Origin of the sequence: Flavobacterium sp. UBA7663 (assembly GCF_002483315.1) — a bacterium.
In the GTDB taxonomy this organism is placed as follows: domain Bacteria; phylum Bacteroidota; class Bacteroidia; order Flavobacteriales; family Flavobacteriaceae; genus Flavobacterium.
In genome coordinates, this window is sequence record NZ_DLHR01000016.1 from 1 (window position 1) to 115343 (window position 115343).

The following is a 115343-nucleotide window of genomic DNA, read 5'->3' on the forward strand; positions in this document are numbered from 1 at the left end:
TGGTGCAACGCCACTGAGAGCAAGGCTCATAACGTTAGCCGTCAGTTTAAAACCGAACCGTAAATTAGACTTTATTATCAAATGGAATTTCAAAGCTTAGATGAATATTATGATTACCTTGAAAAAGATACAAATTTTCAGTATTTAGATTTAAACACATATAAATATATCACTGCTTTACGAGATAAAACAGAAGATGATAACACAAAAAAGTTATGTTCTTATGAATTGTTTTTTGCAGACTTTTCAATAGAAAACGGTTTACACGTTCCAAAATTTCAAATCGGTGATAACGCTTATCCTTCATTGGAATTATTTGACGATAATTTTGAGTACATTAAAACAAGGGCAAATAAAGCACAAAACCAAAAATACAAAGCAAAATATAATCATTTACTCTGGTTAAGCCCACAAAAACACATTGAATTTGCGAAAAATGCAATTGAAAGTTATTTACTGCTGTTGCAAAATTCTTCGTTTTCAGTAGATGATAATCTACAATGCTATTCTTTTGGTAAGTATTATAAAAACCTCTTTGTTCTAAGCCAAAAAGTAAACTACAAAAAAGATGAAATTATCTCATATTTTGTTTCGCTATTAGAAAGTGAAAAGCTAAATGATTTTACCAAATATTCCTTAATGGAATTTGTTGTTGAAAATGGGAAAAATATTGATGCTTCTGTAAAACAAACATTCTTTGATTATTCAAAAAACAGGATTAGCAACTTGACAGATAGAGAATTAGAAAGTTATCTAAATCTTCTTGTTCTTTTAAGTCAGAAACTCAACATCTCGACTAGTGAATTTCACGAAAAATTGGGCGATTATCATATTTCCCAACTTGAAAATGAAAAAAACAAAGGTTTTATAGCTCATCATTATTATACAAACGCGTTAGAAGAATATAAGAAAGCGAATATTAAAGAAAAAAATGAGCAGACAGCCGTTTTATTAGAGCAAGCGAAAAAGACAATTGACCTTAAAAAAGTTTCATTTGAACTTAAAGACGAAAAAATAAATGAAGCCTTAAATCAATGGTGGGATTTTACAAAGAAAAAAATTGACTATGTAATTGAAAATGGAAATGATAAAGAAATATATCAGTATCTAATTTTGGAGCAATTGTTTCCTAAAGCTGATGTTTTAAAAGAAGAGATTAGACCTATTATGCTCGATTTAGTTTCTACAATGACCTTTGACATCAATAAAAATATCAGCAAAAGTAAAACAGGTGGTATCAACCCCTATTATATTCATATAAATAATTTTTCTATTAATCATATTGGGCTTGTTGCTTCAAAAGGTTTTAAAAGCGGTAAATTTTCTTTTGAAAGTTTAATAAACTACTTCAAGAATGACTCTTGGTACGGACAAGATTTTACTTATTTGGATACAAATAACGAAACACAAGGATTTAATTGGATTGAATTACTTACTCCAGCATTACAAAGCTTCTTTGTTCAAACAGAAATTGATTTAAAAACAAATAGTCATAATCCACAAGGCTACATTTTAGCATTAGACAATTTAGTGCTGAAATTTGAAGGTTTACTGCGTGAGTTCTCAAGAATGATTGGTGCTCAGACAATAGAAATTAAAGACAACGGGACAGAAGAAAGGATTGGTTTCGACAAATTATTGGATAATGAAAAGCTAAAGGTATTGATTCCTGAAGACGATATTGCCTTTTTTAAATATCTGTTTACATCAAACGGAATGAATTTAAGAAACAATGTTGCTCATTGCTTTTTTACGACTAAAAATTATTCATCAGCGGTTATGCTTTTGCTCATTGTGGCATTATTAAGACTTGGTAATTATAAACTTGAAACTAAAACAAATGAATCATAAAATAGAAAAGTCTACGCTTACGACCGACAAACCAGCGGACAAAAAGAACACCGAACGGCTAACAGCCGCTTTGCAAAAGCGGGGGTTTCGTGCTTCTATGAAAGTGAAGTGCTAAATTCAAGCTTTGTGCATCTAATGAAGTTTAGTGTTGAAAATCCCCGCCTTCGCAAAGCGGCAAAACGTAAGCAATTTTAGAAAAACTATGAACCGTAAATTTATTATTGAACTTTTTGACGAAACAGAAGTTAAAGCATTACCTATTCATTATAAAACTTTGGAATACTTTGAGGGTTTTGTAATCGAAAATGTAATCAAGAAATTTAAAATAATTGAAAATAGTAAATGGACCCATAGTTTCGGAATATTTTTTGACTCTTGTGATTATAAAAATATACCTGAACACATAAAAAGTTTTGACGGAATTGAAAAAAGTTTAGTAATTCTTCCGCCACATACATTTTCAAAAGAAGCTATTAAAGGTTATAATGTTCAATTTTTTGCTTCAAAAATAAAAGATAACCCAAATGGTGAATTTATTGGATTTTGTGAAATGATGTTAGACTTTATAGAAACATTTTTTGTTCTTAATTATAAAAAAATAAGCGAATTAGATTTCAAAGAAATTCGAAAAAATGTTGACTGGGAATATCTTAAATCTATTAAATATCCAGCTGATTTGAAAGACCAACATTTCGTAGGAAGATAAAAACTGCTTACAACAGCGGTTTGCTTCAATGGCTACTTCCAGATTTTCCTACGGAAAATCCGCTGCTGAATGGAATGTTTTGTTATATTCGTAATGGTTTGGTGTTGGTGCAATGCCACTGAGAGCAAGCCGCGAAACGTTAAAATTCAAACTAAAAAGCTGTTTATGGCTACTCGCCATTTTTAAAGTATAACAAAAAAAGCCAAAACTTACATTCTGGCTTTTTTGCTTTTAAACTACTTTCTTATTCTAACACAAAAGAAACGGATACATTTGAAATAATCTCAATTTCTCCAATAGCTAAAGTTTCTTGTGGCATTGCGCTTCCGTCAGCCATTGCCATAGTTTTCATTTCGGGATACACTGGTCGTGGGTAATTTGTGAACGAGTTGTCTGAAATTACTAACGCCTTCCCTACTTTTTGCCCTGCTAAAACTGAAACGTAATCTTCTGCTTTTTGTTTGGCATCTATCATCGCTTTCTTGCGCGCTTGGCTTTCGTATTCTTTAATTTTAGACGATTTGAATTCTACGCCTTGTATCGAATTGATGCCGCTATCTACCAAATCCATCATTAACTTATCGTATTTAGACAAATCTTTCAAATGAATTGAAATGGTTTGATTGGCTACGTAATTGTATTTTTTAGTGTTATAATCGTAGTTCTTATACAAATTCACACGTTGCGTTTGATAATCAGCCGTTGGAATACCACGTTGCTTGATTAACTTTAGTACTTTATCTACGATTTCATCGTTTTTCTTTTTTACTTCGGCTGCATCTTTTCCAGTGTTTTCTACGGCTACTGTAATTAAAGCTTCATCCGGTGTAACCTTAATTTTTCCTTCTCCCGAAACGCTAATTTGCGGAACTGTTTTTACTTCTTGTGCTTGTACCATACCTGCTGAGAATAATAGTATCATTACTAAATTTTTCATAATCTTAATATTTTAATTATTTATAGTTTTTCAAGTATTGTGCCAAAAAATCAAAAACTTAAAATTTTATAATTTATTCATCTTTTGTAAGAAAAATAAAACTATAATTGGGATCAACAAAGCTCCAACAGTTATAGGTTCTGTAGTGATTAATTGCGGATATTTTGTCAATGTAAAGGCATAACCTCCAATTGCGCCTCCAAAATGTGCTACATGACCAATATTATCTCTTTTAGCTTTCATTCCGTAAATAGAGAAAAGTAAATAGGTAAATCCGAATATATAGCCTGGAATTAATCCATACATACGAATGTTTGGTTCTAATAAAATGGCGCTGAAAATAATACCTGTAACGGCTCCAGAAGCACCAACAGCTCTATACGAATAATCATTTTTATGAAAATAGAACGTAAGTAAGTTTCCCGCAATCAAACTTCCTATATAAATGTACAAAAAATAAAGCGCACTCGTATTATAAATTACATAAGGTGCAAAAAAGTACAACGTAAACATATTAAAAAACAAATGCTGAAAATCGACATGTAAGAAACCCGAACTCAACATACGTAATTGTTCACCCGATTTGATACTACCAATATGAAATTCGTATTTTCTAAAAAAAGAAGTATCATTTATGGCTTTGTAACTCACAAGTGCATTAGCAGCTATCAAAATCAATAAAATAATGTTCATGAAATGTATTTTTTGTAAATTTAGGAATACTTTGTCAAATTTACTTCCAAGTAAAAAAGTATATTTGTAAAAAATTTCGCGAATGCAATTATTAGTTTACATACTTATCTATCCGATATTGTGGATAATATCTATACTACCCTTTCCTGTTTTCTATTTATTATCAGATTTTGTATACTTTTTAACCTATAACATTATTGGTTACCGAAAAAAAGTAGTTCGTGATAATATTAAATTGGCATTACCTCACTTATCTGATAAAGAACGACTTACTATTGAAAAGAAATTTTACAGTCACATGTGCGACATGTTTTTAGAGATGATTAAAACCATTTCAATATCTCAAAAAGAAATTGAAAAACGATTCACTTTTAGCAATATGGAGGTGTATTATGATTTGGAGAAAAAAAATAAAAGTATTGCCTTAATGTGTGCGCATTATGCAAGTTACGAATGGGTTGTTTCTATGAATTACCACATTCACTGCAAAGGATTTGGTATTTATAAAAAATTAGCGAATCCGTATTTTGATAAATTAGTCAAACGAATCCGTTCTAAATTTAAAGCGGAGTTAATTACTACTAAAGAAACGATTCCAACTATTTCAGACAATTACAACAACAATATCTTAAGTTTATACGGATTTGCAAGTGATCAATCGCCTAAACCTAGCTCGGCTTATCATTGGGCGCCTTTTATGGGACATGTTGTTCCTGTTCATACTGGAGCAGAAATGCTAGCCAAACGTTTTGATATGAATGTGATTTTTCTAAGAACTAAAAAAATAAAAAGAGGCTATTACCAAGCAAGCTTTGAAGTACTTTCAGAAGACGTAAAATCGGTTCCTAATTATGAAATTACTGATAAATTCTTGAAGTTAGTAGAAGAACAAATCTACGAAGCTCCCGAATTTTATTTGTGGACGCATAAAAGATGGAAACATACAAAAGAAAAAGCTCAGTAAAAACTGAGCTTTTTCTTTTTATAAATTGAACCAATTGTGAACCATTTCTTTGATTTCACCTTTGGCCTTTTTGTGAACGAATTCGTTGGTTTTCGGATTGTATTCGTAATCTGTTCCCCATTCTTTATGATTAGCCGCTAATGCTTTGATGTTTTCGCAAACAAATTCAATCTCTTCAGTTGTAGTCGTTGGGTGAATTGACATACGAATCCATCCTGGTTTTTGTATTAAATCACCTGAAGAAATTTTACAAACTAAATCATGTGAAGTTTCTTGATCCACATGCAATAAATAGTGTCCGTAAGTACCCGCACAACTGCAACCGCCACGCGTTTGAATTCCAAATTTATCGTTTAGTAATTTTACACCTAAATTGTAGTGTAAATCATCAATATAAAACGAAATAACTCCTAACCTATCTTGATGTTGATTCGCTAGAATATGTAAATTATCGATATTTCCAAGAGTTTCAAAAATGTAATCTACTAACTCATGCTCTCTATCTAAAATATTTTGAACGCCCATTTTTTCCTTCAACTGAATCGCCAAAGCGGTTTTCATTACTTGCAAGAAGCCTGGAGTTCCACCATCTTCTCTATCTTCGATATTATCGATGTATTTGTGTTCGCCCCAAGGGTTTGTCCAACTTACAGTTCCACCACCTGGACAGTCTGGAACGTTATTTTTGTATAAATTTTTATTGAAAATCAAAACTCCTGAAGTTCCAGGACCTCCTAAAAATTTATGAGGCGAAAAGAAAATCGCATCCAAATAACTTTCTGCATCTTCTGGATGCATATTAATATTCACATACGGACCTGAACAAGCGAAATCTACAAAGCAAACGCCGTTGTTTTGGTGCATTAACTTTGCTACTTCGTGATACGGAGTTCTAATTCCGGTAACGTTTGAACACGATGTAATTGAAGCAATTTTAAAACTTCTATCTTTATATTTTTCTAGTAAATTCTTTAATTCATTAACACACAACAATCCGTTTTCATCGGCTGGAATTACTACAACATCTGCAATCGTTTCTAACCAAGACGTTTGATTCGAATGGTGTTCCATATGCGAAATAAAAACGATTGGTTTTAATTCGTTTGGAATAGCCGTGAACTCCTTTAAGTTTTCTGGAATACGAAGTCCTAAAATACGTTGGAATTTATTTACTACTCCAGTCATTCCAGTTCCGTCGGTAATTAAAATATCCGAATCAGATGCGTTTACATGATGTTTGATAATATGGCGCGCTTCATGATACGCCATTGTCATTGCTGTTCCCGTAACTGAAGTTTCGGTATGTGTATTGGCTACAAAAGGACCAAAATCATTCATTAATTTCTCTTCAATTGGGCGATACAATCTTCCGCTGGCTGTCCAATCAGTATAAATGATTTTCTTTTCCCCAAAAGGCGATTGAAAACTTTGGTTGATTCCAATTATGTCCTTTCTGAACTCTTCAAAATAGCATTCTAATTGGGTTTTAGTTGTAGTAGTCGACATTGCGTTGTATTTTATTTATTCTTTCGTTTGTCTTTCGTATAAAACCGTTTCTACCGTTTCAAAATCGGTTGGTTTTCCTTCCGAAACAAAGTATTTTATTAAAACTTGACCCCATAAATCGCCACATGAAAATTCGGCAATAATCCATCTGTGATTTAAAACTTTAGAAGTATTAATTAAAAATGGATTTCCATCAATTGGTTCATAAGGAACAAGCGGATTTCCATTTTTATTTGCATTCAAACTAATAAGATCTTCTTTTACTTTTATAGCAACTTTTTGATAATCTAAATTATTAGAGAAGAAATACTCTTGTGCATCTTCGTCACTTTCCAAGGAAAAATAATTCGCATTGGCTAAAGTAGCGACAGAATCTCTCGAAGTTTTTAAATTCGCTTTTACTTTTAGTACTTCTTTATCTTTTGCGTCTAATATTTTGGTAGAATTCACATATTGAAATACATTAAACAATAACGAGAAAATCAAAGCATATAAAATTACGTTCTTCATAAGTATTAAATATTAATTTCTAAATTATCATAAGCTACAAACACATTTTCTGGCAATTTATTTTGAATTTCTTCGTGAAAACCAAACAAATGACTAATGTGCGTTAAATAAGTTGTTTTTGGACGCACCAAAGATATGAAATGTAAAACTTCTTCTAAATTAAAATGTGTGTTATGTGGTTCTTCTCTTAAACAATTTACAACCAAAACCTTACAGTCTTTTATTTTTTCAATCTCGGAAGCTTCCATTGTTTTTACATCTGTTAAATACACAAAATCTTGAATTCGATATCCAAAAACTTGTAACGAACCATGATAAGCATTCACAGGAATAACAACTTCATTATTTACGGTAAATGGCTGGTCAATAATCACTTCATTTTCAGAAACTGAAGGCGCTCCTGGATATTTATTTTCGGTTTGAAAAATATAATCAAATCGTCGTTCTAAATTTTTTAATACGCGTTCATGCGCATAAATAGCAATTGCACCTTGTTTAAAAAAGAACGGACGAATATCGTCTAAACCCGCAGTATGATCGGCATGTTCATGAGTAAATAACAACCCATCAATTTTAGGACATTTCGAATTTAGCATTTGTTGTCTAAAATCGGGACCACAATCAATAACAATAGAAGCGTCTTCGGTTTCAATCCAAACCGAGACACGTAATCTGTTGTCTTTTTTATCTGTACTCAAGCAAACCGAGTGATGACTTCCAATTACTGGAATTCCTTGAGATGTTCCTGTTCCTAAAAAATAAATTTTCAAAGCCTTATCTTTTGCACAAAAATAACAATAATTATGGTAGTTTTTATAAAATGATTAACTTTGCCATTGGAGACTATTTTTTTTCCAAGTACCCCAAAATTTATTTTAATGAAAAGCATGGTTACAGATATTAAAGTTCGTGGAGACAGAGAGATAGAGCAAATCCCTTCCATAAAAGATAAAGCATTAAGAATTAATCTTAATGAAAACATCTATGGAACGTTTGCTGAGATTGGAGCAGGACAAGAAACAGTACGTAACTTTTTTAGAGCTGGCGCCTCGTCTGGTACGATTGCAAAAGCAATGTCGGCATACGATAAAGACTTTAGTGACGCTATTTATGGTGTTGAAGAAGATGGACGTTATGTTACTGAAAGTCGCTTGAAAAAGATGTTGTCGCATGAAATTAATTTGGTGGAACAACGTTTAAGTAGAGATAAACATCCGAATAAATTATTCTTTAGTTATGCCAATACCGTAGCAACTATTGATTTTGCTAAACAATTTAAAGGGCATGGTTGGGTTGGAATTGTGTATCAAGTAGAACCAGATGAAGATTATAATGAAATTATTCTTCACATCCGTTTTAAAGAAAATGATGCCAAATTACAGCAAGAAACACTTGGAACCTTAGGTGTAAATTTAATTTATGGTGCCTTTTATAAATACAACGATCCTAAAAAATTACTTCGCTATTTATACGATCATTTAGATAAAGACCAATTAGAAATTGATACTATTAACTTCTCTGGTCCTCGCTTTGCTAATGTAGACAATCGTTTGATGAGTTTACAATTGGTTAAAAACGGAATGACTGATGCCGTAATGTTTGGTCCTGATGGAAAAAACATTCTTCCTGCAGCTGTTTTATACAAGAAAAATATCTTAGCCTTAAGAGGAAGTTTTAGACCGGTTACTAAAGTAAATATGGACATGTATGAAGAATCATATAACATGTTCATTAAAGAAAATAAAGTAGCAGAAGACAATACCTTTGTGGTTTTTGAAATAACACTTTCCAACTTAAAAGCAGAAGGCGAAATTGACGAACGCGATTTCCTTGACAGAGCGGAATTACTTTGTAAACTTGGTAAAAATGTGATGATTTCGAACTTCCAAGAGTATTTCAAAGTAGTAGAGTATTTCTCTAATTATTCTAAAGCTCGTATGGGATTAGCTATGGGAGTAAATAACTTAATTGAAATTTTCGACGAGAAATACTACCGCCATTTATCGGGTGGAATTTTAGAAGCGTTTGGAAAATTATTCTATCGCGACTTAAAAGTGTATTTATATCCAATGAAAGATGAAAACGGAAACGTAATCACTTCCGAAAACTTAAAAGTACACCCAAGAATGAAAGAATTGTACAAATTCTTTAAATTCAATGGAAAAGTAATCGATATAAAAGATTACGATGAAAAGAACTTGGATATTTTCTCAAGAAAAATTCTTAAAATGATTTGCAAAGGCGAAACAGGTTGGGAAGAAATGCTTCCAGAAGGAACCGCAGAAATCATCAAGAAAGAAAAACTTTTTTCATACGCTTGTGAAGTTGACTTTAAAGAAGTAGAGAAAATTGAATAATATAGAAAATCACTCCTAAAAAGAGTGATTTTTCATTTAACGCTATTATTTTTGCAAAAACAAATCTCATGAACATTCGTCTTTTAACTATTGGGAAAACCGACAATAAATCGTTACAAACCTTAATTGATGATTACACTAAGCGTTTGTCGTTTTACGTGAAATTTGATTTGGAAATCATTCCCGATATCAAAAACGTAAAGAACTTATCGGAAGCCCAACAAAAAGAAAAAGAAGGCGAATTGATTTTATCCAAAATCACACCAACCGACCATTTAATTTTATTGGACGAAAACGGAAAAACATTCAGCAGTGTTGGTTTCTCCGACTTCTTACAAAAGAAAATGAATGCTGGAACTAAAACCTTAGTATTCGTAATCGGTGGCCCGTATGGATTTAGTGAAACCGTTTACCAAAAAGCGCAAGGCAAAGTTTCATTATCAGAAATGACGTTTTCTCACCAAATGGTGCGACTTTTTGTAATTGAACAAATTTATAGAGGATTTACGATTTTAAGGAATGAGCCGTATCATCATCAGTAGAGAGTTGGGAGATGGAAGTTGGGAGTTGGGAGTTTTTTAAGTAATTAATTTTGCCAAGAAAATTTTTTTTCTGAATTAGATATAACTTCTCTTATCGAAGTAGTATCAACAATTCTCCAATGTGCTGTATATGTTCCCGCACCATCAGAAAAGAAACCGTATAAAATATATTGATTTCCTTCTTTTAGTATTTTAAATTGATGTTTTGATAATTCACCACTGAAATTTGGGTTAAACATTGATGAGACATCCAAAACAATCTTATTTTTTCCAATTTCAAAAACCAAATTGGTCAATTGATTTTTAGGTTTATCAACAGGAATATCTGAGCCATACCAAATAGCATTATCAATTGCACAAATATATTGAACATCAAAATTGTTTTTACAAATTTTAATTTGATGTTCCTTTTCGTTAAAAGTTTTTATTGTCCAATGTAACTTGATGTTATTTTCAAATAAAATTTCACCCTTAGTAACTTGAGCAATTGAATTAAAATTTGATAATAAAATTAAAAGAAAAATGTACTTCATAAAACCTATTAACTCATTTTGAAAACTCCCAACTTCCTACTTTCTACTCCCAACTTAAAGCTTACACCCACATTCCGGCAACTTTTTCTCATCGTACACGAACTCAAAAGAAGACAATTGAATTTCGTTATTCGTTGCTTTCCAAGCCAATATTTTATTTTGAATGTATTGATCATACGTTAAGCGATTATCAAAATTTAAATGCAACATCGTGATTTTCCCATCGCTTGTGAAATCAGCGAATTCTTTGATGAAATCGATAAATTCTTCACGAGAAATATCATTTCCGTCAACGGTAATTTTATTGTCTTTGTTAAAGTTTACTGTGAAATTGTGGTAGTTTCTATAATGTTCGGCGTGTTTTTTAATGAAAAACTTAGAAAAATGCTTGCTATACTTGAACTCTACGTCCGTAAAAGGAAAAAAAGCTAAATTCTTAGCCACACTATCCGAATACGTAAAAACATTCATGGTTCCAGTTTTGGAGTGCGAACTGCTTTTCTTTTTGTCTTGCAATTGCATTACTTCAGGAATGACTAATTTCAACGGCAAACGCTTGTCGATATTGAAAACCCAATTGGTTGAAGAAATCGAGTTCTTACGATTCACTTCCACAATTGTGTCTAATTTTTCTTTATTATCTTGATTTTCTTCGGTTTTAAAAAACATATAAATGGGTGAATGATCGGTCATTTCTTTCATAACCGAAACACTTTCTTGTGGTAATAAAACTTCTTCTTTATTACAAGAAAACAAGCCCATCAAGGCAACAATAGCAACTAATTTCTTCATTATCTATTTTAATTTACTGACTAATTTTATACATTCTACAGCATCTTTTACATCATGCACTCGGAGAATTTTAGCTCCTTTTTGCAACGCAATCGTATTTAAAACCGAAGTCCCGTTCAAAGCTTCTTGTGGTGTTTTTTCCAAAACTTTATAAATCATCGATTTTCTTGAAATTCCGACTAATATTGGCAATTCTAAAAGCGAAAACAACTCCATTTTATGCAATACTTCGTAATTCTGTTCCAATGTTTTGGCAAAACCAAATCCAGGGTCAATGATAATATCCGAAATTCCGAAACTTCTCGCCTTTTGAATTCGCTCCGAAAAATAGAATATCATTTCCTTTACAATGTCGTTGTAATCGGTTAGACTTTGCATTGTTTGAGGATTTCCACGCACATGCATCATGATATACGGTACTTTTAAATCGGCAACGGTTTCCAACATTTTATCATCTAACAAACCTGCTGAAATATCATTCACTATTGCTACTCCATTTTCTACTGAAGCTTTAGCAACATTAGCTCTAAACGTGTCAACCGATAAAATAATCGTAGGAAATGTTTCAACCAATTCTTTAATAATGTGAACCAAACGCTTTATTTCTTCTTCTTCCGAAACAAATTCGGCACTTGGCTTACTCGAATACGCACCAATATCAATAAAATCAGCACCTTCCGACAGCATTTTATCTACTTGATGAATAATCGAATTGATTTCTTTGTGCTTACCACCATCGTAAAACGAATTGGGTGTCACATTCAAAATCCCCATTACTTTTGGAGTTGATAAATCGATTAAATTTCCGTTGCAATTGATATTCATCTTAATTTTGATTTCTTTTCACTTTTGACTTTTCCTTTTTGACTTAATTCATTACTTTTGAAAATTCTCACACAAATATACAGCAAATAATGTCGAATACTTCTCAACAATATGATAAAGTTATAGCGGTTTGTCGCGATTTATTTTCCAAAAAAGCGCACGATTACGGCACTGCATGGCGTATTTTACGTTTGCCATCCCTAACCGATCAAATTTTCATTAAAGCACAAAGAATTCGTAGTCTACAAGAAAACGAAGTGCGTAAAGTGGACGAAGGTGAAGCATCAGAATTCATCGGAATTATCAATTATTGTGCGATGGCTTTGATTCAAATGGAAAAAGGAGTTGCCAATCAACCTGATATGTCAGCTGATGAAGCTGTGCGATTATATGACGAAAAAATAGCAGAAACGAAAGCTTTAATGGAAAACAAAAACCATGATTACGGCGAAGCTTGGCGCGATATGCGAATCAGTTCTTTAACCGATTTAATCATTCAAAAATTACTTCGCGTAAAGCAAATCGAAGACAACAAAGGAAAAACTTTAGTTTCGGAAGGAATTGACGCAAATTACCAAGATATGATAAACTATTCCGTTTTCGCTTTGATTTTAATGGAAAATAAATAACAAGTCGTTAACACGTTACCTTTTTAGTAAGTTGTATTTTTATCAAAAATCAAAAAACGTATGAAGAAAGAAAACTTAAGTTGGATTTTACGCCTTATCATTTCAGTTTTATTTATACTTTCAGCTGTAGCCAAATTATATCCATCGCCTTATTTTGCAATTTCTACTTTTGAAGTAAAACAATTGTATCCATTAGGATTTTCAGAAGGTTTTGCTCCATATTTCTCAAGAATTTTAATCGGAATTGAATTCGCATTAGGAATTGCTATTTTGCTAAAAGATTACTTGAAAAAAATCACGATTCCGGCTACGATTTTATTGTTAGCGGTATTTACGATTCATTTAAGTTACACCACTTTTGTAAGTGGAAATGCAGGAAACTGTGGTTGTTTTGGCGAGTTAATCCCAATGACGCCAGTTGAAGCCATCATAAAGAATATCATTGCCATTGGATTATTAGTTTGGTTATTCAAATTACTTCCTGCTGATGGAAAATCGAACTTTTGGTTATTGAAATCCGTTGGATTGGGTTGTATTTTAGCTCTTTTTATGTTGGCACCAATTCGACCAGTTGAAAAAGTTGTGGAAGAACCAACTTCTGAAATCCAAGAAAATTTGGGTGTAATCGTGGATTCTACTTCTTTGTTAACCAATGAAGAACCAACAGTCACAATTGCAAAAGATACCATTAAAAAAGTTGAGGAAAAGAAAACCGAAGACGCTCCTAAAAAAGTAAAATCGGGATACGAGAAATATTTTGCTGGTATTGATACCGATAAAAAAATTCTGTGCTACTTTGTTCCGGGTTGCGACCATTGTATGGATACCGCAAAAGAATTGAATGAAATGCGTAAAAAAGACAAGAACTTCCCTCCTGTTTATGTGATTTTCATGGACGAGGAACCGGAGAAAATTCCAACATTCTTTGAATTTGCAGGAACGAAATTCCCATATAAAATGATTGATGTAATTCCGTTTTGGACTGAATTAGGTTCAGGAAGAGATACGCCAGGAGTAAAATATTTATGGAATGGTAACGAATTCAAATACTACGATGGAATTAATGAAAATAAATTCAATGGAGCTGAGTTCAAAAAACTGATTAAAAAACCCTATTCGGAATTAAAAAAATAAACTATGAAAAAATTATTCGTTTTAGCTACTATGCTAATCAGCACTTTAGGATGTGCTCAAAAAGAAGAAACTACCTTTAAAAATGAAAGTCTTAATTATGTTTTAAAAACAACTGAAGATAAACCAATTTCATTTCAAGAAATAGTAAAAAAACATGAAGGAAAGACTATATTTATAGAACTTTGGGCTTCATGGTGTTCGGATTGTATCAAAGCAATGCCAGAAGTAAAAAAATTAAACCAAACTTATGGTAAAGACGTTGTTTTTGTAAACTTATCATTTGACAAAACATCTGAAAAATGGATTCAAGGAATCGAAAAATATGAAGTAGAAGGTGAAAATTATTTCATAGGTGATAACATGAAAGGAACATTCGGAAAATCATTAGATGTAGATTGGATTCCAAGATATTTAATTGTAGACAAAACCGGTAAAATTGTTTTATACAGAGCCATAGAAAAAGATTTTGAAAAAATAAAAGAGGTATTAAACAAGGTTAAATAAATCGTCGAATCTTCGCAAACCTTTGCGTAAATTTATTACAAAGAGGTGACCAAAAAATACTAATTAAACAAACAAATTAGTACTTTTGAAATTAATAAAAATGAAATTTCAATGAGAAAGAATATCGTAGCCGGAAACTGGAAAATGCATAAAAACCAACAGGAAACTATTGCATTAATCGAAGAAATTATCGCTAAAAAGCCAAATACTTCAACTGAAATTATTGTAGCTCCAACGTTTGTCAACTTAGCTAAAGCAGTTGAAATTACGAATGGAAAAGGAATTACTGTAACAGCACAAAACATGCACCAAGCAGAAGGTGGCGCTTTTACAGGTGAAATTGCAGCTGGAATGTTAACTGATATTGGATTAAACACCGTAATCTTAGGTCATAGCGAAAGACGTGCTTATTTTCATGAAACAGATGCTTTGTTAGCTAGTAAAGTAGATACAGCTTTAAAACATGAAATGCGTGTTATTTTTTGTTTTGGTGAAGAGTTAAAAGATCGCCAAAATGACAATCATTTTAATGTGGTAGAATACCAATTACGTGATGGTTTGTTTCATTTAGAAAAGAAAGATTGGGCAAATATTGTATTGGCTTACGAACCTGTTTGGGCGATTGGAACAGGCGAAACCGCTTCTCCAGAACAAGCACAAGAAATGCACAAATTCATCAGAACGTTAGTAGAAAAAGTATACGGTTTTGATATAGCAAACAACTTAACCATTTTATATGGTGGAAGTGTAAAACCAGATAACGCCAAAGAAATTTTCTCAAAACCTGATGTAGATGGCGGTTTAATTGGAGGTGCCGCTTTAAAAGCAGATGACTTTTTGGCTATTGTGAATGGTTTTTAATCTAAGTATTATATGCATCCAAATAATCCGTCTTTAAAAACATTATCGATTATACATTTGGCTTTATGTTCAGGTGTCTTTATTTTTGGTTTTATTATGTTTTCAAAAACAAATTCAACTGAAATTATTTTAGATGACAGCAATGATACTTTCAAATATATAATTCCAAGCGTTGCAATTATCGCATTTTTTTTAAGTAACTTTTTATTTAAAAGTCAACTAAATTCCATTTCAGAAAATGCAGAATTAAAAGAAAAACTGGTAAAATATCAATCGGCTTCAATTGTGAAATATGCCATTCTTGAAGGTACAGCGCTTTTTTCAATAGTAATCTACAACTTAACCAGCAACTTTTTATATCTATTAATTGCCTCTGGTATGCTTTTATATTTAATATTACAAAGACCTACTTTATCTAAAATAATTTCAGATTTAGATTTGAAAGGCAATGAAAAACAAGATTTTGAAAAGCAATAAACAAACAAAAGCTCCGATACTACTCGGAGTTTTTTATTAAATTTGATTTAAACATTTTATCTATGAATCAAGAAGTGGAAGCTTACAACAACTCGCAATCAACACAAGACCAATTGATTTGTAATTTACTAGCTAAAAAAATCAACTTGCATTTACCCGAAGCCGAAAATAAAATTTGGCATGCACATCCTGTTTGGTTTTTAGATGGAAATCCAATTGTGGGGTACAGCAAACAAAAACCAGGCATAAGACTGATGTTTTGGAGTGGAAAATCGTTTGAAGAGGATAAACTAAATGTATTGGGTGTTAAATTTCAAGACGCTTCTATATTTTATAATTCGATTAATGAAATCAATACTAAAGATTTAGAAAATTGGCTTCAAAAAGCTAAAGAAATTCAGTGGGATTATAAAAACATCGTAAAACGAAAAGGAGTTTTAGAGCGATTGCAATAAAAAAACGGAAACAACTAAGTCATTTCCGTTTAAAATTTAATCTTTAATTTAATTAGTCTTTAACGTACACAACAATTGCGCCGTCAGCACCTTTTAATTTTAATTCTGTAAGAGACAAATTCATGATGTCTTTAGTAGTGCTTACTCCATCAACAACTGTGGTTAAATTGTTATGTGATCTTGAGTAAATTCCTTCTTTTGTATATATAGCACAAGGAGCAAGTGTTGAATCATAATCTCCTTCCTCTAATGTATTATCGGCATTAAGATCTAAATAATCTTTATCACAACCGCTTTCATTTTGAGGAGCATCTACCAAAACTTCTTGCCCATTAACCGTAGTACCCACTTGACTCACATTCCATTTTCCTGCCAAAGGTGCAAGTGTTTCGCCTTCATTATCGTCATTATTACAAGATGTTGACACTAATCCTAAACTTAATAATAAGGCGAATAATTTAATTCGATTTTTCATTTTGATATATTTTATTGTTAGATGTAAATTTAGTTCCCACACTATCCATTTATGTTACACATATAAATATTTAATTTACATGATTACATGATAACGAACTGATTTACAAGCTAAAAAAATAAAGCATATCTAAAAAATAGAAGCATAAAAAAACTCCGATTTTCATCGGAGTTCTTATTCTTATTGATTCATCGAAATTAAAAATTCTTCGTTGTTTCGGGTTTTCTTAAATCGGTCATGAATGAAATCCATAGCTTCTACTGGGTTCATATCGGCTAAATATTTACGCATAATCCACATTCTTTGAATGGTATTTTCGTCCAATAACAAGTCATCACGACGCGTACTTGAAGAAACCAAGTCGATAGCAGGAAAAATACGTTTGTTAGAAATTCTTCTATCCAATTGTAATTCCATATTACCAGTTCCTTTGAATTCCTCAAAAATAACTTCGTCCATTTTAGAACCTGTTTCTGTTAATGCGGTTGCGATGATACTTAACGAACCACCATTTTCAACATTACGAGCCGCTCCAAAGAAACGTTTTGGTTTTTGTAACGCATTGGCATCTACACCTCCGCTCAATACTTTTCCAGAAGCTGGTTGTACTGTGTTATAAGCTCTTGCTAAACGAGTAATCGAGTCCAATAAAATCACTACATCATGACCACATTCTACCAAACGTTTTGCCTTTTCTAATACGATATTAGCAATCTTAACGTGTTCTTGTGGCTCTCTGTCGAAAGTTGAAGCAATAACTTCACCACGTACACTACGTTGCATATCTGTTACCTCTTCAGGACGTTCGTCTATAAGTAAAACAATTAGATACACTTCAGGATGATTCGCTGCAATGGCATTCGCAACATCTTTCAACAACATGGTTTTACCCGTTTTTGGTTGAGCTACAATCATACCACGTTGCCCTTTTCCAATTGGCGAAAACAAATCGATAATACGCGTTGAAACTGTACTATTACGCTCTGCCAAGTTAAATTTTTCTGTTGGGAAAACTGGAGTTAAATGTTCGAATGAAATTCTATCACGAACGACTTGTGGGTCGTGACCGTTGATTTTTAATACTTTTACTAATGGAAAATACTTTTCACCTTCTTTCGGAGGACGCACTACACCTTTTACAGTATCACCCGTTTTTAATCCGAACAAACGGATTTGAGACGTTGATAAATAAATATCATCTGGAGATGCTAAGTAATTGTAATCTGACGAACGTAAAAATCCGTAACCATCAGGCATCATTTCTAATACACCTTCACTTTCAATAATTCCGTCGAACTCAAAATCGGGTTCTCTAAAATTTTGTTTTTTGTTTTGATGAGGATTTTTGTTGGTATTTCCGTTGTTCCCGTTGTTTCCATTATTACCTTCGGTAGGATTACTTTTTTTGTAATCAGGATGGTTGGGATTATTTTGATTTGCCTTATAATTAGGATTTTTAGGCAAATTTTTATCGTTTTGTGCAGTTTCAGTAGCAGTAGCTTCTATTATTGGCTTTTCAACTGTAGGAGTAGCATCGGTTGCAACTACTTTGTTTGGTAAAGGTTTTTTGTTTTTAAAATCTTTACGAGGTAACTTGTCATTTGGTTTTGGCGAAACCTCTTTGATTTCAGTAGCTTTGATTTCTTCAACTACTTTTTCTTCTACAATCGGAATAATTTCTTCTGGTAAGTCTTTCAAAGGTTTCGAAAACAAATCTTTTTTGATTTTTGGCGCTTGGTTAACTTCTTTTTTAGGAAGCATTCGCGCTCTTTTTTCTTTAGGTTGGTCTGCGGCTGCTTCTTTAGGTAATTCAGATTTAATTACTTCTGGTTTAGCTGCTTGTAGGTCTAAAATTTGATATACCAAATCATCTTTTTTAAGTGAACGGTATTTATTGATTTTAGCCACTTTTGCAATCTCTTGCAAATCAGAGAGTTTCATCTCCTTTAATACTTCAATATCAAACATGGATATAAGTTGAATAAAATTGTTGATTGAGTTAAAACAAAAAAAAGATAGATTTTTTTTTGAGGCGTAAGGTGTCGTAGAATGAAGTACTTACGACTAATACTATGCAATAGTACGAATAAATTTGGAAATAACAATAGTTTTAATTGAAAAGAAATACTATTTTTGCTTTACAAAAGTAGAGAACAATGTTACAAAGAATTCAAACGGTTTATATGGCAATCAGCGCAATAGCTATGGGTGCTTTGCCTTTTGTATTTTCCTTATGGACGACAACAGATAAAAAAGAGGTGTTTTTTACATCTTCATTATTATACATTGTGTTCTTTGTAGTATCGGCTTTATTAGCGGTTTTTAGTATTATCAATTTTAAAAAGAGACAACATCAATTTGTGTTAAACAGATTGAACATGATATTTAACTTTATTTTACTAGGATTTTTTGTGTATCGCTCGCTAAACTTATCCGGAGAAACTAATGTTTCAGAGAAGGGTATTGGGATGTTTCTTCCTGCAATTTCTATCGTTTTATTAGTCTTGGCCAACAAGGCAATAAAAAAGGACGAAGATCTCGTAAAATCTGTTGATCGATTACGATAAACCTATCATCTTAGTTTATTAGTGCGAAGAAAAAATCCGAAGCGAAAGTTTCGGATTTTTTTGTTTATTTAAACTAAAAACTGCGACTGAATACTGAACACTATTTTTTCCCTAGTTCAATCACCTCTAAACTCTGGATTTTATCTCCATCAATTTCAAATCGCAACATCGTTCGTACTTGATGAAAACCATATTTTCCACAAGCGCCTGGATTCATGTGTAGTAAATTCAATTTTTTATCGAATTGTACTTTTAGAATGTGCGAATGTCCACAAATGAATAGTTTCGGAGGATTTTTAGTGATTTCGGCTCGAATTGCTGGGTTGTATTTATCGGGATAACCGCCAATATGAGTAATCCAAACCTCAACACCTTCACAGAAAAAACGATTATTTAGTGGGAATTCCATTCGAGCTTTATCATCGTCGATATTTCCATAAACCCCTCGAAGCGGTTTTAGTTTTTTTATGGCATCAGTAACTGCTAAATCACCAATATCACCCGCATGCCAAACTTCATCGGCTTGGTTGACGTATTTCAAAATGGCATCATCAATGTGACTGTGCGTATCGGATAGCAAAAGAATTTTCTTCATAAGACAAAATTAAGTTTTTATTATCACAATTTGAAAGTAACTTTACTTTTGAATTTTGTAAATTTGCAAGCTATTTAAGAAAACGGAACACCCTATTTTGAGATATTTCATAGAATTTGCCTACAACGGAAAAAACTTCCACGGATTTCAGAGTCAGCCTGACGCCGCTTCGGTACAGGAAACTTTGGAGAAGGCGCTTTCTACCCTTTTCAGAGAAACTATCGCTATTGTAGGTGCCGGAAGAACCGATTCGGGCGTACATGCCAAACAAATGTTTGCGCATTTTGAAACCGAATTAGAATTGGAATCCGATTATTGGTCACACAAATTGAACTCGTTTTTACCGCCATCAATTGTGGTGTATCGTATTTTTAAAGTAGCGGATGATGCTCATGCTCGTTTTGATGCCTCTTCCAGAACTTACGAATATTACATGCACACGTTTAAAGATGCGTTTATTACCGATGGAAGTTGGTATCATTCCCATCAATTGGACATGGATAAAATGAATGAAGCGTGTAAAATTTTATTCGAATACATCGATTTTGAGTGTTTTTCTAAAGTACATACCGATGTGAATACCTTTAATTGTAAAATTTCGGAAGCACATTGGAAACAATCAGGAAATCAACTTATCTTTACCATCACAGCCGATCGATTTTTGCGCAATATGGTAAGAGCGATTGTGGGAACTATGGTAAACATCGGTTTAGGGAAAATTGAAGTGTCCGATTTACGCACTATCATCGAAAGCAAAAACAGAGGAAAAGCCGGATTTTCAGTTCCAGCACATGGATTGTATTTGGTGAATGTTAGGTATCCGTATATTGAAGACAGAAAATAGATTTTAGAAAATAGAACACAGAATATAGAAAATATATAAATGAAGCTCATCAAATCCAATTCACTAAAAAAAGTATTGCACTATGCGAAGCCTTACCAAAAAAGGTTCAATTGGGTAATCGTTTGGGCTATCTTACTTTCTATTTTCGCTGCAGCGAGACCGTATTTACTAAAACAAACGGTTGACGAATACATCAAACCCGAAGACAAACACGGATTACTTTTATACGTAGTTATAATGGCTACGGTACTTTTATTAGAAGTATTAGCGCAGTTTTACTTTACCTATTGGGCGAATTGGCTCGGACAAGACATTATTAAAGACATTCGCGAAAAATTATTCCATCATATTACTTCGTTTAAAATGAAGTATTTTGATAATGAACCTGTTGGAAAATTAGTCACACGTTCGGTTTCGGATATCGAATCGATTGCTAGTATTTTCAGTCAAGGATTGTTTATGATTGTAAGTGATGTACTGAAAATGATAGTGATTTTAGGTATCATGTTTTTCATGAACTGGAAATTATCGCTTATTGTTTTAGCTGCGATGCCTGTTTTGATTTACGCTACCGACGTTTTCCAAAAGAAAATGAAAGTGGCTTTTAACGAAGTTAGAAACGAAATTTCCAATCTAAATACTTTTGTTCAAGAGCGTTTAACTGGAATGAAAATCGTACAATTGTTTAACAGAGAAGCGATTGAATTAGAGAAGTTCAAAGAAATCAATCAGAAACACAATGTTGCTTGGTTGAAAAACATTTTATACAACTCTATCTTCTTCCCTATTGCCGATATTGTTTCTTCCTTGACTTTAGGAGCGATTGTGTATTACGCTGGTGTTTCCATTATGAACGGAGATACGTTGACTACTGTTGGAGATTTGTTCGCTTACACCATGTTAATCAATATGTTATTCAATCCATTACGTCAAATTGCGGATAAATTTAACGTGATGCAAATGGGAATTATTGCAGCCGATAGAGTATTCGAAATTTTAGAAAAAGACGAAAACGTTCAAGATAAAGGAACAGTTGAAGCGACTCATTTTAAAGGCTTTATTCAGTTGAAAGACGTTCGTTTTAGCTACATCAAAGATGAAGAAGTTTTAAAAGGTATCAATTTAGAAGTCCAACCTGGTGAAACTATCGCTATTGTGGGAAGTACAGGTGCTGGAAAATCGACCATCATTAATTTATTGAATCGTTTTTACGAAATCAATTCGGGTGAAATTACTATTGACAATCACAACATTAACGAATATACTTTAGAAAGTCTTCGCAAGCAAATTGCTATTGTGTTACAAGATGTTTTCTTGTTTGCCGATACCATTTATCACAACATTACCCTTCATAACGAAGCCATTACAAGAGAAGATGTTATTACTGCGGCTAAGAAAATTGGCGTACACGATTTCATTATGAGTTTACCTGAAGGCTACGATTACAATGTAAAAGAACGTGGAGTGATGCTATCTTCTGGTCAGCGCCAATTGATTGCCTTTTTGAGAGCGTATGTGAGTAATCCAAGTATTCTGATTTTGGATGAAGCAACCTCATCAATCGACACGCATTCCGAGGAATTAATTCAAAAAGCTACGGAAACCATTACTAAGGATAGAACTTCCATTGTTATTGCACATCGCTTGGCAACCATTGTTAATGCAAGTAAAATTATTGTAATGGACAAAGGTCAAATTGTAGAACAAGGTACACATCAAGAATTGCTGACAAAAGCAAATGGTTACTACAAAAAACTATATGATTCTCAATTTGCCGTGGAAGTATAATATTTAGGATATGAAACATTTTTTTAAAATATTTTTCACTTTATTCTTAATCCAAATTATAATAGGTTTCACAAATTTATTAAGTGCAAATTTGCCAGAAGTCATTCAACAAATCTTTCATTTATTAAACGTATTAATTTCATTACCTTTATCAATGATAGATAGGACTTATCCTTTTTATGCATTGGGTAGTTTATCATTTCAAATATTCTTATTTGTCTTGAATTTATCATTACAAACATTAATTGTTTTTCTTATAACAAAAGGAATAAATTTAAAAAGTCGTATCAAAGAATAAAACTAAATTCTTTATTTAAAATAATTCCTTAAATTCGCAACTTATAAATAAAACTGAAATACTTTTAAAAATGAAATACGATATCATAGTTTTAGGAAGTGGTCCTGGTGGTTATGTAACTGCTATTAGAGCATCGCAATTAGGCTTCAAAGTAGCCGTTATCGAAAAAGAAAATTTGGGTGGAATTTGCTTAAACTGGGGTTGTATCCCAACGAAAGCATTATTAAAATCGGCTCAAGTTTTTGATTACCTAAAACATGCTTCAGATTACGGATTAACCGTTAAGGAATTTGACAAAGATTTTTCTGCTGTTGTAAAACGTTCTCGTGATGTAGCAGAAGGAATGAGCAAAGGAGTTCAATTCTTAATGAAGAAAAATAAAATCGACGTTATTGATGGTTTTGGAAAAGTAAAACCAGGTAAAAAAGTTGACGTAACAGCTGCTGACGGAAAAGTGACTGAATATACTGCAGATCATATCATCATTGCAACAGGAGCGCGTTCTCGCGAATTACCAAACTTACCGCAAGATGGTAAAAAAGTAATCGGTTACCGCCAAGCGATGACGTTAGCTGAGCAACCAAAGAAAATGATTGTAGTAGGTTCTGGTGCGATTGGAGTTGAGTTTGCTCATTTCTATAACGCAATGGGAACTGAAGTTACAATTGTAGAATTCATGCCAAACGTAGTTCCAGTGGAAGACGAAGACATCTCAAAACAATTTGAGCGTTCGTTGAAAAAAGCAGGAATCAACGTGATGACAAACTCTTCTGTGGAAAGAATTGATACTTCTGGAAATGGAGTAAAAGCATTCGTTAAAACTGCTAAAGGAGAAGAAGTTTTAGAAGCGGATATCTTATTATCTGCAGTTGGAATTAAAACCAACATCGAAAACATCGGATTAGAAGAAACAGGTATTGCTACCGATAGAGATAAAATCTTAGTAAACGCATATTACCAAACTAACGTTCCTGGTTACTACGCTATTGGTGATGTAACGCCAGGACAAGCTTTAGCGCACGTTGCTTCTGCAGAAGGTATTTTATGTGTGGAAAAAATTGCAGGTTTACACGTGGAAGCGTTAGATTACGGAAACATTCCAGGTTGTACGTATGCAACTCCAGAAATTGCTTCTGTGGGTATGACTGAAAAACAAGCGAAAGAAAAAGGATACGAAATCAAAGTAGGTAAATTCCCATTCTCAGCTTCAGGAAAAGCAAAAGCAGCAGGAACGCCTGACGGATTTGTAAAAGTAATTTTCGATGCTAAATATGGTGAATGGTTAGGTTGCCACATGATTGGTGCTGGCGTTACCGATATGATTGCAGAAGCAGTTGTAGCTCGTAAATTAGAAACTACAGGACACGAAATCTTAAAAGCAGTTCACCCACACCCTACTATGAGTGAAGCGGTTATGGAAGCTGTGGCGGAGGCTTACGGTGAAGTGATTCACTTGTAGTCTTTAGAACAAAGAGAAAAGAATAAAGAAAATAGATTAAATCCGATTTGTGAAAGCAGGTCGGATTTTTTTGTTGAAAACTTGGAAAGGGTTTGTAGGAAAAATTGATTATATTTGAAGAAAAGCTAACTGGCTAATATAGTAATTTAGATTTTTTACATTTATAATTAATAAAAGTTAATAGAAAGTATTTTATGTCGCGTAGCCGTAAATTAAGTAAAGAAGAAGCATTCATAAATGAACTAGAGCACAGTCTTTACATGATAAACTATTATAAAATCCAAGTAATAAAAGACTATCTCAAAGATTTTGATAAGTATTTAAAAGAACGAACTGACGAAATTCAAGATAAAATTATTGATTGGGAGAAATCTCCAAAAGAGAGTAATTATTCGGCAATTGATTATTATATTGAAGATTATACAAATTATAATTCCAATTTTAAAGAATTAAAGCTAGAAAGTGTATTCTTAAGTTCTTATTCTTTATTTGAACATTTCTTTAAAACATTTGCTTTAAGCTATAAAAACTATTACAACTTAAAATTAGATATTGATGATTTAAGTGGAAATAATTATATTAATAAAACTAAACTATATTTAGAAAAAGTAATAGTATTAGACTTGTCTTCATTAAATAGTTTATGGAATAAAATAACTAAATATCAGAAAATTAGAAATAAAATTGTTCATAGTAATAGTAGATTCAACAAAAGTGATAAAGAAACCATAAAAGAACTTAATAAAATGGATGGAATAGAAATAAATACTTATGGTTTAATTACTATGACTGATAAAAAATTCATCCTTAATTTTTGGAATTTATTCGATGAGTATATAAACGAAATAATAGAGATAACAAAATTAAAGATAAACCATTCCTAAATGTAATTTTTAGAATATGAATTTAGTGATGCTTAAATTCCCGATAGCGCGGATTTACAAACCAAATACCCGATAGCGCGGATTTACAATCCGTGCCCACAAAGTAAAAATTACTTATTACCCTGATAGCATTGAATTCAAAGAATTACAAAATGACACAACAAATTTTATTTCTTATCGTGGTTTTAATTGGAGCCTATTATGCTCGTAAATACGGAAATAAAGCAAAACGCGACATTGAAAAGTATAATGAGAATAAAGAACAAGATAAGAATAATAAGAACTAGATTCCACGGAATTGAATTCTAAACAAATCTTCCAATTAAATAAAACAAAATCCGACTCATAGACAAGTCGGATTTTGTTTTTTAATCATTGAAAACTTGAAAACGGTTTAATAGAAAATTAGTAGCGTTTGATATCCACTCAATTAATTGTACATTTCATTTTTTCAGTTGAAACAGTTGCATTTTAGTAGTAAACAGTTAAACAAAGAAAAATATTCAATAAAGATTACTTAACTTTTACAACAACCTTTCCTCTTGCCCTACCAGTTTCCACATAAGACAATGCTTCGTTAGTTTGCTCAAATGGAAACACTTTGTCGATTACTGGTTTGATAATTCCTGCTTCTATTAGTTTTGTTATTTCTCCTAACTGATTACCTTCTGCTCTCATAAACAAGAATCTAAAAGACACATTTAATTTCTTTGCTTTTTTCTTTGCACTTGAACTTATCAATTTTGTTATTAATTTTAAATACCAAGGCAAACCGATTTCTTCTGCAAACTCAGGTGTTGGCGGCCCTACTAACGAAATTAATTGACCTCCTTTTTTTAAAATACCTAATGATTGGTCTAATACTATTTTTTCTCGGTTACTGTGTACTACTACATCATAGTCTTTGAGTAGTTTAGAAAATTCTTGTGTTTTATAATCAATTACCAAATCAGCTCCAAGCCTTTTTACCAAATAAATATTTTTTGAACTTGTGGTTGTTGCAACATAAGCACCCAAATGTTTCGCTAATTGAATAGCAAATGTACCAACACCTCCTGAACCAGCTTGTATAAAAACTTTTTGTCCTTTTTTTACCTTCGCTATTTCAACTAAAGCTTGCCAAGCTGTCAAACCAACTAACGGAATAGAACTTGCTTCTTCCATTGATAGATTCTTTGGTTTCAAAGCTAAATCGTTTATATCGACAGCAATGTATTCCGCAAAAGTACCTATTCTGTAATCTCCTACTCTCGAATAGACTTCATCACCAATTTTGAATTTCTTTACACCTGGTCCTATTTTAACCACAGTCCCAGCCATATCGTGTCCATTTATGATTGGGGTTTTGTAAGGTAAAAAGGTTTTGAATTCTCCTTGCTTTATCATCGAATCTAAGAGATTAACACCCGCTGCATGAATTTGCACTAGCACTTCATTTTCTTTTGCAATTGGTTCTTCTACTTGGATAAGTTGTAATTTTTCTTTTTTACTGTATTTTGTTACTATAAATGCTTTCATTTTATTTAGTTTAAGAATTATTTAATTGTTTAAGTATATTTTTTTCTAAGATTCCATAAGCAAAATGCTGTAAATTGATAAGTGTAGAAGTTCCTTTACCCACAATGTTTCTAAATTTAGGTCTATCTATCTCAATAACTTCTATTACTTTTTTAGCAACTATAATAGGGTCTTCGGCACTTTTTTCTAATTCAAATGAGAATTTTTCAATTTTGGCTCTCAATGAATTGTAATCTTCAATTTTTGCAATTGGCGAAGATGAGTTATTCATAATATTTGTTTTAAAGGCAGCTGGTTGAATCATTGCAACACTTATATTAAACTCGTTCAACTCATATCGTAATGATTTGAAATACCCTTCTAAGGCATGCTTTGAAGCAGAATAGTATGCAGCATTAGGAAATGAAACAAGACCAACAATTGAACCTAAGGTTATAATTTTACCAAATTTTTGCTTTCTAAAATGCGGTAATATTGCGTTGGTTAGCTTAATAGTTCCCCAGAAATTAGTTTCAAATTGTTTTCTACCTAAATCTATTGGAATTTCTTCAGCTATACCAGCTACCAAAAAGCCAGCATTATTTATTAAAACATCTAATTTGCTGATTTCTTTAAAAAGTCTATCCGGCAAAGTGTTAATGGATTCATCTGAATCAAGATCTAATGCTATCATTTTGAAAGGTACTACAGACATTAGCTTTTCAGGATTCCTACTTGTTCCTATTACGTTGTAACCATTTTTATGTAGCTCGTTTGCTACTAATAAGCCGAAACCAGATGATGCTCCAGTAACTAAAATATTTTTCTTCATTCTTTTTTATTTTAAAAATTAATATTACATTTGCTTGCATATTGCAAGTGCAAATATATAAAACAACTTTTAATTTGCAAGTGCTTTTTAAATTATTTTTAAATTATTTTATTTTATGATACAACCTAGATCAAAATGTCCGTTAAGTTATTCACTCGATGTATTTGGTGATAAGTGGTCATTACTCATTATCCGAGACTTAATGTTCACAAACAAATGCACCTATAATGATTTTATAAAATCGGACGAAGGAATTGCAACTAATATTTTAGCGGCAAGATTAAAATCACTTGAAGAAAATGGAATTATTGAAAAATTGGATCATCCTGAGAGTAAAGCTAAAAAATTATATAAGCTAACACAAAAAGGGATAGAATTATTACCTATCATTATAGAAATCTATATTTGGACAGATAAATACTTTACAATGCCAGCAGAATTAAAAGAAAGAATTAAAGAAGCTAAAAAAGATAAAGAAAAATTTATAAAACAAGTATTGAATGACTTGAAATCTAAATGATAAAAATATTTCCATATCCCACCAGATCTATTCTTTGTCAAATCAGATTAAAAACCATCCCATTTAAAACTTCAAGTCGGATGGTTTTTTTAGTAGGATATATGTAACTAATACATTTTGTTGTATAACACTATCGGTATAAATTAGGTTCACCTTTGTTTCATAAATAATTCATATAATGAAACAAAAAAACTTTCTAGTAACTATTGCGATAGTTTTAGCTACTTTAATTATTGGTTGCGCAGAAGACGACTTTCAAGAGACTACTGGGGTATGCCCAATGGTAATTGATACAAATCCTGACAATGCAGCTACAAACGTTCCTCTAAACCAAGTTATCACGGTTACTTTTAATGAGGAAATGAACCCTTCGACAATCAATTCTTCTTCGTTTATTGTAACTGGTACTTCAACTATTGCTGGTGCTTTAACGTACTCTGGTGTAACGGCTACTTTTACTCCTTCTGTAAATTTAACTCCAAACACAACCTATGTAGTAAGAATTACTACTGCTGTAAAAGACTTAAGAGGAAATGCTTTGCAAGAAGACTACTTGTTTTCGTTTAGTACAGGAGCTACTTTACAACCTCTTGTCCTTACAACAAGTCCAACACCTAATGAAACAGGAGTGGTATTAAACAAAGTAGTTAGCGCTACCTTTAATATGCCAATGGATCCAGCTACTATTAATACGTCTACATTTACATTGAAACAAGGTACTACTACCATTACTGGTGTTGTAACGTATTCAGGTAATACAGCCTTTTTTACCCCAAATGCCAACTTAACTGCGAATACTGTTTATACTGCTACCATTACAACTGGAGCTCATAACATGGCTGGCGTTGCTTTAGCATCAAATTATGTTTGGAATTTTACTACAGGAGCTATTGTAGCGCCAAGAGTAATTCTAACCGATCCTTTTAATACTGAAACAGGCGTGCTACTAAACAAAGTAGTAACAGCAACATTTGATATGGCAATGGATCCTTTAACGATTACTACTTCTACTTTTACTTTAAAACAAGGAACGGATGTAATTTTAGGCTCAGTTAACTATAGCGGAAACATGGTGTCTTTTACTCCAAACAATCCACTTTTAGCCAATGCTGTATTTACAGCTACTATTACAACAGGAGCAAAAAATGTTGCAGGTGTAGCTATTGCTAATAATTATGTTTGGACATTTACAACTATTAATAGTTCAAATGCTCCCAATTTAGGTTCTGCATATCCTTTTGCAGCTTTTGGTGGAAATGCAGGAATAACCAATCAAGGAATAAATACTGTTATTAACGGAAGTATTGCGACTACAGCAGCTTCAACTTTAGTAACTGGTTTTCATGATGCAACTGCTATTTATACTGAAACACCTTTAAATGTAGGATTTGTAACAGGAGCTATTTCTACAGCACCACCAATGCCTGGAACAGCGACTTCGTTTGCTATTGCACAACAAGCATTGTTAGATGCAAATGCGGCTTACTTAAGTATTTCGCCAGCGTCTATGCCTGGAGGAATTGATCCTGGAGCAGGAGAACTTGGCGGATTAACGTTAGCGCCTGGTATTTACAAATCAGATAGTGGTACTTTCAATATTTCAAATGGTAACTTAACGCTTGATGCACAAGGTGACCCAAATGCCGTATGGATTTTTCAAACCGCTTCTGGATTAACAGTTGGTATTGCAGGTCCTACGGGAGCCAAAAGCGTTGTCTTAATTAATGGTGCTTTACCTAAAAATGTGTTTTGGCACGTAGGAAGTACAGCTACTATTAATGGTGCAGGTGGTGGAACAATGGTTGGAACTATTATTGCCAATTCGGGTGTAACATTTTCAACTGCAGGTAATGCTGTTCAAACCGTTTTAAATGGTAGAGCGTTATCATTAGTTTCATCTGTAACAATGGTAAATACTACCATTAATGTTCCTCAATAATTAAAACTTAAATTATGAAAAATAATTATACAACAGCTATTGAATGTCCTAGTTTACGATTCATGTCACAGCTTCAATTGCAAACTTTGTTTGTAGTTACATTAGTACTATTAGGTTTTACGAAAGTAAATGCACAAATAGAAGAATACACAAAACCTTCTTGGATGTTTGGTGTAGCAGCAGGCGCAAATTTTAATTTTTATGGTGGTTCTACTTTCATGTTAAATGAAGGGTTTACACCGCCAACTGCTTTTCACGACGGAAAAGGTATAGGTTTATTTATAGCTCCTAACATTGAATATCATAAACCAGGTACAAGATTGGGATTCATTTTTCAAGCGGGTTATGATAGTCGTCAAGGAAAATTTGACCAAGTAACAACTCCTTGTAATTGTCCTGCTGATTTGGAAACCAAATTAAGCTACATTACCATTGAACCAAGTTTACGAATAGCTCCTTTTCGATCTAATTTCTACACATATGTTGGACCAAGATTTGCTTTCGTACAAGACAAATCGTTTACTTACGAACAAGGAATAAATCCAGATTTTCCACTTCAAGTGCCAAATCCAGATGTAAAAGGCGATTTTAGTAATGTAAATAAAACTATTATTTCTATGCAAGTAGGAATGGGTTATGATATTCCGCTAAATTCAACAACTAGTAAAACTCAATTCGTTTTATCTCCGTTTGTTGCTTATCATCCTTACTTTGGACAAAATCCCAGAGATGTAGAAACTTGGAATGTAACTACTATTAGAGCTGGAGCCGTTTTGAAATTTGGTCAAGGTCATTTAGTTGAAGCAGCAGCTGTAGATGGAAAAGTGGTTTTTTCAGCCATCCCTCCTACTAATGTGGAATATGTAAAAGTGGTAAGAGAAGTATTCCCTATCCGTAATTATGTATTTTTTAATGAAGGTTCAGCCGAAATTCCAAATCGCTATGTTTTATTGAAAAAAAGTGAAGTAAAAGATTTCAAAGAAGATCAGGTACAATTCAATACGCCTAAAAATATGTCGGGTCGTTCGGAACGTCAAATGTTAGTGTATTACAATATTTTGAATATTTTGGGTGATCGAATGGTTAAAAACCCAAATACCACAATAACTTTAGTAGGTTCATCAGACAATGGTCGCCAAGAAGGATTAGTGATGGCTCAAAATATTAAAAACTATTTGGTAACTGTTTTTGAAATTAAAGAAAATAGAATTGATGTAGAAGGTAGAGACAAACCAGAAGTTCCATCGGAGCAAATTGGTGGTACAAAAGAACTTGGATTACTAAGAGAAGGTGACCGAAGAGTTTCTATTGAAAGTAACTCACCTGAATTGTTAATGGAATTTCAAAGTGGTAAAAATGCACCTTTAAGACCTATCGAAATCGTGACGGGAAATCAAACTCCTAACAGTGATGTAGTTTTTAACGTTGAAGGCGCTGAAGAGAGCTTAAAATTATGGTCATTACAGATTAAAGATGAAAAAGGAAAATCTCAAAACTTTGGCCCTTATATGGTTGAAAAAGTGAGCATTCCAAGAAAAACAATCATGGGCAACCAACCTGAAGGTGATTATAAAGTAATCATGACCGGAACTACAAAATCGGGTAAAATCATTAGTCAAGAAAGCACTATGCATTTAACGCCTTATGTAGCACCAGTAGTTCAGGAAAGCATTCGTTTTAGTGTTATTTACGAATTCAACGAATCAAAATCAATCGCTATTTACGACAAGTATTTAACGGATATTGTGGCTCCGAAAATTCCTCAAAATGCTACTGTTATCATTACAGGACATACTGATGTTATTGGAGAAGTTGATTACAACAAAAACTTATCTTTAGCTAGAGCAAATGATGTAAAAGGCATCTTAGAAAAAAGTCTTGCTGCTGCTGGAAGAACCGATGTAACATTTAAAGTTCGTGGTGAAGGTGAAGATGAAAAATTAGCACCATTTGAAAACAAATATCCAGAAGAACGTTTTTATAACAGAACCGTTATCATTGATATTGTGAAATAAATTTATGAGAATCCGTTTTGTTAACGCAAAACGGATTTTTTTACTGTAACTTTATGGTTACTTATTAAATCATATCAATATGAAGCATACGTACAAAATAACTGGAATGACTTGCGCAAGTTGCGAAGAAAAAGTAAGAGACGCATTGCTACAAGTTAAAAATGTGACTTCTGTTACCGTTTCTAAAGATAGAGAGCTAGCAATAATAACCATGGATAAACATGTTGCTTTAAACGACTTAAAAGAGGCTTTAGACGCTAAATACAATATTGAGACTCCTGCAGAAGTAGAAATTAATGAAGAAGTGAAAAGTTGGTTCGAAATTTATAAACCGATACTGTTGATCTTTTTTTATATCGTAATAGTCACTACAATTATGGCTTTACAAAGTATGAAAACGAATCAAATGGAACCAACTGAAATTGTAATGAAGTGGATGAATCATTTTATGGGTGGTTTCTTTTTAGCATTTTCATTTTTCAAGTTGTTGGATTTGAATGGTTTTGCAGAAAGTTATAAAATGTATGACATTGTAGCTAAAAGACTTCCTTTTTGGGCGTATTTATATCCTTTCATTGAGTTAAGTTTAGGGCTGTCATTTCTGTCAAATCTGTTTCCTTTATTAACAAATAGTATCACTTTCATAGTAATGACAATCAGTATCATAGGAGTTTTACAAGCGGTATTGAATAAGAAAAAAATTCAATGTGCTTGTTTAGGAGCTGTTTTTAATTTACCCATGAGCACAATTACAATTATAGAAGATGCTTTAATGATATTGATGAGTGGCATTATGATATTTGTATTAATTTAAAATCAATCATATTAAAACTAAAGAAATTATATAAATCAAACTTAAAATTGTGTAACGAATTAAGTTTCCTTAAAATTAGTTTTGCACCGCTTATAAAGGTACCTTTACAAGAATAGTAATTAGTAAAGCGTATCATACAATTAAGTATCAAATTCGCTTAGCAACTAATTCAAGGATTTCATTTATGAAAATACACATTAAATACATGGTTTCGCTTCGCTGCAAAATGGCAGTTAAAGAAGAACTTGACAAATTAAAATTAAAACACACTTCTATTGAACTTGGAGAAGTAAACCTCAAAAAAGACATTACAGGAGATAACAGAGAGTTTCTTCGAAAAGGACTTCTAAAAAAAGGACTTGAACTAATCGATGATAAAAAATCGTTACTGATAGAAAAAACCAAAACGATTATCATTGAATTTATTCATTATTCTGAAGAAAATCCTAAAATTAATTATTCTGATTATATCAGCGAAAAATTAGATTACAATTACAACCATCTTTCTTCGCTATTTTCAGAAGTTACCGGAACCACAATAGTTAACTATATAATAATCAATAAAATAGAAAGAGTAAAAGAATTACTTTTATATGATGAATTAACGCTTACCGAAATTAGTTTGCTAATGGAATACAGTAGTGTAGCTCATTTATCGCATCAATTCAAAAAAATTACGGGATTGACGCCAACCTATTTCAAAAAAATAAAACAGTACAAAAAACGAATCATGTTAGAGGAATTATAGCATTTAAATATAATTCTTACAATCCGATTTGAAATTTCAAATCGGATTTTTTTATGGTATATCTTACAAAAATCAGCTTCTATATCATTAAAAATCACTATATTTGATTGTAATTATGATGCTTCATGAAAAAATATTTCGCCAATCTTACTGAAGCTTTACAAAACTTTCTCATCGAAGTAGGAGAACTTTCTTACTTTGCAGGTCGCTTTTTCAAAGAATTTTGGAAACCGCCTTACGAATTCAAAGAATTTTTACGTCAGTGCTTTTATATTGGAAATCGGTCTTTACTTTTAGTAAGTGTAACTGGATTTATAATTGGTGCCGTTTTTACACTACAATCCCGTCCTACACTACAAGAATTTGGCGCTGTTTCATGGATGGCGTCTATGGTAAGTGTTTCCATTATTAGAGAAATTGGACCTATCATTACCGCTTTAATTTGCGCTGGTAGAATTGGCTCAGGCATTGGTGCCGAATTAGGTTCCATGAAAGTTACTGAACAAATTGATGCCATGGAAGTGTCGGGAACAAATCCATTCAAATATTTAGTTATTACCCGAATTTTAGCAACCACATTAATGTTACCTTTATTAGTAATTGTTGGCGATTTAATAGCCATTTACGGTTCCTTTTTAGTGGAAAACATCAAAGGAAATGTCTCGTTTACCTTATATTTCAATCAAGTTTTTAATATTTTAGAATTTAGCGATATTGTTCCAGCAACAATTAAAACTTTCTTTTTTGGGTTTGCTATTGGATTAGTGGGATGTTTTAAAGGTTACAACTGTACAAAAGGAACTTCTGGAGTAGGAAAAGCAGCCAATGCAGCGGTAGTTTATACTTCCATGTTGCTTTTTATTATTGACTTTGTAGCGGTTTTTGTTACTAATATTTTTTACGATATATAACCATGAAAACAAATACGACTTCAAAAAAAGCGATTATTACTATCAAAGACTTACATAAAAGTTTTGGTACTAACGTAGTTTTGGATGGTTTTGATTTGGAATTGTATGAAGGCGAAAATTTAGTGGTCATGGGAAAATCGGGTTCAGGAAAATCGGTGATGATTAAATGTGTGATTGGACTAGAACAACCCGATAGCGGTTCTATTTTAGTCATGAATGAAGAAATCAATAATTTAGAACGAGAAGATTTAGATGAATTACGTACTGAAATCGGCTTTTTATTTCAAGGGAGTGCCTTGTACGATTCGATGTCGGTTCGAGAAAACTTAGAATTTCCTTTACGTCGTCACACGAAAAAATTTGGAATTATTGAAGATACAACACCTTTGGTTATGGAAGCGTTGGAAAGCGTAGGTTTAGCGAACGCCATCGATTTAATGCCAAACGAACTTTCGGGCGGTATGAAACGAAGAATTGCTTTAGCGAGAACTTTGATTTTAAAACCTAAAATCATCTTATACGACGAACCCACAACGGGATTAGACCCGATAACATCGAAAGAAATTGTGCTTTTGATGAATTCGGTACAAAAAAAATACAATACCTCTTCTATCATCATTACGCATGATGTAGATTGTGCTAAAGTAATTGCCAATCGAATGATTTTGTTAATAGACGGAGTAAATTATATAGAAGGAACGTTTGGAGAATTATCAAGCTCTAGCGACCCTAAAGTGCAAGCGTTTTTTAAATAATGTAACAATGGAAAAATCAAATTCACAAAAAATACAACTCGGAATCTTTGTCATAATTGGCACAATAGTTTTCCTTGCAGCGATTTATTTTGTTGGAAACAAACAAAATATGTTTGGAAACACGTCGAACTTAAAAGCCGTTTTTGCTAATGTAAATGGATTACAACCAGGAAACAATGTTCGTTACGCTGGTATTGATATTGGCACCGTAACCGAAATCGAAATGATAAACGACACCACAATTAATATAAACATGTTAATTGATAATAAAATAATGCATCATATTCAAAAAAATGCCGTGGCTACTATTAGTTCGGATGGTTTGGTTGGAAATATGATTGTTAACATTATTCCAGGTAAAGGTGTGGCAAAAAAGGTTGAGAATGGAGATGTAATTCAATCTTACAGCCGCATTGGAACCGATGCTATGCTGGAAACATTAAATGAAACCAATAAAAATGCAGCGCTTTTAACTGCCGATTTGTTAAAAATAACTAACGAAATCAATCAAGGAAAAGGAACGGTTGGTACATTATTAAAAGATAGTGTCATGTCGAGAGACTTGAAAGAAACGATTCATAATTTGAAAGAAACTTCTTTGGGAACTGTAAAATCTATTGATAATTTGAATCATTTGATACTTTCTTTGAATCAAAAAGACAATGTAATTGGGGTTTTAAATGATAAAGATGTGGCAGTAAAAATGAAAAATATCATCACAAATTTAGAAAAATCAAGTGCCGAAATTGATAAAGTAGTTACCAATTTAAACGCAACCGTTGTAAATATAAAAGACGGAAAAGGTGCGTTGAATTATTTATCAAATGATGAAAATTTGGTAAAAAAGATAGATTCAACCATGACAAATTTAAACGATGCCAGCGGTAAGCTTAACGAAAATTTAGAAGCATTGAAACACAACTTTTTGTTTAGAGGTTATTTCAAGAAACAAGCTAAGGAGAAAGCGAAAAGCAAAACAACAAAATAAAAAAGGCTGTCATTTAAAAGTGACAGCCTTTTTGTTTTTTTTAGATTTTATCTGTGATATTCGGTAAAAAGTTCACCTGTTACACCACTATCGTTGATTAGTGTTTTGATTTTCATAAAATTAGCATTCAAAACCACTACTTTAGATGTCTCTCCATCAATTACTAAATCATCAGTGGTAGCATTATAATTGTAAGTACCACTATCATTAATTGGATCAATAGTTGTTGTTTCTGTATAATTTAATGATGGAATTGTAACATCAAGGTATCCACTAATAATATTACTATCATATGTTCCATCAGAATTAAATTCCATTGTACCTTCAGAATCACCATCTAAATTAGCATTCATCCCAGTATAAGTAGCCGTACCATACATTCTTCCTAATTGCCAAACGCCTTCAATGTTTGCAGTTGTTTCATCGCCGTCATCATCACTACTACATCCGTTTAAAAATACAACAGATAAAACCAAAAATGTCATTCTAAAAAATTTGCTTGCTGTTTTCATACTAATTAAAGTTTATTAAGTTATTTATATTTTCTCTTTAATCAAATTCAATACGATTTCAAATTGTTCTTTTTTACTCAAACTTGAATTATCAATTTCAATAGCATCATCTGCTTTTACTAAAGGAGAATCTTCTCTATGTGTATCAATGTAATCGCGTTCTTCTACGTTTTGAAGTACATCTTCAAAAGTAATGTGTTGTCCTTTTTCTACCAATTCGTCAAAACGGCGTTGAGCTCTGGTTTTTGAACTTGCTGTCATGAATAATTTCAGTTCAGCATCAGGAAAAACTACGGTTCCAATGTCTCTTCCGTCCATTACAATGCCTTTGTCTTTACCCATGGCTTGTTGTTGTTCCACTAATTTAGCACGAACTTCTGAAATTTCAGCCACTTTACTCACCATACGAGAAACTTCAATAGTTCGAATAGGTGTTTCGATGTTTTCATTGTTCAAATACATTTCTGCAAATCCTAAAGTCGGATTGAATTGAAAACGCAAATTAATATTGGGTAATTGAGCAACCAAACCAGCTTTATCTAAATGGTTTTCTGAAACCAAGTTATATTGCATAGCAAAATAAGCTACCGCGCGATACATCGCACCTGTATCTACATATACGTAACCTAATGTTGCAGCCAATTGCTTAGCCAATGTACTTTTTCCTGTTGACGAAAATCCGTCTATTGCAATGGTAATTTTTTTCATTTCTTGCTTCTTTACTCTGTGCTCTTGCTTCTCTTATTCCAAATCAATCATCAAACCAAATAAACTCGTATTGGCTGCCACGGTATATCTAGAATACGAATAATCAAATTTAACTTTTCCAAATCGCAATCCAAAACCAACAGAAATTCCAGAAAAATGACGTTGTTCTAAAATTCGTAATTCTTCACTTCTTCTAAAATTATAACCTAATCGAATATTAAAACCCTTTTCAGGAAATAATTCGGCACCTAAAATGACATGTCGCAAAGCATTATTAAAAAAAGATATTTTTTCTTCTTCAGAACCTCCATCTAAGTTTCCTTCAGCTCTATTTGGATTTGAAAAAGCAATATTCCATTCCTGTAAATTTTCAAAAGTCATATGCCAACGAATTGGGACATTCTCCATTAATTGAGAAATTCCAGCGTCAATCGCTAAAGGCAATTTTTCATTCGTATCTTGATAAGGTTTAATTTGAAATCCTAAATTTCGAACCGTTAAACCGTAATTAATATCATTATCGTAATCCACATATAAAAATCCTAAATCAACCGCGGCTCCCCAAGAATTGTAGCTTTCTAACGTAGATGAAATCAATTTAGCGTTAGCGCCTACAAACATATCGGTCCAAGGAATATTATAGGCGTATCCAACAGATAATGCGGCTTCACTTCCTGTAAAATCGGAAGTTAAATTTCCTAATTCGTCTCTTCCTTCAAAAGTTCCATAATTAACATAACTTATTCCGGCATGAAACGTTTGTAAATGTCGATCGTATGTATACGCATAAGCCGCTGTTCCGTAGGAAACTTCACCAAAATAACTTCCATAATTTGCCGATAAACGATTGTGCATTTCGGCATTAATTGTTGCTGGATTATAAAACGCTTGATTTACATCGTAATCCACTACAGTTACCGTTTTTCCGCCTAAAGCAGCTTGTCTTGGAGATTGTGCTAAGTTTAAAAATTGATATACACTCTTACCTCCTATTTGGCCAAATGTTGTAGCCGATAGCAGAAATAAAAAAAGGAATAAGAGTTTTCTTAGCATTTTTTGGTGTTAATCTTACTTATAACGCAACTGCGAAGATAAAATTATATCAGTTAGTAAACAAAAAAAGAACTCTCAATAAGTGATTTATTGAGAGTTCTTTTTGATATTATATTGAAATTACTTTTTGGTTTCTAAAACTTTAGCGTTTTTGACCTTTTGATTCGTAATGGCAATATCTAAAACTTCGCTCATTTTATCAACGTAATGGAACGTTAAACCTTCAATATAATCGGGTTTGATTTCCTCAATATCACGTTTGTTTTCTTTACAAAGAATAATTTCTTTGATATTGGCTCTTTTAGCAGCTAATATTTTTTCTTTGATACCACCAACAGGCAATACTTTTCCACGAAGCGTGATTTCACCAGTCATAGCAATGTTTTTCTTAATTCTTTTTTGTGTGAATGAAGAAACCATTGAAGTCAACATCGCAATTCCGGCACTTGGTCCGTCTTTTGGTGTAGCACCTTCTGGAACGTGAATATGAATGTTGTAATTGTTTAAAACTTCTGGATCAATTCCTAAAAATTCAGCGTTGGCGCGAATATATTCTAAAGCAATCGTAACCGATTCTTTCATGACAATTCCTAAATTACCAGTCATCGTCATCGCACCTTTTCCTTTCGAAATTAAGGATTCGATAAACAAAATATCACCACCAACCGATGTCCAAGCTAAACCTGTAACAACTCCTGCGACATCGTTATTTTCGTATTTATCACGCTCCATACGTGGCGATTTTAATACTTCTAAAATATCGGCATCCGAAACTTTTACATTATAAGTTTCGTCCATTGCAATTGATTTTGCAGCGTGACGCACCACTTGAGCAATTTTTTTCTCTAAACCACGAACACCCGATTCACGTGTGTAACCTACTACGATTTTTTCTAATTGTTTTTTACCAATTTGTAAATCTTTAGTTGTTAATCCGTGCTCTTTTAATTGCTTAGACAATAAATGTGTTTTTGCAATTTCAATTTTTTCTTCGATTGTATAACCTGTCATTTCGATGATTTCCATACGGTCACGAAGTGCTGGTTGAATTGGAGATAAACTATTTGAGGTTGCAATGAACATTACTTTTGATAAATCGTACCCTAATTCCAAGAAATTATCATGGAATTCTTTGTTTTGTTCTGGATCTAAAACTTCTAACAAAGCCGAAGATGGATCGCCATTATGACTCGAAGATAATTTATCAATCTCATCTAAAACAAATACTGGATTTGATGTTTTTGCTTTTTTAATGTTTTGAAGAATTCGTCCTGGCATCGCACCAATATAGGTTTTTCTGTGACCACGAATTTCTGCTTCATCGCGCAAACCACCTAATGACATTCTAATGTATTCTCTACCTAATGCTTCGGCAACCGACTTTCCAATTGAAGTTTTACCAACACCTGGAGGTCCATATAAACAAAGGATTGGCGATTTCATATCGTTTCGCAATTTTAAAACCGCTAAATGCTCAATGATACGTTTTTTAACATCTTCTAATCCATAATGGTCTCTGTCTAGAATTTTTTGAGCACGTTTTAAATCGAAATTATCTTTGGTAAATTCATTCCAAGGCAATTCTAAAAACAACTCAATATAATTGCGTTGGATTCCAAAATCAGGTGAATTTGGATTCGTACGTTGTAATTTTGATAGCTCTTTTTCGAAATGTTTTGCTGTTTTTTCGTCCCATTTTTTCTTTAAACCTTTGGCACGCATTTCCTCAATTTCTGCTTCATACGAAACGCCACCTAATTCTTCTTGAATGGTTTTCATTTGTTGCTGCAAGAAATATTCACGCTGCTGTTGGTCTAAATCAAAACGAACTTTAGACTGAATATCGTTGCGAACTTCTAATTTTTGAAGCTCTAAGTTCATGAAACGTAAGGTTTCAAGTGCTCTGTCTTTTAAATTTGGAATCGAAAGTAATTTTTGTTTTTCTTCAACTGAAAGATTCATGTTAGAAGAAACAAAATTGATCAAAAACGGATTACTTTCGATGTTTTTAATCGCAAAAGTAGCTTCTGTTGGGATATTTGGACTTTCCTTAATAATTTGGATTGCTAATTCTTTAATTGCATCAACAATCGTTTTGAATTCCACGTTTTTATCATCAGGACGCTCTTCAGAAACTTCCTTGATTTTAGCTTTTAAATAAGGTTCTTCTTGTGTAAAAGATTCCACTTCAAAACGTTTCTTACCTTGAAGAATTACAGTTGTATTTCCGTCAGGCATTTTTAAAACACGCATAATACGAGCTACTGTTCCAATATGATGCACATCACTTGGTGATGGATCTTCTTCGTTTTCATCAATTTGAGCTACTACACCAACTATTTTTCCTTTGGCATTGGCATCATTAATTAATTTAATCGATTTATCTCTTCCGGCGGTAATTGGAATTACAACTCCTGGAAATAAAACAGTATTTCGTAAAGGTAAAATGGCAATATCCTCAGGCAAGGCCTCATTATTCATTTCTTCTTCATCCTCAGGCGTCATTAATGGAATCAATTCTGAATCTGGATCCATTTCCTGAAGTGACAAATTGTCAAGCGCTAGTATTTTTTGATTCGGCATAATAATATTTATGGTCTTTTTGTCAGTAATTTTATTTTGAAACAGTATTCAAAATTACGCATAAAAGCGTTATTCTATTGATAATCAAATCATAAAATAAATTTAAATAGCAATTTCAAAAGTAATAGTTCAAGATGTATGCCATAAAAAATCCCGAAGTGTTAGTTCGGGATTTAATATATAATTGAAGCGCTTTTTAAAAAAGAGTGTAATCTACTAAAATAGATTCATAAATAGTTCCAGAATCATTTGATATAGATTTAATAACACCCACATCTTTTGCAAACCAATACTCAGAATTTATTGTAGTTGGTGGTGCACCAGGCATCAATGTATTTTGAACAAAACTTACTTTGATAACATCATTATATGTTTCACCATCAACTGTAGCCGAAACATTTTTAGCTAAAATTGTTCCTGTATAATTTACAGTTAATGTAATTGACGGAATTCCAGTGAAAGTTGTCGTTTGTGTATAAGTTCCATTCCATGATTGACCAACTGCAATATTATCTTTTAAAATAATAAATTCGTACCCTGTTTGGGTTCCTGTTAATCCACCTGCATTGATATTAATATCATCCGTTTTTAATTTATAAACCCCATTGCTTTTATTTAACCAATTAGTTACAGATCCTGAAGTAGTTGAACCTGAACCTGATTGAGGAGCAAATTTATAGTAAGTTTGTCCACCAAAATTTCCTGTTCCAATTATTTTTATAGGATCTAATTCAACACCACCGCGTTCCATTATCCATTCGTTATTAATTGCTGTAGGCCAATAGTCACCTGAAGAAGAACCTCCTCCATTAGACAGATCTAACGCTGGGTCAACTGGTTCATCATCACAAGAAACAGTTGTAAATGCTAAAGTTAAAATTAAAAGTTTTAGAATTGATTTTATAGTTTTCATAAATAAATTTTAAATGTTTCCAAATATAAAAAGATATTTTATTTTTTTGGTACTCTAAGTAATAAAAGTAATCCTACAACAAAAAATAAGATTAAAAACAAGATAGCATTTTGGATTTTACCCGTTACATCAGCGATATAACCATAGGTAAACATTCCGATTACAATACCTATTTTCTCCGCTACATCGTAAAAACTAAAGAAAGAAGTAGTGTCTTTTGTGTCTTCTGGAATAAATTTAGAATACGTTGAACGCGATAAAGATTGAATTCCTCCCATAACTAATCCAACGAAAGCTGCTGCAATATAAAAATCATTAGGAGTAACTACGAAATAAGCATAGGTACAAATTAAAATCCAAGAGAAATTTAAACCAATTAAAATTTTGATATTTCCAAACTTAGCAACTAGTTTAGATGTTAACCAAGCCCCTAAAACCGCAATTAACTGGATTAATAAAATACTCACAATCAATCCCATTGTACGCTTACTATCGCTTCCCCATTGTACTTCTTTTTCTCCAAAATAAGCAGCAATAATCATGATGGTTTGTACTGCCATACTATAAACGAAGAAAGCTCCTAAATAACGTCGCAAGGATTTTAATTCCTTTATTTGTTGCCAAACTTTTCGCAACTCTTTAAAACCATTAAATAGTACATTTTTATGTAGTTTATTATCGTTTTTATTATTTGGTAAGTAATAGTAGGTGAACTGACTGAAACCTATCCACCAAATTCCAACCAATAAAAATGAATAACGCATCATTTGTAACTTTTGATCATCTTCTACCGACATTACTGCAGCTAAACAAATCAATAACAAAACAACACTTCCAATATATCCTAAACTAAATCCTTTTGCACTGATTTTATCTTGTTGGTCTTTGTGTGCGATATCGGGTAAATAGGAATTGTAGAAAACTAAACTTCCCCAAAAACCTATTAAAGCTAATAAGTAGGAAACCAAACTTAAAACAACTGTATCTAAAGAAAAAAAGTAAAGCGACATACATGAAGTTGCTCCAACATAGCAAAAAAGTTTTAGGAAAAACTTCTTATTTCCCATGTAATCCGCAATTCCTGATAATAATGGTGATATAAATGCGATTATCAAAAATCCTAAAGCGGTAACATAACTTATTAAAGCTTCGCTTCGAACTGAAAAACCAAACAATACAATTTCTTCAATATTTTTTTGACGAAATAATGCTCCATAATACAATGGAAAAATGGTTGAGGAAATTACCAAAGCATAAACTGAATTTGCCCAATCGTAAAAAGCCCAAGCGTTTAGAAGCTTAGAATCTCCTTTTTGAAGTTTTTGCATACGAATTATTTTAAAATAAAAAATCCCGACAGTGTCGGGATTCAAATATAATAGTAATTTTTTAATTATTTGAAAGTAACACCAAACTTAGCTGCTTCCGCTTTTGCTTGAGGAATTAAAGCTGTTAATTCTTTAATACGTGTTTGGTTACTTGGGTGTGTACTTAAAATTTCTGGTGGTGCTTGCCCTCCAGAATTAGCGGCCATACGTTCCCAAACTTTTACAGCATTAATTGGGTCATAACCAGCAATTGCCATTAAAGTAAGTCCAATCATGTCAGCTTCACTTTCATGAGCACGACTAAATGGCAACATTCCTCCCACTTGAGAACCTACACCATACGCTTGCATAATTAACGCTTGCGTTTGAGGATCTTTATTACCAACAGCTACTTGCGTACCTACAGCACCTAATTGTTGTAAAAGTCCAGCACTCATACGTTGTTGACCGTGATTTGCTAGTGCGTGAGCCACTTCATGTCCCATTACAGCAGCAATCCCTGCATCGTCTTTACAAATAGGTAAAATTCCAGTGTAAAAAACAATTTTTCCTCCAGGCATACACCAAGCGTTAACTTCTTTACTATCTACCAATTTATATTCCCAAGCATACCCTTCTAAATAATCGGCATGACCATTGGCAGCCAACCATCTTTCAGAAGCCGTTTTAATTTTAGTTCCGATTGTTTCGATTCTCTTAGCATCAGTAGTACCTTTAATTACCTTATTTTCAGATAAAAATTGATTATACTGTTGAAAAGCAGATGGGAATATTTCACTATTTGGCACAAGTGCCATAGTACTTTTTCCTGTAAACGGATTTTTTGCACATGACACTACTAGTGCTAAGGCAAAAAGAACAATAATTTTAAATTTTAAATTCATAATTAAAAATTTTTACAAAAATACAATTTATTGTTTGATAACTCTGTTACTTTTCAAATTTTATGCCATTATTCAATACTATTAGAATTGCATTTTAACTTTATTTTATAACATCAATAGTACTACAAATTTACATAAGTTGTAAATTGCACAAAAAATTAAAAATGCCAAAAAAGAAACAAAAACAAGCTCAAGTTATTGAGATTCCTAAAGCTATTTTATTTACAGCAAAATTTCTACAAGCAGTTTCTCCTTCACTTACCACTAAATTTGCTGCCAAACTTTTTACAACACCCATAAAACATAAATTACCGAAACGTGAACTTCATATGGAACGCGATAGTGTTCAAAAAAGCATCGAAGTTTCTGAAATTCAAAAAGAAATTGTAGTATATGAATATGGAAAAAGCAATAAAAAAGTATTGTTAGTTCATGGTTGGTCTGGAAGAGGAACACAATTGGTTAAAATTGCTGATGAATTGCTGAAAATGGGTTACATGACTATTAGTTTTGATGCGCCAGCACATGGGAAATCAAAAGGAAATTCGTCAATCATGATTGAATTTATTGCATCCATTTTAGAAATTGAAAAGCAATATGGACCGTTTGAATTTGCTATTGGTCATTCACTTGGAGGTATGTCGGTTTTGAATGCGATTAAACAAAATCTTCAAGTAAAAAAAGCAGTAATTATTGGAAGTGGCGATATCATTCAAGATATTATTGATGATTTCATTTGTAAACTACAACTAAAACCTGAATATGGAATCAAATTAAGAGATCATTTTGAAGCAAAATTTGGTGGAAAAATGGACGATTATTCCGCTTACAAAGCAGCAGAAAAAACAGAAATTCCTGTACTCGTTATTCACGATAAAGATGATGATGATGTATCAGTAAAAGCTGCTTATCACATTCAAAAACATTTGAAACAATCTGAAATCATGATAACCGAAGGTTTAGGTCATCGCAAGATTTTAGGCGATGAAGCCGTAATCCAAAAAATAACAGCATTCTTATCAAAATAAAAAAAGTCCTTCGATTGAAGGACTTTTTAGTTTTTTAGAAGTTTGGAGACAAATTGTATTTTTTGTAGAAGTTATCTAACGCTTCTAATACCTCATCTTCTGTATCTACTACTTTAATTAAGTTCATATCTTCTGGATTGGCATTTTTCATTTTGTCAATCATGACAGTTTTAATCCAATCTAATAAACCTGACCAAAATTCGGTTCCTACCAAAATAATAGGGAATTTTCCAATTTTCTTAGTTTGAATCAACGTTACCGCTTCGAATAATTCATCTAATGTTCCAAAACCTCCTGGCATAACCACGAAACCTTGTGAATATTTTACAAACATTACTTTTCTCACGAAGAAGTAATCAAAGTTTAAGTTTTTGTCTTTATCAATGTACGGATTAAAGTGTTGCTCAAAAGGCAATTCGATGTTTAAACCTACCGAAATTCCACCTCCATAATGCGCTCCTTTGTTTCCTGCTTCCATGATACCAGGACCACCACCCGTAATTACACCATAACCAGCTTTACTGATTTTGAATGCAATTTTTTCGGCTAATAAATAGTTTTTATCCTCAGGTTTTGTTCTTGCCGAACCAAAAATAGATACACATGGACCTATTCTACCCATTGATTCATATCCATTTACAAACTCAGACATTATTTTAAAAATTGCCCAAGAGTCGTTTGATCGTATTTCGTTCCAAGTCTTTTGCTTGAATTTTTCTTGAATTCTGTGATCGTCGTTTTCGTATTGATCTGCTGCCATATTCGTTTCATTTTAATTTTTAAAAAAGCCTGCTAAGATAATTCTTTTTTCAAAAACTGTGCTGTGTAGCTTTTTTTATTTTTTATAATTTCTTCTGGAGTTCCTTTAGCTACTACTTCTCCACCACCTTTTCCACCTTCGTAACCAATATCAATTACATAATCGGCTAATTTGACAACATCTAAATTATGCTCAATAATTAACACTGTATTTCCTTTTTCAACCAAGACATTAATTACATCCATTAATACTCGAATGTCTTCAAAATGTAAGCCAGTTGTAGGTTCATCTAAAATATAAAAGGTATTTCCTGTATCTTTTTTAGAAAGCTCTGTTGCCAATTTAATACGTTGTGCTTCGCCTCCAGAAAGTGTTGTACTTTGTTGACCCAATGTAATATAACCCAATCCAACATCTTGAATGGTTTTTACTTTTCGATAGATTTTCGGAATATTTTCAAAGAATTCTACCGCTTCATCTACTGTCATGTTCAACACATCCGAAATTGATTTTCCTTTATAACGAATTTCTAATGTTTCTCTGTTAAAGCGTTTTCCCATACAGGTTTCACATTCTACATAAACATCCGGTAAAAAACTCATTTCGATGGTTCTTACACCCGAACCTTCACAGGTTTCGCATCGACCACCTTTTACATTAAAACTAAATCTTCCAGGTTTATAACCACGAATCATTGCTTCAGGTGTTTGCGTGTACAAACTTCTAATTTCTGAAAAAACATCGGTGTAAGTGGCTGGATTTGAACGTGGTGTTCTTCCAATCGGACTTTGGTCGATGTCGATAACTTTATCAATATGTTCTAAACCTTCAATTTTTTTATATGGTTGTGGTTTTTTTACCGCATTGAAAAAATGTGCGTTTAATATCGGATACAATGTTTCGTTAATCAATGTCGATTTTCCACTTCCTGAAACACCCGTAACGCAAACTAATTTTCCTAATGGAATTTCAATCGAAACATTTTTTAAGTTATTTCCTGATGCACCTGATAGTTTGATGGATTTTCCGTTCCCTTCTCTACGCGTTTTTGGTACTTCAATCTTCATTTTACCGTTTAAATATTGTGCAGTAATCGTGTCTTCTTTCAATAATTCTTTCGGTGTTCCTTTGCTGATGATTTGTCCTCCAAAACGACCTGCTTTTGGACCAATATCAATCACATAATCGGCACGTTCAATCATGTCTTTGTCGTGTTCTACCACGATTACTGAATTTCCAATATCGCGTAAACTTTCTAAAGACTTTATTAATCGTTCGTTGTCTCTTTGATGCAAACCAATACTCGGTTCATCTAAAATATACAAAACACCTACCAATTGCGAACCAATTTGTGTTGCCAATCGGATACGTTGCGCTTCACCACCCGAAAGGGATTTTGAACTTCTGTTTAGTGATAAATAATTCAAACCAACATCTAATAAAAATTGCAACCTCGCTGTAATTTCTTTTACTACTTCAACTGCGATAACTTTTTGTTTTTCAGATAAATGATTGTCTAAATCGGCAAACCATTCTGATAATTCAGCAACATCCATTTGGACTAACTCACCGATATTTTTTCCGTTTAATTTGAAATATAACGACTCTTTTCTCAAACGCGTTCCTTCACAATCTGGACAATCATTTTCATCCATGAATTCCTTTGCCCAACGCTTAATACTTGCCGAATCGGAATTATCATATTGATTTTTAATGAAGTTGGATATTCCTTCAAAATCGATTTTATAATCTTTAGTAATTCCCATAACCTTTGACACTACAGAGAATTTCTCGTTTCCACCATACAAAATCATATCCATAGCATCTTGTGGAATCGTTTCAATGGCATCGGTTATTTTGAAATCGTATTTTTGTGCGATAATTTCCAATTGCTTAAAAATCCATGAACTTTTATATTCACCCAAAGGAGCAAATCCACCATTTTTAATTGATGATTTCGGATTTGGGATAATTTTTTGAAGATTGATTTCATTCACAGTTCCTAATCCGTTACAACACGGACAAGCTCCTTTTGGAGAATTGAATGAAAAATTATTTGGCTCAGGATTTGGATACGAAATTCCAGAAGTCGGACACATCAAATTACGACTGTAAAAACGTACTTCTTGACTTTCTTGTTCAATCACCATCATTACATCATCACCATGATACATTGCGGTTTTGATACTTTCCGATAAACGCTTGTCGGTATCTTCTTCGGTATCAATTGCCATTCTATCAATAACAATTTCAATATCATGCGTTTTATAACGATCGACTTTCATACCAAATTCTAAATCTTGAATTTGTCCATTTACACGAACTTTCAGAAAACCTTGTTTGGCAATTTGCTCAAATAATTCGCGATAATGTCCTTTACGAGAGCGAACAACTGGCGCTAAAATATTGATGCGTTTTCCATTAAAATCCTCTAAAATCAATTGCTTGATTTGGTCATCAGAATACGAAACCATTTTTTCGCCTGAGTTGTAACTGAAAGCATCAGCTCCTCTCGCATATAACAAACGCAAGAAATCGTATATTTCAGTAATAGTTCCAACAGTTGAACGAGGCGATTTACTTGTGGTTTTTTGTTCAATGGCAATCACTGGTGAAAGTCCGTCAATTTTATCTACATCGGGACGCTCTAATCCTCCAAGAAATTGACGTGCATAAGCAGAAAAAGTTTCAATATATCTTCGTTGTCCTTCGGCATAAATTGTATCAAACGCCAATGACGATTTTCCTGAACCCGACAAACCAGTAATAACCACTAGTTTTTCACGTGGAATAGATACGTCTATATTTTTAAGATTATGGGCTCTTGCACCAATAATTTCAATAGTTTCCTCAGTTGTGTGTTGCATAATTTTTGGCAAAACGCAAAGATACTGATTTCAAACCAATTTTTAGAGTAGACAAGTGTGAAGAAAATAAAAAAAGAAAGCGCTAAAGTAAACGCTTTCTTTGTCTGTTATTGATATAATCGTTAATTGCTTTTTTAGTGGTTACCCAATTTCTACCTTCTTTATAAGCATCAATTTTTCCTTGACGTGCCAATAAACTAACGTATTCTTGACTGTATGGCGTATTTGGCTCGCTTACAATATTTGCAATAGATTGATAATCTTCATCGTTTTCACTTGGAATAGAAGTTAAATAAATGTTTACAGTTCGCTCTAAAGCTTGACACATTAATAACGTTAATTTTTGATAATTACCATTATTTGCTTGATTTAAAGCGTCGTAATATTTTTTTCTATCGTTTTTTAAGATGATTGCAGGCGGAAAACCTCTTCGCATGAGCAATAAATTCATGGCTAAACGAACGGTTCTTCCATTTCCATCAAAAAAAGGATGAATCCAAACTAATTTATGATGAAAGATAGTAGCCAACTCAATGTCATTTAATTGCAAAGGATTTTCGTTTACAAATTGAATTAATTCATCTAACAAATCTGAAACTTTATTAGCATTTGGAGGCACAAAATTAGCACCAGTTATTCGAACACCTGCATTTCTAATTCTTCCTGCAAAATCATCTTCAATAGTACGCAACACCAAACCATGAAGCGATAAAACATCAATACTTCTTAGAATATAATCATCATTTACAATTTGATATAAATAATTAATCGCATGCTCATGATTTTTTGCTTCAAAATGTTCTCGCAATGATTTTCCTTTAACAGTAATTCCATCTTGAAGCACCATTTGTGTTTCTCGAAGTGAAAGCGTATTCCCTTCAATACTGTTAGAATTATAAGTCCATTCGATGGAAAGTGATTCTTTAATTTTTGAAATAGCGGAATACGGAAGTGGTCTATTTTGATTGAGCACAGCGAGTTTATCATACAATCTATCGAATGTTGATTGAAATTCTTCGCGATAGGTTAAATCGATGTTCCACATAATTCTTCATTTAAACCACAAAGATAATAATATCGTTTATAATAAAAAAACATTCTATCCGATATTAAGATTTTTAATAATGAAATTTATATTTTGAAAATTCATAAAATATCTTATATGTGTGTTCAAAAAAAAGAAGTTGTTCTTGAAATTGTACTACTCAATAATCATTGATTTTAAACGATGTCTATATTTTTCTAAAATTAATTGTTTGTACATAAAGCCAAGAAAAATGCCGTTTTTTAGTACTGGTAAAACTTTGCATTCAGAAGAATCAAACTTATCCATGATGGTTTCAAGGGTTTCATCATAAAAGATAATTTCTTTTGGTTGTTGCATGATTTCTTCTACAGCGGTATATTTTACTTTAAATTGAGAGAAAACAATTGGACGAATTTCATCTAAATGAATAAGTCCTAATAAATTGTTTTTATCGTCTAAAACGGGAAAAATATGTTCATCAGATTCTTGAATTTTGTGTACCAATTCCTCTAAACTATTACTCAAAGAAATAGCTTTAAAATCAGTTTGAATCAACTTTGAAACATCAATAGAATTTAGAATATTGGTATCACGATTATCGGTGAAAACTTCCCCTTTATCTGCTAAATTTTTAATGTCAAATGAATAGGGCTCAAAACGTTTAGAAATGGCAAAACTCACAGATGAAACAATCATTAAAGGAACCATCAAATTATAACCACCTGTAATTTCGGCAATAAGGAAAATTGCAGTTAAAGGCGCATGAAATAATCCACTTAAAATTCCTGCCATTCCTACTAAAGTAAAATTACCTACAGGAAGTTTTGTAAATCCTATTAAATTAAAAAAAGTAGCCACAGAAAATCCCAAATAGGAACCCACAAATAGCGATGGAGCAAAATTACCACCATTTCCACCCGCACCAAGAGTTAAACTTGTTGCATACACTTTGATTAACATCGTTAAACTAACAAAAATTAGTAGAACCCACGATGAATCTTGGAAACGTTCAAAAACTGTATTTTGTACTAATTTTGCTGATTGATTGTCGGCTAAAAGTTTAATGCTTTCATATCCTTCTCCAAAAAGTGATGGGAAAAAGAAAATCAAAATTCCTAAAATTCCCGCTCCAAACAACGCTTTATTGATATAATTGAATTTTAATTTTGTAAAATAATGCTCGATTTTTCGGAATGTTCTGGCATAATTTATCGAGACAAATCCGCTTAAAACTCCCAATAAAATATAATATGGTAAATTATGAAAATCGAAAAACTGTACCTTTTTAAAGGAGAATAAAATAGTATCATTTAAAACGATTGTAGAAATTAATGCTCCAGTTGCAGCGCTAATCATAATTGGAATAAATGCCGTAATACTGATCTCGGCTAAAACTACTTCAATAGCAAATAAAACCCCCGCAATGGGTGCGTTAAAAGCAGCTCCAATTCCGGCGGCAACACCACAAGCTAATAAAAGCGTTCTGTCTTTATAGCTTAGTCTATAATTTTGTGCATAATTGCTCCCAAAAGCAGCTCCTGTAATGGTAATTGGTGATTCTAAACCCGCACTTCCGCCCATACCCACGGTAAACGAACTCGTTATAATTTGGGCAAACATTTGCTTTCTAGGCATGATACCTCGCTTTTTGGCTACAGCATACATTATTTGCGAAGTTCCTTTTTCTATAGAACCATCTAACACTTTTTTAATGATGATTACGGTGATGATAATTCCGATGATAGGTAAAGTACTATTACTAAACGGAAGGTGTAAGATGTCATCTAATTTTTGAGATGATTTAAAAACCCAATGCGCAAAAGTTTTTAGAATAATTACCGCCAAAGCCGAAGAAATACCAACCAAAACACACGATAAATAAATAAATTGTCGTGGTGTAAGTAATGATTTCAAAAGAAAAATAAACTGTTCTAAACGTCTAAAATTCTTATGAATTAAGTTTTTAAAAGAAAACGTTTTTTTTCTTGGCATTATTTTTTAAGTATTTTACGAAGGTAAATCTTTAATCTGAAAAATAAAACAAAAATTACAGTAAACGTAAGGCTTCTCTACTACTTAGTGGTTTCAAATTTGTACTGTTTACATATGCTGTAACACCTGATGGATTAAAACGACTATAATCGCGTAAAGCCCAACCAATTGCTTTTTGAATAAAAAACTCGTTAGAATGTTTGTGTTTTTCACATTCTGATATAAGAATTTCGAAATTTGTTTTTTCTTTATAACTCAACTGAAATAAAATCGCACTTCGGTTCAACCACATGTTTTTTGAATTTGAAAAACGTTCGATAACTTTTAAAGTTTCTAATGGAAATTGTTGCAAATAACCACCCAATAAATATTTTGCAATTGTATCTACCGAATCCCACCACGAATTTGTAATAATTAATTTTTCAATGAGTTTAATATCTTCAATAACAAAGTTTTTCTTGGATTCTTTTACTAATAAATCAATGGCAACTTGATGAAATTCTCGTTCTTTCATTTGAAATAATTCCCAAGCAATAATTCTGAAATTGGATTTAATTTCAACTTTATTTTGTTCGTAAGTTGATTTAAAAATTGCTCGTCTTTTCTCAGTTTTTATTCCTAAAAAAGAAAAATTATTTTTCATATAATTCTCCATCGGAACTGACAATTCTCTATTGGATTCTTTCCGAAAATGCACTTCTAATTCGTTACAAAATTTCATTTAATTCAGCGGTTTTTTGTTGGCACGAAAGAGTTAATTCCTCAAAAAAAAGAAAAAATTCCGATTCGAATTCGGTATAAAAATCTTGTAATTCCACAATCGCTTCTTGCATATTGGCTCTATGTTTGGTCTTGTAATCCATCTGAAAAAGTATCATTTCCAAACCCGCAATAGTTGCATAACTCACAAACCAATTTCTGGCAATCATATACGGCATCATTCCTTTTATTCTCTCGGTTAAAATATCGTAATTGTCTTGTAATAATTGATAGAAATTGTTGGCATAATCTTCTAATTTTTCATCAGAAAACTTGCTCCAGTTTTTTGCCAAAAAATGATCATACAAAATATCCATAATCACACCTGAATAATGTCCGTATTTTTCGTGCAAACGATGTTTACTTTGCCTATAAATAGGATGCGAATCGGTAAAACTATCAATGTGGCGGTGCAATAAAATCCCTTTTTTAATTTCGGAATCGAACTTTTCGTAATCATTTCCTTTGATACTATCTGCCATGAAATTCCCAATTTTTAGCAAATCGTTAGTTCCTGATAAGTAAATATGTGCGAGATAGTTCATTTTTTTCTAAGTTCTTTTTGTAAATATATAAAAAAATCTTTGCGTCTTTGCGTCTTTGCGAGCTACATCTTTTATATTTGTATTTCAAAATTAAAACTAAACATGACATTAATAAAATCAATATCAGGAATTCGTGGCACAATTGGTGGTGCGGTTGGCGACAATTTAACTCCAGTTGATGCTGTAAAATTTGCATCAGCTTACGGTTCGTTTTTAAAAATAAGACATGCTTCAAAAGGTAACGAACGATTAAAAGTAGTTATTGGAAGAGATGCACGAATTTCGGGACCAATGATTCATAATTTAGTTATGAATACATTAGTTGGACTAGGAATCGATGTAATTGATTTGGGTTTATCAACCACACCAACGGTTGAAATTGCTGTTCCGCTAGAAAAAGCTGATGGTGGAATTATTTTAACGGCTTCACACAATCCAAAACAATGGAATGCTCTAAAGTTATTAAACGAAAAAGGTGAATTTTTAAGTGGAAAAGAAGGTGAATTAATTTTAGAAATTGCCGAGAACGAAGCTTTTGATTTTTCGGATGTCGATAATTTAGGAGAAGTTATTGAAAATAATGCTTACATGGATATTCACATTGATGAAGTATTAGAATTGCCTTTGGTGGACGCTGATTTAGTAAAAACGAAGAAATTCAAAGTAGTGGTTGATGGTGTGAATTCATCTGGCGGAATTATTATCCCTAATTTATTAGAACAAATGGGCGTTGAAGTAGTAAAATTATACTGCGAACCAAACGGTCATTTTCCACACAATCCTGAACCTTTAAAAGAACATTTAGGGGATATTTGTAAATTAGTTGTAGAAGAAAAAGCCGATTTTGGAATCGTGGTTGACCCTGATGTAGATAGATTAGCATTCATTTCAAATGATGGCGAAATGTTTGGCGAAGAATATACTTTAGTAGCTGTGGCTGATTATGTTTTATCAAAAACTCCAGGAAATACCGTTTCAAACATGTCATCTTCTCGTGCTTTGCGCGATATTACAGAAAAGCACGGTGGAAAGTATCAAGCAAGTGCTGTTGGAGAAGTAAATGTGGTAGAATTAATGAAGAAAACCAATGCTATTATTGGTGGCGAAGGAAATGGCGGCATCATTTATCCATCATCGCATTATGGAAGAGATAGTATGGTTGGCGTTGCTTTGTTTTTAACGTATTTAGCGAATCAAGACAAAACGGTTGCCGAAATTAGAGCTTCGTATCCGCAATATTACATGAGTAAAAACAAGATTGAATTAACACCTCAAATTGATGTAGATAATGTTTTAGCTACGTTAACCGAAAAATATAAATCGGAAAACATTACGACTATTGACGGAGTAAAAATTGATTTCCCTACTGAATGGGTACATTTAAGAAAATCAAATACAGAACCAATTATTAGGATTTATACAGAAGCGCCTACGCAATCAGAAGCAGATATTTTAGCTGAAAGATTTGTAAAGGAACTAAAAGAAATAGCGGGAATTTAAAAGAAAAAAGGTCAGATTTAAATCTGACCTTTTTTATTATTTATTACCATTGCTTTTTCCGTGACCTTTACCTGGATGGCCTTTAGCTTTATTCTTTACAACTACTTTTTGTTTATGCCCTTTGTATTTTGTCTTGTGAGAATAATTATAACGTTGTGGTCTATCACCATAAAAATCTAATTCAACTTGAGAACTTCTTCCTAAGTTAATTCCAACAAATATTGAAGGAACTCTTGTGCTTATAGACCATTTTCCATTAGTAAAATAAATATAATTACTTTTTTGAATGTCGTAATACATATTTTGGTCAGGAAAGTAAATATGTCTTGTTTTAGCTCTATAACCGTGAGCTGGCGCCCAAGGTGGAGGTCCTTGCGAAAAAACATCTGCTGGCATTACCAACATAAATACTAAAATTAATACCCCAAAAAGCGTTGCTGTTCTATTCTGAATCGTTTTCATAATCTTTAATTTTAATAATTGTAAATTATATAACGCAATAATGTTGCCAAAGAATAATTATAGCAATCATTTTAACGTCTTTTAACCTCCTTTATAAAAACAAAAGTGTTATTTGACAATTATTTTTTTAGTAGTAGATTGAGTACCATTAGTCACTTTTACCAAATACATTCCGACATGTAAATCCAAATTAATTTGAATTTCACTATCAAAATTTTGACTTTGTACCAATTGACCCGTAATGGTATAAATTTCTACTTTTGAACTTCCTTCTAAACCAGAAACAATCAAATATTCTGAAGCTGGATTTGGATATACTGCTACCCTATTTTCAATAGGATTCTGAGTTGATAAAGTTGAAAACCATTGTTGACCAAAATTAGCTCCAAAAATGTAATCAGCTAAATTAGGATAATCCACAAAAGGATTACGATTCATTTGCCAAGTGTAGATGTAATTATTACGATTCATTTCAAAATCATCTCTTGTATCTGTAGTATTCCAAGTTAAAAGTGATGCTAAATCTCCCATTATTTGATTACCTGAAGTATCTGAAGGATTTCCATTAACTAAATTTAAACCATTGTATCTAACTGCCATATAAAATAATGCTCTTGCTACATCACCTCTCCATTTTCCTTGAGTTCCAACTGGACCGTTATAATCTGAACCAAAATCTCTATTACTTTTAACACCATTTTCAGTTCCATCTTCAGCGTGAATGTGATGTGCATCCGCATGAGCTGATAAAATATCATTAGCATTTGTTGGTAACCAAATATCTATTCCATCAGCTGTTGATGAAGTACCACTTGAAAAACCACCTCTAGATTGTGCAAAAACATGTTCTCTTACCCATTTTCCAGTTCCACTACTTTCAGTTTGTTGATCTAATTTAGCTCTTGGAGCTTCTACATAATGCATCCAAACTTGATTGCTGTTTTCAGGATTTATGTCAGCACTTTTAAGAATTTCCCAAATATCGCCATAACTATGAGCTCGAACAACTGCCGGATTGGCAATAATATCTTGAAGCGCTTGTTTTAAAGCACTTCCTGATAATCCTTCTAATGAATCATAATATCCTACAGGAATAGTTGGTGTTACCAATCCATAAGTTGGATTAATAGGAGTTCCATAAGATTGAACCACATAATTAGCATCGTAAACTCTGTAAATAATATTATTGTTGTTTGCTACATATCCAAATGGCAAAGGCTGAAAAACTAATTTCATTTCTTCATCTCCTTCATCTAAACCATCATTTGCGACAATTATTCCTGTTTGACCTATTGTTTGACCTACTGGAATTGAAACTGTTAATCCTCCTGAGAAATCAACCATATTGAAATTCCCGTTATTCAAAGTGAAATTAAAAATCAAAGTTTCATTTTGAACAGGTTGACTTGTAGTGAAAATAAAATTAAAACTATCACCTTCATTTATAACTGGAATCGAAGTCGAAACTGAAATATAATTTAAAACTACACCAGTTCCGTCATTATTACTCCCTGGAGTTGGTAATTTAACTTCATAAGTACCGTCATTTTTTCTTTGTACGGAATGTGTGGCTACACTTGATGTTGCATTTTCATTTGTGAAAACCGACAATCCTAAAATAGACATTAAATTAGTTGGAGGCGTATTACTATTAGAATATGCTAATGCATCTATCAAATTTGTGGTTGTTGCGATAGTTCCTGGTTGAACAGCAAATTGAAAATCTGATGCATTTCCTAAATATAATGCCACAACATCAGGCCCGTTTTGTATTTTATTGTTTGAAAAAGTTCCTACAGGTGATGGAGTTACTAGACTATTCCCAAAATGAGCAATCCCATTTATATCAGTTGAAAAACCATCTAAATCATAGGCATAATAACACGCTGTATTAGTTTCATTGTAAAAAACTAAAACATAACCATCTAAAGAAAAATTCGGTGTAGCAGACTTCAATTCAACAAATTCCAATTGATCTGTCCCAGGTGTATCAGCATCTATCTCATTTATAACAACTTGAGAATAGGTAAACATTCCTAGAAATAGGAAAAAATAGGTAAGGAATTTTTGAGGCATAAAAACTAATTTTATCAAAAATACGAATATATAATTGAAAGTAACTTCATTTTATATCAATACTTACTAATTTTAAGACTTTTTTAAGGCTATTGTACGAGTATTTTTATATTTTGCATTTATTTAAAGCAACTTTTTACTTTATTTGTCATCTAACAGAAAACCAATTCATTCAATTTGAAATTTTTAATTAAAATAGCGCTTTTAGTATTTCCACTTCTTATTTTTTCTCAGCATTCCTCAAAAATGACTGTTAGAATTAATACAGAAGAAAAAACGCTATTGGTTCATCAGGTTTTAAGGTTTAATAATACAAGTAACGATACACTAAAACATATTATTTTAAATGATTGGAATAATGCCTTTTCATCAAAATCATCTGCATTAGCCAAAAAATATTCCGATGAATTTGTGAGAGCTTTTCATTTGGCTAGTGAAAAAGAAAGAGGTTTCACTTCAATTAAAACAGTTGTGGATGGAAATTATCAATCTGTAAACTGGAAAAGACCAAATGAAAAAGTAGATTTGGTTAAACTAGATCTAAACCAACCCATTTTACCTTGTTCAAAGCAAACTTTCACCTTGGTTTACGAAGTAAAAATTCCAGATGCTAAGTTTACACGATATGGTTATGATAACAATAATAGAATTACCTTAAAAAATTGGTATTTGAATCCTTCTCGATACGAACACAAACAGTTTGTACAACAGAGTAATGAAAATCTAGATGATATCCCAAATGCCTTTTCTGATTTTGAAATCGAATTTGAAATTCCAATTAAATACAATTTATCGAGTAATTTAATAGAAACCAATTCTTTTGAACTTGTAAACACTAAAAAATTACTATTAAACGCAAAGAATAAAAGCGAAGTTATAATCACAGTTCAACCAACTAATACATATCAAACTTATAAAAACGAAATCATTGAAGTAAGTTGTGGTATTGAAGATTCGAGAGTAAAAGATATTGATAAAGCTATTATTTTTGATAGAGTAAGTCGTTTTACAGCATCAAAATTAGGTTTACCACTTACTTCTAAAATCATAATTTCTCAGGAAGATTATGCGCGTCAGCCGTTTTATGGATTAAATCAGTTACCTAGTTTTTTGAGCCCGTTTTCAAATGAATTAATGTTTGAATTAAAGTTTCTAAAAACCTATTTAAACAATTATTTAAAAGAAAATTTAAATCTAAATCAAAGACGCGATTATTGGATTTATGACGGAATTCAAATGTTCATCATGATGCAATATGCCGATGAATATTTTCCTGAACTGAAAATGACTGGTAATGTAGCTAATTTAAAAATATTAAAATCGTACCATTTTATTAATCTCGATTTTAACCAACAATACAACTATTTGTATATGTTGATGGCTCGAAAAAACTTAGACCAACCTTTAAACGAACCTAAAAATCGCTTAATAAAATTCAACGAACAAATTGCTAGTAAATACAGAGCTGGTTTGAGTTTAAAATATTTAGATAGCTATTTAGGAAACGATATTGTTCATAACACTATTAAAGAATACATTCAAGAAAATCAATTTTTAGGAACCAATTCACGTCAGTTTGAAACCGTTTTAATCAAAAACAGCCCAAAAGACATAGATTGGTTTTTCAGAACCGTAATAGAAACCCGCGATTTAATTGATTATAAATTTGGTAAAGTTACGAAAACAGAAGATTCTCTATCTGTAAATATTATTAACAAAACCAATACTAATGTTCCTATTTCATTATATCAATTAAAAGATGACCAAGTAGTTAACAAAATTTGGTTGACTAATATTAAAACTGATTCCACTTTCGTAATTCCAAGAATGGGAGCCGATAAATTAACCCTTAATTACAATAACGAAGTTCCTGAATACAATTTGAGAAACAATTGGAAATCTTTAAAAGGTTTTTTCTTCAACAATCGTCCGTTTAAATTTGTCTTTTTTAAAGATTTAGAAGAACCCTATTACAATCAAATTTTCTTTGTTCCAGAAGTAGAATTTAATATTTACGATGGTATTGCATTGGGTATGCGAATCAATAATAAATCAATTCTAAATAAACCTTTTAGTTTTAGTGTCACTCCAATGTATTCGAGCAATACAGGAACACTTGTAGGTAAATTTTCTGCTTTCGTAGATGATAACATTCGCGAAAAAGGCAAGTTGTATAACATCCGATATTTAGTAACTGGAAGTCGTTTTCATTACACAAAAGATGCTTTTTACACTAACTTTATTCCTGTAATTCAATTCAGATTTAGAGATCAAAATTTAAGAACTAACAAAAATGAATTCATTCAGTTAAGACAAGTTTATGTAAATAGAGACAAATCAGAATTTGTTACAGATACAAATACAGAGAATTATAATATTTTTAATGCAAAATATGGCAATTATCAATCCGAAGGAACCAAACATTTCTCATTACTAAACGATTTACAAATTTCAAATTCATTTGGAAAAGTTTCAACCGAAATTCATTACCGAAAATTGTTTGAAAACAACCGTCAAATCAGTTTTAGATTTTTCGCTGGAGCATTCATGTACAGAAGTACAAATTCCGAATTTTTTAGTTTTGGATTAGACAGACCAAACGATTATATGTTCGATTATAATTTGTTAGGCAGAAGTGAAACTACTGGAATTTACAGTCAACAATATGTTTATGCAGAAGGTGGATTCAAATCTAAATTAGATACAAGATTTGCAAACCAATGGATGACCACAATAAACGGAACGTTCAATATTTGGAATTGGATTCAAGTTTATGGAGATGCCGGAATGTTTAAAAATCAATATTCAAGCGCAAAATTTGTATATGATTCAGGCTTGCACTTAAACTTAGTTCCAGATTATTTTGAACTTTTCTTACCCGTTTATTCTTCAAACGGATTTGCTTTGGACGATGTTAATTATGGACAACAAATTCGTTTTGTAGTTACTTTAAGTCCAAAAACATTAATTTCTCTATTTACCCGAAAATGGTTTTAATAGCTTTTTATCTATTTATTTGATAATTCAATAATTAAAAATCATTTTTTAATGAATTCATTGCGTTTTTCAAATCAAAACTATTGATAATTTAATAATAATTAAAAAAATATTACCCTCTGTATTGTTTTATAAGTCGTTTTAATTAAATTTGTTGAATTATCAATTTCGTACAAACGGCTTATGAAAACAGCAACAACATCGGAAGTAGTTTCTTTTGAAGATTTCAAAAAAGAAGTCATTAACGATTATAAAATCGCCCGAATCAGTAGAGAATGTAGTCTTCTTGGAAGAAAAGAAGTACTTACAGGGAAAGCGAAATTTGGAATTTTTGGTGATGGTAAAGAAGTACCACAACTGGCATTAGCGAAAGCATTTCAAAACGGAGATTTCCGTTCAGGATATTACCGTGACCAAACGTTTATGATGGCAATTGGTGCTATGAATATCGAGCAATTCTTCGCTGGATTATACGGTCATACAGATATTAATTTTGATCCAATGAGTGCTGGTCGTCAAATGGGCGGTCACTTCGCAACCCATTCATTAGACGAAAATGGAAATTGGAAAAACTTAACCCAACAAAAAAATTCGAGTTCTGACATCTCTCCTACTGCTGGGCAAATGCCTCGTTTATTAGGATTAGCTCAAGCTTCAAAAATATATAGAAATGTTTCAGGTATCAACCAAACCAACTTCTCCGATAACGGAAACGAAGTAGCTTGGGGAACTATCGGAAATGCTTCTACTTCTGAAGGTTTATTCTTCGAAACTATCAATGCTGCTGGTGTTTTACAAGTTCCAATGGTAATGAGCGTTTGGGACGACGAGTACGGAATTTCAGTTCACGCACGTCATCAAACAACAAAAGAAAACATCTCAGAAATCTTAAAAGGTTTTCAACGTGATGAAGAAAATAACGGTTACGAAATCTTACGTGTTAAAGGTTGGGATTACCCTGCTCTAGTAGAAACGTATCAAAAAGCATCGCAAATTGCACGAGAAGAACACGTTCCAGTTTTGGTACACGTTCAAGAATTAACACAACCGCAAGGTCACTCGACTTCTGGAAGTCACGAACGTTACAAAAATGCAGAACGTTTAGCTTGGGAAACAGAATTTGACTGTTTAGCTAAAATGAAAACTTGGTTAATCGATAACAATATCGCTACTTCAGAAGAATTAGAAGAAATTGATAACCAAGCTAAAAAAGATGTTGTAGAAGGCAAAAAAACTGCTTGGACTAACTTTACAGCACCAACAAAAGCGGAACAACAAGAATTAGTTGGTTTATTAAATACCATCGCTTCACAAAGTGAAAACAAAGTATTTATTGAAAAAATAGCGAATGATGTTGCATCAATAAAAGAACCAATTCGTAAAGATCTTTTAGTTGCTGCACGTAAAGTGTTGCGCATGATTATCAAAGAAAATTCTCGTGCAACTTTAGCTACTTGGATTAAAAATTATACGGAGAAAATTCAACCAAAATTCAGTTCACACTTATTCTCGCAATCGGATAAAACCGTTTTAAAATCAAAAGAAATAGCTCCAACATATGACGCAACTGCTGAAGACGTAGATGCGCGTTTAGTATTAAGAGACAACTTTGATGCTATCTTTTCAAAATATCCTGAAACCTTAATTTTTGGTGAAGATTCAGGAAACATTGGAGATGTTAACCAAGGTTTGGAAGGCATGCAAGAAAAATACGGAGAATTACGCGTTGCCGATGTGGGAATTCGCGAAGCTACGATTTTAGGTCAAGGAATCGGAATGGCAATGCGTGGATTACGACCAATTGCTGAAATTCAATATTTAGATTATTTATTGTACGCTATTCAAATCATGAGTGATGATTTAGCTACATTACAATACAGAACAGCGGGTCGCCAAAAAGCACCGTTAATTATCAGAACTCGTGGTCACCGTTTAGAAGGCGTTTGGCATTCAGGTTCTCCAATGGGAATGATTATCAATGCAATCAGAGGAATTCACGTTTTGGTTCCAAGAAACATGACTAAAGCAGCTGGTTTTTATAACACTTTATTGGAAACAGACGAACCTGCATTAGTTGTAGAATGTTTGAACGGTTACCGTTTGAAAGAAAAAATGCCAACGAACTTAGGTGAATTCAAAACACCGATTGGAGTAGTTGAAACTATTAAACAAGGAACGGATATCACATTAGTTTCTTACGGTTCTACTTTACGTTTGGTAGAACAAGCAGCAAACGAATTAGAATCAGTTGGAATTAGCGCTGAAATTATTGATATTCAATCGTTATTACCTTTTGATATTAATCATGATATTGTGAAATCGGTAGCAAAAACAAATCGTTTATTAGTAATTGACGAAGACGTTCCTGGTGGAGCAAGTGCTTATATTTTACAAGAAGTTGTAGAAAACCAAAAAGCCTACCAACATTTAGATAGCGCACCGCAAACATTGGCTTCAAAAGCGCACAGACCTGCTTATGGAACCGATGGTGATTACTTTTCAAAACCTTCTGCAGAAGATATTTTTGAGAAAGTATATTCGATTATGAATGAGGCAAATCCAACAAAATATCCAAATTTGTATTAAATAATTTGTTTATTCGAAAATTAATTAGAAATATTTGCAACATACAATTAAGAAAATGATTTCAATTTTAAACAATACTTGGTGGTGGTCTAACTTACGTCGAACTTCGTGAGCGAAACCTGCTATAGTATCATTTAAAACCAAATACATAGAAAAGGCTTGTCAATCACGACAAGCCTTTTTTTATTGCCAAAAAATTCAAAATCAAATGAAAAAATATAAATTACATACTAATTACAAACAAATTCTTGCCGACACCATCACGCCAGTGAGTGTTTACTTAAAAATTCGAGATAAATTCCCGAATAGCATTTTGTTAGAAAGTTCTGATTATCATGCGAATGACAACAGTTTTTCGTACATCTGTTTCAATCCGATTGCTTCAATCAAAGTTGAAAATCAAAAAATTGAAACGAATTTTCCAGATGGATTTTCAGAAATTATCCCAATTGATACTGATGTAAACGTGGCTAAAGAAATCGAAAACTTTTCAAATCAATTTCAAACGGAAAAGTCAGATTTTAAATTCATTACGCAAGGACTATTTGGCTATTTAGCTTATGATGCGATTCAATATTTTGAGAAAGTTTCGATTGCAAAAAAATCAATAGAAAACGAAATTCCCGAAATCTTTTACGCTGTTTATCAAAACATTATTGCTATTAATCATTTTAAAAACGAAGCGTATTTATTTTGTCATAGTTTTGATGGAAGCAATAATATCGCTGAAATTGAACAATTATTACAATCGAAAAACTTTGCTTCCTTTTCGTTTCAAAAATCAGGAAACGGAACTTCAAACTTAACTGATGATGAATTCAAAAACTACGTTTCGTTAGCAAAAAAACATTGTTTACGTGGTGACGTTTTTCAATTGGTTTTATCCAGAAGATTTTCTCAAGATTTCAAAGGCGATGAATTCAATGTGTATCGCGCTTTACGAAGTATCAATCCTTCTCCTTATTTGTTTTATTTCGACTATGGAAATTTCAAAATATTCGGTTCATCGCCAGAAGCGCAATTAGTAATCAAAAATAATTTAGCTGAAATTCATCCGATAGCAGGCACTTTCAAACGCACAGGAAATGACGAACAAGATGCGGAATTAGCCAAAAAATTAGGCGAAGATTCTAAAGAAAACAGCGAACATGTAATGTTAGTCGATTTAGCAAGAAATGATTTAAGTAGAAGTTGCCACGAAGTAAAAGTAGATAAATACAAGGAAGTCCAATTTTTCTCTCACGTGATTCATTTGGTGTCAAAAGTATCTGGAAAATTAAAAGAAAATCATACTTTTATGGAATTAGTTGCGAAGACATTTCCAGCAGGAACATTAACCGGAGCACCAAAAGTAAAAGCCATGCAATTGATTGAAAACATCGAAAAAACAAATCGAAGTTTCTATGGCGGCGCCATCGGAGTATTAGATTTTGAAGGCAATTTTAATCACGCCATTATGATTCGTTCCTTTTTAAGTAAAAATCACACTTTACATTTTCAAGCAGGAGCTGGAATTGTAGAAAGTTCCTCCGAAGAAAACGAAATGCATGAAGTGTACAACAAGTTAGGCGCTTTGCAAAAAGCCTTAGATATAGCAGAAAACATATGAAATTCAAGAACAAGAACAAAAGCAAAAATCAAGAGCAAATTGTCAAGTCGAGCGTAGTCGAGACTTTTTAAATTTATTTAATTTCTTAAATCTGTGTTCCAAAAAATGAGCTTGAAATTTGAAATTGAAATTGCCCTTGAAATTAAAAAAAATTAAAGAAATGAAAATAGCAGTTATAGATAATTACGATAGTTTTACATACAATTTAGTCCACTATTTAGAGGATTTGAATGCGAATGTAACCGTTTTTAGAAACGATGAATTTGAATTGAATGAATTAGAAAAATTCGATAAAATTCTACTTTCGCCAGGACCAGGAATTCCAAATGAAGCGGGTTTATTAAAAGAAGTTATCAAAAAATACGCATCAACAAAGAGCATTTTTGGAGTTTGCCTAGGCTTACAAGCTATTGGAGAAGTTTTTGGAGGAACTTTAACCAACTTAGAAAAAGTCTATCACGGTGTGGCAACCAAAGTCACAAAAATCGAAGATGACTTCATTTTCAATGATTTACCAAACGAATTTGAAGTTGGGCGCTACCATTCTTGGGTCGTTTCCAACGAAAACCTTCCAGACGATTTAATCGTAACTTCAAAAGATGAAAACGGTCAAATTATGTCAATGAAACATGCTCATTTTAATATTCGAGGTGTGCAATACCATCCTGAAAGTGTTTTAACACCTTATGGAAAAAAAATTCTAGAAAATTGGCTTAGCCATTAATTAACAATTACATACACGCTTAAATTTCTTGCTTTACTAACACAAAATCAGTGAAGTACAGCCCAACTTACGTCCAATTTTAAAATAAATGAAATGAAAAATATATTAAATCGATTAATTCAACATGAAATCTTAACCAAAGAAGAAGCTAAAGATGTTTTGGTCAATATTTCTTCTGGAAGTTACAATTCAAGTCAAATCACGGCTTTTATGACCGTTTACATGATGCGAAGCATTACCATTGAAGAATTAGCAGGTTTCCGTGAAGCTTTGTTAGAATTATGCATTCCAGTTGATTTTTCTGCTTACAATACGATTGATTTGTGTGGAACTGGAGGTGATGGAAAAGACACCTTCAACATTTCCACTTTAGCTTCTTTCATCGTAGCTGGAGCAGGAATTAAAGTAGCAAAACATGGGAATTATGGTGTTTCCTCTATTTCGGGTTCAAGTAATGTAATGGAAAAAATGGGGGTGAAATTTACGAATGATTCGGATTTTTTGACCAAATCCATCGAAGAAACCAATATTGCCATTTTACATGCACCACTCTTCCACCCTGCTATGAAAAATGTAGGTCCGATTCGAAAAGAATTAGGTGTGAAAACGTTTTTTAATATGTTGGGGCCTATGGTAAATCCATCGTTTCCAAAAAATCAAATGGTTGGTGTTTTTAGTTTGGAATTGGCTCGAATGTATGCTTATTTATATCAAAACACATCTACCAATTACTCCATTTTACATGGTTTAAGTGGTTTTGACGAAGTTTCCTTAACCGATGAAGTAAAAATCATTTCCAACACATCCGAACAAATTTTAAAACCATCTGATTTCAAATTACCAGAATGCCAATTAGCAGCCATTAAAGGAGGAACAACGGTTGATGAATCAGCAAAAATTTTCTACGATGTCATTTCTGGAAAAGGAACTGCAGCTCAAAATAATGTGGTTTGTGCTAATGCTGCCATCGCCATTCAAACCGTTGAAAAGTCGAGTTATAAGGAAGCTTTAGCTAAAGCGCAAGAAAGTTTAGCAAGCGGAAAAGCATTAGAAAAATTGAAAAAATTAATCGAAATAAGTAACTAATCATGAACATTTTAGATAAAATAATCATCGATAAAAAACGTGAAGTCGAACTAAAGAAAAGCATCATTCCCGTTTCGCAACTAGAAGCTTCTGTTTTATTCAATTCTCGAACGTATTCAATGAGTAAATTATTAAAGAACAGCGTTTCAGGAATCATTGCGGAACACAAACGTCGTTCACCTTCAAAAGCGATAATTAATAATAATCATTCCGTTGAAGATGTAGTTTTAGGATACCAAAATGCAGGTGTTTGTGGAATTTCGATTTTGACAGATGCCAAATATTTCGGAGGAAGTTTGGATGATTTGTTATTAGCAAAAGCTTCCGTAAATATTCCATTATTACGAAAAGAATTCATTGTAGATGAATACCAAATTTTAGAAGCCAAAGCCCACGGAGCCGATGTAATCTTATTAATTGCAGCTGTTTTAACTCGAAAAGAAATCAAACAACTTTCAGAATTTGCACAAAGTTTGGGTTTAGAAGTATTGTTAGAAGTTCACAATTTAGAAGAATTAGAAACAGCGATAATGTCAAGTTTAGATATGATTGGTGTTAACAATCGTAATTTAAAATCCTTTGAAGTGAGTTTAGATTATAGTAAAGAATTAGCTTCTAAAATTCCAGACGAATTTGTAAAAGTTTCAGAAAGCGGCATTAGTTCGGTTGAAGCAGTCAAAGAATTACAAAAATATGGTTATCAAGGCTTTTTAATGGGTGAACATTTCATGAAAACCGAAAATCCTGGTTTGGAAGCTCAAAGATTCATAACCAACTTAATTTATTAAAATGAACCACATAGAAACATAGATTAAAAATGTAAGAGGAATTCTTAGTAAACAAAGAACTATGAAAACTTAAAAAAAGTGAAACACCTCATTAAATTCAATTAAAAACTATTTTCTATGTGGTAAAAATAAAAGAATATGAAAAACGTAAAACTAAAAATATGTGGTATGAAATATCCTGAAAATATTAAAGAAATTTCGGCTTTGCATCCTGATTATTTGGGTTTTATTTTTTGGGGAAATTCAAAACGAAATTTAGAATTAAATACGATTCCTGAAATCCCAGAAACAATAAAAAAAGTTGGTGTTTTTGTTAATGCCACAATTCAGGAGATTGCCTCAAAAGTAAACCAATATCAATTGGATATAGTTCAATTACATGGAAATGAATCTGTTATTTTTTGCAAAAATGTGAAAAAGTTAGGAGTTGAAGTCATCAAAGTTTTTTCTATTTCTGACACATTCGATTTTTTAACCATTAAAGAATATGTTCTTTTTGTTGATTATTTTCTTTTTGATACCAGAGGGAAATTACCTGGCGGAAACGGCATTACCTTCGATTGGAATATTTTAGAGAACTATCACTATAACATTCCTTATTTTTTGAGTGGAGGAATAGGTAATACAGAAATTGATGGGTTAAGATCATTCCTAAAATCGACAGCTGCAAAAAAATGTTACGGAATCGACGTAAACAGTCGTTTCGAAAAAAGACCAGGTAAAAAGAATAAATTCAAATTAGAAAAATTTAAAAAAATGCTTTATGAAATATAGTGTAGACGAAAACGGATTTTACGGCCAATTTGGCGGCGCTTTTATTCCTGAAATGTTATACCCAAATGTGGATGAATTAAAAGAAAACTACTTAAAAATAATGGCTGAACCTTCTTTTCAAGAAGAGTTTAACGACTTATTACAACAATTTGTAGGTCGCCCAACACCTTTGTATTTTGCTAAACGGTTATCCGAAAAATACAATACCAAAATCTACTTAAAAAGAGAAGATTTGTGTCATACAGGCGCGCACAAAATCAACAACACAATCGGACAAATTTTAGTCGCCAAGCGCTTAGGGAAAAACCGAATCATTGCTGAAACTGGCGCAGGTCAACACGGTGTAGCAACAGCAACGGTTTGTGCTTTAATGGGATTAGACTGTATCGTATATATGGGTGAAGTCGATATCAAAAGACAAGCACCAAACGTAGCTCGTATGAAAATGTTAGGAGCAGAAGTTCGTCCAGCAACTTCAGGTTCAAAAACCTTAAAAGATGCAACTAATGAAGCCATTCGCGATTGGATTAACAATCCGATTGATACGTTTTACATTATTGGTTCTGTGGTTGGACCTCATCCTTATCCCGATATGGTGGCACGTTTTCAAAGTGTGATTTCTAAAGAAATTAAATCCCAACTTTTAGCTCAAGAAGGCAAAGAAAACCCAAATTACGTAATTGCTTGTGTAGGTGGCGGAAGCAATGCTGCTGGTGCTTTTTACGAATTTTTAGATGAAGAATCAGTAAAATTAATTGCTGTTGAAGCGGCTGGATATGGCGTTGATTCTGGAGAAAGTGCTGCGACTTCGGTTTTGGGTAAAATCGGAATTATTCACGGAAGTAAAACCTTATTAATGCAAACCGAAGACGGACAAATCACAGAACCCTACTCTATTTCAGCAGGATTGGATTACCCTGGTGTAGGGCCGCTTCATGCACATTTACACGATACCAAAAGAGCGGAATTTATCGCTATAACTGATTCCGAAGCCATGCAATCTGGATTAGAAGTATCAAAAACGGAAGGCATTATTCCTGCAATTGAAACCGCTCATGCTTTTTCAGTTTTGGATAAAAAACAATTCCAACCCAATGACATTGTCGTTATTAACTTATCCGGAAGAGGTGATAAAGATTTGAATACTTATATTGATTATTTTAAATTTAGTGAATAATAATTAGTAAAAAGTGAATAGTCAAAAACAAATAATATGAACAGAATCAACCAAAAATTACAAGAAGATAAAAAACTGCTTTCCATATATTTCACTGCAGGATTTCCAAAAATAAATGACACTGTTTCCATTATTCAAGAATTGGAAAAAAACGGTGTGGATATGATTGAAATTGGATTACCTTTTTCAGATCCGTTAGCCGATGGACCTACCATTCAAGAAAGTTCTACTATTGCTATTGAGAACGGAATGACGACTTCGCTCCTATTTGAACAATTGAAGGATATTCGAAAAACCGTTCAAATTCCTTTAATCATAATGGGATACTTCAATCCGATGATGCAATTTGGAATGGAAAAATTCTGTCAAAAATGTGCTGAAGTTGGAATTGATGGATTAATAATACCCGATTTACCTTTATTCGTTTACGAAACCGAGTACAAAGCTATTTTCGAAAAATACAACTTGAAAAATATCTTTTTGATTTCGCCACAAACTTCAGTTGAACGTATCCAACAAATTGATGCTATTTCTGATAGTTTTATTTATATGGTGAGTTCGGCTGCCGTTACGGGAAGTCAATCAGGTTTCGGTTCGGAACAAATGAATTATTTTAAGCGAATTACCGATTTAAACTTGAAAAATCCTCAAATTGTTGGTTTTGGGATTAAAGATGAAGAAACATTTCAACAAGCTACACAATATCAAAAAGGAGCGATTATTGGAAGTGCTCTTATAAACTTTTTAAAAGAAAATTCAATTTCTGAAATTTTTAAATTTGTCAATAAAATCAAATAACTTTAGGAAAGTTCATAGTATTTTTTTGTAAATTGTAACTTTTTGTAAAAGTAATCGTATAATTACAAAACTAACTGACAACTATGAACTTTCTTGAACACTATGAGCCGCTACTCAAGGCTTTTTGGTACATTGCGTTACCTGTGAGTATCTTTTTTTTATTGCAAACCATTTCCACTTTCATTGGATTAAGTGGTTCGGAAACCGATGCCGATACACATGATGGTGATATGCCTTTTGAATTATTTACATTGCGCAACTTAATCAACTTTTTGTTAGGATTTAGTTGGACCGGAATTTCGTTTTATCAATCTGTTGAAAACAAAACGATTTTGATTGGAATTTCAGTTTTAGTAGGATTGCTTTTTGTGGGTGTTTTCTTCTTCTTAATCAAACAAATTTTAAAACTTTCGGAAGACAATAGCTTTAAAATTGAAAATACCATCAACAAAACTGCCGAAGTATATTTGACAATTCCTGAAGCAAAATCAGGAAAAGGAAAAATTCAAATCAGTGTGAATGGTTCGTTTCATGAACTAGATGCCATTACAAATTCACAAGAAAAATTAGCTTCTGGAAGTGCTGTAAAAGTAGTAGCTGTGGAGCACAATTTAGTTATCGTAGAAAAAATCTAATCCTTTATTTATATGACACAAATCATTATTATTGTAGTAGCCGCTTTTGTGCTATTTGTTACTTTTGTGACCTTAATTTCGCGTTACAAAAGATGTCCTTCTGACAAAATTTTAGTTATTTATGGAAAAACTGGTGGCACATCCGCAAAGTGTGTTCACGGTGGTGGAGCCTTTATTTGGCCAGTAATTCAGGATTATTCATTTTTAGATTTAAAACCAATTTCTATTGAAGCGAATTTAACTAATGCGCTTTCTCGTCAAAATATTCGTGTTGATGTTCCATGTCGATTTACTATAGCGATTTCTACTGAAACGGATAGTATGAACACGGCTGCTGAACGTTTATTAGGTTTGGCTCCGGAACAAATTCAGGAATTGGCAAAAGATATTTTATTTGGGCAATTGCGTTTGGTTATTGCAACGATGACGATTGAAGAAATCAACTCAGATAGAGATAAATTCTTAGATAATATTTCTAAAAACGTAGATTCTGAATTAAAGAAAATTGGTTTAAAATTAATCAACGTTAACGTTACCGATATCAAGGACGAATCAGGCTACATCGAAGCTTTAGGAAAAGAAGCTGCTGCAAAAGCAATTAACGAAGCTAAAATTTCAGTAGCGGAACAAGAAAAAATTGGAGAAACTGGAAAAGCAATGGCCGATCGTGAAAAAGACGTTCAAATTGCGGAAACACACAGAGATCGTGACGTTAAAATTGCGATTACTAATAAAGATAGAGAAGTAAGTATTGCAGCTGCTTTTAAAGATGAAAGTATTGGAAAAGCGGAAGCACAAAGAGATACTCGTGTTGCTACATCTGAAGCTAATGCGATTGCGGTTCAAGGAGAAAATGAGGCTAAAATTGCTATTGCACAATCAGAAGCTGCAAGACGTGAAAAAGAAGCAGAAGCTTTACGTATTGCATTAGCATCTGAAAAAGTTCAAAGTGCAAAAGCTTTAGAAGAATCGTATTTGGCAGAACAAAAAGCAGAATCGGCTCGTGCTGATAGAGAACGTGCTACTCAAAATGCGAATATTGTAATTCCAGCAGAAATTGCAAAACAAAAGGCAATTATCGATGCGCAAGCAGAAGCAGAAAGAATTCGTGAACAAGCAAAAGGAGAAGCAGATGCAATCTTCGCTAAAATGGAAGCAGAAGCAAAGGGTTTGTATGAAATCTTAACAAAACAAGCTGAAGGTTATAAAGAAGTAGTTAGCGCTGCAGGTGGTGATCCAACAAAAGCATTCCAATTGTTATTAATTGAGAAATTACCTGAATTAGTTAAAACTCAGGTTGAAGCAGTTAAAAACATTAAAATTGACAAAATCACTGTTTGGGATTCTGGAAATAATACAGATGGAAATGGCTCAACTGCAAATTTCGTTTCTGGAATGATGAAAACTGTTCCACCATTAAATGACTTATTTAATATGGCTGGGTTAAATTTACCAACCTATTTAAAAGGTGAAGACATACCAAAAGACACTTCAAGTTCAACTGAAATTACACCAATTGAAGAAGTGAAGTAATATTTTAAATTTTAATAGTAAAATCCCAATTTCCGATAAAATGGTTTTTGGGATTTTTTATTTTAAAAATCTAACAATTTGTGAATAAATGTTAAATGCCATAAAAACAGAATTTATTTTAATTAAATTTACATAAAATAAATCATAAAATGAAAACACTATTTATATTATTGACTCTTTCTATAATGAGCACATCAATGATTTACGATTTTAATAAAGAATCTTTAAAAACAGATTGGATTATTGAGGATGATGGTGCTATGGATGGTATACCTCTAGGGAAATTTTCAATTGATAAAGATGGAAATGGTGTTTTTAGTGGAACCAATTCATTGGATAACAATGGTGTATATTCATCTGTTCGTCGCCAGTTTGATAAAATTCAAACAAATGAAAATAGTAAAATTCTCATTAGACTTAAAGGTGATGGCAATGAATATCAATTTAAAATAAAAGATAAATCTGATGTTTTATATTCCTACATGACAACTTTTGAAACTTCTGGAAAATGGGAAACTATTGAAATTAAACTAAGTGATTTATATCCTTCCTATAGAGGTCTAAGACAACAAAATTCGAAAAATTACAACAGAGATTCCTTTGTAGAAATTGCCTTTTTTATTGCAAACACAGAGAAAAAATCATTCAAATTAATTTTAGATAAAATTGAATTGAAATAAGTGCATTGTAATTTGAAATGAATCTCTATTTTATTTTGATCATTCATTTTTTTGGGACACCAATTAAAGAGATTTGAAAAATAATGTAAAACTTTGCAAGTTCAACTGAAATTACACCAACTGAAGAAGTGAAATAATTTTATTATGAATAAATTTTAAATCCCAAATCCATGTTATTGAATTTGGGATTTTTTAATTTTAAAATGTTAAAATTATGAATTGATTGTAATAAAAAATTAACTTTAGCTACTAACCTTTTATATTTGTTCTAAAACATTAAAAAACACCAAACTAAAACTATGAAAAAAATATTGTTTTCAAGTGCTGTTCTAACTTTGTTACTAACAAGTTGTTCCTCTGCACAAAAGACACAAACACCAGCAGATGCAGGTACTTACATCACTACAATTAAAGCCGAAGAACTAAGTAAGCACTTATACATTGTAGCAGGAGATGAAATGCAAGGAAGAAATACAGGCGAACCTGGGCAAAAAAAAGCAGGTGAGTATTTGATTAATGAATACAAAAAAATGGGCCTCAGTTTTCCTCCAGGAGCAACTGATTTTTACCAAAAAGTACCTTCTGAATTCATGAAAAGAGGATTTGCTCCAAAATTGAATGATTCAGAAAACATTTGGGCATTCATTAAAGGTTCAGAAAAACCAGATGAAATTTTAGTCATTTCCGCACATTACGACCACGTGGGAATGAAAAATGGTGAAATTTATAATGGTGCCGATGATGATGGTTCTGGAACGGTTGCTTTGTTAGAAATTGCACAAGCATTTAAAGAAGCTCAGAAAAAAGGACACGGACCAAAACGTTCTATCTTATTTTTACATGTAACTGGTGAAGAACATGGTTTACACGGTTCAAGATATTATTCAGAAAATCCATTATTCCCATTAGCGAATACGGTTGCGGATATTAATATTGATATGATTGGAAGAAGAGATACGCTTCACCCAGCTACTAATAATTATATTTATGTAATTGGTTCAGATAGATTGAGTAGTGAATTACATACTATCAATGAAGAAGTGAATAAAAAATATACTCAGTTAGAATTAGATTACAAATACAACGATAGAAACGATCCTGAAAGAATTTACTATCGTTCTGACCACTACAACTTTGCTAAAAAAGGAATTCCTTCTATTTTCTTCTTTAACGGAATCCATGCAGATTATCACTTACCAAGCGATACTCCAGATAAAATTGAATACGATGCTTTAGCAAAACGTGCACAATTAGCTTTTGGTTTGGCATGGGAATTAGCCAATCGTCCTGAAAGAATTAAAGTAGATAGAGACGGGAAATAAATCTCGAACTTTATAAAAACAAAAACTCCTGATGATTAGTCAGGAGTTTTTTTATTGGATAATGTTTGATTAAAATACAAACATTGCTCTTTCGCTCATTAAATCATTAACTTCTTCAGCTACTTGTTCTAAAACAGCTTCGTCAGTATGATTCATTAAAACTTTATCGATTAAAGCTACAACCGTTTCCATATCTTCTTCCACCAAACCACGAGTTGTGATTGCTGGAGTTCCCACACGAATACCAGAAGTAACAAATGGTGATTTATCATCAAATGGCACCATGTTTTTATTTACTGTAATCTCAGCTTTTACTAACGCATTTTCAGCATCTTTTCCTGAAATTCCTTTGTTTCTTAAATCAATTAACATCATGTGGTTATCTGTACCACCTGAAATTAATTTATAACCTCTTTTGTTAAACGCTTCTGCCATTGCTTGTGCATTTTTCTTCACTTGCATAGCATAACGGAAAAACTCATCAGTTAAACATTCTCCAAAAGCAACCGCCTTAGCTGCAATAATATGCATTAAAGGTCCACCTTGATTTCCAGGGAAAACCGACATATCTAAAACATGAGACATCATTCTGATATCCCCTTTTGGAGTAGTTAATCCCCAAGGATTTTCGAAATCTTTCCCCATCATAATCATTCCACCTCTTGGTCCTCTTAACGTCTTGTGAGTTGTTGTTGTTATAATGTGACAATGAGGAACTGGGTCATTTAATAATCCTTTAGCAATTAATCCTGCTGGATGTGAAATATCGGCTAATAATAAAGCACCAACGCTATCTGCAATTTCTCTGAAACGTTTAAAATCCATATCACGAGAATAAGCCGAAGCTCCTGCAATAATCATTTTTGGTTTGTTTGCAGTCGCAATTTCTTGAATTTTATCATAATTCAATACTCCTGTCTCCTCTTCTACTCCATAAAACACAGGATTGTATAATTTTCCAGAAAAATTCACTGGAGAACCATGTGTTAAGTGGCCTCCGTGCGATAAATCAAATCCTAAAATAGTATCACCTGGTTTCAAACAAGCAGCAAAAACAGCCGTATTAGCTTGTGAACCTGAGTGAGGTTGTACGTTAACATATTCCGCACCAAACAAAGCCTTTGCTCTGTCAATTGCAATTTGTTCTATAATATCTACTACTTCACATCCTCCGTAATATCTTTTACCAGGATATCCTTCAGCATATTTGTTGGTTAAACATGAACCTGCAGCTTCCATTACTTGGTCGCTTACAAAGTTTTCAGAAGCAATTAATTCAATTCCGTGAATTTGTCTGTCTTGTTCATCAAGAATTAGGTCAAAAATTTGTTCGTCGCGTTGCATTGCAATAAATATTCGTTAAAATTAGGTCAAAATTACGAAAAAGGTTTGTTACATTGCTAGATAATTTTATATTTGATTCATAATTTTTCAACAACAAACTAACAATACAATTATGCCAAATATAGCAAACGACCCCAAAAGAAAATCTTGGATAAATGTTCCTGAAAATAGTGACTTTCCTATTCAAAATATTCCATTTGGAGTTTTCATTACAAAAGAAGATGTAATCACAATAGGAACCCGAATAGGAAATTGCGCTATCGATATGGGTGCTTTACAACAATTAGGTTATTTTGAAGGTATTGAACTTACAGATGATATGTTCATGCAAGACACACTTAATGACTTTATTTCTGATGGAAAAAAAACATGGCGTTTGGTAAGAAATCGCTTAGCAGAACTTTTCGATGAAAATAACCCAAAATTAAGAGACAACAATGAACATAGAGAAGTTGTTATTTTCAGTGTAGCTGATATAGAAATGCTTTTACCGGTTCAAATTGGTGATTATACCGATTTTTACAGTTCAAAAGAACACGCTACCAACGTAGGAAAAATGTTTCGTGATCCAGAAAATGCATTATTACCAAACTGGTTACACATTCCTGTAGGCTATCATGGAAGAAGTTCTACGATTGTTCCTTCAGGTATTCCAGTACACAGACCTTATGGACAAACGTTACCTAACGGAGAAACAACTCCTGTTTTTGGACCTTCAAGATTGGTGGATTTTGAATTAGAAACCGCTTTTATTACTACGGATGCGAATTTAATGGGAGAACCAATTCCAGTTGAAGAAGCAGAAGAACACATCTTCGGAATGGTATTATTTAACGATTGGAGTGCACGTGATATTCAAAAATGGGAATATGTACCACTTGGACCATTCTTAGCGAAAAACTTTGCTTCGTCAATTTCACCATGGATTGTAACAATGGATGCTTTAGAACCATTCAGAGTAAAAGGTCCTGAGCAATCACCAGAACCATTACCTTATTTACAACAAAAAGGTGCAAAAGCATTTGATATTAATTTAGAAGTAGCTATTCAGCCAGAAAATGCGGTAGAAACTGTGGTTTCTCGTTCCAACTTTAAATACATGTATTGGTCAATGGCTCAACAATTGGCGCATCATACGATTAATGGTTGTAGAGTAAACTCTGGCGATATGATGGGAAGTGGAACAATCTCTGGACCAACAGAAGATTCTTTTGGTTCGATGTTAGAATTGAGTTGGGGCGGACAAAAACCATTGAAAATGAACGATGGTTCCGAACGTAAATTCATCAACGACAACGATACTGTAATTATCAGAGGATTTTGCCAAAAAGATAACTTAAGAATTGGGTTTGGAGAAGTTTCTAGTAAATTGTTACCCGCAGTAGAATTGAAATTTTAATTCAAATTTATAAAATACTCAAAACTCCGAAAGACGATTTCGGAGTTTTATTTTTTAGCCCTGATGGAAGTGGCATCCTTTTTGTTTTTTCTTTAAAAACAAAAAGATAGAACGTACAGCAGGACACGAGCTTCAAAAAAGGGAACTGACGAAGTAATTAGCTCCAAAAAAATTTTATCTTTGACAAAATATTTAATTTTATGAAAAAAATTACCCTATTATTTTTATCGTTATTAATTGTTTCATGTGGTGTGAAGCAAACTCAATCTATGCTAAGTAATGGCGATTATGACGGCGCTATAAATAGAGCTTTAGAAGGTTTAAGAACTAATAAAAACTCTAAAGGAAACCAAGATTACGTTTACTTACTAGAAGAAGCTTTTGCTAAGGCAAAGCAACGCGATTTAGAATCTTTAAACTTATTAATAAAAGAAAATAATCCTTCGAACTACGAAAGAATTTTTAATCTTTATTCACAATTGCATAACCGTCAAGAACGTATAAAACCACTTTTACCGCTGCAATTGTTGAAAGAAGGTAGAAATGCTATTTTTCCAATGGATGATTATTCGGATGAGTTAATTAGTAGTAAAAATAATCTTTCGGGATTTTTATATGCTAATGCTAAAAAACTATTGGCTTCTAAAAACAAAATGGATTTTAGACAAGCTTTTGATGATTTAGCGTATTTGGATAAATTAAATCCGGGTTATAAAGATGTTCGTGCATTAATGGATGAAGCACAATTTAAAGGAACTGATTTTGTTCATGTGTATACAAAAAACGAAACCAATATGGTAATTCCAGCTCGTTTACAAGACGATTTATTAGATTTTAGCACCTATGGAATTAATGATAAATGGACGGTTTATCACAACAACAAACAAAAAAACATTACTTATGATTTTGGAATGATTGTAAATTTTAGACAAATCAACATTTCACCAGAACAAGTAAAAGAAAAACAATTCATCAAAGAAAAGCAAATCAAAGATGGTTTAAAAACTCTCTTAGATGCAAACGGAAATGTGGTAAAAGATAGTTTAGGAAATCCAATTAAAGTGGACAATATGAAAACTATTACAGTTAGTATTTACGAATTTACGCAATTCAAATCGTGTCAAGTAACTGCAAAAGTAGATTATATTGATTTTAGAACCAATCAATTAATTGATGCTTTTCCGGTAACTAGTGAATTTATTTTTGACTATATCTACGCTAATTATAACGGAGACAAACGCGCTTGTGAAGAAAATTATTACCAATATTTTGACAGAAGAGCTGTTCCGTTTCCAAGTAACGAACAAATGGTGTATGACACCGGCGAAGATTTAAAAGCCAAACTAAAAGGTATTATTACCAATAATAAGTTTAGAAGGTAAGTTTAAAATATAAACGCTAAAAAAAGCATTTGAAAGTAAATTTCAAATGCTTTTTTGTTTTTAAACCTAAACATTTTGATAGATAAAACTTTACTTAGTTTAATAAATTATTAACAACACATATTCAACTATTTGATTTTTAATAAATTATTCTAATTTTGTTTACAAGAAATTTTAAAATAATCTGAAATGAAAAAAATTTTACTACTCTTATCTCTAATTATCATTAATAACTATGGGTTTACTCAAAAGCTATCCAAAACAAAAAAATTGGAGTTTAATGACTTTTACACAAACCCAGTTCCATCTCCAAATGGTGAACTTGCATTGGTGACAAGTGAGCATTTTATTGGGATTTATATTTTGGAATTAAAAACAAAAAAAATTACTCCCATTACAATTACTCAAGGCAATGGATATGGCTATAGCTGGTCAACTGATAATGAAACTATTTTCTATAAAGTAAAACCTGAAAATGGTTACATAATGGACTCGGAAGTTTTTAGCTACAATATAAAAACGAAAGAAACTAAAAAGGTTGAAATTAATCATAACTACTTACCTTCCTATCAAGGTGAAAATAATGTTATCGTTTATACAAATATCAGAACATTAAAAATTGAAGCAATTGATTTAAAAACAATGAAATCATGGGTTGTTACAAATAATGAAGGGCAATTCTATAGCGCAACATTATCACATGATGGAAAAAAAGTAGCTGTACACGAAGGCTCGGATGTTTATGTTTATAATATTGACGGTTCTGGAATGATTGCAAAATTAGGCCCTGGAATTGCAACTTCATGGTCAATGGATGATAATTATTTAATAGGTTATTTGAGTGAGAGTAGTGATGGTCACGTAATATCTAATTCAGATATTTATTTGTATGATGTAAAAAACTTCAAATCAAAAAAAGTAACTACAACCAAAAACATATTTGAAAGTAATGTGAGTTTTATAAATGAAAATAATATAATATATGCTGATGAAAAAACAGGTGATATATTAACTTCTAAAATTAAATTTTAATCCTATGAAAAAAATATATACTCTATTGTTTATTATAATTACATCAATCACATCATACGCTCAAATAATTTATATTGATCCTGGTCATGGATATGGCGCAACTGTATCTGATAATCCGGATGGAAGAACAGCAACAGAAGTTGAGACAAATCTTGCTGTAGGTCTTAAGCTAAGAACACTTTTAACAGATAATTGCTCATCAGTAATTGTTCATATGTCAAGAACAACTAATGTTAATGGATGGTCAAATGTTAGTAATAGAGCTTTACAAGCTCAGAATTGGAATGCCGATAGATTGATAAGTATTCATTGTAACGCAGATGGGGATGCTACTAATGATACCTCAGCAACAAGCACAGCAACTGGAACTGAAACTTACTATTCAACAGCTGTAAAAACAACCGCAAACACTGAAAGTGCAGCAGTTCATTTAGCCTATGCAAATATTATGAATGCTGAACTTGCCTTAAAAGGAAGTATGGCTAAAAGAAATAGTGGAAATCCATATTTAAGAGACAATTTAGGAATATTTGGTAGATCTACAACAGCTTGTTTGAACGAAATTGGATTTGTTGATAATTCAAATGATAAAGCTAAATTGTTAAGCGATACTTGGCGTGATCAATTTGCCTTAGGATACTATACTGGATTAAAATCAAATCTTAATATAACATGTAATGGAACTGTTGCTGCGCCAGGAGCATTTTCTTTAACTGTAACTCCAGAATGTAACGGAACGACTTCAAGAATGGTATTAAGCTGGACAGCTTCGGCAAATGCAACAAGTTACGATATATATAAAGATGGTGCGCTTTGGGATTCAAATATTACTACTACAACGTATACAAATACTAATGGTGTTGTAGCTGGTTCAACCCACACTTATTCTATTAAAGCTAAAAATTCTGGAACAACACAAACAACAAATTCTAATGGAACCGTATCTGTAGTAGCGTTAAATTGTGCTGTACCAGGAGCATTTACATTAACTGTTACGCCAGAATGTAGTACTTCGGCAACTCCAAGAAACAAATTAACTTGGACGGCATCTACAAATGCAACAGCTTATAATATCTATAGAAACGGTGTATTGTATGCAAGTAACATTACTAATACAACCTATACAAACACTGCAGTAACTTCTGGTAATTCTTACTCGTATTATGTAGTTGCTAAAAACACAACCACAACTCAAACCACTAACTCTAATGGAACTCAAACTGTTGTTGCTCTAAATTGTGCTATACCTGGAAGTTTTACATTAACAGCAACACCAGAATGTAATGGAACTACACCACGTGTTGTTTTAAGTTGGACAACATCAGTAAACGCAACCGCTTATGATTTATACAGAAATAGTATTTTGTATATTGCTGATTTAACTGGCACAAGCTATACGAATACTGCGGTTACAGCAAATACAAATTATACGTATTCAATCAAAGCAAAAAATACGACCACAACACAAACTACAAATTCAAACGGAACGCTCTCTATTACAACTTTAGATTGCAATCCAATTCCTGGAGATTTCACACTTACTGTTACTCCTGAATGCAGCGGAACAGGAACACCACGAAACAAATTAAGTTGGACAACTTCATCAAATGCAACTGCATACAATATATACAGAAATGGTGTTTTATACGCAAGTAGTGTTACCGGAACAACATATACAAATACAGCTGTAACAACTGGGACATCTTACACTTACTATGTAAAAGCAAAAAATGCAACTACAACTCAAACCACAAATTCAAATGGTTCACAAACTGTTGTTGCATTAAATTGTGCTGCTCCTGGAAGTTTTACAATTGCAACAACTTCTGAATGTAATAATGGCTCAAGCAGAATAAACTTATCATGGACAACATCTGCAAATGCAACAAGCTATGATATATACAGAAATGGCAATTTATATGCTACTGATGTAACTGGAAATCAGTTTTTAAATACTTACATCACTGAGGGAACAACTTACACATATTCAATGGTTGCAAAAAATAATATTGGTACATTAGCAAACTCTAATGGTACATTATCAACTACTGCAACAAGTTGCCCACTTGGAACATTTACTGTAACTGCAACGCCAACATGTAGTGGTTCAACAAGTGCAATAAATTTAACCTGGACAGCAGCTACAAACGCTACATCATATGATATTTATCGAAATGGTAATTTATATGCTTCAGATATAACTGGATCAACATTTTTAAACACCTATCTAATTACAGCAGGAACTACATACACTTATTATGTAAAAGCAAAAAATGGAAATGGAACGATAAATAATTCAAATGGAACGTTATCCGTAGTAGCGATAAACTGTACATCTGCAAAAATTACACAAGACATTAAAGATTTTGAAGAAATAGTTACGCTTTCATTATATCCAAATCCTACAGACGGTATTTTGAATTTAAAAATTAATAAAACTAATATTCAAAATATTCATTATATAATTTTTGATAATAATGGACGAATAATTAAAGAAGACTATTTAGGTGAATCAAAAATTATTGATATTTCTGAACTACCTGCTTCAGCTTATTTTATTAGAACAGTTATTGATGGTAAAGAATTTGTAAAACAAATCATTAAAAAATAAAACTTATAATTCTTTTTTAAAGCGCTTTTTGATTAATTAGAAAGCGCTTTTTTTATTCATTTTTTTTCAAAAACTCATTGCTTTTGACATTCTTTAAGTCATTTTGACATTATTTTAAATATAAAACCATTTAAAATCAGTCATTTTGACCGATTTTTCACATTGGAATACATATTGAACAATTCCGAACATAAGCAACAAACTAAAAAGATAATTTAAAAAATGAACATCAATAAATTTACAATCAAATCGCAAGAAGCTTTGCAACAAGCACAGCAAATTGCACAAAGTTTTGGGCAACAACAGCTTGAAAACGAACACCTATTCAAAGGAATTTTAGAAGTAGACGAAAACGTTACGCCTTTTATTTTGAAAAAACTCAATGTTAATGTGGAGCTTTTCAAAAAAGTTTTAGACAGTACCATTCAAAGCTTTCCAAAAGTTTCTGGTGGCGATATTATGTTTTCTCGTGATGCTGGAACTACGGTAAACGAGGCTGAAATCATTGCCAAAAAAATGAACGACGAATTCGTTTCTATCGAACATTTAATCTTGGCTATTTTCAAATCGAAAAGCAAGGTCGCACAGATTTTAAAAGATCAAGGCGTTACTGAAAAAGGGTTGCAAGCCGCTATTGACGAAATGCGTAAAGGAGAAAGAGTAACTTCCGCATCGGCTGAAGAAACGTACAATTCACTGAATAAATATGCTAAAAACCTAAACGAACTGGCTAAAAGTGGCAAACTCGATCCCGTAATTGGTCGTGATGAAGAAATTCGTAGAGTATTGCAAATTTTAACCCGAAGAACAAAAAATAATCCAATGTTGGTAGGTGAACCTGGTGTTGGTAAAACAGCAATTGCCGAAGGTTTAGCTCACCGAATTGTTGACGGAGACGTTCCTGAAAACCTAAAAGATAAAATTGTTTATTCTCTAGACATGGGTGCGCTAATTGCCGGTGCGAAATATAAAGGAGAATTTGAAGAACGACTAAAAGCGGTTGTAAAAGAAGTAACTTCTGCTGAAGGCGATATCGTACTTTTCATTGACGAAATTCACACGCTTGTTGGTGCTGGCGGTGGAGAAGGCGCTATGGATGCCGCAAACATTTTAAAACCTGCTTTAGCTCGTGGAGAATTACGTGCGATTGGTGCAACAACTTTAGACGAATACCAAAAATATTTTGAAAAAGACAAAGCACTCGAAAGACGTTTCCAAAAAGTAATGGTCGATGAACCGGATACAGAAAGTGCGATTTCGATTTTGCGAGGTATCAAAGAAAAATACGAAACACACCACAAAGTGCGTATCAAAGACGATGCTATTATTGCGGCAGTTGAGCTTTCGCAACGTTATATTACCAATCGTTTTCTTCCAGATAAAGCTATCGATTTAATGGACGAAGCAGCTTCAAAATTGCGAATGGAAATTAATTCAAAACCTGAAGAATTAGACGTTTTGGATAGAAAAATCATGCAGTTGGAAATCGAAATGGAAGCCATCAAACGTGAAATCGAAGATTCGCCGAACACCTCTGAAAAATATAATCAAGTAAGGCAAAATGACGAAACTAAATTAAAAGGTTTAGGCTTGGATTTAGCCAACTTAAAAGAAGAGCGCAACGAGATTTTCACCAAATGGAAATCCGAGAAAGATGTTGTAGATAACATTCAAAATGTAAAAATAGAGATTGAAGATTTTAAAATTGAAGCAGAACAAGCCGAACGCAATGGCGATTATGGAAAAGTAGCCGAAATTCGTTACGGAAAAATCAAAGATGCACAAGAACGTTTAGATGTTTTACAAATTCAATTAGCTGAAAACCAAGCTGGAACTTCCTTGATAAAAGAAGAAGTTACTCGCGAAGACATAGCAGAAGTCGTTGCAAAATGGACCGGAATTCCAGTAATGAAAATGTTGCAAGGTGAAAGAGAAAAACTTCTTCGCTTAGAAGAAGAATTGCACCGAAGAGTTGTTGGACAAGAAGAAGCTATTGAAGCAGTGAGCGATGCCGTTCGTAGAAGCCGCGCTGGCTTACAAGACATGAAAAAACCAATTGGTTCGTTCTTATTCTTAGGAACTACAGGTGTTGGGAAAACCGAATTAGCCAAAGCATTAGCCGAATATTTGTTCGATGATGAAAATGCGATGACCAGAATCGACATGAGCGAATACCAAGAACGTCATTCGGTAAGTAGATTAGTTGGTGCTCCTCCAGGATATGTAGGTTATGATGAAGGTGGACAATTAACCGAAGCCGTAAGAAGAAAACCCTATTCAGTAGTACTGTTAGACGAAATTGAAAAAGCACATCCTGACACGTTCAACATCTTATTACAAGTGTTAGACGAAGGACGATTGACAGATAACAAAGGACGTGTGGCGGATTTTAAAAATACGATTATCATCATGACTTCAAACATGGGAAGTGCCATTATACAAGAGAAATTCGAAAACCTAAAAGGTGGAATTGATGCCGCAACCGAAGCTGCCAAAGTAGAAGTTTTAGGATTGCTAAAACAAATTGTTCGTCCAGAATTTATCAATAGAATCGACGAAATCGTAATGTTTACACCGTTAACCAATGCGAATATCAAAGAAATTGTTGGTTTGCAGTTGAAAAGTGTTATTAAAATGTTGGCACATCAACAAATTACAATGGACACAACTCCAGAAGCAATTGAATACTTGTCACAAAAAGGTTTTGATCCACAATACGGTGCACGACCAGTTAAACGAGTAATTCAACGCGAAGTTTTAAACCAACTTTCAAAAGAAATATTGGCTGGTAAAGTTACCGTTGACAGCATTATTTTGCTAGACAGTTTTGATGGTCAGTTAGTTTTTAGAAACGAAAGTGAATTGGTAAAATAAATTCCAATACTTTCAAAAATATCCTCTTAATTCATGGGTTTATAATGGGTTAGTTTGTTTTAGTTTGGGAAACACCGATTCAGAATTGATTCGGTGTTTCTTATTTTAAACTAGTTTCTTTTGAATGTTGTTCTAATGATATCATTTGGAAAAACCACCACACTTTCATGCCCTGTTTTAGAAACAGAAGAAACACCAAAATAATAATTATCAATTACAATTCCTTGCAACTCAAAATTATCAACATCACCAACAAATCGGCTAAATTCCCATTGTGGAGAAGTTGTTAATCGCCAATAAATTTTGTATCCAATTATATTCTCATCAGAAACCTTATCCCATTTTAATTTGGTATTAGGTTGCACTATTCCACCAATTTTTACATTTTTTGGCTCAGGAGTTGCCCAAGCCAAACTAGCTAAAGTGATTGCATTTACAGCAGTTAACTTATTAGCATATTCAAAATTTACACCTTCGATTACATCGCCATATTTGATGCCATTTTCTACTCTTAAATCCTGATGTTGTCGGTTGTAATTTTCATGAGCTTCCATAATTCTAACTCCAGAAAAACCTAAATCATTAAAAGGTCTATGATGCCCTCCTCTTCCAAATCTATCCAATCGATACACCATCATTGGATTCATTTCTGGCATATAAGTCGTAGTTAATTTGTGAATATATCTTGCTAATTGTCTTGAAATTCCATCTACTTCACCGCCATAAAAACGTCTATTACTTTTCTCTTTTTCTGTTTCAGTAATAGGTGTTGGTTCAGAAAAAATTCTAAATGTTCGATTATCGATTACGCCATCAACACCTTCTATATTTCCAATCATATCATTGTTTAAAACTCCAATAATATCCCAATTATTCTTTTTTGCGAACTCAGCGAAACCTTTTCCCCCAAACAAACCTTGCTCCTCGCCTGACAAACCTAAATACACAATGTTATAATCAAATTTATATTTGGATAGAACTCTTGCCGCTTCAATCGTTCCTGCCATTCCAGATGCATTATCATTAGCACCAGGAGCATCTTTTGTAAAATCGATTGGATCTGAATTTCTACTATCAATATCACCAGTCATAATCACATATCGATTGCTGTTTTTTGTTCCTTTTTGAACCGCAACTACATTCACAATCCAAGTGTCCTTTGGCACTCGCTCACCGTCGTTTGTTGTTACATAATCTTTTTGATAAAAAACTTCCATACAATTAGAACAATCTTTAGAAACTTTTTCAAATTCTGATTTAATCCACCTTCTTGCTGCTCCAATACCTCTTTTGCTTGAGATAGTATCACTAAATGTGTTTCTGGTACCAAAATTGGCTAACGTTCGAATATCGTTTTCAATTCGTTTTGTCGAAATGGACTTAATAATATCATAAACTCTTGTGTCGGTTTGTGAAAAGAGAAACTGACTACAAATCACTAGCACAACTAAATAATATTTTCTCATAACTTTTTATTTCAAATTTAATGATTTGGTATGGATTAGATTAAAGAAAACTAACACAAAACCACTGAATTTTGTTAAAGATTAATGTTCAAAAATATTTTCAAACCAAAACCATTTTTATTCTATTATCTCTATTTTTACAAAAACAACTAACCAATTATACTAACAATGTCAAACTTTACTCTGAAAGAAAAACTAAAACACTTATTATCATTTCCAGTAATTGTAGCTGCTTTAGGCTATTTTGTTGATATTTATGACTTGCTTCTTTTCGGGATTGTTCGTGTCCCTAGCTTAAAAGACATGAACCTAGATGTTGATACTGCAGGGACTCTGATTCTAAATTACCAAATGGTAGGATTACTTCTAGGAGGAATTCTTTGGGGCGTTTTAGGAGATAAAAAAGGAAGACTTTCGGTTTTGTTTGGTTCTATTTTAGTGTATTCTTTGGCTAATATTGCTTGTGGCTATTTACCTCATTTTCCTGTAGAAGACAAAACCATGTTATATGCTTGGTTACGATTCATTGCTGGAATTGGTTTAGCTGGTGAACTCGGAGCAGGAATTACTTTAGTTTCGGAATCCTTACCCAAACAATTACGAGCTATTGGAACTTCTATCGTAGCTGGTTTTGGTTTACTTGGAGCTGTTGTAGCACAATTAACTGTAGAATTAGCTGGCGATTGGACAATTGCTTATTACATTGGTGGTGCTTTAGGTTTAATGCTTTTAGTATTACGAATTAGCGTCGCAGAATCTGGAATTTACAACGATATCAAACACGATAATAACATCAAAAAAGGGAATTTCTTTTCGTTTTTCACCAATTGGAATCGTTTTGTTAAATACATGAAATGCATTGCAATTGGATTACCTACTTGGTTTTGTATTGGAATTTTAGCGGTAATGGCAAATCAATTTGCGCCTGTAATGGGAATTGATAGTATTCAACCAGGAAAAGCTATTATGTGGGCTTATGTTGGAATTTCGGTTGGTGATTTTGCCAGTGGATTTATTTCGCATTGGTTACATTCCCGAAAAAAAGCGATTTTCTACATGATGCTTTTTACAATCGTTGGTGTGTGTTTACTCCTTTTTAGCGGAACCAAGTCGGAAAATATGTATTACTTTTATTGTGCTTGGTTAGGCTTAGGAACTGGTTATTGGGCCATGTTTGTAACTGTTGGAGCTGAGCAATTTGGAACCAATATTAGAAGCACCGCAACAACTACTATTCCTAACATGGTTCGTGGATTAGTTCCTGTAATGTTATTGGCTTTTGACGGATTAAAAGTAAATAATGGCGTAATTGCTGCTGCGGCAATTGTAGGCTTCTTTGCTTTTGCATTAGGCATCTACTCTACCCTAACTATTTCTGAAACACATAATAAAGATTTAGATTTCAACGAATAATTTCGTTAAATTTGATTCACTAACCAAAAACTAAGTATCATGAATAACATTATTTTAAAAAATGGATTATTTGGAAGCATTATTGTTTCGGCGTTGTTAGTATCTGTTACTATGTACATGAAATCAAATCCTGAAAAAGAAGTCAGTATGATTTTTGGATTTGCAGGAATGCTACTTGCTTTCATCTTTGTGGTATTAGGAATTAAGCAAAAACGAGACGCAAATAATGGGTTCATTTCTCTTGGGAATGCTTTCCTTACAGGTTTTTGGATTACGCTTTTTATTTCAACAGTTTATGTAGTAGTCTGGTTAATTATCTTGTATAATTTTTTTCCAAATTTTGCAGAACATTATACGGATATGGCTATTCAAAAAGCAAGTCCAGAAGAAATTGTAACAGTAACCGAAGAGATGAATTCTTTTAAAGAAATGTATAAAAATCCTATTATGGTTATCCTTTTTACTTATATGGAAATCTTGCCATTAGGAATTGTATTTTCGTTTATAAGTGCTTTAATTTTAAAGAAAAAACAAATCAACTAAATGAAAAAACCACAACTTTATTCCCTATTATTCGTTATTGGATTACTAGTTTCAGGAATTTATCCAAAAGAATACTTTACATGGTTTTTAGAAGTATTGCCTGCAGTTATAGGGTTTGCCATTTTAGCATTCACCTTTAAACGTTTTCAGTTTACTAATTTTACGTATTTCTTTATTCTAATTCATTGCTATATTTTATTTCTTGGCGGACATTACACCTATGCAGAAGTACCACCTTTTGAATGGATAAAAGAAACGTTTAATCAAAGCCGAAATAATTATGATAAAGTAGGTCATTTTGCACAAGGGTTTGTTCCTGCTATGATTACACGAGAATTATTTATTCGTAAAAACGTGATTTCTAACCCTAGTTTCTTTAACTTCGTTGTTGTTGCGGTTTGTTTGGCAATTAGCGCAGCTTACGAATGGTTAGAATGGGGCGTTTCACTTTGTACAGGAGATGGTGGTGATGCTTTTTTAGGAACACAAGGCTATGTTTGGGACACACAATCTGATATGTTATATGCAACTATTGGTGCTATTTGCATGTTGATTTTCTTCAGTAAAAAACACGATAAAGCAATTCAAGAGTAAATTCAAACTCAATAACAAGATTCAAATTAAAATAATGCTAATGCTACAACTTAACTTCTCTCCTTTTCCAATACTAGAATCAGAACGTTTACGTTTTAGAAAATTAACTGATGAAGATGCTCCAGAAATTTTAGTGCTTCGAGGTAATCCTGAAACTATGAAATTTATTCCGAGACCTTTAGTAACTGATATCGATGGTGCTTTGGCACACATAAAAATGATTAACGATAAAATAGATGAAAACATTGATATCAATTGGGCTGTAACCGAAAAAGGAAGTGATAAATGCATCGGAATTATGGGATTTTACAGAACGCAACCTGAACATTTTAGAACCGAATTAGGCTACATGATTACACCCGAACACAATGGAAAAGGTTATGTTACCGAAGCCGTGAAAACATTATTAAATTTTGCTTTCAATACCTTAAATTTTCATTCTATCGTTGCGGTTATAGATTCAAGACATGTTGCTTCGGAACGTGTTTTACAAAAAGTTGGCTTTGTAAAAGAAGCTCATTTTAAAGAAGATTTTTACTATAATAATGAATTTACCGATACCGTAATGTATGGTTTACTAAAACGAAATTTTATAAAATAAAACATATGACCGAATTTGAAAAACAATTCCGCGAGGTGCAAGAACTTCTCGAATTCAACGACTTCAATCAAACCATAAAACGAGTAATCGATTTTACTTTAGATACCGAAAACATTGATTTTTATATCAAAACCAATGAATTTTTAAATTGGTTAGACCATAATGAAAAAGAAGACGAAGATAAAAAAACACGCTTAAAAGCCTTATTAGATGAACTTCACGCTTTTTTAAGTAAAAAAGAATGTCACAATCATCAAACTATTATCTCAGTTAAAAATCTACAAAAAGTATACAATGCTTCTTTTGGGTTAGGTCCTATAAATTTAGACATCAAAACTGGCGAAATAATTGGTTTAGTTGGCGAAAACGGGAACGGAAAAACTACTTTACTTCGTAGTTTATGTGGCGAATTACATCCAACATCTGGAACCATAAATTATCAATTTCAATATGATGATTTGTATGATTTGCGAACAAAATTAGTTTACATTCCACAACGAACTGACACTTGGCGCGGTTCTATGTACGAAAATTTAGAATTTACAGCAAGTTGCTACGGCTATTTGCCAGAAGAAAATAATTTAGTCGTCGATTTAGTTATCACGCGTTTGGGATTGCGAAAATTTAGAAAACATTACTGGAATAATTTGTCTTCTGGTTACAAAATGCGTTTCGAATTGGCTAGAATGTTACTTAGAAAACCAAAAATTTTATTGATTGACGAACCTTTGGCAAACTTAGATATTTTGGCACAACAAACCATTTTAGACGATTTTAGAAACATCGCAAATTCAGCTTTTAGACCTATTGCTATTGTTTTGAGTTCGCAACAATTGTACGAAGTGGAAAAAACATCAAATCAAGTGGTTTTCTTAAAACGTGGATCACAAAAGAATTTGAATGCAGAAAATGATGTAGCAAAAAATTGCATTATCGAATTCGAAAGTTCGTTGAATTTAAGCGATTTAAAACAAGCTTTTACCACTTTAGAAGTAATTTCTTTGGAACAAAATGGTGGAACTTTTATTGCTACTTTTCCAGAAAAAATTGAAATGAATGATTTCTTAAAAGTGGTTATAAACCAATCGATTCCAATGACTTATATGAGAAATATTTCAAATTCAACACGTCGCTTTTTTGTGAACTAAAAAAAATAAAATCATGTTTAAAGATATACAGAAAAAATTATTACTAAAACATCCATTGCTTTGGAACACAAAATTTGTTCCTATGGTTGTCATTGGATTACTACTTCACCTCATATTTTTTGGTCTAGGCTATTTAGATGGAACCATCGATTTTTCGAACAGAAACAACTTAGACATTGAAGTAACTTGCATCTTATTTGGTGTTTTACTTGTTATAATTATCATTATTTTATGGCTAGTTAACTACTTTAAAAACAATTCGTTAAAATCATTTTACAGCAAATCAAAATACAGTTTATTTTACGAATGGTTGCAAATATTTGTTGTTGGTACATTATTGATTACGTTTTATTTACCATTTTCTGTTGGAAAGCAATTACATCAAAAAAGTTATTATTCGCTTGAAGAAACAACCAATCGTTGCAAAACCATTGCTACTGCAGATATGTTTATTGATGGAAGTTTTGCGCAAACAGAAATAGATTCTCTAGCTTCAGGCTTAATTGATAGTTTAGGAAATAAATTAGTAAACAATGAAATTTCTGAAAACTATGAAACCCAAGAACGAGCTTATGAAACACAAGCTACTATGGCTTATGCTTATAAAGATCATATCATCTTTAACGGAAAAAAATACGATCAATTTTCATTAGTAAATAGAAATACGTTTGAATTTACGGTTATTTCAAGAGAACAAGATTCTTTAAACAGAATAAAAGTTCAAAATTGGTTATATCAAGACAATCAAACTGAAGTTAAAAACCTGATGAACAACTATTTAAGTTTAATTAGAGAACACAATTTAGCAACCAATTTAACTTTAGATAAATGGTTTCAGGCTGTTTACAAAGCACCTGAATTTGATGAGTTTTTATACATTCAGCCTTATTTGAAAGAATACGAAACTGATGAGTCTTATAATAATTCTTATGTTTATGCCGCTAAAGTTGGCAATGAAGAGCGAAAATATTCGAAATATTTTATACAACAAGATGTATTAAAAGAAAAGTATGACACGGTTTCTGAAGCACATACAGATTCGTTTTTTAATATTGAAATGATTTTAGGGTTTTTATATGGTGCTTTTGGATTATCTATTTTGATTTTTTCTTTCAGAGTTACTTCAGGAAAAAGTTGGTTAATTGCAGTTGTTACATCTGGTGTTGTTAATATTGTTTACGGTATTTTCACAGCAATTACTGGTGTAGGAAACATGTATGCTTATTTAATTTTATTTACCATTTTAGGAATTATATTTTATTTCTTTTTAATTTATTTCAACAAGAAGAATTTACAACTAAGTAGAATTGCGTTGAATTTATTTTTATGGTCGTTCTTAGGAATTATTCCATTGATTTATTTTATAATACAAGAACATTACGCTTCAAAATATGATTACAGAACTGGTTATAGTTATACTTCTCCAGAATATGTATGGCTAAGAGATCATATAACTCATATGTTTTCATTGAATTTTATTTTAGCCATTCTAACACTTTTCTTTTTATCAAAAGTTATTAGAAACTGGAAAGGAATTTCAGAAGATTAATATGATTATTACACTTTCAAATACCAAAATTTCGGCATCGATTAATACAATTGGTGCCGAATTAATTCAATTAAAAAAAGACAACCAAAATTACATTTGGACAGTTGATGAAGTTTTTTGGAATAAAACGTCACCTATTTTATTTCCGATTGTAGGAAGGTTAAAAAATGATTCTTATACATTTAAAAACAAATCGTATTCATTGCCACGACATGGTTTTGCTCGAAATTTTGATTTTAAAATAGAAAACAAAACCAAAAATTCAGCACTTTTTTCATTAAAAAGTAATGCCGAAACGTTACAACAATATCCGTTTGAATTTGAATTAAAAATGGAATATCGTTTAACCAAAAATAGCTTAGAAATTACCTATTTGGTAAGTAACAAGTCTAATGAAGTAATGCCGTTTTCAATTGGAGCGCATCCGGCATTTGCAATTGAAGATACTTTTTCAGACTATTCCTTACAATTTAATGAAGCAGAGGAATTTGTATCCTATGAATTAGAAAACGAACAGTTTAGTAATTCATTCCGGAAAATAAATTCAGAAAACGGACAGATTAATTTAAACTATTCGCTTTTTGAAAAAGATGCTTTGGTTTTCAAACATTTAAAATCGGAAAAACTATTACTTTTAAAAAATAAGCAGCCACATCTTTCCGTTGAATTTGAAGGATTTCCGTATTTAGGCATTTGGACCAAACCAAACGCTCCATTTTTGTGTATAGAACCGTGGTGTGGTTTAGCAGACAACATAAATCATAATGGAAATATTTTTGAAAAAGAAGGAATTCAACTATTGAATAAGGAGTCAAAATTTCTGAGAGAAATAGTAATTAACCTTTTATAATAATCCGTTGTATTTTCTAACAAACCATTCGGTTGCGAGAGTAATAATTGCTAAAATCAATAACCAAATCCAATCAATAAGTGGTGATTTTTTGATAGTTTCTTTTTGTGTAGGAATATAATTTTCGTTTTCGAGTAACGATTTGATTAGATTTTCTATTTGGTTTGGATAAAACACTTTTCCATTGGTATTCGTTGCCAATTGCTCTAATCGAGATTTATCAGGATTTACGAATTGCTTTTCAATTTCAAAATCCAAAACTTCAAACGCTCCAGAAAAATTAGTATTTGATTGTTTTTCTGTTACTTTAAAAGTGTAGTTTCCTGCTTCTAAACCATCTAAATTTACTTTATAGGAATTCGTTGCTTTTAGTAAATCGTATTTTTTAGAAGCTTTTGTTTTAGAATTTACAACTTGAATTGTTAGCTGAGCTTTTTCGTCAAACTCGTAGTTTTTGTTAAAATATTCAGCTACAATTTCAATGCTTTCGCCCGAATTATAAAAACTCTCATAAGTAACATTCAAATTCTTTTTTGAAGCGTTTGTTATTAAAAATTGAATAATTTTATCGGTAAACAAATCAAAATCATCAAAAGACTTTTTGTTCAGGTTATTTTCCAATCGCCATTTCCAGATGTTTTCACCTAGTAAATAAGCGTTTCTTTTGCTACCATTTTCAGTAAAAGTTAACAATGGATTTTGCAATTGCACGTTTCTAATTCTTGCAGAAAGTAGTGTATTTACATTGCTTTTTGCAGCAATAGTTCCAAATTTATGTTCCAAAGGTGGGAAATTTTCAAAACCAATATTGCTTTGCGAAAACAAATTAAAATTCGAATCAAAAGTTGCCAAATAATCTTCTTTTTGTTCCGACATTTTAAACAACAAATCGTTTTGAACTTGGTTTAAAAAATTAAAATCGGTTATAGTTCCAGTGATAATAAATGTGTTAATCTGCGCAACTTTATTTTGTTCAAAAATAGCTTTAAAAGAGGCGGTTGGTTGATATAAAATAAGAATATTATAATTCTGTAATGACTTTACTTCATCTGGTTTTAGGATTGAAACTTTTCTCTGCTGATTGGTTTCAATACTTCGCTTTAAAGCTCCTAAATCTGGATGATTTATTGCAGAAATTAAACCAATTTCACTACGCTGGTCGATTATTTGTACTGCAAAATTTTTGGCATTATTAATCGTGTTTTTTTCTTTTATGCTAGAAGAAATCACCGCTTTATATTTTGCAATTCCAACCTTGTCTGCATTTAATAAAACAGAAATAGACTGTGCTCTTTTATCTTTCGAAAAACTAACGGTTTGTTTATGAATGGTTTGGTTGCCATTTTGAATTGCAAAAGTAGTTGAAATAGCCTGATTTCCATTGTATTGCAAAAATACTTCAACTGGAAATTTATTCTTTAAAAAGGCGTATTTGTTAACGTTTATTTGATTTATTTTCAAATCAAAAACGGTAGTGGTATCACCTAAAACAACTGGTAAAACACTTGTATTTTCTTGAAAACTGAACACATAATCATTTCCCATAGTTTGATTTCCATCGGTAAATAAAACTACAGGATAATTGGTGTTTCGGTATAACTGCTTTAAGTTTTTTGCAACATCATCAATATGGGATTGATTTCCTTTAAAATCTAATTGTTCAAGAGACTTAAATTCATCATCAAACGAAAACAATTGTACATCATATTTTTCCGTAATAGCTTTATTATCTGATATTTTCTGATATAATTCAGAAGCTTCTTTGGTTGCTTTTAATTCTGAAATTGATTTGGAATTGTCAACAACAATAGGCAAAGGTGTTTTCTTAATTTCAGTTATTTTCCTACTGATAATTGGATTAATCAATAATAAAAAGATAGAAAACAGACTAACAAAACGCAAAAAAGTCAAAAACCAGTACAATTTTGACTGATTTTTGACTTTATATAAATATTGATAAAACGACAATCCAGCAGCAATAATTACTGATAAGATAAGAAGTAAAATTGTGCTTGTTGTCATTTATAGTTTAACTACTAAGTTAGCATTCCTCCGTCAACATTAATAACTTGACCTGTTACATAGGCACTCATATCAGATGCTAAGAAAACACAAACATTTGCTACATCTTCTGGAGTTCCACCTCTTTTTAATGGAATAGCTTCTCTCCAACCTTTCACTACATCTTCGTTTAATTTTGCAGTCATTTCAGTTTCAATAAAACCTGGAGCGATTGCGTTGCAACGAATATTTCTTGAACCTAATTCTAATGCGATTGATTTTGTAAATCCATTCATACCAGCTTTAGAAGCTGCGTAGTTAGCTTGTCCAGCATTTCCTTTTACTCCTACTACACTACTCATGTTAACGATAGAACCTTTGCGGTTTTTCAACATAATTTTTTGAACCGCTTTTGTCATATTGAAAACCGATTTCAAGTTGATTTCAATTACTTTATCAAAATCTTCTTCCGACATACGCATTAATAAATTATCTTTTGTGATTCCAGCATTATTGATTAAAACATCAATTGTTCCGAATTCAGCAATAACGTCATCCACTAATTTTTGCGCTTCGTTAAAATCGGCTGCATTTGATTTGTATCCTTTTGCTTTAATTCCTAAAGCGTTTAATTCTGTTTCTAAAGCCATTGCCGATTCTACAGACGAACTATACGTAAAAGCAACATTAGCACCTTGTTCTGCAAAAACCTTTGCTATACCGCTACCAATTCCACGGCTTGCACCCGTAATGATGGCAACTTTTCCTTCTAATAATTTCATGGTAAATATTCGTGTTAGTTTGTTTTTAAATAAAGTTCAAATATAGGAATATTTTAAAGTATAAAAAAAGTATGCTTTTAATTAAACCTTTTTTATTAAATGTTGTCTTACAATTGCAAACCAAAAACCAACCATTATGAAAAACCAACTTATTTTAAGTCTATTAGCAATTTGTGGATTGACTTCTTGTAGTAATAATTCGGATGAAAATTATGAAGAAATTACTTCTTACCCTTTTGTTGAAGCTGAGTTTGGTTCATCGGTTGATTTAGAAAACTTAGCCAATTATGCCAATCAATCGATTCCTTCTTACATAATTAAAGACAATTCATTAGGAAATGTAATTACAGACAAAGGTGCTACATTAGGAAGAGTCTTATTTTATGACAAAAATTTATCATCAAACAACACCATTTCATGTGCAAATTGTCACAAACAAGAATTCGCATTTAGCGATACTAATGTGGCTAGTACTGGAGTAAACGGTACAACAGGTAGACATTCTATGCGTTTAATTAATTCGAGATTTGCTACCGAGACCAAATTCTTTTGGAATGAGCGTGCCATGAATTTAGAAACACAAACAACAATGCCCATAAAAGATCATGGAGAAATGGGTTTTAGTGGCGAAAATGGGGATTTATCTTTTGATGATTTAATTACTAAATTAAGTGCAATTGGCTATTACAAAGAACTTTTCAAATTTGTTTATGGAACTGAAGAAATTACAGAAGCTAAAATTCAAAGCGCATTGGCTCAGTTTATTAGAAGCATTCAATCTTTTGATTCAAAATACGATACAGGAAGAGCTTTAGCTACTAATGACGGGCAACCTTTTTCTAATTTTACAGCACAAGAAAATCAAGGTAAAAATTTGTTTTTATCGCCTCCTGTTTTTAATACTAGTGGCGTTCGAACTTCAGGTGGATTAGGTTGCGGGGGTTGTCATAGAGCACCTGAGTTTGATATCGACCCTAATACTTTAAATAACGGAATTATTGGCACAATTGCTGGAACGGGGATTGACACTGGAAATACTCGTGCACCGTCTCTTCGTGATTTAGTTAGAACAGATGGAACTACAAACGGTCCAATGATGCATACAGGAGTAATAACAGATTTACAAACCGCTATCGGACATTATGGAACGATAAATTTAGCTCCTGGAAATAACAACTTAGACACTAGATTAACACCAGGAGGTGTAGGTCAACAATTGAATTTAACGGCAACAGAAGTAAATGCTGTAATCGCATTTTTGCGAACACTTTCAGGAACTGATGTTTATACCAATACAAAATGGTCTAATCCATTTAATTAAAAAAAGCCCCTTTTGGGGCTTTTTATTTATTCTTCTGAAAACGTCTGTGCTTTTGAATACACACGCCATTTTTCGATACATTCCTGTAAATCTTGAGGAATTGGCGTATCAAAACGTAAAAATTCTTTTGTGATAGGATGTTCAAAACCCAAAGTTTTTGCGTGAAGCGCTTGTCTAGGTAATACTTTAAAACAATTATCTACAAACTGTTTGTATTTGGTAAAAGTAGTTCCTTTCAAAATGGAATCGCCACCATAACGCTCATCATTAAAAAGGGTGTGACCAATATGTTTCATATGTACACGTATTTGGTGTGTTCTTCCTGTCTCTAATTGACAAGAAACTAAGGTTACATACCCAAATCGCTCTAAAACTTTATAATGCGTTACTGCTGGTTTTCCTTTTTCATCACTTTCATGAACTGCCATTCGCATTCGGTTGGTATCGTGTCGTCCAATATTTCCTTCAACAGTTCCTTCATCTTCTTCGATATTTCCCCAAACTAAAGCAACATATTCTCTTTCCGAAGTTTTTTCAGCAAACTGTTTTGTCAAATAAGCCATTGCGTGTTCGGTTTTAGCCACGACTAATAAACCTGTTGTGTCTTTATCAATTCGATGCACCAAACCTGGTCTTTCGGAACTATTCATTGGTAAATTCTCAAAATGATACGCTAATGCGTTTACTAAAGTTCCTGAATAATTTCCGTGACCTGGATGCACAACCATTCCTGCTGGTTTATTAATCACCAACAATTGATCGTCTTCATATACAATATCCAACGGAATATTTTCTGGTGTTAGCAATTGCTCATATGTAGGGTGTGCCAATACTAAACGTACGACATCTCCAGCTTTTACTTTGTAATTGGATTTTACCGCAACATCGTTCACTAAAATGGAACCATTTTCTGCAGCTTGTTGTATTTTATTTCGAGTAGTATTTTCAATCATATTCATCAAAAATTTATCCACACGCAAAGCCGATTGTCCTTTACTTGCTTCAAAACGATGATGTTCGTATAACTCGTCTTCGAGTTCGTTTTCAACCTTATATTCCGCCATTTTCTTCTTTAAATTCTTCTGGTTGCACCTCTTCTGCTGGAGGCAATGTATCTGATGGTTCTTCAGAACTAAATGTTTCTTCGCTATAAACTTCTTTTCCATCACCTAAAACAAAATCTAAAGTAGAATTCTTTTTTACTTTATCTCCTGCTCTTAATCGTCTACCATTTTGATAGATTTGTAATACCACATCTTTCGCAATATGAGGTTTATAGGTAACTTTACCTTCTTTCAAGGTGAGTGATTTTATGGTAGCCGAAATTTGTCTGAACGTTTTATCTTTGAATTCAGGAATTGTAATGTCTGTAAATTCCCCAGCATTTAATTTCACATAAACTTTTCGTCCGTCTTTTACCAAACTTCCTGCTTTTGGATCTTGTTCTAAAATAGTAAAAGGAGGAAAATCGGCATTAAATTCTACTGTATCCAATAAAAATACTTCTAAATCCAATTCGTTTAGCTTCTCTTCCGCAATTTCTAATTTCATTTTAGATAAATCAGGTACTTTAATTTCCTGACCATGATTGGTTCTAAAATCTAAAAACTGGATTACTAAAAAAGTAAAACCCACTACAATAGCCAATGCTAAAAAAGCTTGAATAAAAAAAGTTCGACTTGTTAAAAACTTAAATAAACTCATAGAATATGATATTTTGACAAAGATATAAAATTCAAAAAGAAATAACGATGCAATTCTTTTTGATTTCTTCACACTTTTAAAACGAATGAATTGCAAAAATATTTCTTTGGTAAACAAATAAAAGAACGTAAAATCTCAATAAATAATGTAATTTTGTGTATCACTTTTAGAATTTCAAAATGAAAAACGTTGCCATTATCATGGGAGGTTACTCTAGCGAGTACAAAATTTCGTTAACTAGCGGAAATGTAGTGTTTAACAACATTAATCGTGCTAAATTCAATCCTTATCGCATTCATATTTTTAAGGAAAAATGGGTGTATGTGGACGAAAATGATGCCGAATTTCCTATTGATAAAAACGACTTTTCAGTAACAGTAAATGGTTCGAAAATCAATTTTGATGTGGTTTTTAATGCCATTCATGGAACACCTGGCGAAGATGGTTTGATGCAAGCGTATTTCGAATTATTAAATATTCCTCAAACTTCGTGCGATTATTACCAAGCGGCGTTAACTTTCAACAAACGCGATATGTTATCAGTTTTAAAACCTTACGGAATCAAAACTGCGGAGTCGTATTATTTGAATTTAGGCGACGAAATTAACGTAGACATCATTTTAGCGAAAGTGGGTTTACCTTGTTTTGTAAAACCAAATAAATCAGGTTCAAGTTTCGGAATTTCGAAAGTAAAAACTAGAGAAGAATTTCTTCCAGCCATTGAAAACGCTTATAAAGAAGACGACGAAATCATAATTGAAAGTTTCTTGGACGGAACAGAAGTTTCTGTTGGAGTAATTAATTACAAAGGAACGGTTACCGTTTTACCTATTACCGAAATTGTATCGGAAAACGACTTTTTTGATTACGAAGCAAAATATTTAGGAAAATCTAAAGAAATTACGCCTGCAAGAATTTCGGATGAATTGAAAGTAAAAATCGAAACGGTTGCCAAAAGAGCCTACGAAGTATTGAAAATGAAAGGTTTTTCGAGAAGTGAATTCATTATCGTAAACAATGAACCTCATATGTTAGAAATGAATACGATTCCAGGTTTAACTACTGAAAGTATTTTACCACAACAAGCTCGCGAAGCTGGAATTTCGTTACCTGAATTATTTGAAAACGCTATTGAATTGGCTTTAAAGTAATAAATTATGAAAAAAGCAATATTTCCAGGATCATTTGACCCAATTACTAACGGACATTACGATATTATCAAAAGAGGCGTTTCTTTATTCGATGAAGTTATTGTAGCGATTGGAGTTAATGCTGAAAAAAAATACATGTTTTCATTAGAAGACAGAAAGCGTTTTATTGAAGAAGCTTTCAAAGACGAACCAAAAGTTAAAGTAATCACCTACTCAGGTTTGACGATTGATTTGTGCAAAAAAGAAAATGCTGAATTCATCTTACGTGGATTACGAAACCCTGCCGACTTTGAATTTGAAAAAGCTATTGCACATACCAATCGTGTGATGTCGAAAATTGAAACTGTATTCTTGTTGACAGCGGCTCGAACATCTTTTATATCCTCAAGTATTGTGCGTGATGTGTTGCGAAATGGAGGTGATATTACGCAATTGGTTCCTAAATCGGTTTTAGCTAAGAAATAGCTTAATTTTCAAACATAATTAAATTCAAGTTTTTTTTCATAACTTTTTCATTTTCATTTAGTTAAAATATCTTACCTTTATAACATGAGCAATTAAAACTAAAAATTATGAAAAAAAAATTACTTTCAATCTCAGTAGTACTAACATTATTTTTATTATTTCAAAGTTTTAAAAATAATGAAAAAACATCTGGATACTATATTCCAGAAAACTATCATAACAATTTAATGTATAGATCTACGGGGCCTGCTGCAAATGGTCTTGGAGATAGAACTGGTAGTCCAATTTCTAGCGGAACCTGCGCAGCTTGTCATAGTGGCGGTTCGTATTCACCTTCAATAACTTTAAACATAACCGATAATTTAGGTAATCCAATTACGAATTATGTTGCTGGTGTAGAATATAATTTATCTTTTACTGTTACTAATTCAAGTGGTACACCTGGTGGATATGGCATGCAAGCAACTGCTTTATTTGCTAACAACTCAGCAGCAGGTACGTTTTCAACTCCATCATCTAATGCGCAGATTATACCTGTAAGTGGCAGGAGTTATTTTGAGCATAATATGATAAGTACAACTTCTACTTTTACTTCAAAATGGACAGCTCCTTCAGCAGGAAATGGTGCTGTTACTTTTTATTTTGTGGGAAATGCAGTAAATGGAACTGGTGGAACTGGTGGTGACCAACCTACATCTGCAACTACACGTACATTAAATGAAACTTTAAGTGCTAGTGATTTTGCTTTTCAAAACAATATTAAATTAGAGAAAAACCCTATAAAAGATGCGTTAAAAATTAGCTTAACTAAACGTTATCAAAATATCGATTTAGAAATTTTTGATATCTCAGGGAAATCTATTTTCAATAAAAAGTATACTGATGTAAGCCTTATTAATGAAGAAGTAAATTTATCTACTGGTATTTACTTTGTAAAACTCAAAAATGAAGATAATTCAAAAGCTACTCTTAAATTAGTTAAAGAATAGTTTTTAATTTTCAAATACAATTAATTTATCATAAACAAAAACCTTCGAAAATCGGAGGTTTTTTTGTAACCATTCTAATGTTTTAAGTTGGTAAATGAAAACATGAGTGAAATCATCTTTGTAATACCAATTTTCAAAAGGTTTTTGATTTTTATAAACCTCAGTTTTACAATATAATTTCCCTTTCGGAAGTAGTAAACTTTGAAGCAATTCAAATTCTTGATAGGGATGATGAAAATGTTCCATTACTTCGCAACACGAAACATAGTCGTATTTTTCTTTTAAAAGTGATGGTTCATTCGCGAAAAACAAATCGTAATTCTGTACTTGATAGCCTTTATCTCTCAACATTTTAGCAATTACCGGACCCGTTCCTGAACCAAAATCCAACCCTTTAGTTTCTTGAGAAAAATCGTGTAAAACAGCCTCCACAATTGGCGAAACAAACGCTTGATATCGCTCGTCAAAAATATCATTATTGTGCTTTTCGTAGTGTTCTTTCTCTTCTTCTGCGGTTAAAAAAGTATGTTTTGGTCTAAAAATGCCTTCGCAATTTGTGCACTTATAAAACAAATGCTTTGGCTTTTCGCAAAAAAGTGTTGCAGTAGAATTACATAGTGGGCAATTTAGATTCATTTTATCCTGAATTTGCATCAATACATTGTCATTTCGACTCAAGGAGAAATCTCATAATTCAATCTACGTTATGTGATTCCTCCTTGAGTCGGAATGACAAAAAACTAATTCATCTCTTTTTTAATTAAAATAAAGTACTATTTCCTATTATTCTCTTTACGTGACGTAAATTTTGGATGGTTTTCTTCCTCTTCTTCTTCTTTCTTAATCACCTTTCTCGCTACTTCAATTTTATACTTTTTCCCTTTCATTTTCTCCTCTTTGATGTTTTGCAATAAGGATTTTACTTTTGGATATTTCACCGCTACAAACGAAATAAAATCTTTGACTTCGATTAATCCAATGTCGTCTTTTTCTAATTTTCCTTTTTGCGAAAAGAAACCTACAATGTCAATTTTATTCAACTTATTTTTCTTTCCTCCGCTGATGTAAAGCGTTTGAAACAAAGGCGCTTTTGGCAATGATTTCGCATTAGAAACATCTAATCTACGTTTGCCGTAATCAAAATAATCGGCTTTCTTTTCGGTTTCGTGAATTAACACATAAGCGGTTCCTGTGGCTAACATACGTGCGGTTCTTCCGTTTCTATGGGTGAATTCATCTTCTTTTGCGGGTAAATGGTAATGAATTACGTGTTTCATTTCTGGAATATCCAAACCTCTCGCCCCTAAATCGGTCGTAATTAAATACGAAACACTTCCATTTCTAAATTGAATCAAAGCACGTTCACGCTCGTCTTGATCTAATCCGCCGTGATAATACGTGGAAATAATGCCTTTTTGGGTTAACATTTCATGAATGCGCTCCACCGCTTCTCTGTGGTTGCAAAATATCAATGCTGCTTCTGAATTTAAAGAACAAATCAACTGAAACAACGAATCAATTTTATCCTTCGATTTCGAAAATACGATGCGAACATCTAAATTATCATTCTGTTTTTGGTTCGGAATAAAATCAATTACTTTCGGATCAATTACTTTGGTATATTTCGGAATCTCCACACCTGAAGTCGCAGAAACTAAAATACGTTTATTGGCTCTAGTGATTTTTCCAATGATATAAGACATTTCCTCGTGAAAACCCAATTGCAACGATTTGTCAAATTCGTCTAAAACATAGGTTTTAATGTTATCGGTAGCAAAACTTCCTCGGTCTAAATGATCGGCAATTCTTCCTGGTGTTCCAATTAAAAGTGCTGGTGGATTACTCAAATTATTGATTTCAATATCAATCGAATGGCCACCATAACACGTATTGACTTTGTAATGGGTACCCATTTTTTTCCAAACTTGTTCAATTTGCAAACCTAATTCGCGCGAAGGTACTAAAATTAAGCACTGCACACCTTTTACGTCTTCTTCTAATAATTGAAAAATGGGCAATAAAAACGCTAAGGTTTTCCCTGAACCTGTTGGAGAAAGCAATAAAATATTATCTTCATTCAAAATAGCATGTTGCGCTACTTCTTGCATTTTGTTTAAACTTTGAATACCAAGATTCAATAGTACATTGTTGGAATATGGATTTTGACTCATGCGGCAAAGATAGTGATGATTGTTGATTGATGCCTATCGATTTTTAAATTAACCCGTTCAATACAATTAAATAAAGTAAAATTAAAGAGTTTTGAACCACATAGAAACATAGGAAAAAAGAATTGGATAGCCCAAAATTTGGGTAAAAATAGACTATGTAAACTATAAAAAGAGTTAAAATAACTCACCACTTCCAACAATTAAACTATGTTTCTATGTGTTTCAAGTAAAAAACTTTATTTTTGAAAATCAAATACAATTCTGCTATGCGTTTTTTTAATATAAGTTTGCTTTTCTTTTCTATTTCCATGTTTTCACAAAACGATTTATCCACGCCTTTTGAACGTGGCAACGGCAATCAATCTACTACTTATGAAGAATGTATTGCATTTTATGAAAAATTAGACGAAAGTTTTGCTAACATCCAAATGATTCACAAAGGAACCACCGATAGTGGAAAACCATTGCATTTAGTACTATTTTCAAGCGAAGGCAAATTTGATTTTGACGAATATTTTACTAAAAATAAAGCTGTAATTTTAATCAATAATGGCATTCACGCAGGCGAACCTGACGGAATTGACGCTACTATGATGTTGATGCGAGATTTGGCCACAGGAAAAATAAAAACGGCTAAAAACACTTTAATTGCTGCTATTCCGGTGTATAGCGTTGGTGGGATGTTGAATCGAAATTCGCATTCAAGAGCCAATCAAAACGGACCTGAAGAATATGGTTTTAGAGGAAATGCTCGCAATTATGATTTGAATCGTGATTTCATTAAATCGGACACGAAAAATTCAAGAAGTTTTCAAAAGTTGTTTACCGAGTTAAATCCTGATATTTTCTTAGACAATCACGTTTCTAATGGCGCGGATTATCAGTATACGTTTACTTGCATTGCAACCCAACACGAACGTTTGGGAAACAAATTAGGCAATTATTTCATCAACGAATTGTATCCTTCGGTAGTGAAAGACATGAACAAAAAGAAAATCGATGTGGTTCCGTATGTAAATGTGCACAGCACTACTCCTGATAAAGGTTTTGAGCAATTTACCGATACACCAAGATATGCCACAGGTTATTCGACTTTGTTTCACACCTTAGGATTTGTTCCAGAAACTCACATGTTGAAAGTATATAAAGAACGAGTGAAAGTGACTTACGAATTTATGGTCAGCACGATTAATTTCGCTGATACGAATTGGCAGAAAATCAAACAAATGCGAAAAGATGCATTGAACGAATATCAAGCAGGAATGCAATATCCGTTGGATTGGTCAATTGATTCAACCAAAGTATCTTATATTGATTTTAAAGGCTATCAAGGCGGATACAAACCAAGCGATATTTCAGGAAAAGATCGATTGTTTTACGATAAAAGCAAACCGTTTACCAAGAAAATCCCATTTTATGGGAATTATAAACCTACGAAATTCGTAAATATTCCAAAAGCATATATTATTCCGCAATCGCAATGGCAAGTGTTGGATATTTTGAAATTGAACAATATCAATGCACATCGTATTCAAAATGACACGATTATTGAAGTAGAATCGTATAAAATTGAAAGTTATCAAACCTCAAAATCGCCTTACGAAGGTCACTACGCACATTACAATACGAAAGTTTCCAAATCGACTCAAAAAGTGAAATTTTTCATGGGCGATTATGTGTTTTACACGAATCAATCTGGTGTAAAATATTTAGTAGAAACCTTAGAACCAGAAGCAGTGGACAGTTATTTCAATTGGAACTTCTTCGATACTATTTTACAACAAAAAGAGTATTTTTCAAGTTATGTTTTTGAAGATTTGGCGAAAGAATTCTTAGACAAAAATCCAAAAATCAAAGCCGAATTAGAACAAAAGAAACAAAACGACAAAACTTTCGCTGAAAACGGCGCTGCGCAATTGGATTGGGTGTACAGACAATCACCTTATTATGAGAAAGCGCATTTGCAGTATCCGGTTTATAGAGTGAATTAGAAAATGTGTCAATTAGCCCATGTGCAAATTAAGACCAATTTTAGAAAATCAATATCCATGCTACCAAACATAATTTTATTTATAGTTATTGCTTTTACTTTTGTTTATATTATTTATGATTCCAAAAAGGAAATTAAATTAGAAAACAAAGTCAAGAATGATTTTAAACCAACAAGCATCAAAATTATAGAAGATGAAACTTATGATGAAGATAAAACTTGGTTATGGGAAGAAGAATATTTAATGATTGAAATTATTCCAGCAACAAATTATGAGTATTTAATTGACAAAAATATTGATAAGAGTAAGGCATTGTCGAGTTACGCAAAAATTAAAACCGAAACTTTAAAAATTGATATTAATGAAATTACAGAATTTTTAGAAAAGATTGGAATTAATAAATATAAAAAAATATTTTACTCTGGAGCTTGCGCTTATCCTGAAGAAATTAAAAACCAAAACACAATTGCTTTTGGATGTTTAGGCGATACTATTTTCATAGAGCATAAAGACGATATTGTTGAAAACATTTGGTTTGTTTCATACAATAGAACTTCAAAATTAAACACAGAAATTATAAATATTCTTAATAAAATTGGATTGAAATACGATTTACTTCTTGTTGATAATTATCCTGTAACTGAAAAAATTGTTGTCTTGAAAAATATTGATGAGATTGAATCTTATTCTAAATTTTGTAAAGAGATTAAACTATATTAGTTAATTCTTCCTCAAACAACAACTTAATATTCTCGTACGAGTTCTCTAATAAAAACTTAATATCCTTTGGATTCACCCATTCTACACGTTCAATACCTTCATCGGCTTGGCCTTGTGGTGTGCCTTCAAATTTGGTACGCATTTCAAACCATTGCGTAATTTTTAATTTGTAGCGACCATTGCGTTTGAAAATATGGTAGGTTCTTTGTAGTTTTTCGGTGATGGCTAATCCGGTTACGCCAGTTTCCTCTTCTACTTCTCGCATAGCGGTTTCTTCAATGGTTTCGTTTTTTTCCGTGCCGCCTTTTGGTAAATCCCATTTGCCGTTTCTAAAAATAAAAAGCACATCGCCGTCTTTGTTATAAACCAAGCCACCACCCGCTTTTTCCACAGGTAATTTCGCACGAAGTGTTTTCATGATTAACTTTTCATCAGGATGATACAGAAACGCTTTCTGAATTTTATGCTGAAAAATTTTAACAATCAACTTCTTGATATCAACACTTTCTAATAAAAAAAGTTTGAAATCGGTCTCCTTTTGAACTTGATTTGTCAAAAAAAGTGGCTTATCGTTCACAAAAACTTTATACATTTGCAATATGATTTTTAACAACAACACAGCACAACAAACAGCCGAATTGCTTTTACAAATAAACGCAATTAAATTAAATTCTAAAAATCCTTTTACGTGGGCTTCAGGCTGGAAGTCTCCGATTTATTGTGATAACCGCATAATCCTTTCATTTCCAGCGGTTAGAAATTATATTCGCGATGAATTTGCCAAACATATTGAAGAAAAATTTGGTAAACCCGATGTAATTGCAGGCGTTGCAACTGGTGCTATCGGAATTGGTATACTTGTTGCAGAAGCAATGGGACTGCCTTTTGTATACGTTAGACCTGAACCAAAAAAACACGGAAGACAAAACCAAGTAGAAGGCTTCTTGCAAAAAGGACAAAACGTGGTTGTCGTAGAAGATTTAATTTCAACAGGCGGAAGTAGTTTATTAGCAGTTGAAGCTTTACGTAACGAAGGTGCTAACATCAAAGGAATGGCAGCGATTTTTACGTATGGTTTTCCAGTATCAAAAGAACGTTTTGAAGCAGCGAATTTGGATGTTTTCACACTAAGTAATTACGAAAACTTGTTACAAAAAGCGGTTGACAAACAATATGTTTCAGAAAACGAATTAGAAACATTAAGTGCTTGGAACGCAAATCCAGCGGAGTGGAACGTAGAAGTTTAAACAAAAAAGATCAACAATAAATAAAAAAAATATGAACTTAGAAAGTCCAAAAGTAAACGTAGCAAAATCGGCGGAGTATTTATTCAACGCTTTGAACGATGTAAAGAATTTTGAAAAATTAATGCCTGAAAATATCGCGAAATTTGAAGTGATCGACGAAAATTGCTTTGAATTTGGTTTAAAAGGAATGCCAGAAATTAAATTGGTAAAAAAAGGAGGAACTCCAAATTCGCAAATCGTTTTAGGAGCAGCTTCAAGTAAATTGCCGTTTACCTTAACTGGAAACTTAAACGCAATCGATGCGGATAACACAGAAGTTCAATTAGATTTTGAAGGTGATTTCAACCCAATGATGGCAATGATGATCAAAGGGCCTATCACAAAATTTATTGAGACATTGGCTCAAAATATGGGGAAATTGTAGTTTTCTGAATAACTTATTGAACACGAATTGCATGATTTAATTGATGTAATTCGTGTTTTTTTTTGTTTTAAATCGAAATTCCACTAGCGTCATTTCGAGTGTTTTGTGTTTGTAAAGCAAAAGATTTACAAACACAAAATGTATCGAGAACTAAAGAAGGAAAATCGTTGCTATAGTTCTCGATACAATTTTTAAAAGCAAAAATTAGCATTTTTACTTTTAAAAATCACTCGAAGTGACGGTAGTAGTTATGCTGTTTTCAAAGCTTCAACCAACAAATCAATATCTTCTTTCGTATTAAAATGACTGAATGAAATTCGTAAACTTGGCTTTTTTGTCTCTTCTGGAGATAAAAACTCGGCTAAAACGTGCGATGGTTTGATACTTCCGCTTTGACAAGCGCTTCCGCGTGAAACGGCAATACCTTTCATATCTAACGTAAATAACAACATAGAAGTCTTTTCTTCTGATAAAGGTAACTGGACGTTCAAAAGGTTATAAAATGTGTTTTCTCCGTTGATTTTGACATCTGGAAATACTTTTTTCAATTCTGAAAAGCAGTAGTTTTTTAAATCGGAAATGTAATTGGTGTCGTTTTCTAAATTAGTATAAGCTAATTCTAACGCTTTTGCCATTCCTACGACTTGATGTACGGCTTCGGTTCCGGCACGCATGCCTTTTTCTTGTTCGCCACCAAAAATCATCGGTTGTAGCATGGAATTCTTTTTCAAATACGCAAACCCAATTCCTTTTGGACCATGAAATTTATGTGCAGAAGCTACTAAAAAGTCAATTCCTAACTCTTGCACATCTAAATTTGTTTTTCCGATAGATTGGACCGTATCGCAATGAAAAAGTGCTTTTGCATACTTGCATAAGTCCGAAACTCGTTTGATGTCTAAAATCGTTCCTATTTCGTTATTAACGTGTATTAATGATACTAATGATGGAACATCTGAATGTAATTTAGCCGCTAAATCTTGATAATCGATGTTTCCATTTGGTAAAACGTCAATATACTCGACTTGAACTCCGAATTCCTTTGCTAAATGTTCGACTGTGTGCAACGTAGCATGATGCTCGATTTTAGTCGTGATAATGCGTTTTATTCCCAAATCTTTAACTGCACTTGTGAGAATCCAATTGCTAGCTTCGGTGGCACTTGATGTGAAAATAATCTCAGAAGCTTGTGCATTTAGTAATTTAGCAATCGATTTTCGTGAAGATTCTAACAAAGTCTTGGCACTTCTCCCAAAACTGTGCGTTGAAGAAGGATTTCCAAAATCGTTTTGAAGCACATCTATCATCACTGAAATTACTTCTGGATGAATAGCCGTGGTTGCTGCGTTGTCTAAATACACTTTTCTCATGTCGCAAAGATACAAATCATTTTATTTTGGAAGTCTTAAATTCAATTCACGTTTAAATTAACAAAATTTAGCAAATTAATAAATTAAAACCTTTATTTTTGTTGCATAAATTCGATTAATTCATGAAAAAACTTATAGTTTTAGTAGCCTCAGTTTTTATGCTACAAGCCTGTGATGATGGCGATATTACGTTAGAATCTTTCAATTTTGATACGGTAAACATTCAAGAATGCACAGATAATAATTTGATTTTTAAAATTAATGGAGACGAAATGTTATTAATCAATATTCCTGAAGCAAGTTTTCAAAATGTAGAAACTCCAGATGGAAGTCCAAGAATCGTTAACGTGAGTTCAACCAATCAAATTATTTACAGAATTTATTCAGGAACTGTTACTTCAAATAATATTTGTGCTACTATTCCACCTGCAACTCCTGTCGTTCAAGACGAATGGAATGCTACTGGTGGAACAATTGAAATTATCACAGATGCACTTTACGATGTAGACGGCATAACCGTTATTGGATATACACATAATATCAAATTTGTAAATGTAAACTTTTCAGGAAGTTCGAATTCGTTTAGTTTTACGGAATATAATTTTGGAAATCACGAAACCGATTTATAGAAAAATATATTATAAAAGTAAAAGGGCTATTCAAAATTGAGTAGTCCTTTTTTTATTTCTTGAAGTGAAATTCAAGTGAAATTTTAGTCCAAAATCTTATTTCACATTTTGCTTAATATAAACTTCAGTAGCTCCCAAACCATATTTTTGATAGTTCGCATCTTGGAACGAAATGGTGTCATAGCGACCCAACATAAAGTCTAATTCGGCTTTCAAAACACCTTCACCAACACCGTGAATAAAGACCACTTTTGGCATTCGATTTTTGATTGCAAAATCGAGTTGTCTTTTTGCTGTTTCCATTTGCAAAGTCAGAATATCATAGTTGCTCATTCCTCGTTTTGAAGGCACTAATTTTTCGATATGCAAATCAACTTCTAAGACAAATTCATCCTTGCGCGACTTCTTTTCTTTGACAAAACTGCGCTTTTTCGGCTCTTCTTTGTCCTTTAAAACCGAACCTAAACTTTGAGTAGAGAAAAAACCACTTAAATCATTGGAATTGTTTATTTTAACTAATTCGTTGACAAAAAATGTCATCACGAATTCGTCAGTTGTTTCCACTGAAATTTCATTATTTTGAACCTTAATTACTACTCCGGAGATGTCGTCGTCTAAAACCGCAACCTTATCTCCTATTTCAAATTTCTGTGCCATTTTCTTCTTCGTTTTCTCCATCATTTTTAGATGGAATTTTCTTCATCAATCTAAATAATCCAAACATAAAAACAGCCATTGCCCCTATCATAATAAATCGATTTGGAGCTGGTTTTGATTGTTCAATCATGGCAAAAATTCCGACTGCAGCAAACATCAAAATGTATAAAAATTGCTTCATATTTTTTCTTTTAATAAAGTTTTCAAAAGTAGTGTTTTTAAAATTAGTATTTGTTTTTGAACTTTTTTTTGTAAACTTGTAAAACAAATTTTCAACTTTCAAAAAGTATTATGGAAGAACATATGTTGCCTTGTATGAACAAACAACTTTTTGGAGTTGAGTGCCCAGGTTGTGGCACACAAAGAGCCATTGCTTTTTTGTTAGAAGGAGAATTTTATGAAGCCTTTAAAATCTTTCCTGCTATTTACACTTTAGGTTTGTTTTTTATTCTTTTAGGCTTACACCTATTGGATAAGAAAAGAAATTATGCTAAATTAGTTATCGCTAGCGCTATTTTAAATGGTGCTGTAATTCTAATAGCTTATTTTATCAAAATCTATTTTAATACTGTAACCAATTAAACTTTATCAATATGGAAAACCAAAAATTACCTAATGCCACCGCAGTACTTATTCTGGGGATTTTTTCAATCTTAACTTGTTGTTGTTATGGAATTATTAGTATTATCCTTGGAGCTATTGGATTAGTTTTAGCTAATAAAGATGCTAAACTATATGCAGAGAATCCAAGTTTATATACCAATTACAACAATCTTAAAATTGGTAAAATATTAAACATAATAGGTATTGTTTTAGGTGCTATTTATCTAATTTATGTAATATTTTTATTCTCTACTTTAGGAATGGAAGGTATTGAACAAATGCAACAAGAAATGATGAGAAGATACGGAGGTCAATAAAAACAATATTCTTTACATTCCTAAAAAGAACGCTATCAATAAGTTAGCGTTCTTTTTTTATTTAATAACAACTCATTAACAAATCGTTCACAACACTTTTTTTGAGTTTGGCACAGCAATTGGAAATACCTAATCAAGCAACAAGTTTTAGAAACGAGTTTTAAAATGAAGTTGCCAAACTTTTAAATTGTTGTATCATGAAAAAAATTACACTTTTAGTAGTAGCCAGTATCCTTCTGGTAGGGAACATGGCTTTAGCGTCAGAAAACCCTGTTTTTTCTGACAACACAGATAGAAGAGGTTATTACATCGATTATAGAGATGCAGAACCTATCATTTTTAAAGAACGCGGAATTGAGTTTATGTTGTTTCCAAATGGAGAATTTGACTTCAACACAAGACCAGCGGTTAGACCAAGAGTCAACGGAACAAGTGGTGCTCCAAGAGGAATCTACTACGGAACTTCAGAAAGAGGTATACGAGTTGAACACGATAACTTTGGTAGAGTAAGACGCGTAGGAAATGTTTACATCAACTACGACGCTTTTGGAAGAGTAAAACGTATTGGAACTATTTATATGAGTTATAACAGTTTTGCTGTAACTAAAGTAGGTAACATGCGAATAGTTTACGACAGAAGAGGACGAATTGTAGATGTATATGGTTTTATCAACCACGCTAACGGCGGATATAACTACAACCCTGGAACTCATTACTCAGGTGGAAATGGTGTTTATGGAGATGATTATGGAGACGACTATAATGACGACGACTATTACTACTATAGAAAAGACGGTTCTAAAGCAAAAATGTCTGATGATGACGTAAAAGAAATCAAAAAAGAAACTTTAGAAGTTAAAAGAAAATAAAAATTGGTTGGTTAAGTTTGTTTTTAAATCCTGCGGATTCTGGAAAGATAAAGCAGGATTTTTTATTTCAAAAATTTCTTAAAAACAGAATTAATCACAAAATTAATATCTGAAGAAATCTTTAAATAATAACTTAATCCCACATAAAACAAGGTAACTAAAATAGATTTCAGAACAATGTTTACAAAAGGATGAAAACTAAAATCCCAATAATAAAACACTCCAAAACTTACTATTGTTAAAGTCAAAGCTACAATAGTTTTTTTTGTAAACGGAAATAACTTCATTTTAAGCACTACAAACAGTAACTTTGCTAAACTATATAACGTAATTGAAATTAACGTTGCAATGGCAGCTCCATTCAAGCCATAAAGCGGAATGAATATCATATTTAAAGAAACCGTCAGAAAAACAAGAAATAATCCTAAAAATAAGACCGCTTGATAATATTTTGAGTTAAAAATAATAGCATTATTGTTTCCTAAAACCAAATCAAAATATTTAGAAATCCCTATGAAGAAAACTACAGCAATTCCCTCGCTATAACCTGTTGGTAAAACACTATACAATTCATTTATGTTGACCAAAATACCAATTAAAATCAAACCACCAATAACTTGTAGCGTAATCGAAGACTTTTTGTACAATTCATTTAATTCCTCATGCTTGTTTTCGCTCATTAACTTAGCTGTAATGGGATACGTAATTTGATGCATCGCACGACTTGGTACAGCAATAACCGTCGCAATAAAAATAGCAACCGAATAAAAAGCAATATTATCGATGTTGATGTAAAAATTCAGCATGAATTTATCAACATCTAATAGCATATTTGCTACACTTCCTGATAAAATAATAAAGAAACAATAGATTAAAACGGCTTTTGCATTATCAGGAAAAACCAAATTAAATCGGGGTATTTTGACTTTCATCGCATATAAAAACATAGCTAAAAGCGATAAAAAGTAAATCCCCATCAGGGCAAAAACGAATTGTTGTGGCGAAATCACATCAAAATAAACTGCGAATAAGAAAATCGAAATTAGAATACGAAGCAAAACCTCTTTCACAAAACTACCGTAAACCGATTGCAAATGTACTTTTACCCAAGCATAAAAAATCTCAAAATACCCCATACAAAGTCCGATTACAGGAATTTGCCATACATAATCGTATACAATTGGGTTTTTTTGCGATAATAATTCCGCTATTTGATGATAACCGAAATAACCTATCAAACTTACAGGAAGAATTATAAGCAATGGCAAAACCAAAACAAACGTTAGAAATTGTGATTTTTTCTCTTCGGTTTCGTATTCATTGTAGAATTTCACTAGCGTATTATGCACTCCAAATGCCATCAAAGGCATCATAATATTGGCTGCTGACAAAATAAATCCGACCAAACCATAAAAGGTGTCGCCCAAGAATTGTCCGTACATAAACAACGTATTAACAGCACCAATTCCAAAACCAATATAGGTAATGATGGTGTTTTTAATTGATTGTTTGATGACAATTCCCATTTGATTTAAGATTGAAGATTAACGATTTTAGATTTTTGAATTCAGAAGTTTGGCTAACTTTTCAGTTAACGATTTTCTGCTGTATTGTTGTAAACCAACAGGATATACTTTTAAATTATTTTGTTGGAATTGTTCGAAATAAGTCAGAATTTGTGCTTTTAAAGCTTCTAGTTCGTCATATTTGAAGAAAGTTCCCGTATTGGTTTCTTGTATGATTTGAGCAAAATCTGCATGTTCTGGTCCGATGGCGATAATTGGTCGCTCTGAAACCATATATTCGAATAATTTCCCAGGAATAATGCATTTCGTTTCTTCTGAATCGATTTCGATAAGCAACAACACTTGTGAACTACGTTGTTCGATTATGGCTTCATCATGTGGCAAATACCCCAAATAATTCACATATTTTTCCAACTTGAATTCCTTAATCGCTTGAAGTACCTCGGCACTCACCGCTCCTATCAATTTTAATTGGAATTGTTTTTTAAATTCAGGATTTTCTTTGGTTAATTCTTTCAAAGCTTTCCACAAAATTCTTGGATTTCTGGCTGATAAAAACGAACCAATGTGTGCCAAAGTGAATTTTTCATCCAACGGTTTTTTAATCACTTTCTCCACATCATAACCATTTGTAATCACTTCGATTGGTTTTGAAGTAATCGCTTCAAATTCTGTTTTTGTAGTTGGAGAAGTTACTAAAAGGCGGTCACAAGTCGTCATGGCTTCCTTCTCCAAATCTTTATGTTTTTTGGCAGCCCACGAACTCAATTTTAATTGTTTGTGATAGCCAATCGTAGTCCAAGGATCACGAAAATCGGCCAACCAAGTGATGTTTAGCTCTTTTTTCAATTGCAAACCAATCAAATGTAAACTATGAGGCGGACCCGTTGTAATAATGGTATCGATTTGATGTTCCTTAAGATATTGTTTCAAAAACTTAACCGAAGGTTTGACCCAAAATACTCGTGCATCTGGTATAAAAACATTACCACGAATCCAAAGCATTGTTTTTTCAATAAACGATTGCTTTTTCTGATTTGGAATGATTCCTGAACTAATTTTTTTAGTCTTATTTTTCGAAAAAACAGAAGCCAATCCATAAGGTTCGAAAATCGATTGTTTGACAACAACAGCTTTGTCAGAAACTTCGCTCAATAATTTCTCATCAATCAACGGATACGTTGGATTTTCGGGAATATAAACGTGAGGTTCAATATTAAAATCAGGTAAATATTTGACGAATTTCAACCAACGCTGTACGCCCGGGCCTCCTGCAGGTGGCCAGTAATATGATATGATGAGTATTTTTTTGGTTTTCAAAATTTAGTTATGGTTCAATATTGTCATTTAATTTTCCTAATTCTTCTAAATCTAGTTGATCCTTGAGTCTGTTTGTTGCTTTTTTTGCAATGACTAGATTTTTATAATCAATAAAATTAACAGGAGTATCTCCTATCATTACAATTGTAGCATCAGACAAAAGAGAATCAAATGATTTATCCTCCAAACCCTTTATAGAAGTCATAACGTCTAAACGAAGCCCAAAGTCTAATGTAAAATCTGTCCAGCCTGGAATAAATTGCATAGTTTCAATAGATTCAAAATCTCCTATACCAATGTCAACAAATGCTTTTCTAAGATTCTTTCTGTTTTCAATGGAATCCTCAATTAATATATCTAAATCTCCCG

At 32.5% G+C, this 115343-nt stretch carries 107 protein-coding genes (1 of these 107 running past the window's edge); 64 read left to right on the top strand and 43 right to left on the bottom strand.

The genetic code is table 11. The features are described from left to right. The first annotated feature begins 81 nt into the window (after nucleotides 1–81). A complete protein-coding gene (locus B2741_RS06375) occupies nucleotides 82–1851 on the top strand; it encodes a DUF4209 domain-containing protein (RefSeq protein WP_291136477.1) in 1770 nt (589 codons plus the stop codon). A gap of 202 nt (nucleotides 1852–2053) precedes the next feature. Continuing rightward, nucleotides 2054–2557, top strand: coding sequence for a hypothetical protein (locus tag B2741_RS06380; protein ID WP_291136480.1), 504 nt, complete (start codon nucleotides 2054–2056; stop codon nucleotides 2555–2557). Nucleotides 2558–2801: 244 nt separating this feature from the next. Here the strand turns inward: B2741_RS06380 and B2741_RS06385 are convergent, their stop codons facing one another. Continuing rightward, entirely contained in the window at nucleotides 2802–3494 is a 693-nt protein-coding gene (locus B2741_RS06385) for an SIMPL domain-containing protein (protein ID WP_291136483.1), read from the bottom strand. Between the two features lie 66 nt (nucleotides 3495–3560). Beyond that, nucleotides 3561–4187 (bottom strand): rhomboid family intramembrane serine protease, encoded by a 627-nt coding sequence (locus B2741_RS06390; protein WP_291136486.1) that lies wholly within the window; start codon nucleotides 4185–4187, stop codon nucleotides 3561–3563. A gap of 82 nt (nucleotides 4188–4269) precedes the next feature. Between B2741_RS06390 and B2741_RS06395 the strand changes: the two genes are divergently transcribed. Beyond that, nucleotides 4270–5151, top strand: a complete 882-nt coding sequence (locus B2741_RS06395; protein WP_291136489.1) for a lysophospholipid acyltransferase family protein — start codon at nucleotides 4270–4272, stop codon at nucleotides 5149–5151. Nucleotides 5152–5169: 18 nt separating this feature from the next. Here B2741_RS06395 and B2741_RS06400 read toward each other — a convergent pair whose 3' ends face one another. Genes B2741_RS06400 through B2741_RS06410 form a run of 3 tightly spaced genes read right to left on the bottom strand, consistent with a single transcriptional unit; the run spans nucleotide 5170 to nucleotide 7937 of the window. Beyond that, nucleotides 5170–6657: an aminotransferase class V-fold PLP-dependent enzyme gene (locus B2741_RS06400; protein ID WP_291136492.1), complete on the bottom strand. Its 1488-nt coding sequence runs from the start codon at nucleotides 6655–6657 to the stop codon at nucleotides 5170–5172. A 15-nt stretch (nucleotides 6658–6672) separates the two neighbouring features. After that, entirely contained in the window at nucleotides 6673–7167 is a 495-nt protein-coding gene (locus B2741_RS06405; protein ID WP_291136495.1) for a hydrolase, read from the bottom strand. Between the two features lie 5 nt (nucleotides 7168–7172). Further along, nucleotides 7173–7937 (bottom strand): MBL fold metallo-hydrolase, encoded by a 765-nt coding sequence (locus B2741_RS06410; RefSeq protein ID WP_291136497.1) that lies wholly within the window; start codon nucleotides 7935–7937, stop codon nucleotides 7173–7175. A 117-nt stretch (nucleotides 7938–8054) separates the two neighbouring features. On the opposite strand from B2741_RS06410, the gene B2741_RS06415 reads away from it, so the two are divergent. Both B2741_RS06415 and rlmH read left to right on the top strand, forming a co-directional pair. Beyond that, the gene (locus B2741_RS06415) at nucleotides 8055–9524 is read left to right on the top strand and encodes a TonB-dependent receptor (RefSeq protein WP_291136896.1); all 1470 of its coding nucleotides are present in this window, start codon (nucleotides 8055–8057) and stop codon (nucleotides 9522–9524) included. A 68-nt stretch (nucleotides 9525–9592) separates the two neighbouring features. Beyond that, the gene (rlmH, locus tag B2741_RS06420; RefSeq protein ID WP_290820141.1) at nucleotides 9593–10066 is read left to right on the top strand and encodes a 23S rRNA (pseudouridine(1915)-N(3))-methyltransferase RlmH; all 474 of its coding nucleotides are present in this window, start codon (nucleotides 9593–9595) and stop codon (nucleotides 10064–10066) included. A gap of 44 nt (nucleotides 10067–10110) precedes the next feature. Here rlmH and B2741_RS06425 read toward each other — a convergent pair whose 3' ends face one another. Genes B2741_RS06425 through folP form a run of 3 tightly spaced genes read right to left on the bottom strand, consistent with a single transcriptional unit; the run spans nucleotide 10111 to nucleotide 12216 of the window. Continuing rightward, complete coding sequence (locus B2741_RS06425; protein WP_291136499.1) at nucleotides 10111–10599, bottom strand: hypothetical protein; 489 nt, start codon at nucleotides 10597–10599, stop codon at nucleotides 10111–10113. Nucleotides 10600–10653: 54 nt separating this feature from the next. Then, the gene (locus B2741_RS06430) at nucleotides 10654–11391 is read right to left on the bottom strand and encodes a hypothetical protein (protein WP_291136502.1); all 738 of its coding nucleotides are present in this window, start codon (nucleotides 11389–11391) and stop codon (nucleotides 10654–10656) included. A 3-nt stretch (nucleotides 11392–11394) separates the two neighbouring features. After that, nucleotides 11395–12216 (bottom strand): dihydropteroate synthase, encoded by an 822-nt coding sequence (gene folP / locus B2741_RS06435; RefSeq protein ID WP_291136504.1) that lies wholly within the window; start codon nucleotides 12214–12216, stop codon nucleotides 11395–11397. An 89-nt stretch (nucleotides 12217–12305) separates the two neighbouring features. Here folP and B2741_RS06440 point away from each other — a divergent pair, with 89 nt between their 5' ends. The 6 genes from B2741_RS06440 (at nucleotide 12306) to B2741_RS06465 (ending at nucleotide 16276) form a co-directional block, all read left to right on the top strand. After that, nucleotides 12306–12845 carry a DUF1599 domain-containing protein gene (locus B2741_RS06440; protein ID WP_291136507.1) on the top strand — a complete coding sequence of 180 codons (540 nt, stop codon included), beginning with the start codon at nucleotides 12306–12308 and terminating at the stop codon, nucleotides 12843–12845. A gap of 60 nt (nucleotides 12846–12905) precedes the next feature. Continuing rightward, nucleotides 12906–13979 (top strand): MauE/DoxX family redox-associated membrane protein, encoded by a 1074-nt coding sequence (locus B2741_RS06445; protein WP_291136510.1) that lies wholly within the window; start codon nucleotides 12906–12908, stop codon nucleotides 13977–13979. A 3-nt stretch (nucleotides 13980–13982) separates the two neighbouring features. Continuing rightward, a complete protein-coding gene (locus B2741_RS06450) occupies nucleotides 13983–14483 on the top strand; it encodes a TlpA family protein disulfide reductase (protein WP_291136513.1) in 501 nt (166 codons plus the stop codon). A gap of 111 nt (nucleotides 14484–14594) precedes the next feature. Beyond that, a complete protein-coding gene (gene tpiA, locus B2741_RS06455) occupies nucleotides 14595–15344 on the top strand; it encodes a triose-phosphate isomerase (RefSeq protein ID WP_291136516.1) in 750 nt (249 codons plus the stop codon). A 12-nt stretch (nucleotides 15345–15356) separates the two neighbouring features. Further along, complete coding sequence (locus B2741_RS06460; protein WP_291136519.1) at nucleotides 15357–15821, top strand: MFS transporter; 465 nt, start codon at nucleotides 15357–15359, stop codon at nucleotides 15819–15821. A 62-nt stretch (nucleotides 15822–15883) separates the two neighbouring features. Next, nucleotides 15884–16276: a DUF1801 domain-containing protein gene (locus B2741_RS06465; protein ID WP_291136522.1), complete on the top strand. Its 393-nt coding sequence runs from the start codon at nucleotides 15884–15886 to the stop codon at nucleotides 16274–16276. 52 nt (nucleotides 16277–16328) lie between these two features. Here B2741_RS06465 and B2741_RS06470 read toward each other — a convergent pair whose 3' ends face one another. Then, complete coding sequence (locus tag B2741_RS06470; protein ID WP_291136525.1) at nucleotides 16329–16751, bottom strand: lipocalin family protein; 423 nt, start codon at nucleotides 16749–16751, stop codon at nucleotides 16329–16331. Between the two features lie 180 nt (nucleotides 16752–16931). Beyond that, nucleotides 16932–18719 (bottom strand): transcription termination factor Rho, encoded by a 1788-nt coding sequence (gene rho / locus B2741_RS06475; protein ID WP_291136528.1) that lies wholly within the window; start codon nucleotides 18717–18719, stop codon nucleotides 16932–16934. A 188-nt stretch (nucleotides 18720–18907) separates the two neighbouring features. On the opposite strand from rho, the gene B2741_RS06480 reads away from it, so the two are divergent. Continuing rightward, the gene (locus B2741_RS06480) at nucleotides 18908–19318 is read left to right on the top strand and encodes a DUF4293 domain-containing protein (RefSeq protein WP_133606368.1); all 411 of its coding nucleotides are present in this window, start codon (nucleotides 18908–18910) and stop codon (nucleotides 19316–19318) included. Nucleotides 19319–19418: 100 nt separating this feature from the next. On the opposite strand, the gene B2741_RS06485 is transcribed toward B2741_RS06480, so the two are convergent. Then, nucleotides 19419–19913, bottom strand: coding sequence for a metallophosphoesterase family protein (locus tag B2741_RS06485; protein WP_153199447.1), 495 nt, complete (start codon nucleotides 19911–19913; stop codon nucleotides 19419–19421). 97 nt (nucleotides 19914–20010) lie between these two features. Between B2741_RS06485 and truA the strand changes: the two genes are divergently transcribed. The 5 genes from truA to B2741_RS06510 all read left to right on the top strand — a co-directional run bounded on the left by truA (nucleotide 20011) and on the right by B2741_RS06510 (nucleotide 25473). Continuing rightward, nucleotides 20011–20757, top strand: a complete 747-nt coding sequence (truA, locus tag B2741_RS06490; protein ID WP_291136534.1) for a tRNA pseudouridine(38-40) synthase TruA — start codon at nucleotides 20011–20013, stop codon at nucleotides 20755–20757. Between the two features lie 39 nt (nucleotides 20758–20796). After that, nucleotides 20797–22545 carry an ABC transporter ATP-binding protein gene (locus B2741_RS06495; RefSeq protein WP_291136537.1) on the top strand — a complete coding sequence of 583 codons (1749 nt, stop codon included), beginning with the start codon at nucleotides 20797–20799 and terminating at the stop codon, nucleotides 22543–22545. Between the two features lie 368 nt (nucleotides 22546–22913). Then, a complete protein-coding gene (lpdA, locus tag B2741_RS06500) occupies nucleotides 22914–24302 on the top strand; it encodes a dihydrolipoyl dehydrogenase (protein ID WP_133606360.1) in 1389 nt (462 codons plus the stop codon). Between the two features lie 194 nt (nucleotides 24303–24496). Then, nucleotides 24497–25186, top strand: coding sequence for a hypothetical protein (locus B2741_RS06505; protein WP_291136540.1), 690 nt, complete (start codon nucleotides 24497–24499; stop codon nucleotides 25184–25186). A 152-nt stretch (nucleotides 25187–25338) separates the two neighbouring features. Then, complete coding sequence (locus B2741_RS06510; RefSeq protein ID WP_291136543.1) at nucleotides 25339–25473, top strand: hypothetical protein; 135 nt, start codon at nucleotides 25339–25341, stop codon at nucleotides 25471–25473. Nucleotides 25474–25699: 226 nt separating this feature from the next. Here the strand turns inward: B2741_RS06510 and B2741_RS06515 are convergent, their stop codons facing one another. Together B2741_RS06515 and B2741_RS06520 are read right to left on the bottom strand one after the other, a co-directional pair. Further along, entirely contained in the window at nucleotides 25700–26704 is a 1005-nt protein-coding gene (locus B2741_RS06515; RefSeq protein ID WP_291136546.1) for an NADP-dependent oxidoreductase, read from the bottom strand. A 10-nt stretch (nucleotides 26705–26714) separates the two neighbouring features. Then, a complete protein-coding gene (locus B2741_RS06520) occupies nucleotides 26715–27515 on the bottom strand; it encodes an SDR family oxidoreductase (protein WP_291136548.1) in 801 nt (266 codons plus the stop codon). Between the two features lie 115 nt (nucleotides 27516–27630). Here B2741_RS06520 and B2741_RS06525 point away from each other — a divergent pair, with 115 nt between their 5' ends. The 8 genes from B2741_RS06525 (at nucleotide 27631) to B2741_RS06560 (ending at nucleotide 36205) form a co-directional block, all read left to right on the top strand. After that, entirely contained in the window at nucleotides 27631–28035 is a 405-nt protein-coding gene (locus tag B2741_RS06525; protein ID WP_291136551.1) for a winged helix-turn-helix transcriptional regulator, read from the top strand. A 178-nt stretch (nucleotides 28036–28213) separates the two neighbouring features. Continuing rightward, complete coding sequence (locus tag B2741_RS06530; protein WP_291136554.1) at nucleotides 28214–29974, top strand: Ig-like domain-containing protein; 1761 nt, start codon at nucleotides 28214–28216, stop codon at nucleotides 29972–29974. A gap of 14 nt (nucleotides 29975–29988) precedes the next feature. Continuing rightward, nucleotides 29989–31989, top strand: coding sequence for an OmpA family protein (locus tag B2741_RS06535; protein WP_291136557.1), 2001 nt, complete (start codon nucleotides 29989–29991; stop codon nucleotides 31987–31989). A 79-nt stretch (nucleotides 31990–32068) separates the two neighbouring features. Next, entirely contained in the window at nucleotides 32069–32803 is a 735-nt protein-coding gene (locus B2741_RS06540; RefSeq protein ID WP_291136560.1) for a heavy-metal-associated domain-containing protein, read from the top strand. A gap of 184 nt (nucleotides 32804–32987) precedes the next feature. Further along, a complete protein-coding gene (locus B2741_RS06545) occupies nucleotides 32988–33551 on the top strand; it encodes a helix-turn-helix domain-containing protein (RefSeq protein ID WP_291136563.1) in 564 nt (187 codons plus the stop codon). 125 nt (nucleotides 33552–33676) lie between these two features. Then, the gene (locus tag B2741_RS06550; RefSeq protein WP_291136565.1) at nucleotides 33677–34462 is read left to right on the top strand and encodes an MlaE family ABC transporter permease; all 786 of its coding nucleotides are present in this window, start codon (nucleotides 33677–33679) and stop codon (nucleotides 34460–34462) included. Between the two features lie 2 nt (nucleotides 34463–34464). Beyond that, complete coding sequence (locus B2741_RS06555) at nucleotides 34465–35217, top strand: ABC transporter ATP-binding protein (protein WP_291136568.1); 753 nt, start codon at nucleotides 34465–34467, stop codon at nucleotides 35215–35217. Between the two features lie 7 nt (nucleotides 35218–35224). Next, entirely contained in the window at nucleotides 35225–36205 is a 981-nt protein-coding gene (locus tag B2741_RS06560; RefSeq protein WP_291136571.1) for an MlaD family protein, read from the top strand. A gap of 47 nt (nucleotides 36206–36252) precedes the next feature. Here B2741_RS06560 and B2741_RS06565 read toward each other — a convergent pair whose 3' ends face one another. The 7 genes from B2741_RS06565 to B2741_RS06595 all read right to left on the bottom strand — a co-directional run bounded on the left by B2741_RS06565 (nucleotide 36253) and on the right by B2741_RS06595 (nucleotide 44186). Continuing rightward, entirely contained in the window at nucleotides 36253–36717 is a 465-nt protein-coding gene (locus B2741_RS06565; protein WP_291136574.1) for a hypothetical protein, read from the bottom strand. A 24-nt stretch (nucleotides 36718–36741) separates the two neighbouring features. Next, nucleotides 36742–37425, bottom strand: coding sequence for a (d)CMP kinase (gene cmk / locus B2741_RS06570; RefSeq protein WP_291136577.1), 684 nt, complete (start codon nucleotides 37423–37425; stop codon nucleotides 36742–36744). Nucleotides 37426–37458: 33 nt separating this feature from the next. Next, nucleotides 37459–38478 carry a type IX secretion system protein PorQ gene (porQ, locus tag B2741_RS06575; RefSeq protein WP_291136580.1) on the bottom strand — a complete coding sequence of 340 codons (1020 nt, stop codon included), beginning with the start codon at nucleotides 38476–38478 and terminating at the stop codon, nucleotides 37459–37461. A 120-nt stretch (nucleotides 38479–38598) separates the two neighbouring features. After that, nucleotides 38599–41061 carry an endopeptidase La gene (gene lon / locus B2741_RS06580; RefSeq protein WP_291136583.1) on the bottom strand — a complete coding sequence of 821 codons (2463 nt, stop codon included), beginning with the start codon at nucleotides 41059–41061 and terminating at the stop codon, nucleotides 38599–38601. 196 nt (nucleotides 41062–41257) lie between these two features. Continuing rightward, nucleotides 41258–41974: a hypothetical protein gene (locus tag B2741_RS06585; protein ID WP_291136586.1), complete on the bottom strand. Its 717-nt coding sequence runs from the start codon at nucleotides 41972–41974 to the stop codon at nucleotides 41258–41260. Between the two features lie 38 nt (nucleotides 41975–42012). Beyond that, nucleotides 42013–43302 carry an MFS transporter gene (locus B2741_RS06590; protein WP_291136588.1) on the bottom strand — a complete coding sequence of 430 codons (1290 nt, stop codon included), beginning with the start codon at nucleotides 43300–43302 and terminating at the stop codon, nucleotides 42013–42015. Nucleotides 43303–43367: 65 nt separating this feature from the next. Continuing rightward, a complete protein-coding gene (locus tag B2741_RS06595) occupies nucleotides 43368–44186 on the bottom strand; it encodes a M48 family metallopeptidase (RefSeq protein WP_291136591.1) in 819 nt (272 codons plus the stop codon). A 164-nt stretch (nucleotides 44187–44350) separates the two neighbouring features. Between B2741_RS06595 and B2741_RS06600 the strand changes: the two genes are divergently transcribed. Then, nucleotides 44351–45214: an alpha/beta hydrolase gene (locus B2741_RS06600; RefSeq protein ID WP_291136594.1), complete on the top strand. Its 864-nt coding sequence runs from the start codon at nucleotides 44351–44353 to the stop codon at nucleotides 45212–45214. 34 nt (nucleotides 45215–45248) lie between these two features. On the opposite strand, the gene B2741_RS06605 is transcribed toward B2741_RS06600, so the two are convergent. From B2741_RS06605 to B2741_RS06630, 6 genes are all read right to left on the bottom strand, one after another. Further along, on the bottom strand, nucleotides 45249–45974 hold the full coding sequence (locus B2741_RS06605) for a TIGR00730 family Rossman fold protein (protein ID WP_264549631.1): 726 nt from the start codon (nucleotides 45972–45974) through the stop codon (nucleotides 45249–45251). Nucleotides 45975–46006: 32 nt separating this feature from the next. Beyond that, entirely contained in the window at nucleotides 46007–48841 is a 2835-nt protein-coding gene (gene uvrA / locus B2741_RS06610) for an excinuclease ABC subunit UvrA (RefSeq protein WP_291136597.1), read from the bottom strand. Between the two features lie 82 nt (nucleotides 48842–48923). Then, the gene (locus tag B2741_RS06615; protein WP_291136600.1) at nucleotides 48924–49886 is read right to left on the bottom strand and encodes a Fic family protein; all 963 of its coding nucleotides are present in this window, start codon (nucleotides 49884–49886) and stop codon (nucleotides 48924–48926) included. Between the two features lie 156 nt (nucleotides 49887–50042). Then, nucleotides 50043–51860 (bottom strand): chloride channel protein, encoded by a 1818-nt coding sequence (locus B2741_RS06620; RefSeq protein ID WP_291136603.1) that lies wholly within the window; start codon nucleotides 51858–51860, stop codon nucleotides 50043–50045. 55 nt (nucleotides 51861–51915) lie between these two features. Then, entirely contained in the window at nucleotides 51916–52581 is a 666-nt protein-coding gene (locus B2741_RS06625) for a DNA alkylation repair protein (RefSeq protein WP_291136606.1), read from the bottom strand. Next, entirely contained in the window at nucleotides 52568–53164 is a 597-nt protein-coding gene (locus B2741_RS06630; protein ID WP_291136609.1) for an acyl carrier protein phosphodiesterase, read from the bottom strand. Before B2741_RS06630 ends, B2741_RS06625 begins: the two co-directional genes overlap by 14 nt. A gap of 102 nt (nucleotides 53165–53266) precedes the next feature. On the opposite strand from B2741_RS06630, the gene glmM reads away from it, so the two are divergent. Then, complete coding sequence (gene glmM, locus B2741_RS06635; protein ID WP_291136612.1) at nucleotides 53267–54664, top strand: phosphoglucosamine mutase; 1398 nt, start codon at nucleotides 53267–53269, stop codon at nucleotides 54662–54664. Between the two features lie 36 nt (nucleotides 54665–54700). On the opposite strand, the gene B2741_RS06640 is transcribed toward glmM, so the two are convergent. Beyond that, nucleotides 54701–55126: a hypothetical protein gene (locus tag B2741_RS06640; protein WP_291136615.1), complete on the bottom strand. Its 426-nt coding sequence runs from the start codon at nucleotides 55124–55126 to the stop codon at nucleotides 54701–54703. A 108-nt stretch (nucleotides 55127–55234) separates the two neighbouring features. Next, a complete protein-coding gene (locus tag B2741_RS06645; RefSeq protein ID WP_291136618.1) occupies nucleotides 55235–57202 on the bottom strand; it encodes an endonuclease in 1968 nt (655 codons plus the stop codon). Nucleotides 57203–57448: 246 nt separating this feature from the next. On the opposite strand from B2741_RS06645, the gene B2741_RS06650 reads away from it, so the two are divergent. From B2741_RS06650 to B2741_RS06710, 13 genes are all read left to right on the top strand, one after another. Then, nucleotides 57449–60199, top strand: coding sequence for an aminopeptidase (locus B2741_RS06650; RefSeq protein WP_291136620.1), 2751 nt, complete (start codon nucleotides 57449–57451; stop codon nucleotides 60197–60199). 183 nt (nucleotides 60200–60382) lie between these two features. Continuing rightward, complete coding sequence (locus tag B2741_RS06655) at nucleotides 60383–62785, top strand: alpha-ketoacid dehydrogenase subunit alpha/beta (protein ID WP_291136622.1); 2403 nt, start codon at nucleotides 60383–60385, stop codon at nucleotides 62783–62785. A gap of 208 nt (nucleotides 62786–62993) precedes the next feature. Beyond that, nucleotides 62994–64394 (top strand): anthranilate synthase component I family protein, encoded by a 1401-nt coding sequence (locus B2741_RS06660; RefSeq protein ID WP_291136625.1) that lies wholly within the window; start codon nucleotides 62994–62996, stop codon nucleotides 64392–64394. Nucleotides 64395–64554: 160 nt separating this feature from the next. Further along, nucleotides 64555–65118: an anthranilate synthase component II gene (locus B2741_RS06665; protein WP_291136628.1), complete on the top strand. Its 564-nt coding sequence runs from the start codon at nucleotides 64555–64557 to the stop codon at nucleotides 65116–65118. 93 nt (nucleotides 65119–65211) lie between these two features. Then, nucleotides 65212–66204: an anthranilate phosphoribosyltransferase gene (gene trpD / locus B2741_RS06670; RefSeq protein WP_291136631.1), complete on the top strand. Its 993-nt coding sequence runs from the start codon at nucleotides 65212–65214 to the stop codon at nucleotides 66202–66204. A 2-nt stretch (nucleotides 66205–66206) separates the two neighbouring features. Continuing rightward, entirely contained in the window at nucleotides 66207–66992 is a 786-nt protein-coding gene (gene trpC / locus B2741_RS06675) for an indole-3-glycerol phosphate synthase TrpC (protein WP_291136634.1), read from the top strand. 138 nt (nucleotides 66993–67130) lie between these two features. Beyond that, nucleotides 67131–67766, top strand: coding sequence for a phosphoribosylanthranilate isomerase (locus B2741_RS06680; protein WP_291136637.1), 636 nt, complete (start codon nucleotides 67131–67133; stop codon nucleotides 67764–67766). Continuing rightward, the gene (trpB, locus tag B2741_RS06685) at nucleotides 67756–68943 is read left to right on the top strand and encodes a tryptophan synthase subunit beta (RefSeq protein ID WP_291136640.1); all 1188 of its coding nucleotides are present in this window, start codon (nucleotides 67756–67758) and stop codon (nucleotides 68941–68943) included. The genes B2741_RS06680 and trpB overlap by 11 nt, the downstream gene beginning before the upstream one ends. 36 nt (nucleotides 68944–68979) lie before the next feature. Further along, complete coding sequence (gene trpA, locus B2741_RS06690; protein WP_291136643.1) at nucleotides 68980–69741, top strand: tryptophan synthase subunit alpha; 762 nt, start codon at nucleotides 68980–68982, stop codon at nucleotides 69739–69741. Between the two features lie 83 nt (nucleotides 69742–69824). Then, entirely contained in the window at nucleotides 69825–70376 is a 552-nt protein-coding gene (locus B2741_RS06695) for an NfeD family protein (RefSeq protein WP_291136646.1), read from the top strand. A gap of 12 nt (nucleotides 70377–70388) precedes the next feature. Further along, nucleotides 70389–71909 carry a flotillin family protein gene (locus tag B2741_RS06700; RefSeq protein ID WP_291136649.1) on the top strand — a complete coding sequence of 507 codons (1521 nt, stop codon included), beginning with the start codon at nucleotides 70389–70391 and terminating at the stop codon, nucleotides 71907–71909. Between the two features lie 149 nt (nucleotides 71910–72058). Next, nucleotides 72059–72589, top strand: a complete 531-nt coding sequence (locus B2741_RS06705; protein ID WP_291136652.1) for a CIA30 family protein — start codon at nucleotides 72059–72061, stop codon at nucleotides 72587–72589. Nucleotides 72590–72888: 299 nt separating this feature from the next. After that, nucleotides 72889–73911 carry a M28 family metallopeptidase gene (locus B2741_RS06710; RefSeq protein ID WP_291136655.1) on the top strand — a complete coding sequence of 341 codons (1023 nt, stop codon included), beginning with the start codon at nucleotides 72889–72891 and terminating at the stop codon, nucleotides 73909–73911. Nucleotides 73912–73980: 69 nt separating this feature from the next. On the opposite strand, the gene glyA is transcribed toward B2741_RS06710, so the two are convergent. Next, nucleotides 73981–75255, bottom strand: coding sequence for a serine hydroxymethyltransferase (gene glyA, locus B2741_RS06715; protein WP_291136657.1), 1275 nt, complete (start codon nucleotides 75253–75255; stop codon nucleotides 73981–73983). Between the two features lie 112 nt (nucleotides 75256–75367). Here glyA and fahA point away from each other — a divergent pair, with 112 nt between their 5' ends. The 5 genes from fahA (at nucleotide 75368) to clpB (ending at nucleotide 84553) form a co-directional block, all read left to right on the top strand. Continuing rightward, nucleotides 75368–76654, top strand: coding sequence for a fumarylacetoacetase (gene fahA / locus B2741_RS06720; protein WP_291136660.1), 1287 nt, complete (start codon nucleotides 75368–75370; stop codon nucleotides 76652–76654). Between the two features lie 200 nt (nucleotides 76655–76854). Continuing rightward, nucleotides 76855–78036, top strand: a complete 1182-nt coding sequence (locus tag B2741_RS06725) for a hypothetical protein (protein ID WP_291136663.1) — start codon at nucleotides 76855–76857, stop codon at nucleotides 78034–78036. A 189-nt stretch (nucleotides 78037–78225) separates the two neighbouring features. Continuing rightward, entirely contained in the window at nucleotides 78226–79068 is an 843-nt protein-coding gene (locus B2741_RS06730) for a TolB family protein (protein ID WP_291136666.1), read from the top strand. A gap of 4 nt (nucleotides 79069–79072) precedes the next feature. Continuing rightward, nucleotides 79073–81679, top strand: a complete 2607-nt coding sequence (locus tag B2741_RS06735) for an N-acetylmuramoyl-L-alanine amidase (protein WP_291136669.1) — start codon at nucleotides 79073–79075, stop codon at nucleotides 81677–81679. Between the two features lie 222 nt (nucleotides 81680–81901). After that, nucleotides 81902–84553: an ATP-dependent chaperone ClpB gene (gene clpB, locus B2741_RS06740; protein ID WP_291136672.1), complete on the top strand. Its 2652-nt coding sequence runs from the start codon at nucleotides 81902–81904 to the stop codon at nucleotides 84551–84553. 110 nt (nucleotides 84554–84663) lie between these two features. On the opposite strand, the gene B2741_RS06745 is transcribed toward clpB, so the two are convergent. Then, nucleotides 84664–86019, bottom strand: coding sequence for a M28 family metallopeptidase (locus B2741_RS06745; protein WP_291136675.1), 1356 nt, complete (start codon nucleotides 86017–86019; stop codon nucleotides 84664–84666). A gap of 168 nt (nucleotides 86020–86187) precedes the next feature. On the opposite strand from B2741_RS06745, the gene B2741_RS06750 reads away from it, so the two are divergent. From B2741_RS06750 to B2741_RS06780, 7 genes are read left to right on the top strand one after another with little or no spacing between them, the layout of a single operon-like run. Further along, the gene (locus B2741_RS06750; protein ID WP_291136678.1) at nucleotides 86188–87432 is read left to right on the top strand and encodes an MFS transporter; all 1245 of its coding nucleotides are present in this window, start codon (nucleotides 86188–86190) and stop codon (nucleotides 87430–87432) included. 39 nt (nucleotides 87433–87471) lie between these two features. Then, nucleotides 87472–87975 carry a DUF4199 domain-containing protein gene (locus B2741_RS06755; RefSeq protein ID WP_291136681.1) on the top strand — a complete coding sequence of 168 codons (504 nt, stop codon included), beginning with the start codon at nucleotides 87472–87474 and terminating at the stop codon, nucleotides 87973–87975. Continuing rightward, nucleotides 87976–88569: a DUF2238 domain-containing protein gene (locus B2741_RS06760; protein ID WP_291136684.1), complete on the top strand. Its 594-nt coding sequence runs from the start codon at nucleotides 87976–87978 to the stop codon at nucleotides 88567–88569. A 40-nt stretch (nucleotides 88570–88609) separates the two neighbouring features. Continuing rightward, entirely contained in the window at nucleotides 88610–89170 is a 561-nt protein-coding gene (locus B2741_RS06765; RefSeq protein WP_291136687.1) for a GNAT family N-acetyltransferase, read from the top strand. Between the two features lie 5 nt (nucleotides 89171–89175). Beyond that, nucleotides 89176–90318, top strand: coding sequence for an ATP-binding cassette domain-containing protein (locus B2741_RS06770; protein WP_291136690.1), 1143 nt, complete (start codon nucleotides 89176–89178; stop codon nucleotides 90316–90318). Nucleotides 90319–90331: 13 nt separating this feature from the next. Beyond that, nucleotides 90332–91867, top strand: a complete 1536-nt coding sequence (locus tag B2741_RS06775) for a hypothetical protein (protein WP_291136693.1) — start codon at nucleotides 90332–90334, stop codon at nucleotides 91865–91867. A gap of 1 nt (nucleotide 91868) precedes the next feature. Beyond that, entirely contained in the window at nucleotides 91869–92717 is an 849-nt protein-coding gene (locus B2741_RS06780) for an aldose 1-epimerase family protein (protein WP_291136696.1), read from the top strand. On the opposite strand, the gene B2741_RS06785 is transcribed toward B2741_RS06780, so the two are convergent. Together B2741_RS06785 and fabG are read right to left on the bottom strand one after the other, a co-directional pair. Beyond that, a complete protein-coding gene (locus B2741_RS06785) occupies nucleotides 92712–94739 on the bottom strand; it encodes a hypothetical protein (protein ID WP_291136699.1) in 2028 nt (675 codons plus the stop codon). The two genes, B2741_RS06780 and B2741_RS06785, sit on opposite strands and share 6 nt — an antisense overlap. Nucleotides 94740–94753: 14 nt before the next feature. Then, a complete protein-coding gene (fabG, locus tag B2741_RS06790) occupies nucleotides 94754–95500 on the bottom strand; it encodes a 3-oxoacyl-[acyl-carrier-protein] reductase (protein WP_291136702.1) in 747 nt (248 codons plus the stop codon). Nucleotides 95501–95636: 136 nt separating this feature from the next. On the opposite strand from fabG, the gene B2741_RS06795 reads away from it, so the two are divergent. Continuing rightward, nucleotides 95637–96821 (top strand): cytochrome-c peroxidase, encoded by a 1185-nt coding sequence (locus B2741_RS06795; protein ID WP_291136705.1) that lies wholly within the window; start codon nucleotides 95637–95639, stop codon nucleotides 96819–96821. A gap of 26 nt (nucleotides 96822–96847) precedes the next feature. Here the strand turns inward: B2741_RS06795 and B2741_RS06800 are convergent, their stop codons facing one another. Both B2741_RS06800 and B2741_RS06805 read right to left on the bottom strand, forming a co-directional pair. Next, a complete protein-coding gene (locus tag B2741_RS06800; RefSeq protein WP_291136708.1) occupies nucleotides 96848–97885 on the bottom strand; it encodes an RluA family pseudouridine synthase in 1038 nt (345 codons plus the stop codon). Continuing rightward, complete coding sequence (locus B2741_RS06805) at nucleotides 97872–98525, bottom strand: PASTA domain-containing protein (RefSeq protein ID WP_291136711.1); 654 nt, start codon at nucleotides 98523–98525, stop codon at nucleotides 97872–97874. The genes B2741_RS06800 and B2741_RS06805 overlap by 14 nt, the downstream gene beginning before the upstream one ends. Nucleotides 98526–98704: 179 nt before the next feature. Between B2741_RS06805 and B2741_RS06810 the strand changes: the two genes are divergently transcribed. The 3 genes from B2741_RS06810 (at nucleotide 98705) to B2741_RS06820 (ending at nucleotide 101130) form a co-directional block, all read left to right on the top strand. Further along, a complete protein-coding gene (locus tag B2741_RS06810) occupies nucleotides 98705–99676 on the top strand; it encodes a D-alanine--D-alanine ligase (protein WP_291136713.1) in 972 nt (323 codons plus the stop codon). 6 nt (nucleotides 99677–99682) lie between these two features. Further along, nucleotides 99683–100141, top strand: a complete 459-nt coding sequence (coaD, locus tag B2741_RS06815) for a pantetheine-phosphate adenylyltransferase (protein WP_291136716.1) — start codon at nucleotides 99683–99685, stop codon at nucleotides 100139–100141. Between the two features lie 107 nt (nucleotides 100142–100248). After that, a complete protein-coding gene (locus B2741_RS06820; protein WP_291136718.1) occupies nucleotides 100249–101130 on the top strand; it encodes a choice-of-anchor V domain-containing protein in 882 nt (293 codons plus the stop codon). A gap of 3 nt (nucleotides 101131–101133) precedes the next feature. Here the strand turns inward: B2741_RS06820 and B2741_RS06825 are convergent, their stop codons facing one another. Beyond that, nucleotides 101134–101766 carry a class I SAM-dependent methyltransferase gene (locus B2741_RS06825; RefSeq protein WP_291136720.1) on the bottom strand — a complete coding sequence of 211 codons (633 nt, stop codon included), beginning with the start codon at nucleotides 101764–101766 and terminating at the stop codon, nucleotides 101134–101136. Between the two features lie 137 nt (nucleotides 101767–101903). Then, entirely contained in the window at nucleotides 101904–103301 is a 1398-nt protein-coding gene (locus tag B2741_RS06830) for a DEAD/DEAH box helicase (protein WP_291136722.1), read from the bottom strand. 266 nt (nucleotides 103302–103567) lie between these two features. On the opposite strand from B2741_RS06830, the gene B2741_RS06835 reads away from it, so the two are divergent. Both B2741_RS06835 and B2741_RS06840 read left to right on the top strand, forming a co-directional pair. Then, complete coding sequence (locus B2741_RS06835) at nucleotides 103568–105292, top strand: M14 family zinc carboxypeptidase (RefSeq protein ID WP_291136899.1); 1725 nt, start codon at nucleotides 103568–103570, stop codon at nucleotides 105290–105292. A gap of 57 nt (nucleotides 105293–105349) precedes the next feature. Next, on the top strand, nucleotides 105350–106012 hold the full coding sequence (locus B2741_RS06840; RefSeq protein ID WP_291136724.1) for a hypothetical protein: 663 nt from the start codon (nucleotides 105350–105352) through the stop codon (nucleotides 106010–106012). On the opposite strand, the gene B2741_RS06845 is transcribed toward B2741_RS06840, so the two are convergent. Further along, on the bottom strand, nucleotides 105999–106604 hold the full coding sequence (locus tag B2741_RS06845) for an NUDIX hydrolase (protein ID WP_291136726.1): 606 nt from the start codon (nucleotides 106602–106604) through the stop codon (nucleotides 105999–106001). The genes B2741_RS06840 and B2741_RS06845 overlap by 14 nt on opposite strands. A gap of 7 nt (nucleotides 106605–106611) precedes the next feature. On the opposite strand from B2741_RS06845, the gene pyrE reads away from it, so the two are divergent. Together pyrE and B2741_RS06855 are read left to right on the top strand one after the other, a co-directional pair. After that, nucleotides 106612–107259, top strand: coding sequence for an orotate phosphoribosyltransferase (gene pyrE, locus B2741_RS06850; protein WP_133606230.1), 648 nt, complete (start codon nucleotides 106612–106614; stop codon nucleotides 107257–107259). A gap of 31 nt (nucleotides 107260–107290) precedes the next feature. Next, a complete protein-coding gene (locus B2741_RS06855) occupies nucleotides 107291–107683 on the top strand; it encodes an SRPBCC family protein (protein WP_291136728.1) in 393 nt (130 codons plus the stop codon). 248 nt (nucleotides 107684–107931) lie between these two features. Here B2741_RS06855 and B2741_RS06860 read toward each other — a convergent pair whose 3' ends face one another. Continuing rightward, the gene (locus tag B2741_RS06860; protein WP_291136730.1) at nucleotides 107932–109053 is read right to left on the bottom strand and encodes a cysteine desulfurase family protein; all 1122 of its coding nucleotides are present in this window, start codon (nucleotides 109051–109053) and stop codon (nucleotides 107932–107934) included. Nucleotides 109054–109175: 122 nt separating this feature from the next. On the opposite strand from B2741_RS06860, the gene B2741_RS06865 reads away from it, so the two are divergent. Next, a complete protein-coding gene (locus tag B2741_RS06865) occupies nucleotides 109176–109682 on the top strand; it encodes a hypothetical protein (protein ID WP_291136733.1) in 507 nt (168 codons plus the stop codon). Between the two features lie 96 nt (nucleotides 109683–109778). Here the strand turns inward: B2741_RS06865 and B2741_RS06870 are convergent, their stop codons facing one another. Together B2741_RS06870 and B2741_RS06875 are read right to left on the bottom strand one after the other, a co-directional pair. Beyond that, nucleotides 109779–110339 carry a Smr/MutS family protein gene (locus tag B2741_RS06870; protein ID WP_291136736.1) on the bottom strand — a complete coding sequence of 187 codons (561 nt, stop codon included), beginning with the start codon at nucleotides 110337–110339 and terminating at the stop codon, nucleotides 109779–109781. Continuing rightward, a complete protein-coding gene (locus B2741_RS06875; RefSeq protein ID WP_153199548.1) occupies nucleotides 110323–110520 on the bottom strand; it encodes a hypothetical protein in 198 nt (65 codons plus the stop codon). The genes B2741_RS06870 and B2741_RS06875 overlap by 17 nt, the downstream gene beginning before the upstream one ends. 110 nt (nucleotides 110521–110630) lie before the next feature. Here B2741_RS06875 and B2741_RS06880 point away from each other — a divergent pair, with 110 nt between their 5' ends. The 3 genes from B2741_RS06880 (at nucleotide 110631) to B2741_RS06890 (ending at nucleotide 112128) form a co-directional block, all read left to right on the top strand. After that, entirely contained in the window at nucleotides 110631–110921 is a 291-nt protein-coding gene (locus B2741_RS06880; RefSeq protein WP_291136740.1) for a DUF2752 domain-containing protein, read from the top strand. A gap of 11 nt (nucleotides 110922–110932) precedes the next feature. After that, entirely contained in the window at nucleotides 110933–111259 is a 327-nt protein-coding gene (locus B2741_RS06885) for a CCC motif membrane protein (protein ID WP_291136743.1), read from the top strand. A gap of 197 nt (nucleotides 111260–111456) precedes the next feature. Continuing rightward, a complete protein-coding gene (locus B2741_RS06890; RefSeq protein WP_291136746.1) occupies nucleotides 111457–112128 on the top strand; it encodes a hypothetical protein in 672 nt (223 codons plus the stop codon). A 62-nt stretch (nucleotides 112129–112190) separates the two neighbouring features. On the opposite strand, the gene B2741_RS06895 is transcribed toward B2741_RS06890, so the two are convergent. The 3 genes in view from B2741_RS06895 to B2741_RS06905 are tightly spaced (at most 27 nt apart) and all read right to left on the bottom strand, a layout consistent with a single transcriptional unit that may run on beyond the window. After that, nucleotides 112191–113654, bottom strand: coding sequence for a lipopolysaccharide biosynthesis protein (locus tag B2741_RS06895; protein ID WP_291136749.1), 1464 nt, complete (start codon nucleotides 113652–113654; stop codon nucleotides 112191–112193). A gap of 27 nt (nucleotides 113655–113681) precedes the next feature. Beyond that, entirely contained in the window at nucleotides 113682–114974 is a 1293-nt protein-coding gene (locus B2741_RS06900; RefSeq protein WP_291136751.1) for a glycosyltransferase family 4 protein, read from the bottom strand. A gap of 7 nt (nucleotides 114975–114981) precedes the next feature. Further along, nucleotides 114982–115343: the 3' portion of a hypothetical protein gene (locus B2741_RS06905; RefSeq protein WP_291136754.1), read on the bottom strand. It continues 106 nt past the right edge of the window; 362 of the gene's 468 nt are visible here — the last part of the coding sequence; its start codon lies beyond the right edge, outside the window; it ends in the stop codon at nucleotides 114982–114984.

Coding starts and splice junctions, on each gene's coding strand:
- B2741_RS06375 (WP_291136477.1), top strand. CDS start 82: ATGGAATTTCAAAGCTTAGATGAATATTATGATTACCTTGAAAAAGAT.
- B2741_RS06380 (WP_291136480.1), top strand. CDS start 2,054: ATGAACCGTAAATTTATTATTGAACTTTTTGACGAAACAGAAGTTAAA.
- B2741_RS06385 (WP_291136483.1), bottom strand. CDS start 3,494: ATGAAAAATTTAGTAATGATACTATTATTCTCAGCAGGTATGGTACAA.
- B2741_RS06390 (WP_291136486.1), bottom strand. CDS start 4,187: ATGAACATTATTTTATTGATTTTGATAGCTGCTAATGCACTTGTGAGT.
- B2741_RS06395 (WP_291136489.1), top strand. CDS start 4,270: ATGCAATTATTAGTTTACATACTTATCTATCCGATATTGTGGATAATA.
- B2741_RS06400 (WP_291136492.1), bottom strand. CDS start 6,657: ATGTCGACTACTACAACTAAAACCCAATTAGAATGCTATTTTGAAGAG.
- B2741_RS06405 (WP_291136495.1), bottom strand. CDS start 7,167: ATGAAGAACGTAATTTTATATGCTTTGATTTTCTCGTTATTGTTTAAT.
- B2741_RS06415 (WP_291136896.1), top strand. CDS start 8,055: ATGGTTACAGATATTAAAGTTCGTGGAGACAGAGAGATAGAGCAAATC.
- rlmH (WP_290820141.1), top strand. CDS start 9,593: ATGAACATTCGTCTTTTAACTATTGGGAAAACCGACAATAAATCGTTA.
- B2741_RS06425 (WP_291136499.1), bottom strand. CDS start 10,599: ATGAAGTACATTTTTCTTTTAATTTTATTATCAAATTTTAATTCAATT.
- B2741_RS06430 (WP_291136502.1), bottom strand. CDS start 11,391: ATGAAGAAATTAGTTGCTATTGTTGCCTTGATGGGCTTGTTTTCTTGT.
- folP (WP_291136504.1), bottom strand. CDS start 12,216: ATGAATATCAATTGCAACGGAAATTTAATCGATTTATCAACTCCAAAA.
- B2741_RS06440 (WP_291136507.1), top strand. CDS start 12,306: ATGTCGAATACTTCTCAACAATATGATAAAGTTATAGCGGTTTGTCGC.
- B2741_RS06445 (WP_291136510.1), top strand. CDS start 12,906: ATGAAGAAAGAAAACTTAAGTTGGATTTTACGCCTTATCATTTCAGTT.
- B2741_RS06450 (WP_291136513.1), top strand. CDS start 13,983: ATGAAAAAATTATTCGTTTTAGCTACTATGCTAATCAGCACTTTAGGA.
- tpiA (WP_291136516.1), top strand. CDS start 14,595: ATGAGAAAGAATATCGTAGCCGGAAACTGGAAAATGCATAAAAACCAA.
- B2741_RS06460 (WP_291136519.1), top strand. CDS start 15,357: ATGCATCCAAATAATCCGTCTTTAAAAACATTATCGATTATACATTTG.
- B2741_RS06465 (WP_291136522.1), top strand. CDS start 15,884: ATGAATCAAGAAGTGGAAGCTTACAACAACTCGCAATCAACACAAGAC.
- B2741_RS06470 (WP_291136525.1), bottom strand. CDS start 16,751: ATGAAAAATCGAATTAAATTATTCGCCTTATTATTAAGTTTAGGATTA.
- rho (WP_291136528.1), bottom strand. CDS start 18,719: ATGTTTGATATTGAAGTATTAAAGGAGATGAAACTCTCTGATTTGCAA.
- B2741_RS06480 (WP_133606368.1), top strand. CDS start 18,908: ATGTTACAAAGAATTCAAACGGTTTATATGGCAATCAGCGCAATAGCT.
- B2741_RS06485 (WP_153199447.1), bottom strand. CDS start 19,913: ATGAAGAAAATTCTTTTGCTATCCGATACGCACAGTCACATTGATGAT.
- B2741_RS06495 (WP_291136537.1), top strand. CDS start 20,797: ATGAAGCTCATCAAATCCAATTCACTAAAAAAAGTATTGCACTATGCG.
- lpdA (WP_133606360.1), top strand. CDS start 22,914: ATGAAATACGATATCATAGTTTTAGGAAGTGGTCCTGGTGGTTATGTA.
- B2741_RS06505 (WP_291136540.1), top strand. CDS start 24,497: ATGTCGCGTAGCCGTAAATTAAGTAAAGAAGAAGCATTCATAAATGAA.
- B2741_RS06510 (WP_291136543.1), top strand. CDS start 25,339: ATGACACAACAAATTTTATTTCTTATCGTGGTTTTAATTGGAGCCTAT.
- B2741_RS06515 (WP_291136546.1), bottom strand. CDS start 26,704: ATGAAAGCATTTATAGTAACAAAATACAGTAAAAAAGAAAAATTACAA.
- B2741_RS06520 (WP_291136548.1), bottom strand. CDS start 27,515: ATGAAGAAAAATATTTTAGTTACTGGAGCATCATCTGGTTTCGGCTTA.
- B2741_RS06525 (WP_291136551.1), top strand. CDS start 27,631: ATGATACAACCTAGATCAAAATGTCCGTTAAGTTATTCACTCGATGTA.
- B2741_RS06530 (WP_291136554.1), top strand. CDS start 28,214: ATGAAACAAAAAAACTTTCTAGTAACTATTGCGATAGTTTTAGCTACT.
- B2741_RS06535 (WP_291136557.1), top strand. CDS start 29,989: ATGAAAAATAATTATACAACAGCTATTGAATGTCCTAGTTTACGATTC.
- B2741_RS06540 (WP_291136560.1), top strand. CDS start 32,069: ATGAAGCATACGTACAAAATAACTGGAATGACTTGCGCAAGTTGCGAA.
- B2741_RS06545 (WP_291136563.1), top strand. CDS start 32,988: ATGAAAATACACATTAAATACATGGTTTCGCTTCGCTGCAAAATGGCA.
- B2741_RS06550 (WP_291136565.1), top strand. CDS start 33,677: ATGAAAAAATATTTCGCCAATCTTACTGAAGCTTTACAAAACTTTCTC.
- B2741_RS06555 (WP_291136568.1), top strand. CDS start 34,465: ATGAAAACAAATACGACTTCAAAAAAAGCGATTATTACTATCAAAGAC.
- B2741_RS06560 (WP_291136571.1), top strand. CDS start 35,225: ATGGAAAAATCAAATTCACAAAAAATACAACTCGGAATCTTTGTCATA.
- B2741_RS06565 (WP_291136574.1), bottom strand. CDS start 36,717: ATGAAAACAGCAAGCAAATTTTTTAGAATGACATTTTTGGTTTTATCT.
- cmk (WP_291136577.1), bottom strand. CDS start 37,425: ATGAAAAAAATTACCATTGCAATAGACGGATTTTCGTCAACAGGAAAA.
- porQ (WP_291136580.1), bottom strand. CDS start 38,478: ATGCTAAGAAAACTCTTATTCCTTTTTTTATTTCTGCTATCGGCTACA.
- lon (WP_291136583.1), bottom strand. CDS start 41,061: ATGCCGAATCAAAAAATACTAGCGCTTGACAATTTGTCACTTCAGGAA.
- B2741_RS06585 (WP_291136586.1), bottom strand. CDS start 41,974: ATGAAAACTATAAAATCAATTCTAAAACTTTTAATTTTAACTTTAGCA.
- B2741_RS06590 (WP_291136588.1), bottom strand. CDS start 43,302: ATGCAAAAACTTCAAAAAGGAGATTCTAAGCTTCTAAACGCTTGGGCT.
- B2741_RS06595 (WP_291136591.1), bottom strand. CDS start 44,186: ATGAATTTAAAATTTAAAATTATTGTTCTTTTTGCCTTAGCACTAGTA.
- B2741_RS06600 (WP_291136594.1), top strand. CDS start 44,351: ATGCCAAAAAAGAAACAAAAACAAGCTCAAGTTATTGAGATTCCTAAA.
- B2741_RS06605 (WP_264549631.1), bottom strand. CDS start 45,974: ATGGCAGCAGATCAATACGAAAACGACGATCACAGAATTCAAGAAAAA.
- uvrA (WP_291136597.1), bottom strand. CDS start 48,841: ATGCAACACACAACTGAGGAAACTATTGAAATTATTGGTGCAAGAGCC.
- B2741_RS06615 (WP_291136600.1), bottom strand. CDS start 49,886: ATGTGGAACATCGATTTAACCTATCGCGAAGAATTTCAATCAACATTC.
- B2741_RS06620 (WP_291136603.1), bottom strand. CDS start 51,860: ATGCCAAGAAAAAAAACGTTTTCTTTTAAAAACTTAATTCATAAGAAT.
- B2741_RS06625 (WP_291136606.1), bottom strand. CDS start 52,581: ATGAAATTTTGTAACGAATTAGAAGTGCATTTTCGGAAAGAATCCAAT.
- B2741_RS06630 (WP_291136609.1), bottom strand. CDS start 53,164: ATGAACTATCTCGCACATATTTACTTATCAGGAACTAACGATTTGCTA.
- glmM (WP_291136612.1), top strand. CDS start 53,267: ATGACATTAATAAAATCAATATCAGGAATTCGTGGCACAATTGGTGGT.
- B2741_RS06640 (WP_291136615.1), bottom strand. CDS start 55,126: ATGAAAACGATTCAGAATAGAACAGCAACGCTTTTTGGGGTATTAATT.
- B2741_RS06645 (WP_291136618.1), bottom strand. CDS start 57,202: ATGCCTCAAAAATTCCTTACCTATTTTTTCCTATTTCTAGGAATGTTT.
- B2741_RS06650 (WP_291136620.1), top strand. CDS start 57,449: ATGACTGTTAGAATTAATACAGAAGAAAAAACGCTATTGGTTCATCAG.
- B2741_RS06655 (WP_291136622.1), top strand. CDS start 60,383: ATGAAAACAGCAACAACATCGGAAGTAGTTTCTTTTGAAGATTTCAAA.
- B2741_RS06660 (WP_291136625.1), top strand. CDS start 62,994: ATGAAAAAATATAAATTACATACTAATTACAAACAAATTCTTGCCGAC.
- B2741_RS06665 (WP_291136628.1), top strand. CDS start 64,555: ATGAAAATAGCAGTTATAGATAATTACGATAGTTTTACATACAATTTA.
- trpD (WP_291136631.1), top strand. CDS start 65,212: ATGAAAAATATATTAAATCGATTAATTCAACATGAAATCTTAACCAAA.
- trpC (WP_291136634.1), top strand. CDS start 66,207: ATGAACATTTTAGATAAAATAATCATCGATAAAAAACGTGAAGTCGAA.
- B2741_RS06680 (WP_291136637.1), top strand. CDS start 67,131: ATGAAAAACGTAAAACTAAAAATATGTGGTATGAAATATCCTGAAAAT.
- trpB (WP_291136640.1), top strand. CDS start 67,756: ATGAAATATAGTGTAGACGAAAACGGATTTTACGGCCAATTTGGCGGC.
- trpA (WP_291136643.1), top strand. CDS start 68,980: ATGAACAGAATCAACCAAAAATTACAAGAAGATAAAAAACTGCTTTCC.
- B2741_RS06695 (WP_291136646.1), top strand. CDS start 69,825: ATGAACTTTCTTGAACACTATGAGCCGCTACTCAAGGCTTTTTGGTAC.
- B2741_RS06700 (WP_291136649.1), top strand. CDS start 70,389: ATGACACAAATCATTATTATTGTAGTAGCCGCTTTTGTGCTATTTGTT.
- B2741_RS06705 (WP_291136652.1), top strand. CDS start 72,059: ATGAAAACACTATTTATATTATTGACTCTTTCTATAATGAGCACATCA.
- B2741_RS06710 (WP_291136655.1), top strand. CDS start 72,889: ATGAAAAAAATATTGTTTTCAAGTGCTGTTCTAACTTTGTTACTAACA.
- glyA (WP_291136657.1), bottom strand. CDS start 75,255: ATGCAACGCGACGAACAAATTTTTGACCTAATTCTTGATGAACAAGAC.
- fahA (WP_291136660.1), top strand. CDS start 75,368: ATGCCAAATATAGCAAACGACCCCAAAAGAAAATCTTGGATAAATGTT.
- B2741_RS06725 (WP_291136663.1), top strand. CDS start 76,855: ATGAAAAAAATTACCCTATTATTTTTATCGTTATTAATTGTTTCATGT.
- B2741_RS06730 (WP_291136666.1), top strand. CDS start 78,226: ATGAAAAAAATTTTACTACTCTTATCTCTAATTATCATTAATAACTAT.
- B2741_RS06735 (WP_291136669.1), top strand. CDS start 79,073: ATGAAAAAAATATATACTCTATTGTTTATTATAATTACATCAATCACA.
- clpB (WP_291136672.1), top strand. CDS start 81,902: ATGAACATCAATAAATTTACAATCAAATCGCAAGAAGCTTTGCAACAA.
- B2741_RS06745 (WP_291136675.1), bottom strand. CDS start 86,019: ATGAGAAAATATTATTTAGTTGTGCTAGTGATTTGTAGTCAGTTTCTC.
- B2741_RS06750 (WP_291136678.1), top strand. CDS start 86,188: ATGTCAAACTTTACTCTGAAAGAAAAACTAAAACACTTATTATCATTT.
- B2741_RS06755 (WP_291136681.1), top strand. CDS start 87,472: ATGAATAACATTATTTTAAAAAATGGATTATTTGGAAGCATTATTGTT.
- B2741_RS06760 (WP_291136684.1), top strand. CDS start 87,976: ATGAAAAAACCACAACTTTATTCCCTATTATTCGTTATTGGATTACTA.
- B2741_RS06765 (WP_291136687.1), top strand. CDS start 88,610: ATGCTACAACTTAACTTCTCTCCTTTTCCAATACTAGAATCAGAACGT.
- B2741_RS06770 (WP_291136690.1), top strand. CDS start 89,176: ATGACCGAATTTGAAAAACAATTCCGCGAGGTGCAAGAACTTCTCGAA.
- B2741_RS06775 (WP_291136693.1), top strand. CDS start 90,332: ATGTTTAAAGATATACAGAAAAAATTATTACTAAAACATCCATTGCTT.
- B2741_RS06780 (WP_291136696.1), top strand. CDS start 91,869: ATGATTATTACACTTTCAAATACCAAAATTTCGGCATCGATTAATACA.
- B2741_RS06785 (WP_291136699.1), bottom strand. CDS start 94,739: ATGACAACAAGCACAATTTTACTTCTTATCTTATCAGTAATTATTGCT.
- fabG (WP_291136702.1), bottom strand. CDS start 95,500: ATGAAATTATTAGAAGGAAAAGTTGCCATCATTACGGGTGCAAGCCGT.
- B2741_RS06795 (WP_291136705.1), top strand. CDS start 95,637: ATGAAAAACCAACTTATTTTAAGTCTATTAGCAATTTGTGGATTGACT.
- B2741_RS06800 (WP_291136708.1), bottom strand. CDS start 97,885: ATGGCGGAATATAAGGTTGAAAACGAACTCGAAGACGAGTTATACGAA.
- B2741_RS06805 (WP_291136711.1), bottom strand. CDS start 98,525: ATGAGTTTATTTAAGTTTTTAACAAGTCGAACTTTTTTTATTCAAGCT.
- B2741_RS06810 (WP_291136713.1), top strand. CDS start 98,705: ATGAAAAACGTTGCCATTATCATGGGAGGTTACTCTAGCGAGTACAAA.
- coaD (WP_291136716.1), top strand. CDS start 99,683: ATGAAAAAAGCAATATTTCCAGGATCATTTGACCCAATTACTAACGGA.
- B2741_RS06820 (WP_291136718.1), top strand. CDS start 100,249: ATGAAAAAAAAATTACTTTCAATCTCAGTAGTACTAACATTATTTTTA.
- B2741_RS06825 (WP_291136720.1), bottom strand. CDS start 101,766: ATGAATCTAAATTGCCCACTATGTAATTCTACTGCAACACTTTTTTGC.
- B2741_RS06830 (WP_291136722.1), bottom strand. CDS start 103,301: ATGAGTCAAAATCCATATTCCAACAATGTACTATTGAATCTTGGTATT.
- B2741_RS06835 (WP_291136899.1), top strand. CDS start 103,568: ATGCGTTTTTTTAATATAAGTTTGCTTTTCTTTTCTATTTCCATGTTT.
- B2741_RS06840 (WP_291136724.1), top strand. CDS start 105,350: ATGCTACCAAACATAATTTTATTTATAGTTATTGCTTTTACTTTTGTT.
- B2741_RS06845 (WP_291136726.1), bottom strand. CDS start 106,604: ATGTATAAAGTTTTTGTGAACGATAAGCCACTTTTTTTGACAAATCAA.
- pyrE (WP_133606230.1), top strand. CDS start 106,612: ATGATTTTTAACAACAACACAGCACAACAAACAGCCGAATTGCTTTTA.
- B2741_RS06855 (WP_291136728.1), top strand. CDS start 107,291: ATGAACTTAGAAAGTCCAAAAGTAAACGTAGCAAAATCGGCGGAGTAT.
- B2741_RS06860 (WP_291136730.1), bottom strand. CDS start 109,053: ATGAGAAAAGTGTATTTAGACAACGCAGCAACCACGGCTATTCATCCA.
- B2741_RS06865 (WP_291136733.1), top strand. CDS start 109,176: ATGAAAAAACTTATAGTTTTAGTAGCCTCAGTTTTTATGCTACAAGCC.
- B2741_RS06870 (WP_291136736.1), bottom strand. CDS start 110,339: ATGGCACAGAAATTTGAAATAGGAGATAAGGTTGCGGTTTTAGACGAC.
- B2741_RS06875 (WP_153199548.1), bottom strand. CDS start 110,520: ATGAAGCAATTTTTATACATTTTGATGTTTGCTGCAGTCGGAATTTTT.
- B2741_RS06880 (WP_291136740.1), top strand. CDS start 110,631: ATGGAAGAACATATGTTGCCTTGTATGAACAAACAACTTTTTGGAGTT.
- B2741_RS06885 (WP_291136743.1), top strand. CDS start 110,933: ATGGAAAACCAAAAATTACCTAATGCCACCGCAGTACTTATTCTGGGG.
- B2741_RS06890 (WP_291136746.1), top strand. CDS start 111,457: ATGAAAAAAATTACACTTTTAGTAGTAGCCAGTATCCTTCTGGTAGGG.
- B2741_RS06895 (WP_291136749.1), bottom strand. CDS start 113,654: ATGGGAATTGTCATCAAACAATCAATTAAAAACACCATCATTACCTAT.